The organism is Streptomyces sp. 8N114 (assembly GCF_052245835.1).
Lineage (GTDB): Bacteria > Actinomycetota > Actinomycetes > Streptomycetales > Streptomycetaceae > Streptomyces.
Map to the genome: position 1 here is coordinate 1 of NZ_JBQQBT010000023.1, position 97,558 is coordinate 97,558.

A 97,558-nucleotide genomic window follows, 5' to 3' on the forward strand; every position below is an offset into this window, starting at 1 on the left:
AGTGTCCCGCTGCCCCCCGGGGTCGGGGCGGCAGCGGGACGGCGGATTACGGCGCGGGAGCGGGCGCCGGCTCGGGCGCCGGTTCCGGCGCGGGCTCAGGCGCGGGTTCCGGTTCCGGTGCGGGTTCCGGCTCGGGCTCGGGCTCGGGTGCGGGCTCGGGCTCGGGTTCCGGTGCGGGTTCCGGAGCGGGCTCGGGCTCGGGCTCGGGTGCGGGCTCGGGTTCCGGCTCCGGTGCGGGCTCGGGTTCGGGTTCCGGTGCGGGCTCTGGCTCGGGTTCGGGTTCCGGTGCGGGTTCCGGCTCGGGCTCGGGTTCCGGTGCCGGCTCCGGTGCGGGCTCCGGCTCCGGTGCAGGCTCCGGCTCCGGCTCCGGTGCAGGCTCCGGCGCCGGTTCCGGTGCGGGCTCGGGCGCCGGTTCCGGTGCGGGCTCCGGTGCGGGCTCGGGCGCCGGCTCCGGTACAGGCTCCGCCTCCGGCTCTGAAGCAGGCTCCGGTGCGGACTCGGGCTCGGGAGCAGGAGCGGGAGCAGGCTCTGGCTGCGGCTCAGGAGCAGGCCCGGACTCGGGTTCCGCCGCAGGCACCAGTGCGGGTTCCGGCGCAGGCGCGGGCGGAGCCGGAGCGTCAACCTCGGGCGCCGGAGCCGGAGCCCCACCCTCAGGCACGGGCGGAGCAGGCGGGGCGTCCGGAGCCGTAGCCTCACCCTCAGGCGCCTCCGGAGCCTCACCCTCAGGCGCCTCCGGAGCCTCACCGTCAGGCGCAGGCGGCGCTGGCGGACCCGGAGGTGCCGGAGTCTCACCCGCAGGCGCCGGGGCGGGAGCAGGAGCCCCACTCTCAGGTGCCGGCGGCGGGGCTGGCGAACCCGGCGGTGGCGCGACTCCGGCGGAAATCTCCTCCGGCGTCGGCTGCGACGCCCGCTGCGCGGCAAGTTGTTCGCCAAGCGCCTGGCCCGTGGCATACCCCGGCTCAGACGTACGCAGAGCATCCACCGCCCGTTCCGCGGCCGACGGACCCGGCGGCGGCGCGACACCAGCGGAAATCTCCTCCGGCGTCGGCTGCGACGCCCGCTGCGCGGCAAGTTGTTCGCCAAGCGCCCGGCCCGTGGCATACCCCGGCTCAGACGTACGCAGAACATCCACCGCCCGTTCCGCAGCCGACGGACCCGGCGGTGGCGCGACACCAGCGGAAACCTCCTCCGGCGTCGGCTGCGACGCGCGCTCCTCCGCAAGCGCCTCCCCCACCGCGTATCCCGGATCGGACTTCGCTGCGATATCGGCGAGGGCTTTCACGTGATCCGGATGCTGGCCCCCGTAAACACCCAGGCCCACGGCGGTACCCAAACTGCGCGGGATCACGGTGTACTTGCCGGTTATGGGGGTGAGCAGGGAAGGGATTCCGGCACCGTAGCCAACGTCCTTGGTGAAGTCAGCACCCGATGTCCCCGGCTCACCGAGATACGGCGCGCCCTTTCCGCCCGGCGGCTTGGCCACACCCGCCGAGACCTCACCCCTCGTCGGCTGGAACGCCGGATTGAGCGGATCCTCCGACGGCTCAGGCGGAATCCCACCATCCATCTGCCGCAGAACCTCCCGCGCCTCCGGATGCTCGCTGGTGTACGCGCTGGCGTTCCACAAACCGCCGCCTACGCCCCCCGCCAACCCGGGCCACCCACCACCGACCGCGCCGACGCCGCCTCCGTGGATCACACCGGTAGTGGTGCGATCCCAGAAGTCACCCCAGTCCCACGCGGGGCCAGGAGCAGGCTCGTTCGCGCGGTGGTTGACGATCGACTTCTCGGGCGGGGCGCCGCTCTCGGGCGGCGCCGACCCGGCTCCGTCCGCAGGAACGTCGTCGTCGGCCCCAGGCTCCGGAGCCGGTACCTCAGTTTCGGGAGCCGGCGCCTGCACGGTGCCCGTTCCGCCGTACAGCCGGTCGTACGGCGGCGCTGCGGCGTCGTCGGCCCATTTCCCGGAAAGGAAGTCGGAGAGGGGCGTATCGGCGGGGCGCTGTGCCGGAGCCCCACCGTTCTCCGCTCCTCCGCCCTGCGGGGGCTCCGTGGACGGCGCCGGCTCATTCGGCGGAGGGGGCGGCGCCGGCTCCCCCTCGCTGCCGTACTGCTGCTGATGGTGAGGGCGCTGGTGCACGTCCGCAGCCTGCGCCAGGCCCGGCTGCGAGACCGCCGACAGCAGCCAGGCGCCGAACCCCAGCGCCCCGGTCAGCACCGCGGTACGAACCTTCTGGCGGTCCCACAGCGGCTTCATGTTCCGCTCCGACCGCGGCGACGAGAACACCGACCGCGCCGCCTTCGACGGCACACCGGGCTCCTCAGCACCGAGCGTGCCCGACACCACGGCGTCCGTCAGCTCACCCACCGTGGTCACCGGTACCTCGACCACCGCACCGCCGCGCTGGTACGAGCGCGGCCTCGTCGCCTCCCCCGGCTGCACCGCCATGTACGAGACCCGCCCGATGCCGGCGAGTTCCTCGACGTCGACGATCAGCACCACGGCTGCGGACAGCTCCACACCCGTACGTTGCCGATCCCACCAGGTCTGCAGCCGCCAGGCCGCGTCCGGTGCGGCGAACTCCTCCCCGTAGATCGGGGGTACGAGCACCGGCACGTCGGCGCCGGCCGCGGCCAACTGCGACCTTGTCCCCACGGCGACGGAGTTGGCCAGTTGAAAGTTCCTGACCAGCACCAGAAAGGCCTGGCCGGAACCTGCCTTCGCTTGCGGGGAATGGCCAGGTGGATCCGGGACTCTCCGAAGATGCATGCGCGGCGCCTCCTCACGGCTGGACGAAGCGCGCCACCCCGTTCACCCGCTGGACGTGGCACGATCAGTCCTGGTCTCATGGTCCGCGGTGACGCTAAGGGACACCGCCCGAGACCGGTCCCAACCCACTGGTAACCGACGAGCAGCGCGCCGCAGCGGACCCCATGCTTGAGACCCCGTACGCTCGTCGGCAAGGAGACTGGTTCCCCGGCCACGCCACAGCCGGGCGACCGTTCCACGAACCATTTGGTGGCTCCGCGAATCACGTGGGCTCGTGCCAGTCCCGCTGAGCGGGAGCGACTACCTGGAGCTGCTGCCGGTGCGGTGGCAGGCCATCACCGAGCGCGGGATCCGTCTCCATCACCGCACCTACAACTGTGACCTGCTGGGCCCTTATCGGGGCCAGGATTGCGAAGTCGCGGCCCGCGGCGGGAAATGGGAAATCCACACCAACCCCCACGACGTCCGCCAGATCTGGGTCCGCCTGCCCCGGCACGGGCTCACGGAGATCCCGTGGATCCACCGCGACCACTGCCATCAGCCGTTCAACGACCGCACCTGGCAGCGCCTGAAGACCATCACCACGCACGACGCGGACCAGGACACTTACGAGGCCCGCCTCGCCGACGCCCTCGATCAGCTCATGCGCCGCGCGCGCCGGATCCGTCACCCGCACCGAGCAGCACCTCCTCGCCCGCACCACACCCACCCGCACTCCCCCACCACTGCACCCCGAGCCCGGCGCACAGCAACCGGGCGCCAAGATTATCTAGGGTGAATCGCCGTTGTGGCAGGTCAGAGCTTGATCGCCGTGTCAGGCAAGTCAGGCAAGTTGCTCGACGTTGGGTAGCGCGGCGAGCCGCCGACAGGGATCAGGCCGTCGAGGACGTCGACGACGAACTGGGACGCGGGGCATGGCTTCGAACTCGTCTCGTGAGTCGTCGTTCAGCACCGTGTGCGTATCAGGTGACGGATGCTCAGCGATGGCTGGGCCCGCCTGGTCAGTCGGTGCCTTCGATGATGCGGAAGTCGCGCTCGACGCCGTCGGGGAGGGCCACCAGCGCCTTCTGGTATGCCTCGCTCTCGTATGCCGCGACGGCCTGTTCAAAGCTGTCGAACTCGATCAGAACGACGCGTTGCGTGATTCCGGCCTCGTGGGCGACGACTCGACCGCCACGGGACGGGAGGAGGGACAGGGTGCGCCCGCCCCCAGCCTGGACAGCCGGACCGGCCAGCTTGTCGTAGGCAGCCAGCCTCTCAGGGTCGGAAATGGCGGGGTAGACACTGACCCAGTAGCCCTTAGCCATGGAAACCTCCTGTGTTGGGCCGGACACGTCCGACTTCGAATTGACACTCAGATCGATCGATTCCGGCGACCGGTACTGCGGCCGGTTGAATCGTTATATGCGCAGGCTAGGGCTTGATGTGCGGTCGAGGGAAAGACCGGTACGGGATAGACTCAGAACGGATCGTTATCAATCGGCAGGGAGGGCACGTGGCGCCGGATACGGTGAGCCTGCGGTACTTCCTGGTGCTGGCACAGGAGTTGAACTTCACCCGCGCGGCCGCACGGATCGGTATCGCACAGCCCGCACTCAGCGCCCGGATGCGCCGATTGGAGGCGGAACTCGGTACGGCCCTGCTGGTCCGCAACACGCGTAGCGTCGTATTGACCACGGCCGGTGCGGCTTTGGCGGAGTCCGCGCCGCCCGCGCTGGCGGCCCTGGACCGGGCATGGGACACCGCCCGGAGCGCGGCGGCCGGTGAACTGGGCACGCTGCGCATCGGATACAGCCTCAGCGCCGGGGCCGAGACCGCACCGGCCCTGGTGGACAGGCTGATTCGCGACAACAGCGGACTCGAGGTCGGCGCGGTCCCGATGGCGACACCGGAGATCTCCCCCGCGGTCGCCGACGGCCGCATCGATGCCGGGATCACCCGCGGTGAACAGCCGGGCCGTGGCGTGCGCCGGTTCCTGCTGCGGCGTGCGCGCATCGGGGTCCAGCTGGCGCAGCACCATCCGCTGGCCGAACACCCGGAGATCGAGATCGCCGACGCGGCCGCGTATCCGCTGCGACTCCCGGACCGTGCGGCCAACCCCGTGATCCACGATCAGCTGTCCGCACTGTTCCGAGACATCCGACCACAACCCCGATTCCACACGCCCGCAGTCTCTTTCGACATGTCTCAGCGCGACCTGCGCGACGGGGTCACCCTCGCCCCGGCCGGAGAAGCCGCGGTCACGGCACAACCGGCCGGTCTCACCTGGCGACCGCTGCGGGGCGCGCCCAGCCTGACGATCCACCTGGTCCTCCCACGCGAGCAGTCGCCGCTACACCGCCGCATCCGTGCCGTCGCCAAAACCCTGGCGCACGAGCTGCACTGGCTGCCGGACTGACGCGCAAGAGGTCAAGCGAGACGGACGCCTGCGGTGGCGAGGCCGAAGACCTTGCGCCCGGCGGACTTCGCGGTGATGACGACGACGGCGGTCTTGCTGAATGTCCGACACGAACTCGCTACGCCGGCGGATCAGCATCCGATGATGGCCCCGGGTCCGGCGATCCGAGTCGTACACCGCGGCGACGTCCTCGCTCGTTATCTAGTGCCGTCAATTGAACGTGCAGGTCAAAGCCTTACCAGTCTTCGAGGCAAGTTGAACATAGCCCTAGCTTCAGTACACCGACGGGGCCCGGACGGCGGTGCTGTCCGGGCGAAGCGTGGACGGTGAACTACCTGGTGGTGGCCGCCGCCTGGGAGGATGATGCGCACTGCTGTGAGCAGAACTGTGGTGGGTACGGCGGGGCTTCGTCGTATCTGTAGTGGGCCGCGAGGGGAGGCCGCAGGCTGGACACTCCGCGGTGCACTTTGAGATGTACCGGGCTGCGTCTCGCGCGTGCCGCTTCAGCCGTAGGCGCTCGCGGTCGATGGCGTGACGCAGGGCCATGGCCTCATCTTCGTCCCAGATGCAGTTCTCGGTACCTTCCTCGATGTCTTCCTCGTGTCCGAAGAGGGCGACCAGCAGGGCCTCGACAACTTCCTCGCTGGTGCCTTGGCAGCTGCGGTTCTGACGAGGACCTCGGCTTTGCGGTCCCCGCCCATCAACTCGGGGTTGGCACCGTGTACGTCTCGGTGGTCTTGTGCCCACCGCTTGGCTTTGGTGATGAGCAACGGTGTGTCGTATTCAGTGAGATGGCTGTCGCAGTGGTCGATGGTCCGGTCAAGCGGCCGGTTGCGGCAGTGCGGTACGAGACACAGTGGGGATCCATCCGAGGGTCAGGCCGATTTCCCAGCGGGCGGGGTCGATCCACCGGTTGGCGGGTGCGACCACCATGGTCTGCCAGTTGATGGATTCGACTGCCAGCTCCGCGCCGACTCCTTCTCTGGACAGGGCGCCCGCCAGGCCGAGTACGGCTTGGCTGGGGACCGGGCGGCCGAGGACCCTTCGAGTGGATTCCGAAGGTGAGATGCTCGTCGGCGTCCTCGATGCCGATTTCGGGGAGGGTCGTGCACTCAGCGAGCAGATCCCGCAGCCGGAAGGTATGCGAGGTGTCGGCGGCGACGTCTTCGCTGTCGTACGGCATCGGGCCGCCGTAACCGCCGGTTGAGGCGCCCTCGCGCAGCGCCTGGGTGTATTTCGTCCTATTCCGGTGCTGGCGGGCTCTTGCGCGGTTCTTTGGCCCGTCATTTCCGCTTCTGGTCACTTCGACTCCAACGCGAAACCCCACGCATATCGCCTGGGTCGGTGCCGGGTGGGGCCGAGGACGTGACGATCAGCTTGCGCGGGCCAGCGCCGGCGAAGCCGGGTGGCCTTGGCCCTGCGTTCCGGCAGCGTGGGTGCCGGGACGGTATGGCGTGCGGCGTGCGCGTCCTGCCGCGCTGGTGAGCGTAGGCAACAGCCGCAGATGTTGGAGTCTCGACGCCACGGTGGCCGGGGGTTCTTGACCCGCTCTGCCGGATCATGTGCTCGGCAGTTCGCCGCTGCCTGGGCGGCTGCGGAATCCGTCAGCGGTGTCCTGACCGGTTGGCTGCTGTGTCCGCGTTGCGGTGTGCGGGAGGGGCGGGGAGGCTGGGTGGTGAGGTGGTGGACATGGGCAAGCGTGGGAGCTCAGGGGGCAAGCAGGGTGGCCCGCGCCGAGCGGCGATGACCCGGGAAGCGGCCTCCCGGGTGCAGTCTGCCGGGGCGAGGAACCCCGACTCTCGTACGGTCTCGTCGGGGTTCTCCTCGCGTGCTCAGTCCGCTGCAGCGAAGGATTCGCGTAACGACGGGAAGTGACCCTGCTCGGGGCGGGGTCGGAGGGGTCAGGCAGTCCTGCGGAGGGCGCGTACGGCGTCGGCGAGGTCGTGGTGATACTCAGCGGTGGCGCCGATGCGCCACTGGACCTCGTTGCATTCTTGGTTGGTTCTGACCATTCCGAGGTACCGCACGTCGTCGTAGACGCACCATTCGGCGCGGTCGGTGTCTTCTGGCTTCACGAATTGGGCTTCGCGGGTGTCGACGCTGTAGGTGAACAGGTCGGCCCATGTCGCGGGGTCGGTGGTGGCCATGGGGAGGTCCTCCCTGTGCTCTGGTCTCGCATCACAGTAGAGGCGGACGGCCGGGCCCGTGGGCCCGGCCGTGAAACTCCCTATGGGGTCCCCAGGAGCGCGGCGGCGTCCTGGGCGGCGAGGTCGAGAGCCTCATCGAGGTGGGCGGGGCGGCGTCCTCCGGCGCTGGCCAGGGCGCCGGTGCCGCCGCCCCCGCCGCCGACGGCCTTGGCGGCGCGGGCCAGGAGGGGGGCGGCGCTGTGGCCGTCGTCGACGAGGCCCGGGGAGATGGCGGCGGCGAGCTGGGCTTTGCCGTCGTGCTCGGTGCCGAGGACGGCGATGGCGGGGCCGAGGTGGATGGCGCGGAGGGCTTCGGTGGCCATGGTGCGCAGTTCGGCCGGTGTGACGCCGGTGACCTTCTCGGCGATGACCCAGCCGCCGGGGACCTGGTGGGCCTGGTTTCCGAGGGCGGCGGCCTTGAGGGCGAGTTCCTGGGCCCGCTGCCGGGCCAGTTCGTCTTGGGCCTGGGCGAGGGCGGACAGGCGCTTGCGCAGGGCCTCGGGAGCGTCGGTGGGGCGTGTGCCAAGGAGGCGGGCGAGTTCGCCCAGCAGTCGGCGTTCGGTGTCGGCGTGGGTGAGGGTGCCGTGGCCGGTGAGGGCTTCGATGCGGCGCATGTTGGAGCCGATCGAAGACTCGGACAGCAAGCGGAAGGTGCCGACCTGGGAGCCATGCGCGACGTGGGTGCCGCCGCACAGTTCGCGGGAGAAGTCGCCGATGTCGACGATGCGTACGGTCTCGCCGTACTTCTCGCCGAACAGCGCGATGGCTCCGGCGGCTTCGGCCTCGGCGCGGTCCGCATACCAGGCGGTCACCGCTGGGTCGTTGAGAACGTGCCAGTTGACGGCGTTCTCGATCGCGGTGAGCTGGTCGGGAGTGAGGGCGGTGAAGTGGGCAAAGTCGAAGCGGAGACGGTCGTTTTCGACGAGGGAGCCTTGCTGGCGGGCGTGGTCGCCGAGGGTGTGCATGACGACGGCGTGCAGGATGTGGGTGGCCGAGTGTGCGCGCATCAGGCCAGAGCGGCGGTCGGCATCGACGGCAGCGTGGCCGCTGGTGCCGGTGCGCACCTCGCCTTGAAGGACGCGGGCGGTGTGGACGCGGAAGCCGTCGGGGGCGTGTCCGAGTCCGTAGCGGGTGTCGGTGATGCGGACGGATGAGCCGTCGGCGGTGGTGAAGGTGCCGGTGTCTCCGACCTGCCCGCCGGCCTCGGCATAGAACGGTGAGCGGTCCAGAACGAGTTCGACCTGATCGCCCTCGCTCGCGGCGGAGATGACGGTGCCGCCTGAGATGAGGCCCGTGACGGTGGCTTCGGCCTGAAGGTGCTCGTAGCAGAGGAAGTCGGTGGGCGGCAGGTTGCTGGACAGCTCGCGGTAGGTGTCCATCTGCCGCAGGGCCTGGGTGGTCTTGGCCTTTCCGCCGCTTCGGGCGCGCTTGCGCTGGGCGTCCAGCAGTGTGGCGAACCGGTCCTCGTCCACGGTCAGCCCGGCCTCGCGGGCGGCCTCGACGGTCAGCTCCAGCGGGAAGCCGTAGGTGTCGGCGAGTTCGAAGGCGGTCTCGCCGGGGAGGGCGGCCGAGCCGGTGGCCTGGGTGCGGCTGATCGCGGCGTCCAGCAGTTTGGTGCCCTGGGCGAGCGTGCACGTGAAGGATTCCTCCTCGGCGGCGGTCACCTGGCCGATCAGTTCGGCCTGGGCTGAAAGTTCGGGCCATACGGGGCCGAGATTGCCGACGACAGAGGCGGTTGTCTCCGCCAGCACCGGGCCGGTGATGCCGAGCCGGCGCGCGTGCCGGATAGCCCGGCGCATCAGGCGGCGCAGGATGTAGCCGCGGCCGTCCTTGGCGGGCAGCACGCCGTCCGCGATGAGGAAGGCGACGGTGCGGGCGTGTTCGGCCACCACCTGGAAGGAGACCTTCTCCTCGCCCTGATCGGGCATCTCGCGTCCGGCCAGTTCCTGGACGGCCTCAAGGGTGGGCAGCAGCAGGTCGGTGGTGCACACGTTCTGCGCGTCCTGGAGGATCGCTGCGAGCCGGTCCAGCCCCAGGCCGGTGTCGATGCTCTTGTTCGCGAGTTCACCCAGGATCGGGTAGTCCTTCTTGGCCGGGCCCTCGCCGCGCAGATTCTGCATGAAGACCAGGTTCCACAGCTCGACGTAGCGTTCGCCGTCAACGGCGGGGCCGCCTTCCTTGCCGAAGGCGGGGCCGCGGTCGTAGGTGAGTTCGGAGGCGGGCCCGCATGGGCCGGGAACACCCATGGACCAGTAGTTGTCCTCCATGCCGAGCCGCTGGATGCGGCTCGCGGGCACCCCGATACGGCGCCAGAGGTGCTCGGCTTCGTCGTCGTCCTCATAGACGGTGATCCACAGCTTGTCCTTCTCCAGCCCGTAGCCGCGGGTGAGCAGTTCCCAGGCGAAGGCGATGGCGTCTTGCTTGAAGTAGTCGCCGAAGGAGAAGTTGCCCATCATCTCGAAGCACGTGGCATGCCGGTTGGTGCGGCCGACGTTCTCGATGTCCGAGGTCCGCGCGCACTTCTGGATGCTGGTCGCTCGGAGGAACGGCGGGGTGGTCTCGCCCAGGAAGTAGGGCTTGAACTGGTTCATCCCCGCGTTGGCCAGCAGCAGCGTCGGGTCGTCGGGGACCAGCGGGCTGGAAGGGACCGGGTGGTGGCCGCGGGAGGTGAAGAAGTCGGTGAACAGACTGCGGATCTGCGTCGAGTGCATGGGAGGAGAGCCCTCACGGATGAGTCACGGAAGGTGGTGGGGAGATCACACGCCGAGCCGGGCCGATAACAGGGACTGAGAGGGTTCTCAGTTCTCCAGCTCGACGCAGATAGCTCGCGCCCCCACGGTGTAAGCCATGACTCCAGATCCGTTGGTCACATCGGTGGTGCAGCAGACGGCTGCCAGAGGCAGAGCCGTGCTGCACCACCGACTGTACCGGGTCCGGCGTCAAGACCGCTTAGCGTGTGGGAGTCGAAACCTGGTGTGGTACCCGCCTGGCCGGGGTCAAGGCGAGGAGGCCGGGGCCGATCTGGGTGGGATCGGTCAGCACCACCCGGCAGCCGCCGGCCGCGAGCGTGTCCGGTCCGGCATAGCCCCAGCCGGCCCCGGCGAAGGCGACACCGGCCTCGAAGGCCGCCGTGCGGTCGGTGAGTGTGTCGCCGATGAACACCGCGTCGTGCGGAGCCGCGGCCAGGCGGGCCAGAGCCAGGAAGATGCCGTCGGGGCGGGCTTGGGCTCGGCGTCCTCCCGGCAGACGGTTCGGCAACACTGATGGCCACCAGGCGCGCGCTCACCATGACGCTGCCGGGATACACCTGGGTGAGGACGTCGTCACCACGCTGGAGAGGGCTGCCATCGAAGAGGAGAAAGGGCAGGTCAAAGGCGGGCCTTGAAGAACGCATTGGGCAGGACCCGCGGACTGGTCCCGAGCGGGAGGAGCGTCGACGCATCCGGCGTCGGCGAAGGCTCCGGCTGAAGGCGGCACTCCTCGGACGCTCCAGGAGCGGGCAGACCAGGAGCGGGCAGACCAGCAAGGTCCACCTCGCTGCCGAGCGCAAATGCCGTCCGCTGACGTTCGTCCTGACGGGGGCCAGGCCGCGGACAGCCCGCAGTTCCTCCCGGCGCTGGGGAAGATACGAGTCCGCGGGCCTGTGGGCCCTCCGCCTCCGGCCGGACGCGGTCGCTGGGGATAAAGGCATACGCGTCCCGCAACAACCATGCCCACCTGCGCAGACCGGCATCAAGGCAGTGATCCCGGAGAAGAGAGACCAGGCCAACCGCAAGAAGAAGCGGTCCATGGGCGGTCGGCCGGTCACGTACGACACCCACCTCTACAAGGAGAGGAACACCGTCGAGCGCCTGATCAACAGGCTCAAGGCATGGCGAGGCATCGCCACCCGCTATGACTGTGAGGATGGCGGTGCCGTCTCGGTGGTGGCCTGACCCGCGCTACGACTGACTGTCATGTCCTGCGTCTTGATCTGTCGACCACTGTCCGGGACGGCACTCGCTGTCGCCAGGCCGGCGCGTGTGTCCCGATAGGGGCGTGACCGAGATACGCGCCAAAGGGGCAACGGGATGATCTTGAAGCCCTGATCTGCTCGGATTTACGTGCGGCGCCGTGCAGCGGGGTCGCGTTCGGCGACGTGCCGGGCGACCGAGTCGACGCCGGGACGGGCGTACCGCTCCAGGCAGCGGACGGATGCGTGGCGGGAGCGGGCCAGCAGCATCGGGGTCGAGGTGCCGTCCTCCGCGTCGTGTGTGAGGGCGCTATGGCGGAGCCGGTGAAGCGTCCAGCCGTCCGGGTCCTCGATGTCGTCGGGTGAGGCGCGGGGGTTGGCCAGCAGCCGGGTGTTCTCCTCGAAGATCTCCTCGTCCCGGCGGTAGGAGAGCCGGGCCCGGCCGGTCTCCGGGCACACGTCGAGCGTTGGTGTTCCGGCCGGGGCCTTGCGGTCGGTGAGGAACAGCGGGCCGCGGGTGCGGCGGGCGATGAGGCGGGGCAGGAGCTGGGCGGTGCCGGACTGCCAGTGAATCCACTCGGTCACCCCGCCCTTGGCGGTGATCCTGCCGCGCTTGTCCTGCGGGTAGAGGTCTTCCACGTTGAGGCACAGCACCTCATCGGCCCGTGCGGCGGACTCGTAGAGCATCTTCCACTGCGTCTTCTCCCGCAGCGCGACGTCGAGGCGCCACAGGGCGGCGATCTGGTTCTCCGCGAGAGCCTTGGTGCGGTCGGGCGGTGCCGACCGCTGCTCGATGCCGACCGTGGGATCGCCTTCGATCCAGCCCTGGCGCTGCCACCAGCCGATCGCCTTTCGGGCGATAGACAGTTCGCGGTTGACGGTGTCGGCGTCCATCTCGTCAGCCCGCGCCGCCGCCAGCTCGGCCAAGACCTCCGGCAGCGCCGGGTCGTCGATCGCGGCGACGGGGAAGACGGGCGGCTTCGCGCCCCGGCGGGCGGGTCCGGTCGGCGCCGGTTCGCCGGCGAGCATCCATCCCCACGTTGTGAGGAAGATCCGGTAGATCCGCGCGGAGGACTTCGCGATGCCCGCGCCGGTGAGGTACCGCTCGACCGCCGTGTCGTACGACGCGCGCGGGGCAGACAGAGGTACGACCCGAGCGCGCGGCAACCGAAGTGCGCCCCCGCCCCCGAGTTCGGTCACCGGTTCGATCGTCACGCCCTCCCGCCCTTCCGGCACTGCCGCAGTAGATGCGTACACCTCGCCCCGGCGGCTGGATTGGTCCGCCGGAGGTCGCGGTGATCGGCATTTACTGCGGCATCTCTCACCGCAGCCCTGAGCGTTACGCAGTGGTACACGCCACCTGGCCATAGTTATACGAGAACAGGGGCAGAACGGAAGGTGCCTGCCGGTACTCGGCAACGGCGGGACGGGGGCCGCAACCTGCGCCCGTAGCCAGCGCTTTTGTCCCGGGCCTCGGACGAGCAGCACACGGCGTCTTACCGATCGGCACCGAGCTGCTGCCCAAAGCCATCGACATCCAGCACGGGCAGTGCCTCCCGAACTGCCCGAGAAACGCTGCTCCTCGTCATCGACAGAGCCACCGGCTCGCCGAATGGGGTCGCGGTCGACGACAGCAGCCGCCACGGGACCGTGACCCAGGTGCCCTCGCGGTGGTCACGCAGCCAGACGAGCCGGATGGCGTAGGCGTTGACCGCCTGGATCGGATACCACCTCCGTGCGGTAGATGGCATCCGACTGGCCGGGCGCCGGAACCAGCTACGCGCTCTGGGTCAGCAGACCGGCGTCGATGACCTCAGCGATAAGGGTGGCGCCGCGGCTGTTCTGGTGGATGTGGTCGGTCGTGAGCACGAGACCTCGCCGCCGCGAGATCGTGTCGAGGCTGCGGCGCAGCACTGCGTGCTGGACGAGGACGCCGACGGCCGCTGCGGGCGTCACCTCCCGGTATGAAATCGGCGGCGGGTCCGCTTGGCGCAGTTCCTCGATCTGGCGTTCGTGGAGGGGAAGGTAGGCCACCTCGTTGGTGGCGGCGACCTCGGCGATCATCCGGCTGTACGCCTGCGATGCCTGTGCCGCTGCTCCGTCGAGTTGTTGGCCGAGTACCGGTAGCGACAGCAGACCAATCGTCGCGTCGGTCTCCGCTCGCAGCCGTGCGACGACGGCTCCCAGGCATTGTTGGAACCAGCCTGCCGACGGGCGATCGGGGAGCTGTTTGCGCTTCATGGCCTGCTCGACGGGGTAGCCGGCAAGGCTCGCTCGGGCGTCGTTGGTCCCGATCAACACGGTGATCACATCGGGTGGGTTCGTGACGACAGCATCGAGGCGCTGCAAGAGGTTGTAGGCGAAGTCGCCGTTGGCGCCGAAACGGGCAAGCTGCACGTCACCGGGAGGGTGGCGTCGTCCGAGAAGATCCAGGTAGTCGACGCTGAACTGCGCGCGGGTGAGGCTGTCGCCGAGGCACGCGATGCGTGTCGTCACGGCGCTTCCTCCGGGCTGGGCGTGCCGACGCGTTCGGTCGGGCGGGTGTCGGTCCGAGGACGGTGGTCGGTGCCGAGGGTCGCAGTGATGGCCAGGATGGACGTCGGCCCCTCCATGTCGACCACGTGCCATACCCCGGCCGGGTTGATGGTGGCCTCGCCCGGTCCGAGCAGAACGCGGTCGGGCAGCCCGTCCACGTCGCGGGTGACCGTCACGGACCCGGTGAGGCAAACGACCAGTTCGTCGCCTGCAGGGTGGCTCTCCCAATGGTCGCCGAGCCCGTCACCGTCGAAGATCATCACCATCCGGCCCTCGGCGCCGTCTGCCGCGACCGCGGCGCTGTAGGCCTGGAGCACCTCCGGGTCCCAGGTGAAACCCTCGACGGGTTTCGCTCTCGATCCCAGTCCGAGGTACACGGGGGTGGTCCGCAGGTCCATGGCATTGCGTTCGTGGTTGACCAGTCTCATGCCGACGATCGTCCACGACAGCGATTGGGCAGTCTTGAAGAAAAGGGAAGAGAAGCCGACGCGACGGGCAGACGGTTGGCGGCTACCCGGCTCCGAGGAGGACTTCGCTGCGACGCCAGGCCGTCGGCGATCGGCCCGTGAACTCGCGCCAGTCCCGAACGAGATGGGCCTGGTCGGCGTAGCCAGAGACGGTTGCCACATCGCCCCACGGGAGCGGGTCCTGCGCCGCCGCCAGTTCGTGCGCGTGCTCGAAGCGCAAGACTCGGGCGAAGGTCTTCGGCGACAGGCCCACCTCACCGCGAAACCGCTCGGTGAGGTACCGACGGCTCCAGCCGAGTTCCGCGGCGACCGCACCAACCTGGACGCAACCCCGCGCGGCGACGAGGCGGCGCCACGCCTCGGCTACCTCGGGGCGCACCCAGCGCACACGGTCGCCGCAGGCGCCACAGCCGACAGCTCGGAGGAGCAATTCGTCCAGTGCGGTGAACCGCGCCGCCCATGTTGTCGCCGATCGGAGCCGGTCGACCAGCTCGACGGCCAGCGCTCCGAGAAGCTCGTCAAGTGGGACCAGTCGGTGGGCGAGCTCGGCGGCGGGCATGCCGTAGATGGCCCGGGCCCCGAGCGGTGTCAGCGATACCTGAACACCTTGCTGGCGTCCGTCGTGGTGAATCGCGACGGACCGGCACATCAGACCGCCGGCCACGCTGCCGAATCGGGTGACCGGTGACCCGTCGTCAACGCCCGCCGCCACCTCCAAAGGATCTGACAGGCTGATCACCGCAGTGAGCGCGCGGCTCGGCGGGCCGCAGTGCACCCCCGTCGGGAGCCCGCGGAGGTCGAAGCCGACATACGAGTCGACGTACTCCCGCAAGACGGGCGCCGGACGTGCACCGATCCCGGTGGCCGTGTGGTCCTCCATTTTCGTCAGTGTACGAGCCGCCCAGCCCAGGAAGATCACCATCCAAGGACTGATCACCGCCGTTTGCTGCTGGTGACGCGGTTCTTACCGGCACCCCAGCACCAACGAGAAGCGGTGCCCACAACCATAAGGGGTGGCTTCGGGCGCCGCTTCGACTGCAAGCCCCGTGCTCACACGAGGAGGCTCGCGGTCGTCAAGCGGCCTGACCGAGTCCGGCGGCGGTCAGGTCCTGTTCGCGCAGCGGTGTGAAGTCGAAGTCGAGTTTCGGGTCGTACGCGTCGGGCTGGATGCCGAGTTCGTGGGTGCTGTACTCGCCGAACCGATTGATGTGCTCGGTCAGGTACGGCGAGATGTGCGCCAGGTCTTCCGGGTCGATCACCCATCCCTCCTCCAGCAGCTGGCGGACGATCTCCGCGATGTCCAGGGCGTTGTGGAAGATCACCGCGTTCGTGAGCAGCGCGTTGAACTTCATCGCCTTCTCCTGCTCGATGGGGTCGTTGTCGGCGATGACGCCACGGTTGCCGAAGCCGATCCACTGGGAGAACCGGTTGAACGACTCCACCTTGTTGGTTGCCGCCGTCACCCGCCGGCGCAGCGGCGCGTCGGAGAGGTAGCGCAACAGCTGGACGGTGCGGATCACGCGGCCGACCTCGCGGAAGGCCGCGTAGGTGGCGTTCCTTGCTCATCGCCACAGGCGACAATCCCGAACGGCTCCGCAGCGACGCTTCGTTGGCTTCGCTCCGCGGCGTCAGCCCGGTGGAAGCGTCCTCGGGGAAGACACAGCGCAAAAGGCTCAACCGAGGCGGTAATCGTCAAGCCAACTCGGCCCTCTACACCATCGTCCTTGCCCGTCTCCGCTGGGAGACACAGCAGCCGAAGCTATATCGAACGACGCATCGCCGAAGGCAAGACCCGACGCGAAGCCATCCGGTGCCTCAAACGCTACGTTGCCCGGGAGCTCTACACGATCACCATCCGAGCCCATGCCGTTCCCCATGACCAGGCCCTGGCCACTTGACAACCATAGAGGCATCAAGACCCCGGACAGCTACCTCGCTGGCCTCCACCTGAGCGCCTGACCTGGATCAAGGACGTCACCCGGACCATCCATCGATCACCACTCAGTACAGGCCCGCACACGCGGGGATGGTCCCTTCCCGTCTGACCCGGATCATGAATCGTGTCTGGCAGTCGAGGACTTCGAGCCCCCGAACGGCAGACAGCCACCACATGGCGGCAGTTTCTGCGCACGCAGGCATCGACCATGTTCCCTGTCGACTTCTGCTCTGGCCATTCCGAGGGCTTGGACGCTGACCGACGATCAGGCCGACCGCTCGCCGTCGACCTTTGCTACGCCCCGATGAGGCGCCCGCTCAAGGAGCGCGTGCTCCCGGGAATCGAACCCGTCGATGAACTCCCAGGATATGCGGCGAGCCACGTGTCGGATCCGAGTTCACCTCCAGGACGCCCGCGCTCCGCTGTCGCTGGCTAGCCTCCGGGCGAAGACGAAACGACAGGCCGCGAAGGCCGAGAACCGGGAGGCCACGATGCGGAGTCAATCGTCACGGAGATCGCTGCTGGCCGGTGCCCTCGGTGTGTCGGCCCTGCTGGCCGTCCCCAGCACGGCCCGCGGATCCGCGCGAGCCTCGGGGGCCTTCGGGGAGCCGTTCACTCTCGGCGTGGCCTCTGGCGACCCGCTGCCCGACAGCGTCGTGCTGTGGACCCGGCTCGCGCCCGACCCGCTGGATCCTGGTTCGATGCCGAACCAGGCGGTGCCTGTGGAGTGGGAGATCGCCCACGACGAGGCGTTCCGCCGGATCGCCGCCACGGGCACCGCGTGGGCGCAACCCGAGCTGGCGCACAGTGTGCACGTAGAGCCGCGCGGCCTGGGCCCGGACCGGTGGTACTTCTACCGGTTCCGCGCCCGCGGTCACATCAGCCCGGTGGGCCGCACCCGGACCGCGCCGGAACGCTCGGCCACGCGCCCGCTGCGGTTCGCCGCCACGAGCTGCCAGTCCTATGTCGACGGCTACTACACCGCCTATCGGCACCTCGCCGAGGAGGATGTGGACCTGGTGGCGTTCCTCGGCGACTGGATCTACGAGGACCCCGACTCGTGGTTCACCAGCGGCGTGATCCGGCCGCACGGCGACTTCGAGCCGATGACGCTGGAGCAGTACCGGCACCGTCACGCCACCTACCGCCTCGACGCGCACCTGCAACTCGCCTCCGCCCGCTTCCCGTTCCTGCCCACCTGGGACGACCACGACGTCGTCAACAACTGGGCGGGCATGACCGAGCCGGCGGGCCGCCCCAACCCGACGCCTGACTTCGCCGCCCGCCGCGCCGCCGCGTTCCAGGCGTACTACGAGCACCTCCCGGTTCGCCGCGCCCAGACACCAAAGGGCCCCGACGCCCTGATGTACCGGGGCCTGCACTGGGGCCGCACGGCCGACCTGCTCCTGCTCGACACCCGCCAGTACCGGGACGACCAGGCGTGCGGCGACTTCAACAAGCCGGTGTGCGAGGAGTGGGACGATCCCGACCGCACGATGCTCGGGCCCGAGCAGGAGCGCTGGCTCCTCGACCGGCTCGCCAGCTCCACCGCCACCTGGAAGGCGATCCCGCAGCAGGTGCCGATGGGCCAGTGGGAGCAGGACAACGACCCCGCGGTCCGGCGGCGTTCCATGGACACCTGGGACGGCTACCCGGCCGCCCGGCAGCGCATCCTGGAGTTCATCGCCGAGCGGGATATCCGCAACGTGGCGGTGCTCTCCGGCGACGTGCACTGGCACATGGCGCATGACCTCACTCTCGACATGGAGGACCCGGACTCCCGGCCCATCGCCGCCGACTTCGTGTGCACCTCGATCACCTCGGGCCGCAACGGCAGCGACGTCCCGACCAGCACGGTGCCGTCCAACCCACACCTGCGGTATTCCCTCAACCGCCGCGGCTACCTGCGCTGCGACCTCGACCAGCAGACCTGGCTCACCAGCTACCGCGTCGTCCCCTACGTCACAACCCCGGACGCCCCGCTCGAGACCCGCGCCCGCTTCGTGCTGGAGACCGGCCGCGCGGGCTTGCAATCGACCTGAGCCCGCAACTCCGGGCGGTGTGGGTGCAGAAAACCTCATCCGTAGGCCCTGACGAGGTCCGGGACGTGTGGGTTGGGGGGTTGGGGCGGGGTAGTGCTGACGTTGTTGCGGTTTTCCTGCTGAGGTTTCTGCGGTTTTGTCGCTGTCGGTTTGGTGCGGTGTTTAGGGGTTGGGTCTGTGGTTCCCCCCGGGGGGCCTGGGCTGGGTTGGTGCTGCCCGTGGTGCTGGGGGCCCGGTGACCGTTGCAGACATGTCCGGCAGTGTCCCTGCCGGGCGGCGGATTCCGGAGCGGCAGGGGCTTTTTCGTTCCGGGATCCGGTGTGTGCCGCCCCGGCCTCGTGTGAGAGGCGGCGTGGTAAGTGAGCGGGATCGCAGTAAGACGTCATCTCATTTGGCTAGTCTGCGGTAGCAGATGAGGGTGCAGGCGATGCCGACGAAGCCGAGAAAGTGCTCAGCTTGCGTTCGTAGCGGCGGTGCAGCCGTCGGCAGCCTGCCAAGCCAGGAGATGGTCCGTTCGACGACCCAGCGGTGGCGGCCCAGCCGTTGTGACGACTCGACGCCTTTGCGGGCGATGCGGTGGGTGATACCCCGGCCGCGGAGCCATCGGCGCAGGTGGTCGTACTCATAGCCCTTGTCCGCGTGCAGCTTCGCCAGCCGTCGGCGGCGCGGGCCGCGACGGGACCGGATGGGCGGGATGCCGCGCACGAGGGGTTCCAGTCCCTGGCTGTCATGCGCGTTCGCACCGGAGATACCCAAGGACAGTGGCAGTCCGTTCCGGTCCGTGACCAGGTGGATTTTCGATCCCAACTTGCCGCGGTCGGTCGGATTCGGTCCCGTCAAGGGCCCCCTTTTGCCGCCCTTACGCTAACGGAGTCGATCACGCATCGCGACCAGTCCAGCTCGCCGGTGGCCCCGAGCTCATCGAGGACGACACGGTGGAGCCGGGCCCAGACCCGGTCTCGACTCCACTGGGCGAAACGCCGGTAGACCGTCTGCCAGCACGGACCAAACACAGGAGGAAGCTGCCTCCAGGTGCAGCCCGACGTGGCGACGAACACGATCGCCGCCAGCGCCTCGCGGTCGCCTGCTCGGCGTCGGCCTCCACCCTGCGGACGCTTCACGTCCCTCGCCGGCACCACCTGCCTGAAGAGCACCCACAACTCGTCCGGCACCAACCGCTCAACCAGATCCGTCATGCACTGCTCAACGAGCATCAGCACCATAAGAAACGCTGTCCAAGGAACGGTGGATCAGGTGCGGGAAGGTTGCTTGTGTGGGTCTTGCCCAGCTTGTGATGCCGGCCGCCGCTCCGTCATTCGGGAACGTGCGCCTCCGAGCCTTTGAGCAACGCGATGTGGGGATGCTCATGGACCTGTCGACCGATGCATACGTGCCCAAGACCGGCTCGCTGCCTGGCAACGCCAGCCCCAAGGAGGCTCTCGCATACATCGAGCGGCAGATCAGCCATCTCCGCGCCGGGACTGGCTACTCCTTCTGCGTGGCGGACAAGGACACCGATGAGGCGCTCGGGACGGCCGGTCTGTACCTCGCCCCCATCGCCGCAGGCCGGGCTACAGCGGGATACTCCGTCGCGCCTCGCTCCCGGGGTCGCAAGGTCGCGGGTCACGCGCTCACCGCGCTGACACGGTTTGCCTGGTCCATACCGGAGCTCTATCGCATCGAGCTCTACATAGAGCCATGGAATATGGCTTCCGTGCGCACGGCTGAATACGCAGGGTTTGAGCGCGAGGGGCTGCTTCGAAGCCATCAGGAGATCGGCGGCAAGCGCGTGGACATGCTCGTGTATGCCGAGATCAGACCGACAACGTGACCGAATGACAAGTTGGCCCGGAGGCCCAGGACCTACTGGACAGGCAGGCACAGCGACGCCGTCTCCCGACGCTTTGGCGTACAGCGTGCCGTGCACGTTCCCGCGTACCGAGCCGTGCACGGTGAAACGAACGCTGACAACTGCCTAGCTCTCCCCCTTTCGACGGCGCCCGATCTTTCCCAGCAGGTCAATCGCGTCGGCCACGCCAGCCCACTGGGAAGAGGGAAGCGGACTTGGCGGCCATCCGCTCCGACGATCCCCTCACGGTGACGGCGGGAGGAAGTACGTTCTCCCCATGCCGCCGTTGAAAGAGGTGCTGCCGGCCCTCGATGTGCAGCAGCCCGCGGAGTCCGTCATCCACGCGGCCACGCCCTGGAGGGCCGATTCCGCTGCGACGGTGGTGAGCGGGAATGCGCCACCGTGCGGGCTGGCCTATCTCCTGGGGCGCGCCCGCGATGTGCTGGAGGTCTGGTCAGCATGGCGCGGTGGCGCCTCTCCCAGCGCGCAGGAGCGGTGCGAGGCGATCATTCACTATGCCGAGCATGACGCCTACCTGCCCGTATGAAGGGCGACTGACGCAGCCCGACCTGTGGCTGTGTCGCCTGGCGAGCAGCATGGCCTGGGCGAAGGAACGGGAAGTTGCAAGGGACTGCTCGGCCGTCCCGCTGGGGTCCCGGTTGTCGGTCGCTTCCCTCAGGGTGAGGCAGGCGGCGGCCAGGACGGTGGAGAGTGCGTCGTCGAGAACTTCGTCCGACTGTAGCGCCCGTCCTCACGGACCTGCTCCAGCAGCTCATAGAGCCGGTCGGGATCGTCCAGGCCGGTGTCGGTTACGCCCATGGCCGCCATCATCGGCGGCGGCAGCGAGTCGTCGGAGTCGTTGTCGAAGCCGAGGGCGGCATCCAGCACCACCGTCTCGGCCTCGGTCAGGGCGCAGCGCCGTTGGAAGGCTGTCCGGCGCTGGTGACGTTCGCGGTCGAGACCTCGTGGTGCCAGCCGACCGCACCCCCGCCGGCTGTCGCCGCTATGGTCCTGACGCCGTCGCCCGACTGACCCTGGTGCGGACGCTGCGCGAACTCGGACTCGGCCTCGCCGTGATTCGGCAGGTCGTGGGCGAGAGTTGACGCTCGGCGATGTTGCAGAGCAGCATGCAGCCGCGCAGGAAGTGCAGATCACCACCCCTGCGCGGCAGCCGCCGCAACAGATCGCCGAGGACCTGCTGTCGGGCCTGACCGGTCCGCCCGCGGAACTCGGGACCCCGGACGACATCGGCATGGCGGAAGGGTGCTTCAGCGCCAAGGTCTGGCAAGTGGGCATTCGCCCGGTTGCTGGTTGGCGCCGTGCACCAGGACAAGGAGCTGCCGGTCAGGGTGCAGATCGTGCTCAGCTGAAGCGTCGGCAACACTGGCCTGCTGCCCCCGACTGAGCCTCGCGGCAAGCAAGTTCGGGCGCGTTGACACGGGACTTCTGCCCCAACGCATTGCTTACCGGGTCCAACACGCAGACGCACGGGCTGTCCTCGATCTTCCAGATACCGACCGCGTGATCGCTGTTGCATCCCCGCCTCCCTTCGATGTGGCAGCGGTGAACTTCCCCACCACCATGTCGGTCAGATGACCGATGCTTCCTTGATCCACAGTCTTGACTATTACCCCCCACCAGTGCACTGTTTCCACGCAGCTCCAGTGCGGCGGCATGCGCACCGCCCGCCGCGCAACCAGCGGGCGCAACCGGCCACGCGGTGCGGCATTTTCGCCGCCTGGGGAGATCCACTGTGCGAGATGTAACTACCCTGCGCTTTTCCTTACCGTGATACAACGCCACACCCAGGGAATCACCGCCAGCAATCCGCCCCTGACTGCTGCCCGTTCGATCGCCAGAGGCAGCGAAGATGAGAACTGAGCTTTGGCTCAAGGCCAAGAGATGACCCGCGCCCTGATCTTTCTGACGGCGGTGCGCATGTCACATTGCCGCACGGCGTCGTCACTTCGCCCACACATGTTTCGGGCGATCCCCCTTGTCACCGATGATGTTCGCCGTCGGTACGGCCGCCGCTTTCCCTACGAGCCCAACGAGGAGTCAAAGTTGACGGGGAGCAGAAGATGACCGACATATTCAGCCCTAGTAAAAACACGGGCACTGGCGATAACGGTGCCGCGGGCATCACCACTCCGGCGGTGGGCAGGCGTAGCCTACTCGCGGCGATCACCGCCTCCCCTGTCCTTCTCGCTCTCGGCACGGCAACGGGCACCCCCGCCCACGCTGCCGGTCTGTCGGAACCCGGCCTCACCGAAACCGTCGGCACGGCTACGGCCAAGATCGTGCGCGGTGGCGTTCGGCGCTTCAACGCGCCACGGCTCACCCCCGGAGCTCGACTGCGGCTGCCCGAGGGCGTCAAGGCCGTTTCCGTCGAGGGCTACTTCGAAAATCGCCCTCGCGTGGCCCCGAAGGCGTATGCGTGGCCCAACATACCGGCCGCCGACGGCACGATGGTTGACGCATCGATCGTTCCCGAGCGCAACGCGGCGTCGCGCATGGCAATCCTGAGCGGGTTCAAGGAAGGCTGGTACGAGCTCATCCACCCGAACGGGAAGATCGATCGCGTCGAGTGGAACGCCCAAAAGCTGCCCTACTTGTGGTTCTGGGGCGAGTTCGGCGCCTTCGAAGACCTCCCGCTCATGGGCAGGTTCTACACCCTCGGCCTCGAGCCGTTCTCCCGTCCCCCGGTCAGTTAGAGGAGCCACAGAATGTCTCACCATCTTGACCAATCGAATCCGCAGCTGGATATCAGCGATGTCTACTGCTTCCGTGGCACCATGGGCACGGTGTTCGTCATGAATGTCTCCCCGATGCAGTTTCCGGCCTCGGGATTCGACCGGGAGGCGCTGTACGAGTTCAAGATCGACACCAACGGCGATTACCTTGAGGATGTTGCGTGGCGTGCCACGTTTCCGATCGACAGTGCTGGCGTGCAGCAGTTGAAGCTTGAGCAGCTCACCGGCAGCGCGGCCCGCGACCGCAACGCGACGGGCGAGGTCATTACGCCGGCCGGATCCAAGCCGGAGCAGATCATCACGTGCTCGAACGGGGTCAAGCTCTTCGCGGGCGAGCGCGGTGACGCATTCTTCAACGACGCGCGGCTGACCGTGGAGACAAAACGGGCGTTGAACATGCACACTGCGCCGAACTACAGCTGGTTCACTCCCGAGACGGCCCAGAACACCTTCAAAGACACGAACGTCAGCACCATCGTGCTGGAGGTGCCCAGCGCGATCACCGGGTCCGGCACGATCGGGTTCTGGGGCAACACGGCGGTCAAAGAGAACGGCGTGTGGCACCAGTTCCAGCACGCCGCAGGTCCGCTGGTCGGGTTCTTGTACGACTTCTCCGGCGGCTCCGCCGGCGCCGACTACAACGCCAGTCACCCCAAGGACCATCTGATGGGCAGGCCGAAGCGTCCTGGCGAGCCCGCGCAGCAGGGATTTTGGAAGCAGGTGGCCGACGACACGGCGGCGGTCGTCGAAGCCATGGGGACTTATGACGACGGGACGTATGGCAAAAACAGCGCGGCGGAGTACGGTGCGTACGTCGCCGACACCCTTTTGCCGGACGTCCTGCGCTACCGGGTGGGGACCAGCGCCGAGTGGGGTTCGCGCGTGCGGAACGGCAAGGGCCTCACGGAGTCCGCGCCGGAAGCCATTTACGAGCTGGTGCTGAACCGGCACCTCGAGATGGGGCTGGACCCTAGCGACGCCACCGGCAAGCTGCTCGACCAATTCCCGTACCTCAGCGAGCCGATCGCGACGGGATAAGAGACAGGTGCAAGGTCGGCGTCACCATGGCGGGCCGCCACAGCACGGGCGTAAGACTGGCCTGATCCAGGAGTAGGTAACCGAGCGTGTGGCTGCGGTGGCCGAGCGGGTCGGGTGAGGCATCGGTCCCGAGCAGGCCGCCAGACGAAGCCGGCCGGCTCCTGTGCTTGGGCTCGCTGAAGTACGGCAGGGCCCGAGTACCCGTACGGGACCTGACGGCCGGTTTCCTGGTGGACGTAGTACCGCCTCGATTCTCTGACTGGCCGTCAGGTCACGTCAGCGCAAATCCAGCACCCGGAAACCTCGACCGGATTCAACTATCCCGCAACACGCGGGGCTTCCACCGCAGCGTCGCAATTGTCGCCAGTCGTCGGATGCTCGGTATGCGACTCCGGTCCCCTGTGACACCTGGGATGCGCCTGCGGGGAAGTGCCAGCGTTCTGGCTGTCGAGCTGTGAGAAACCGGACGAGCTGTCGTGGCCGTCCGATCGACGCTTGCGCATGGGGACGCGCTGGTGCTGGAGCACACCGGCGAGATCGTCGTGCAGCAGAGGCCGTAGACGTGGACCGGTCCCAGCCGGTGCACGCCGACGAACCGGGCGTCGAAGCTGAGCAGCATGAACACGGTGATCCTGGTGAAGTTCACCGGGACACCGCCCGGGGCGCAGCCCCGGGAGACGGGTGGCGACTGTCTCCTACTGGCGGCTGCGGATGAGCAGATAGAGGAAGTACGGGGTGCCGATCACGGCGGTCATCAGGCCGGCGCCGAGCTGGGCCGGTGCGATCACGGTTCGGCCCACCAGGTCGGCGGCGCAGACGAGGGTGGCGCCGAGGAGCATCGCGACCGGAACCACTCGGGCGTGCTGCCTGCCCACGAGGGCACGGGCGGCGTGCGGTGCCATGAGTCCCACAAAGCCGATCGTGCCGGCGGCGGCAACAGCGGTGGCGGTGAGCAGGACACTCAGGGCGAGGAAGCCCAGGCGCCCGCGTTCCAGGTGCAGCCCGAGGAGCTTGGGGGTGTCCTCGTCGAGTGACACGAGGTCGAGTTCTGTGCGCCGTGTGACTGCGACGAGTACGCCGCCGGCGAGTACGGCCGCGAGGGGCATCACGTCGGGCAAGGTCCGGCCATAGGTGGAACCCGACAGCCAGGTGAGCGCCTTCGTCGCGTTGAACGGGTCGGTGAGGATGATGAGCAGGCTGATCACGGCAGTTGTCCCGGTGGCGACACCGAAGCCGACGAGGACGAGCCGGTTCTGCTGGAATCCGTCCCGCGCGGCGAGCCCGAAGACGAGAGCGGAACTGATCGCGGCACCCGCGAAAGCGCCGCCCGCCAGGCTCCACGATCCGGCCATGGGTACCGTCGTCACAAGGAGCACGGCGCCGAGCGCGGCGCCCCCGGAGACGCCCAGGGTGCCGGGTTCCGCGAGGGGGTTGCGGGTCACGGCCTGGACGAGTGTCCCGGCGAGGGCGAGTGCCGCGCCGGCAAGGAGGGCGGCGAGGACCCGGGGTACCCGGGTGTCGAGGGTGAAGGTGATGGCCTGGCCGGCTCTGCCCTGTGCCCAGTTCAGCACGTCGCCCAGCAGCAGCTTGGCGTCTCCCAGCAGGACGGAGGCGATGGCCACGCCGACGACTGCGGCCGTCAGCAGGGCTGTGGTGGTGAGGAAGACGGCCCGGCTCCTGATGTGCAGCCGTGCGGTCGCGGCCGTTCCGGAGGAGTCCCGGACCCGCGTTGCCATGACGATGAGGAAGGTGGCGCCGACCAGGCTGGTGACGACACCGGTCGGCACGGTGACGGCGACATCGGCGGGGACAACGGCGCGCAGCAGCACGTCCGAGCCGAGGACCAGCGCGGCACCGATGATTCCCGCGGTCGGAACGCTGCCGCGGGTGCGGGCGAGTGCGCGGAACCGGCGGGCGAGGGGGCGGACGAGGGCGGGGGCGCACAGGCCGACAAAGCCGATCGGCCCGGTCAGGGTGACGGCAGCGGCGGAGAGGAGAGCCGCGATCACGACCGCGGTGAGGCGGGTGGAGCGGACCGGGACACCGAGGCCGCGGGCGGCGTCGTCGCCGAGAGCCAGGGGGTCGACCCTGCGGGCGAGGAGCAGCAGCCCGGCCAGGCCCGCGACACCGATCGGGATCATCTGCAGCACGCCGTCGAACCCGTTCTGGGCGATGCTGCCCTGGTTCCACTCGTAGACGCCCTCGGTCTCTTGGGGAAACAGCAGCAGCAGTCCCTCGGTGACGGCGGTGAGGCCGAGGGTGAGGGCACTCCCGGCGAGAACGAGCCGGACGGTGCCGGCCCCCGGGCCGGACAGCCCGAGCACGACGGCCGCCGCCGCCAGGCCGCCGGCGAACGCGATGCCGGACGAGGCGAGCAGCGGAAGCGAGAGGCCGGTGGCGGTGGCCAGCCCCAGGGCCATGTAGGAGCCGGCGTTCACGGCGAGGGTGTCGGGCGATGCGAGGACGTTGCGGCACACCGCCGACAGGGCGGCGCCCGCTGCCCCGAGCACAGCGCCGACGAGCAGCCCGGCCGCCGCCCTCGGCAGCCGCGAGGCGATGACGACGGACGCGTCGGTCGAGTCGGCCCGGCCGGTCAGCGCCTTCCAGACCTCGGGGGCGCCCACCGCGGCCGTGCCCTGCGTGAGGTCGACGAGGGCGAGGACGGCGACCAGCAGGGCCAGAGCGGCCGTCACCGCGGCCGTGCCCGTCCGGGAGGTGGCCGCGGACGGACGCGTGTCGGGAGTTGTCGCGGTGACGGCCACGGCGCTACTTCGTCAGCTCTGCGACAGCGGCGTCGATGTACTGGTTCATCGACTCGGGGCCGCCGAACATCCAGATGCCGTCGGGCAGTCGGTGGACGTTGCCCTTCTTCACGAACGGCAGCGAGGTCCACACCTTGTCCTTGGCCAGGGGGCCGGTGAACGGCGTGCTGCTCTTGTCCTTGTCGTTGCCGATGTAGGCGAACTGGACGTCGTCGTCCAGCTTGGTGAGTCCTTCGACATCGGTGGCACCGAGGCCGTAGACCTTGTCGCCCTTGACCTTCCAGTTGTTCTTCAGGCCGAGCTTCGCGTTGACGGCGCCGATGAGCGAGCCGCTGGTGAATGGCCTGATCGAGACCTTCTTGGAGACGACGTAACCGTCGGCGAAAGCGTACTTCGCACCGTCGAGATCTGCGTCGGCGAGTTCTCTGCGGCCTTCGGCGATCTTCGCGTTGAACTCCTTCTTCAGCTTCGCGGCCTGGTTCGTCGTGCCCGTGGCCTTGGCGATGAGGTCCAGGTTCTCGGTCATCTGGCCGACCGGGTCGGCGGCGTCTGCGGTGCGCACGTTCAGAACCGGGGCGACCTTGCGCAACTGCTTGACAGCGCCCGGCTTGAGGTCGGTAGTGGCGACGATGAGGTCCGGCTTCAGGGAGGCAATGGTGTCCATGCTCGGCTCACCACGGGTGCCGATGTCCTTGGGCTTGTTCTTGAGCGGGACGGCGGTGTCCCAGGTCTTGTAGCCCTTGACATCGGCGACGCCCACCGGGTCGACGCCCAGCGAGATCAGATTCTCGACGACGTTCCACTCGGTTCCGACGACTTTCTTGGCCGGCCCGTCGAGTTCGACCTTCGCACCGGAGGCGTCGGTGAGGGTGAGGTGCTCGCCGGACTTCTTGTCGTCGTCGGCGGCCGGCTCGGTCGTCCCGCAGGCGGTCAGGGAGAGGGCCGCGGCGGTGGTGGCGGCCACGGTGAGCAGGAGGCGTCTCATGGGGCGGTACTGAGCCTTTCGCTTCGGGTGTGGTGTCGGCCGATCGCGCGGGTGCGCAACCGACCCGTGAGGGGGTCGGTATCGACTTCGATGCGGATGCCGTACGTGTCGGTCAGCCGCTGCGGCGTCAGGACGTCTTCGGGAAGCCCGTCGGCGACAATCCGTCCGGCGTGCAGCAGCGCGATCCGGTTGGCGACGGCCGCGGCCTGGTCGAGATCGTGCAGGACGGCGCCGACGGCGATCCCGTGGTCGTCCGCCAGGTCCCGTATGAGGTCGAGGAGTTCGACCTGGTACCGCAGGTCGAGATAGGTCGTCGGCTCGTCGAGGAGCAGCACACCGGTCTCCTGGGCGAGGCAGCCGGCGAGCCAGACCCGCTGGAGCTGGCCTCCGGAGAGATGTTCGGCACCCCGTTCGGCGAGCTCCACGATGCCCGTCATGGCCAGCGCGCGGTCCACCGCCGCCCGGCCGCCCGGGTCCGACCTGCCCCAGCGGCCCCGGTACGGATAGCGGCCGAACTCGACGACCTCTCGTACGGTCAGTCCGCTGGGGGTGGGACGTCCTTGGGTCAGCAGAGCGACCCGGCGGGAGAACTCACGGGTGGTCAGAGCAAGGCCGTCGGTGTCGCCGTCGATGATCAACGTGGCGGTCCTGGGCCGCTGCAGACGCGCGAGCGTGCGCAGCAGCGTCGACTTCCCGCTGCCGTTCGGCCCCACCAGGACGGTCACTTCGCCGGGCCGCAGCGTCAACGAGGTGTCGTGGACGACATCGACGCCTTCGTAGGCGACGGTGACACCTTTGGCCCACAGCTCATGACCTCGAGGGCGTCGGGGCGCGGAGGTCTGTTCACCGACATTCACGCCGCAGAGGTTAGCCTAACCTAAGTAGGACTGAAAGGGTGGGGTTGCACACCGGACGCAAGACGAAAACTCGCCAAGCTCGGCGAACAGCCTCCGGTCCGGACGACGCCGTCAACCCGCCCTATGTGCCCGCCTCCAGCAGGACGGGTGCGCCTGCGATCGGCTCTTGGGGCGCTACTTCTCCCGCCCTCGCAGCAGTTAGGTTAGCCTTACCTCCACTTTTGGCCTCGGGGAAAGCGAGCGATGATGAACGCACAGCGCAGCGACCGTCGCGTGCTGCTGCGCGTTCTCTCGGGCGAACGCCGCGACCTTGTGGTCGGCTGTGGGCTCGGCGCCTTCCACCAGATCGGCGAGGCCCTCATCCCGGTGCTGATCGGTTTCGTCGTCGACAGTGCCCTTGTGCACCCTGATGGCGCGGCGCTGTTCCGCTGGGCCCTCGTGCTCGCTGCCGTCTACGTCGTACTCTCCGGCAGCTTCCAACTCGGTGCCCGCGCGGGTGAGCGGGCCTCCGCACGGGGTGGGCACGCACTGCGCATGCGGCTGATCGAGTGCGTGCTGGCCCCGAACGGCGGGGTGGCAGCCGGCCGTACGCGCGGGGGGCTGGTCACCGTCGCGACGGAGGACGCGCGCCGCGCGGGCAACATCGCCATGGCGGTGACACTCGGCTTCTCCGCCGTCGTCGGGCTCACGGCCGGAGCCGTGCTGCTGCTACGCGCCTCGGTCCCGCTCGGACTGCTGATCCTGCTGGGCACCCCCGTGCTGATGGCGCTCGGCCAACTACTGGCCCGCCCCCTGGTACACCTCAGCCGCGCCGAGCAGGAGCGCGCGGCCCACGCTTCGGGGGTCGCCGCCGACCTTGTCGCGGGCGTCCGTGTGCTGCAGGGGCTACGGGCCCAGCGCGCGGCCTCCGAACGCTACCGCCGCACCAGCCGTGCGGCGCTCGAGGCAACTGTGCGCGCGGCGCGGGCGGAAGCCGTGCAGACGGGCATGATGCAGGCGCTGACCGGTGTGTTCATCGCCTGCGTCGCGTTGGTCGGCTCGCGCCTCGTGCTCGACGGCCGGATCGGCCTGGGCGAGCTGGTGGCCGCGGTGGGGCTCGCGCTGTTCCTGCCAGGCCCCTTGCAGGTCATCGCCTGGGCCAGCGCCGAGTTCGCCCGCGCCCGCGCCTCGGCGGCGCGGATCGCCGAGGTGCTGGACGCGCCGGGCGACATCTCCGCGGAGCCCGGCGGTTCCGCGCCCATCGGCGCCCCGAACGGCGGTGTGGCGGCAACCGGGCCGCTGCGGCTGCGTGGGCTCACGCACGAAGGGCTGCAAGGGATCGACCTGATCGTGGCACCGGGCGAGCTGCTCGGAATCGTCGTCACCGACCCCGCGCACGCCGAGGTGCTGGTGCGGTGTCTGAGCCGCCGTACCGACCCGGCCGCCGGCAGCGTCGAACTCGGCGGCGTGCCGCTGTCCGAACTGTCTGTACGCACGGTGCGCTCAGCAGTGCTGGTCGCCGAGCACAACGCCGTACTGTTCTCCGGTTCGCTGCGCGACAACGTCGCCGCGTCCAGCGCCCCCGCAGGCGAAGGCATCGACCTGGGCACCGTGCTGACAGCGGCAGGCGCCGACGAGGTCGCCGCCTCGCTGGACAGCGGGATGGACACACACGTCGGCGAGCGCGGCAGAGCGCTGTCGGGGGGCCAGCGCCAGCGGGTCGCGCTGGCGCGCGCCCTTGCGGCCGACCGCGATGTGCTCGTCGTCCACGACCCCACGACCGCCGTCGACGCGGCGACCGAATCCCGTATCGCCACCGGCATCCGGGACATCCGGCGCGGGCGTACCACCGTGCTGGTCACCAGCAGTCCCGCGTTGCTGGCCGTCACGGACCGCGTCGCGCTGATCGACGGCGGGCGCCTTGCCGACACCGCGAGCCACGAGGAACTGGTGCGCCGCAGCACCGTCTACAGAAGGGCGGTACTCGCGTGAGTACGACCTCCCGCCCCGACAACAGCGCGATATCCGAGGAACGCTGCACGCCGGAGCAGCACGGGACGTCCCTGCGGACGGACCATACGGACGCACACCAGGCCCGGGCCGATATCCACGCGCACAGCCTCTCCGGCCCCGCCGCGGACGAGGTCGAGCCGGACCTGCTGCCCGTCGCGACCGGCCGACGTACCCGCGCCGCCGCGCGTGAACTCCTGCGCCCCGAACGGCACAGGGCGGTGGCAGCCGGAGTGCTGCTGACTGCTGCGACCGCCATCGGGCTGCTCGCGCAGCCGCTGCTCGGCCGGATGGTCGACATTGTCGCGCGGGGAGACGAGGCGAGCGCGCTGACTGTGCCCGTCGTCCTTCTCGTCGCCGTCGCGCTCGCGCAGGGCGGCGTGACGGCGCTCGGAATGAGCGCCGTGGCCAGGCTCGGGGAGTCGGTGCTGGCGCGGCTGCGGGAACAGTTCGTCGAGCGCGCGTTGACGCTGCCCGCCGACCGGCTGGAGCGCGCGGGCGCGGGGGATCTGACGGCGCGTGTCACAGGGGATGTCTCGCGCGTGTCCGAGGCGGTCCGCTCCGCCCTCCCCGAACTCGCCCGCTCCGGGCTGACGATCGTGCTGACGCTGGGTGCGCTCGCCCTGCTGGACCCGCGGTTCCTGCTGGCCGCGCTGCTCGCCGTCCCCGTCCAGGCACTGACCGCCCGCTGGTACGTACGCAGGGCAGTACCGCTCTACGCGCACCAGCGCGTGGCGACCGGAGCCCAGCAGCAGCAACTCCTGGAGACCATCGGCGGCTCCGACACGGTGAGTGCCTACCTGCTGGAGGAGGAGCACACCGCGCGTGTGGCCCGCCGCTCGCACGAAGCGGTGCGGATCACCCTGCGCGGCGTAAGGCTGGTGCTCGGCTTCTACGGCAGGCTGCACGTGGCGGAGTACATCGGGCTGGTCTCCGTCCTGTTCGCCGGCTTCGTGCTGGTGCGTGACGGAGCGGTGTCGATCGGTACGGCCACCGCAGCCGCGCTCTACTTCCACAGCCTGTTCGGGCCCGTCAACGCCGCCCTCGTGCTGCTGGACGACGCCCAGTCGGCGACGGCGGGGCTGGCCAGGCTGGTGGGCGTAACGGATCCGGCCGTCTGCGAAGGCGACCACACCTCGGCAGCCGATCCCCCACCCACAGACAAGGCCCTCCCCGCGCCCGGGGCCGTCCTCCCGGGCAGGGACCGATCGGCGCCCGCCCACCCCGGCTCGGACACCGTCGTCGCCGCGAGGGGCGTCAGCCACTCCTACCGCACCGGCGCCCCCGTCCTGCATGACGTCGACCTGGCACTCAAAGAGGGCGAACAGGTCGCGCTCGTCGGCGCGAGCGGCGCAGGCAAGAGCACCCTCGCCCGCATCCTCGCCGGCGTACAGCCGCCCACCCGCGGCGAGGTCACGGCTGCCGCGTCCCGGAACCCTCATAGCCCGGCCACCGTGCTGGTCTCCCAAGAACTCCACACCTTCGCCGGGCCCCTCGCCGAGGACTTGCGGCTCGCACGGCCCGGCGCCACCGAAGACGAACTGCGTGCGGCGCTGGCCACGGTCGAAGCGCTGGACTGGGCTCGGGCGCTGCCCGAGGGCCTGCAAACCGTCATCGGCGAGGGCGCGTACGCGCTCGACGCCGTCAAGGCGCAGCAACTCGCCCTCGCGCGGCTGGTGCTGGCCGACCCTGTCGTCGCCGTGCTCGACGAGGCGACGGCGGAGGCGGGCAGCGCCGGTGCCCGGGCACTGGAGCGTTCGGCCCGGCAGGCGTTGCGCGGACGGACCGCGCTGATCGTCGCGCACCGGCTTGCGCAGGCGGCCACCGCCGACCGGGTCGTCGTGCTCGACCGGGGCCGGGTCGTGGAGAACGGTCCGCACGAACAACTCGCGTACGCAGGCGGCCCGTACGCCGCGCTCTGGGCCGCCTGGTCCGGGGAGCGTGCACACCCCGACTCGTGACAGCCGTCCCCTCACCGCACCTTCCATACCTGTCCGCACCTCCCCTGCCCCTGCCCCCCTGGCCACTGAACCCGAAGGGCTGTCCCCATGTCTCCCCTCCTCCCGCGCGCCCGGCGTGCTGCTGCCGCCGCGTTCCTCGCACTCCTCCTGGCCGCCACCGCCGCCTGTGGCTCCGACGACGGCTCCCACGACCGAGACGGCGAGGGCAGTACCTCGGCATCGGCCGAGAAGGGCGCCTTCCCCGTCACCATCAAGCACAAGTTCGGCAGCACCACGGTCAAGTCCCAGCCCAAGCGAGTGGTGACAGTCGGCCTGTCCGACCAGGACGCGGCCCTGGCACTCGGCACAGTCCCCGTCGGCACCACCGAGTGGCTGGGCGAGTACAAGGGCGCCGTCGGCCCGTGGGCCAAGGACAAGCTGGGCTCCGCCGAGACACCGACCGTGCTCAAGGACACCGGCACAGGACCGCAGGTCGAGAAGATCGCCAAGCTGCGTCCTGACGTGATCCTCGCGCTGTACGCGGGTCTGACGAAGGAGCAGTACCGCACCCTCTCGAAGATCGCACCTGTGGTGGCTCAGCCCTCCGGGATACCTGACTACAGCATCCGGTGGCAGGAGCAGACCGAGACCATCGGCAAGACCCTCGGCCGGCCCGCCAAGGCGAAGAAGCTCATCGCCGGAGTGGAGAAGCGCATCGCCAAGGCAGCGTCCGAGCACCCCGAGTTCAAGGGCAAGACCGCCGTCATGGCCACCCCGTACCAGGGCCTGTACATCTTCGGGCCGCAGGACAACCGCACGCGCCTGCTGAACGATCTCGGTTTCGTCGAGCCCAAGGGCCTGGCCAAGGCCGTCGGCAAGGAATTCGGCGCGAAGATCAGCAAGGAGCGCACCGACCTCCTCGACAACGACGCCACGCTCTGGTTCATGACCTCGCCCGAAAAGGACGCCGCCAAGCTGCACAAGGACAAGCTGTACGGCGACCTGAAGGTGGTCAAGGAAGGCCGGGAGATCAATGTGAAGGAGAAGAGCGACTACGGCCACGCCATCTCGTTCGTCTCCGTCCTCTCCCTTCCGTACACCCTGGATCGGCTCGTCCCGCAGCTTGCCGCTGCTGTGGACGGCAAGCCGTCGACCGAGGTCCGTACCCCCGCGTCGGGCCGGTGAGCGGGCGGTCCCGTGGCGTGCTGCTGCTGGCGGGGCTCGGCATGCTGCTGGTGGCGCTGTGTCTGCTCTCGCTCGGCCTCGGTGCGCTGAACATCCCGCCCACGCGGGTGTTGGGCGCGCTGGCCGGGCACCCGGAGCCGGCCCGTGTCGAGGACGTCATCTGGACGGTGCGCGTGCCACGTACCGGCCTGGCGCTGGCGGCCGGCGCCGCACTCGGCCTGTCCGGCTGTGTGATGCAGGCGCTCACCCGCAACCCGCTGGCCGACCCCGGCATCCTCGGTGTCAGTGCGGGCGCCTCGTTCGCGATCGTGCTGGCGGCGGGCCTCGCCGGGATCGGCTCGTTCATCGGCTACATCTGGTTCGCCTTCGCCGGGGCGCTGGTCACCTCGGTAGCGGTCTATTCGCTGGGGCGGCTGGGTCGTTCGGGCCCGACGCCGGTGAAGCTGGCGCTCGCCGGGGTCGCGGTCACCTTCGCCCTCTCGTCCCTCACCAGCGCCATCGTGCTGACGGAACCCGACGCACTGGACCGCTTCCGGTTCTGGTCGGCGGGCTCGCTGGCCGACCACGACGGGGCGACTGTGCTGCGCGTTCTGCCGTTCCTGGCGGTCGGCGCCCTGCTCGCGCTGACGGTCGCGCCCGCGCTCAACAGCCTCGCGCTGGGCGACGACGTGGCGGCCTCGCTGGGGCGGAAACTGGGCCTGGTACGGCTCCAGGGCGTGGCGGCCGTCACCCTCCTGACGGGTGCCGCCGTCGCCGCAATCGGGCCTGTGGTCTTCCTCGGCCTGGTGGTGCCGCATGCGGCGCGAGTCCTCGCGCAGTACTCCGGATTCGGGCCCGATCACCGCAAGTTGCTGCCCCTGTGCGGCGTGCTGGCCGCCTGCCTGTTGCTCGCCGCCGACGTGCTGGGGCGGGTGGTGGCGCGGCCCACCGAGGTCGAGGCGGGCGTCATCGTGGCGTTCCTGGGCGGTCCGTTCTTCATCGCCCTGGTCCGCCGCCGCAAGCTCGCGGAGGTGTGAGAGATGCCCAAGTCACCTTCCACGGCGTCCTGTTCACTGGCGTCGCGCTCCTTCCGGCTCGCCCTCCCGCCCGTGTCCGGTGTGCTGCGGCCCCGGCTCCTGTTGGTGTGCGCGCTGCTGGCCTTCGCCACGGTGGCCGCTCTGAGCTGGCACATCTCCGTCGGTGAGTTCGACGTGCCGGTGCCCGACGTGCTGGGCGCGCTGACCGGCTCCGGGGACGAGGGCACCAGGATCGTCGTCACCGAACTGCGGCTCCCGCGCGCCATGGCGGGGCTGCTGGCGGGCCTGGCCTTCGGTGTGTCCGGAGCTCTCTTCCAGACCATGACCCGCAACCCGCTCGCCAGCCCCGACATGATCGGCCTCACCCAGGGCGCGGGCACCGCTGTCGTGGCAGGCGTCGTCCTCGGCTGGGACGGGGGCATGGGCCCGCAGACCCTCGGCCTGCTCGGCGCGATGGCGAGCGCGCTGCTCGTCTACGCCCTCTCGTGGCGGCGCGGAACGACCGGCTACCGCATCATCCTGGTCGGCATCGGCATCTCCTGGGTGTGCATGAGCGCCACGGACTATCTGCTCGCCCAGGGCGGCCACCGCCAGGCGCAGTCCGCCGTCGGCTGGCTCGTCGGCAACCTCAACGGCCGCGACTGGCAGCAGGCGGGGCCGCTCGCCGTGGCGTTGGCCGTTCTGCTGCCAACCGCGCTGCTGCTGGGCCGGCTGATGCGTACGCTCCAGCTCGGCGACGACGTGGCCGCCGGGCTCGGCACCCGCGTGCAGACGGTACGGCTGGCTATTGCCGTGACCGGCGCCGGGCTCGTCGCCTTCGCCACGGCCGCCGCCGGGCCCGTCGCGTTCGTCGCCCTCGCGGCGCCGCAGATCGCCCAGCGACTCGCCCGCGCCGCGGCACCACCGCCGCTGGCCGCCGGGCTGACCGGCTCCGTGGTGGTGCTTGTGTCCGACGTGGCCGCGCGCACCCTCATCCCCGACACGGAACTGCCCGTCGGCATCGTCACCGGAGTGCTCGGCGCCCCCGTACTGCTCTGGCTGCTCATCCGCACCAACCGTGCGGACTCAGGAGGCTGAAGCCATGTCACATCCCCCGCACGCTCCAGGTCTGCGCGCCGACTCGCTGCACCTCGCGTACGACGACCGGCTCGTCATACGCGACCTCGACCTGGCCGTCCCCGAGGGCCGGATCACCGCGATCGTCGGCCCCAACGCCTGCGGCAAGTCCACCCTGCTGCGCGCCCTGGCCCGGCTCCTGACGCCGCGCGAGGGCACCGTACTGCTGGACGGCGAGGAGATCCGCTCCATACCGACACGCCGGCTCGCCCAACGGCTGGGCATCCTGCCCCAGTCGCCCGTCGCGCCGGAAGGGCTGACCGTCAAGGACCTGGTCACCCGGGGACGTTCACCGCACCAGACGTGGTGGCGGCAGTGGTCCAAGGCCGACGAGCAGGCCGTGGCCGAGGCACTGGCCGCCACCGGCACCTCCGACCTCGCCGAGCGCGCCGTGGACGAACTCTCCGGCGGCCAACGGCAGCGCGCCTGGATCGCCATGGCCGTGGCCCAAGGCACCCCGGTTCTCCTCCTGGACGAGCCGACGACGTATCTCGACCTGGCACACCAGATCGACGTGCTCGACCTCGTCGTCGACCTCAACCGGAACGAGGGCCGTACGGTCGTGATGGTCCTGCATGACCTCAACCAGGCGTGCCGCTACGCCGATCACCTCGTCGCACTCAAGAACGGCAGAACCGTGGGAGAAGGAACGCCCAGCGACGTGATCACGGCGAGTTCCGTCGCAGACATCTTCGGACTGAGCTGCGAGGTGACCGCCGACCCGGTCAGCGGCACCCCCCTCGTGATCCCCAGAGGCCGCCACCACGGAGCCATGGCCGCGGCGGAGCAACCATAGGACGCCCACGGTGCCGCTCCGTGCAGGGAAGGCGTTGCGTTGGCGGTGCTGGGCACGAGTCCGGAATCACGCAGGACCGGGCGTGCTCGCCGGCCGAAGAGGCCGGATGTGGACCCCGAACGCGGCTGCGTTCAAGGCCCTGGGGCAGAACTACGTCGACGACGCGCAGTGGCGCGCGGCCTACGACCAGGTCGCCGCCGGGCTGGCCGAATACCAGCGGGACGCCATGGTCGCCTACGCCGAAGCCCGGCTGAGCTGACCGGTCACCGGTTGCTGGGGCTTCAGACCCAGCAACCTGGCGCGCCTTCCGCCCTGCTCCCCACGTTCCACCCGCTCCCATCCCTGGCGGCGCCTCCCGTACGGTACGGGACCGCCGCCCCCCTCTTGGAGTGCCCGCCGTGATTCCCGCCCGCTGGGCCCGCCACCACCGCCGTGAGGACAACGAACTCCTCGGCTACCTGGCCCCGTTGAAGACGCCCTGGATCAGTTTGTCCCGGTCACGCTCTTCGGCCACCCGCTGAGCGGACCGGGCGGCGAGGACCACGCCCGCCAGTGCCTGGTCCGCGCGGGACTGGACTACCTGGCCCAGGACTGGCTGCTGTCCCTGCCCGGCCGCCCGGATCCCATCGCCGTTCAGATCATCGAGGCCACCCCGCAGCAGCTTCGGGTCAAGAACATCGACTACGGCTACCCGGACGCGGGCATCGGCCACATCTTCGTCCTCGACGTCCCCACCACCGGACAGCTCCACCCGGGCTGACCCCGTGCCCTGCAGCCCCGGCTGCGACAGCGGATCCCATCGGACGGTCGAGAGGGCAAGCCCGGTAGCGCCACTACGGCCGTGGACATCCCTTCCCGGAGATCGCGTGCCCGTCCTGCCGTCCAGCCTGCTCGAACCCCTGTGGGACGAGTTCGCGGCGCTCCTGCCCGAGCACTTCGACACCCACCCGCTGGGCTGTCACAACCTGTGCATCCCCGACCGGATCGTCTTCGACCACATGATTGCCGCGCTGGTGCACGGCTATGGTTACGAACGGACCGCCGGTCCCGGCTGCTCGGACCGCACCATCCAGCGCCGCCGCCCACAGCTCTTCACTGATCTCCCACGGCTTCGGCCGGGTCATCCCCACCCCCGAGGAACGAGATCACCCGCCCCTCCGCCGTGGCCGCACGAAGACCATTCTGCGAGGAGTCGTCAGAGGTCACGCAGACGGGGCTCGGTGGTGGACCTCGGCAGCAAAGCAGTCGGTCGGCAGTCGTTGCTGTACTTCGATGCTGTACGCACAACGCGGAAGTGCGGCAGGCACCTTGCGCTGGGATGGCGCCTTCCACAGTCACCGCAAAGTGAGACCGTGCAGTCCCCTGTATGCGGAGCAGGGCGGCGGAGACCACCCATCGGTTACCTGGCGTGGTGGACGGTAGACCTCGACAGCGAGCGGTCGGCATACATCGATGGGATCGGTAGCGTCCGGGCCCCAGAACGGAACGGATAGATCACCGGCTGGGCAATTCGAGAGTGCGCAGAGTAGATCCTGCTCCGCGAAAAACTCGAAGAAGTCCCCGGCTTTCGCCGGCGAGGGTTTCATGTAGTACTGATCCTGGTCGTTGAGCCCTGTGACAGTGAAAATGTTGAGCACATCGTGTACGTCGAACTCAGTCAAGCCGTAGGGAAGCACGGCCCGGGTCAGGTTCGAATGACAGTGGAAGTCAAAGTCTTCGTTCGTGAGAATCCGATTGATATAGGGGTCACATCGCGAGCCAAGTAGGTCGTGCACTCGGGCACCGTCTTCGTCCTCTCCGTACCAACTCAACGAGTCGTTCGTGATCGTCACCAGCGGGCGCATGTAGGGCAGCGTCGACCACAACCGGTCGTAACGCGTCACGTGTGCACCCTGCAACTGGCGTGTGCGTGCCGCCCACAGGCGCTCTCGCGGGTTATGGCGATTCCAGACATTGAAGTCGCCACACTGTGGCCCATCCGGTGTGATGACCCGGCACAGGTAACCAGCGGGGACCTCCCATGCGCGACCTGACCGGATCGGGAGTACAAACCGTTCGACGAGTTCCCTGTCCTCGGGGTTTGCCGCAAGCTCGTCGTAGAAAGCCTTGTCGACGTCGAGCAGGCTTTCGGCGATCGGCTGGTATGAAGCCGGAGGTGAAGCCATGTTAGTTCCTTTCTCTTCCAGGGGTCATGTGCATGTGGCGTCGCATGCAGTGGGGCAGCGAAGGCGAGTTCGCTCACAAAGCAGATGCTAAAGTTTCCCATCGATGTGAAGGTCAAGGGTGGGGTGCGTTGTCTTATGCGTATTGGTGAACTTGCACGTCGTACCGGGGTGAGCACTCGCCTGCTGCGCTACTACGAAGAGCAAGACCTGTTGCACCCTCAGCGATCTTCGAACACCTATCGCGAGTACGCCGAGGGCGCCGTCGAGCAGGTTCACCAGATTCGCGGCCTGCTCGACTGCGGCTTGCCTACCCGTCTGATTCGGGTTCTGCTGCAGCATGTACAAGGCCCCCGTAGCGACCTGCCGCCGTGTCCCGACGCGGAAATAGCGAACCTGCTCCGGCAGGAACTTGATCACCTGGAAACTCGCATCGACCGACTTGTCCGGAGCCGTGATGAAATTCGCTGCTACCTCAGTCGGGTCACCTGAGCACGCGCTCAAGGTTTACAGAGCTGCTTTGGACAGGAGCCGCTTCGGTATGAGCTCGGGGGCGCGGTTCTCTCGGCGCGCGCGGAGGTGATCCGCAGGTCAACGGACGGCCATACCAGTCCTTCCGGTGCTCTCCGCCCGCGCGGAGGTGGTCCGGCGACAGTACGTGGGGAGCCTTCCGTGGATTTGAAGCCCGTCCCCGAAACGGGGCCGTCACCCGGGCGTCCGGGGCCGACGCCCGACCGCCCCCCTGTCATCGAGGGCCTCCCTGCTGGCCTCCGTTTGCGGGACGCAATACGCGAAAGTTGGTGAGCAACCGCGCCTCGGCCAAGGACGGCATGCGCCCGGAGCGCAGCGCCGGCTTCGTCCGGGCCCAGGCCTACGGGTACCGGGACGCCGACGGCGAGGACCTACCGGTTCGCCCTGGAGCTCGCCGGAACCCGCACAACTTGCCGACTTGATGAAGACGACCAGGTCTTCGTGTGCCACGACGTGGAGATGGCCCGTCGGCGGCGCCCCACCCGTGTCGCGTAGTGGCATGTGGCGGCACGACCCGCAGTGCTGCCGGTGCTGCCGGTGCCGCCGGTGCACGCAGAGGCGAGGGTCGGTGAAGGTGGTCCAGCCCCGAAACTTTGGTTGGAGGCGATGGCCACGCTGTTCTTTTCCTCGCGTTCGGTCAGAACCTGGAACAACAACTCGGCGCCGCGTTTGGCGAGTTCCATGTATCCCAGCTCGTCGTCGCGAGGAGATCGACGCGTCCGTGGCGGGCGGCCAGGTCACCGTGGCCTACACCGACGGCACGACATTCCACGGCCACGGCCACGCTCGCTGACTGGTGGGCCGACGATGCCGTCGACGGCTGTGCGCTCGCGGGGACCTCGCCGCGCCTGAACACGGCCGCTGGGTCGTTGAGCAACAAGGTGAGCGTCTACGCGGCGACGGTCCCGCACGCCCGTTACGGAACCGGGGCCAGCGGATCGAGGAACGTCAGTACGGAGGCGTCCTCCTCGATCAGTGGGGTGAGGGCGGCGTTGAACGGAGCGCCGTACGGGGCCTTCAGATGTGTCTTGAAGGCGGCCTCGTCCCGGTAGACCTCGAAGATCCAGTAGGCGCGTGGGTCGGCTGCCTTGGTGTAGACGTCGAAGGCCAGGTTGCCTTCCTCCTCGCGCACCTTCAGGGCGTAGTCCCGGATAAGGCGGGCGACCTCATCCTCCGCTCCCTCTCGGGCGGTGAACTCGGCGAGCAGGGTTTTTGTCACGTTTTTGTGTCCTTGTCAATGGGCGGAGTCGAGATGCCGGACGACGGCCTTGTCCAGCTTCACCGAGTCGGTCTCGGCGAAGACCTGAGTTTCCTGGCTGGCGGGGTCGATGAAGATCTGGTCGGTGATCACGGTCTCGCCACTGCCGCCGCAGTCCTCGACGGACGACCAGCCGGCGAGGATGCGCAGCTTGGACTTGCCGTTTCTGGCCTTCAGGGGCGCGGACCGGACACCGGGGAAGGTGTTGTTGAAGCCCACGGCGCGGGAGTGGACGCGGTCGACGTACGGCTCCTGGGTCGTGGTGTCGTGGTGTCGAGAAAGGAGACACCCCCAGGCCGACGCCAACGTCCACGCCGCCGACCAGGGCCGTCATCGCCGACTTGTGTCAGCGATGACATCGAGTCCCGATAATGAAGCGCAATCCGGCCAGCGCGTCAACGGTGCGGGCGCGACTGCTCCGGTACGGGCCAGCAGGCTGTCAGGCGTCGTCAGCGGTCGCGAACTGTGCCGACCCGTCCTGCCATGGTGGGTTGGGGCCCGGAACCGAGCAGGTCAGGGCGGCGACCTGGCTGGCGAACCGGCAGGCCTCCGCGACATCGTCGAGACCGAGATCGGCCAGCCGGCCGCCGAGGATCCCGCGGGCCGCGAGGTGGTGCAGTAGCCCGGCGGTGAAGGAGTCCCCCGCCCCCACCGTGTCGACCACCCGCGTCGTCATCGCGGGCACCCGCAGCCGTTCTCCATCGAGTGAGGCCAGGGCGCCGTCGGCGCCGAGCGTGATCACGACGAGCCGTGCCCCTGCGGTGTGCCAGGTGTCGCACGCCTGCTCCGGCGGGGTGCCCGGCAGGAGCAGCTCAAGGTCGTCCTCGCTCAGCCGCAGGATGTCGGCAAGGCCGCACCAGCGCGCAAGCCGCTCTCGGTAGACATCGGGGTGTACCAGCAGCGGCCGGACGTTGGGGTCGATGCTGATGGTGGCCTGGTGAGAGGCCGTTGCCAGGAACTCCTCCACCACCGGCGCGCCGGGCTCACGGACCAGCGCGAGTGATCCGGTGTGCACACAGGCGGTTTCGGACAAGTCCACCCGCGCCAATTCCCCCGGAGCCCACTGCCAGTCGGCCGTGTTCTGCGCGTGGAAGCAGAACGCGGCCTGCCCCTGGGCGTCCAGTTCCGCCACTGCCAGCGTGCTGGGCTCGGCCGCCGCCACGGCGTAGGACAAGTCCACATCGGACCCCTCCAGGTGGGTCCGGAACAAGCGGCCGAACACGTCTCCTGACAGGCGCGCGAGGAAGCGTGCCGGAGTGCCCAGCCTGGCCAGGGCCACCGCCGTATTCGCAGGTCCGCCACCGGGCAGCACGCGCAGCGTGAGTGCGTTGGGAGCGCTTGCGGGTTCACAGAAGGCGTCCGCGACACACTCTCCCAGGACCGTGATCTGCGGGCTCATGGGCTGCTCTTTCCTCCGAGGGGGCAAACCGGGCGTTTGGCGACGCAGCCGCTGACCAATACGCATGGACGGCGGTCGTGGACGTTGCCGATTTGTGACGGGTTCAAGCCATTGACGTTGCCGGGATGCGGAGTCCATCATCCTCGCCATGCAGTGTCAACGATGACATAAGTCAGCGATGACACCGGGCGGCGTGCTTCTGAACCCCCAGGCCACGCCGCTCGCTATCCCACAGGAGTGACCATGTCTCGCACCACTCGCCTGTCCCCTTCTCTCCTCAGAGCCGCCGCTGTCTCGGGCATCGCGGCACTCACCCTGACGGCCTGCGGTCCCGGCTCCGGATCGGGTTCGTCCGGCGCCGGTTCGGGCGACGTCAAGGTCGGTCTGATCACCAAAACCGACACCAACCCGTTCTTCGTGAAGATGAAGAAGGGCGCGGAAAAGACCGCGAAGGCCGAGGGTGTCAAGCTCACGACCGCGGCCGGCAAATTCGACGGCGACAACGCCGGTCAGGTCACCGCCATCGAAAACATGGTGGCTGCCGGGGTGAAGGGCATCCTGATCACCCCCAGCGACTCCAAGGCGATCGTGCCCGCGATCGAGAAGGCCCGCGCCAAGGGCGTCCTCGTCATCGCCCTGGACACCCCGACCGAGCCGGAGAGCGCGGTCGACGCTCTCTTCGCCACCGACAACTTCAAGGCCGGTGAGCTGATCGGCGAGTACGCCAAGGCCGCCATGAAGGGCAAGACCGCCAAGGTTGCCACCCTCGATCTCGCGCCGGGCGTCTCCGTCGGCGTCAAGCGGCACAACGGCTTCCTCAAGGGCTTCGGCATCAAGAAGGGCGACTCTTCCATCGTCTGCTCCCAGGACACCCAAGGCGACCAGTCCAAGGGCCAGACCGCGATGGAGAACTGCCTGCAGAAGTCGCCCGGCATCAACGTCGTCTACACCATCAACGAACCGGCCGCCCTGGGCGCGTACACCGCGCTGAAGGCCAAGGGCCGGGAGAAGGACGTACTGATCGTCTCCGTCGACGGCGGCTGCACCGGCACTCGGGCGGTCAAAAGCGGCAAGATCGCCGCCACGTCCCAGCAGTACCCGTTGAAGATGGCCGCCGAGGGCGTCAAGGCCGTCGTGAAGTACGCCAAGGACGGTAAGAAGGCGTCCGGTTACACCGACACCGGCGCCAACCTCATCACCGACAAGGCGCAGGACGGGGCCCCCTCGAAGGACACCGCCTTCGGTCTGAAGAACTGCTGGGGCTGAAGCCGCCCCCAAGGACCGCACGAGACTCCACTCCCCTCAGCGGGCGGCCGCCCCAGCACCTCCCCGACCGGCGGGGACGGCCGCCCCCCTTTGTCCTGGCGACAAGGATTTCTGTCTTCCGACAAGGACTTCGCATGACAGCCACGTCCACGCCCCCGAGCACGTCCTCGCCGTACTCGGAGCTCAAGGCACCGACCACGGCCCGCAGGCTGCTCACCCAACCGACCACCGGCCCGCTGGTCGCCCTCCTGCTGGCCTGCGTCTTCTTCTCCTTCTCGACCGACCAGTTCCTCACGGGCGGGAACTTCTCGCTGATCGTGCAGCAGGTCATGGTCGTCGGCACGCTGGCCATCGGCCAGACGCTGATCATCCTCACCGCGGGCATCGATCTGTCCTGCGGGGCCGTGATGGCGTTCGGCAGCATCGTGATCGCCAAGATGGCGGCCGAGGGGACCGTGCCGCCGCTCGCCGCCATCGCGCTGGGCCTGCTCGTCTGCGGCGGATTCGGCCTGCTCAACGGGTTGTTGGTGCAGAAGATCCCGCTGCCGCCGTTCATCGTCACCCTCGGCATGCTCAACGTGGCATTCGCGCTGACCCATATCTACTCCGAGGATCAAACGATCAACAATCTGCCCGGCCCGCTGACGGCCCTCGGGCAGACCTTCCCGCTCGGCAGGACTGACATCACCTACGGCTCGCTGGTCACGATCGCCCTGTTCCTCCTCCTCGCGTACGCCCTGAGCAGCACCAGCTGGGGTCGGCACGTCTACGCGCGGGGCAACAGCCAGGAAGCGGGCCGACTGAACGGCATCCACATCTCACGGTTGACCATCGGCGTCTACACCGTGGCCGGCCTGCTGTACGGCATCGCCGCCCTGCTGCTCGTCTCCCGTACCGGTGTTGGCGATCCGCAAGCCGGGCAGACCGACAACCTCGACAGCATCAGCGCCGTGGTACTCGGCGGCACCAGCCTCTTCGGCGGGCGCGGGTCGGTCCTGGGCACGTTCATCGGTGTCCTGATCGTCGGTGTGTTCCGCAACGGCCTGCAGCTGATGGGTGTCTCCTCGATCTACCAGACCCTGGTCACCGGTGTCCTGGTGATCCTCGCGGTGACCGTCGACCAGTTCTCCCGGAAGAAGGCCCGATGACCGCCACCAGTTCCCCCACCCCTGTCCTGCAGGCCCGCGGTCTGGTCAAGCGCTACGGCCATGTCACCGCCATCGACGGCGCCGACTTCGATCTGCTGCCCGGCGAGGTCCTCGCCGTCATCGGCGACAACGGCGCCGGCAAGACCAGCCTTATCAAGGCCCTCACCGGCGCTCTGGTCCCCGACGCGGGCGAGATCCGTCTCAACGGCGAACTCATCCAGTTCTCCGGTCCGCAAAGCGCACGGGCGCACGGCATCGAGACGGTGTATCAGGACCTTGCGGTGGCCGCCTCCATGGACATCGCCTCGAACATGTTCCTCGGGCGCGAGCTGCGCCGCCCCGGCGTCCTCGGCAGTGTCTTCCGCATGCTGGACAAGAAGCGTATGCGTCAGGAGGCCGCCGAGCACATGGCCGACCTGAAGATCGGCCTACGCTCGCTTACCCAGACGGTGGAGACCCTCTCCGGTGGACAGCGACAGGCCGTCGCAGTTGCCCGTGCCGTCGCCTGGGCGCGCAGGGTCGTCGTCATGGACGAACCCACCGCCGCCCTCGGCGTCAAGGAGTCCGGTCAGGTACTCGACCTCATCCGCCGGGTCCGCGAGAAGGGCATGCCGGTCGTCCTGATCAGCCACAACATGCCCCATGTCTTCGAGATCGCCGACCGGATCCACGTCCACCGGCTGGGCAGGCGCACCGCTGTGATCAAGCCCTCCGACTACTCCATGGCGGAGGTCGTCGCCATCATGACCGGCGCACTCACCGTCGATGAGGACGGAGGTACTGTCGTAGCGGATTCGCAGGCCGCGAAGGCCGCGGGAGTCCAGTCCACTTGACAGCGCAACCCTGCTCTCACGGTTTCCGGCCGCGGCCGGAAACGAGAGCTCACAGGAGACGGTTTCCTCCATGGCAGCGAACCGCCGCCCCACCCTGGCCGACGTCGCACGAGAAGTAGGCGTCAGCGCCAAGACAGTCTCGCGCGTCCTCAACGAGGACGGACCCGTCTCGACGCAGACGCGGGAACAGGTACTCGCCGCGGTGGCCGAGCTGGGCTTCCAACCGAACCTCATGGCACGCAACATCCGCGTAGGCGGTCTGGACACCACCATCGGACTGGTCATCCCCGACCTCGGCAATCCCTTCTTCGGAGCCGTGGCCCGCGGCATCGAGGACACGGTCCGAGAACGTGGACTGACGCTGCTCATGGGCTCGTCCGCCGACGAGCCCGACCGCGAACGCGCCCTGACGGACAAGTTCCTCGCCCGGCGCGTCAGCATCCTGATCGTCGTGCCGTCCGTCGGTGCCGACCACTCCCACCTCAAGTCCCACCGCACGGCGGGACTGCCCGTCGTCTTCCTCGACCGTCCGGGAATCCGCCTGTCCACGGACAGCGTCGTCAGCACCAACCGCGCGGGCGCCCACGACGGTGTCGCCCACCTGATCGCGCACGGGCACAGCCGCATCGGCTTCGTCGGTGACCTGCCCGTCAAGCTGTACACCCGCCGCGAACGACTCGCCGGATACCGCGCGGCCCTGCAAGAAGCCGACATCCCCTACGATCGCTCGCTGGTCGCCAGCGCACACGACCAGCAGGGGGCCGAGGCCGCGACCTCCCAACTGCTCGGACTGGCCGATCCCCCCACGGCCCTGTTCGCCGGAAACAACATCATGGCGCTCGGAATCGTCGCCGAACTCGCCCGCAGCAAGCGCAAGGACGTCGCCGTTGTCGCCTTCGACGACGTATCACTCGCCGAGGCACTGGAACCGGCCCTGACCGTCGTCGCGCAGGACCCCGAAGAAATCGGCCGCAGTGCCGCGGCCACCGCCCTGGCCCGGCTCGACGGAGACCGCTCCCGGGCTCGCACCATTACCGTGCCCACCCGGCTGATCGTGCGAGGCTCAGGCGAGCTGCCAGCGCTCAAGCCGTAGGCGGCTCATCCCTGTTGATCGACCAGCCGGGACCACGATGCATGGGCTGTGCCCCCGGGGAGCTGCGCGGAATGCCCATCGCCCACCCTTGTCAGCACTCGATGATGTTGACCGCGAGCCCGCCCCGCGACGTCTCCTTGTACTTGACGCTCATATCGGCGCCGGTGTCCTTCATCGTCTTGATGACCTTGTCGAGGGAGACATGGTGGCGGCCGTCGCCGCGCAGCGCCATCCTCGCGGCGGTGATGGCCTTGACCGCCGCCATTCCGTTCCGCTCGATGCACGGGACCTGGACCAGGCCGCCGACGGGGTCGCAGGTCAGGCCCAGGTTGTGTTCCATGCCGATCTCGGCGGCGTTCTCGACCTGTTCGGGGGAGCCACCGAGGACTTCGGCGAGGCCCCCGGCGGCCATGGAGCAGGCGGAGCCGACCTCGCCCTGGCAGCCGACCTCGGCACCGGAGATCGAGGCATTCTCCTTGAAGAGCAGGCCGATCGCGCCCGCGGCGAGCAGGAACCGGACGATGCCTTCCTCGCCCGCGCTCGGCACGAAGTTCGTGTAGTAGCGAAGTACCGCAGGAATGATGCCGGCCGCGCCGTTGGTCGGGGCGGTCACCACCCGGCCGCCGGCCGCGTTTTCCTCGTTGACGGCCATTGCGTAGAGGGTGACCCACTCCATGTCGCGGCCGGCCGGGTCGCCCTTGGCACGCAGGTGCCGGGCGGAGGCGGCAGCCCGGCGGCGGACCTTCAGCCCGCCGGGCAGGATGCCCTCGCGGGAGAGGCCGTCCGCGACGCACTCCTCCATGACCCGCCAGATCTCCAGCAGGCCGGCGCGGATCTCGGTCCCGGTGCGCCACGCCTGCTCGTTCTCCAACATGAGGGCGGAGATGGACAGGCCGGTCTCGCGGGCGAGTCGGAGCAGTTCGTCGCCGGTGTGGAAGGGGTGCTTCAGTACGGTGCCGTCGAGCGTGACGCGGTCGGCGCCGACCTCCTCCTCGTCGGCCACGAAGCCGCCGCCCACCGAGTAGTAGGTCTTCTCCAGCAGCGGCGCGCCATGAGTGTCGTACGCGAAGAGGGTCATGCCGTTGGCGTGATACGGCAGCGAACGGCGCCGGTGCAGTTTGAGCTGGGTGTCGGCGTCGAAGTCGATCTCGCAGGAGGGGCCGATCTCCGTGCACAGGAGGCGCAGGCGCCGGGTGGTGCGGATGCGCTCGACATCCAGCTCGGCCTGACCGACGTCGACTGTATGCGGCTCCTTGCCCTCCAGGCCGAGCAGCACGGCCTTGGGGGTGCCGTGGCCGTGTCCGGTGGCGCCGAGGGAGCCGAACAGTTCGGCCCGCACGGATGCAGTCGCCGCGAGGAGGCCGTCCTGCTTCAGCCGGCCGGCGAACATCCGGGCGGCCCGCATGGGGCCGACCGTATGCGAGCTGGACGGGCCGATGCCGATGGAGAACAGGTCGAAGACGCTGATTGCCACGCCATGCTCCGTGGGTTGAGGGTCGTACCGCACCTGCCACGGCCACGCCCTGTGGGAGGGTTTGTCGGTTACCGGTGGGCGCGAGCCGCCGCCGTGGGATGCGGCGGCGATGCGGGCCGCGGCTCGCGAAGGCCCGGCGGTGACGGCCGGGCCGGGCTCAGGTCGTGACCGGCTGCGCGGCGCGCATCAGTTCGCGGCGCTGCCGCATGAAGGGGCGGGGGCGATTGACGGCGATGACGGCGGTGGTCTGCCCGTCGCGTTCGTAGCAGGCGAGGAAGCTGCGGTCGTCGGCGGAGCCTTCGACGATCCGCGGGGTGTCGGTGGGCAGCCGTCGGCCGGCGAACTGTATCCGTACCCCGTACTGGTCGGACCAGAAGTACGGCACGCTCCGATGGGTGGCAACCGTGCTGCCGGCGAGCAGGTTCTGCGCGGCGATGGTGGCCTGTTCGGTGGCGCTGGTCCAGTGCTCGGCGCGACTGCCGTCCACTCTGGCGACGTCCCCGATGGCTACGACGTTCGGCAGCGCGGTGACACAGCCCGCATCGCACACGACGCCGTCGGCCAGCGGCAGCCCGGAGCCCTCCAGCCAGCCGGTGTTGGGCCGTACGCCGATCCCGACCACGACCACATCGGCGGGCAGCAGCCGCCCGTCGCTCAGCTCCACCCCGGTGACGCGCCCCTCTCGGCCGCCGCTCTGCAGCCCGGCAACGCCCGTACCGGTGACCAAGGTGACGCCGTGGTCGGCGTGCAGTTCGGCGCAGACCCGGGCCATCTCCTCCCCGAGCTGGGGTACGAGAGGAAGCGGGGCGGCCTCCACCACGGTGACGTCATGGCCGAGGACGGCACAGGAGGAGGCGACCTCGGCGCCGATGAATCCGCCGCCGATGACCACGACCTGGGCCGGGCCACGGGCCAGGTCGTCGCGGAGCGCCTGGGCGTCGTCGAGGGTGCGCAGGGTGTGCACGCCGGATTCCGCCGGGTCGGCGGACTCCTGGCCGGGGAGGTGCCGCGGGGTGGCACCGGTGGCGATGACCACGGCGTCGGTGTCCAGCGCCCGGTCGCCGTCGAGGAGCACCGCGCCTCCGCCGGTGTCCAGGCCGGTGGCCTTGGTGCCGAGGTGCCATTCGGCATAAAGCTCGGCGGTCTCGTCGGCGTCGGCCAGGGTCAGCTGCCCCTGGTCGGTGGCGCCGGTGAGAAACGCCTTGGACAGCGGGGGGCGGTCGTAGGGCTCGTGGTTCTCGTCACCGACGATCACCAGCCGCCCGTCGAAACCCTGGTCGCGCAGGGCACGCGCGGCGTACAGCCCGGCCAGCGAGGCCCCGATGACGGTGATGCTCCTCATGCCGGCGCCACGACGCCGACGTGAAGCAGGACGTGGCCGTCCTGCACGGAAACCTGGTGGGTGCGCACCGGGTACTTCGCCGGCGGGCAGGTCGGGCGACCCGTCCGCAGGTCGAAGAAGGCCGTGTGCAGGGGGCATTCGACGAAGCAGCCCTCCACCCAGCCGTCCGCCAGTGAGGCGTCCTGATGCGTGCAGGTGTCGTCGATGGCGTAGACCTCGCCGTCTTCGGTGTGGAACACCGCGATGGGGGCGGGAACGCCGTCGGTGACACGGATGGATTCACCGGGCGGCAGATCTTCGATCCGGCACACCGTGATCATGGGGAACCTCCAGGTTACGGGGGCCCGACAGGAATGGACGGCCCTCGGCGGACGGCCATGCGCCCAGCTTCGGGACGGAGGAAGAGATTGTGCGTTGTTTCGAATAACACAACGCGGTTCGCTATACGCAACATGCTTTCTGGCATCCAGGGGGCTTGTCAAGGGCCGGCTGAACCAGCCCTCGACAGCACGTCTTCGCCGAGGTGGAACCCGGTCACAGGACAGGCTTCGGGCGGGCCGCCCGCAGGGGTCCAACGACCGAACGCCGTGGGCTCGTTGCGCAGGCTCGTAGGGCGAGAGCCCGTCCGCAGGCTCATGGCGCGGGCCCGGAGCGCACCGGCCCGGAGCGCTGGCGCGCGGCGCGCGGACGAAGCGCGCGGCGCTACCGCGGCAGCCGTGCCTCAGCCGTCGCCACGTCACATCCCGGGCCTACTGGCCGGTCAACCGCGCCGAGGAACCGACGGCGCACGGTCACAGTTCAGGGTCGTCCCACTGGTCCAGCAGGATGTCGCCCAGGGCTCCACCGGGTCCGGCTGCGGCGTCGTGCAAGGACTGTTCGGTCCAGATGACCTTGCCGTGGGTGGTGTATCGAGTGCCCCAACGCCGAGCGAACTGGGCGACGAGGAACAGGCCGCGACCGCCCTCGTCGGTGATCTTGGCCCGGCGCAGATGTGGGGAGGTACTGCTGCCATCGGCGACTTCGCAGATCAGGCTGTCGCGGTCGTGCAGCAGACGAAGCCGGATGGGGCCGGTGCCGTAGCGGATGGCGTTGGTGACCAGTTCGCTGAGAATGAGTTCCGTGGCGAAGGCAACCTGGTCCAGGCCCCAGGTCTCCAGCCGGCGGGCGCAGGCGGCGCGGACGCGGGAGACGGCGGCGGGATCGGAGGGCACGTCCCAGTCGGCGACCTGATCCGGGGCCAACAGCCGGGTCCGGGCCACCAGGAGGGCGATGTCATCGCCGGGGCGGGCGGGCAGCATGGCGTCGAGTACCGCCTGACAGGTCTGCTCCGGGTCCTGGCCGGAATGTGCCAGGGCGTCTCCCAGGAGTGCGAGACCCGTGTCGATGTCGCGACGGCGGTCCTCGATGAGTCCGTCCGTGTACAGGGCCAGCTGAGTTCCCTCGGGCAGGTGCAGTTCAGCGGTCTCGACCGGCAGTCCGGCGCCGAGACCGAGCGGTGGGGAGACGGGGACGTCGGGGAAGGAGACGGTGCCGTCGGGGTGGACGAGGGCAGGGCCGGGGTGGCCGGCCCGGGCGATGGAACAGTCTCCGGAGACCGGATCGTAGATCGCGAACAGGCAGGTGGCACCTATCATGCCCGCGCTCTCGCCGTCGCCGGGCTCGCCCTGGTCGATACGGGCGACCAGCTCGTCCAGGTGCCCCAGGAGCTCGTCGGCGGACAGGTCGAGGGCGCAGAAGTTGTGGACGGCGATGCGCAGGCGGCCCATGGTGACGGCCGCGTGCAGGCCGTGTCCTACGACATCACCGACGACCAATGCGACGCGGGCGCCGGGCAGAGGGATGACGTCGAACCAGTCCCCGCCCACTCCGGCCTGAGCGGGCAGATAGCGGTGGGCCACCTCCAGCGCCGACTGCTCGGGCAGCGTGCGGGGCAGCAGGCTGCGTTGCAGGGTGACCGCCGTGGCATGCTCCCGGGTGTAGCGGCGGGCGTTGTCGACGCATACCGCCGCGCGAGCGGCCAGCTCCTCGGCGAAGGACAGATCCTCCTCCGTGAAGGGTTCCTTCTCCGAGCGCCAGAAGCCGACCATCCCCAACACGACGCCGCGGGCCTGCAACGGAACGCTGATCAGCGAGCGGATACCGAAGCTGACGATGCGCTCAGCGCGTTCGGGATCGAGTGCCTGCCAGTCCGACGCGACGCTCAGATCGGGTTCCAGCACTGCGCGACCGTCCCGCAGCCCCCGCGCCTGCGGCATCGTCGGCAGGAAGGTGATCCTCTCCCCCACCGGGTACAGCGGGTGGTCGTCCCTGACGCCACGCAGGGCGGTTCGGTGCATGGTCAGGCTTGCGCCGTCCGGTTCCTCACCTCGCTGGACCGCATCCAACAGCTCGACTGTGGCGAAGTCGGCGAAGCGGGGAACCGCGATCCAGGCCAGTTCCTCGGTGGTGTCCGCCATGTCCAGTGTGGCGCCCATCCGTACCCCGGCCTCGTAGAGCAATTGCAGGCGTTCCCGCGCCGCCTCGGCCCGGCCCGCCAGTGTCCGCAGCTCGGTGGAATCCCTCAGCGTCGCCACGCTGCCGGGCGGTCCTCCGTGGCCGGCCACGGGGCGCAGGTTGACGGCCAGCAGCCGGTCCCCCGCCAGGTGCACCTCATCGTCGGCCGTCCGGCCGGACGCGAGCAGCCTGGCTGTGCCCGGGGCCAGGCCCAGGTCGGTGATCCGACGGCCCTCCGCGTCTTCAGGCAGCTCGAGCAGCCGGTGCGCCTCATCGTTGGCCAGCAGCAGCCGAGCGTCGCCGTCGATGATGAGCACGCCCTCCCGCACTGAGTGCAGCACCGCGTCATGGTGCTCGTACATCCGAGTCATCTCCGCGGGGCCCAGGCCGCGCGTCTGGCGCACCAGCCGCCGGCTCACCAGCGCCGACCCGCCCATGGCCACGACGAGCGCACCACCAGCGGCTGAGAAGATCACCGGCAGTTGCTTCGCCACCGCCGCGTTCACGCTCTTGACCTTGATCCCGACGGAGACCAGCCCGACAACCGAGCCGTCGGTGTCGAAGACGGGAACCATCGAGTCCACGGCACGGCCAACTCCCGGCGTGTCGTAAGTCTCCTGGTGCACTCTGCCGCTGAGCGCTTCGGCATAGGAACCGACGACGTGTTTGCCGATCAGGTCCGGGTCCGGGTGGGTCCAACGGAAGCCGGACGTGTTGAAGGCGATGATGTAGTCCACACCGGATGCCTTCCGGGCTTCCTCCGCACGGGGCTGCAGCAGTGCACTGGGGTCGGAGGATTTCATGGCGCTCAGCGTCCCCGGGGCCCGTGCGAAGGTCTGTGCGCCGACGAGCGAGCGATCGCGGGCCTCCTGAAGTCTCGCCCCGCGCGCCTGCAGGACGAGAGCGATCACAGCTGCGCAGACGAGCAACACCACGAGCACGACTTGCAGCGCAAATACTTGGCCCGCGGCAGTGCGCACGCTGAGCAGCGAGTGCAGTCGCCGGTCCTTGGACCGGCGCGGGGCCTGCCGTTCGCCTTCCGACCGCTCACGTTGCCCGCTTCCCGGACATGGAGCCGCACGCCGATTCCGCCTACCCCACCGGTTGAACGGACGGGAAGGCGGTACGGGCAATCGCCGCACTCGAGGAATCCGCATGGTCACATTATTGGAGCTCCTCACTCATTGAGGTGGGGTGGTGCGGCTGGCTGTTCTGTGGTTTCGGTGGAGCGTTCGTGTCGCCACCCCCTGCACCGCGGCTCGTGCCGGATGACGGGCCGGAGCGGATCGTGCCGCCTGCCGCCGGGGCGGGAGCTGTCAGTTGCTGTCCGTGGCTGCCCGAGGCCGCACAGCAATTGGATAGTTGCACGGGAGCGAGGACGGGTCAGTGGGTCGGACCCGCCAGTCGGTTCTGAAGCCAGGTGTGGAATTCGCCGATGTGGTGCTCGCTGGGTACCAGGACACCACCCTTGGCATAGGCGCGGGAACTCATCGCCGGCTGCGTACGCTCACAGGCATCGAAGTCCTGCTGATTCACACGGTGGAAGAGCTCCACCGAACGCTCCACATCCCTACCGCTCTCCACGACATGCGGAAGGTAGAGCCAGTCACACTCCACCACCGTCCGGTCGGCAGCCACCGGAAACATCCGATGGAAAATCACGTGATCGGGAACGAGATTGATGAACACCTGCGGCCTGACCGTAATCGCGTAATAGCGACGATCCTGCTCCTCACCGACCCCCGGAATCCGGTCCAGACCCTCACCCCCGTCAAGGGTGAAGCCCTTCACCTCCTGACCGAACTCCGCCCCATGACCCACGTAGTACTGCGCCGCGAACCCGTCAGCGAACTCCGGAAGCACCTCGGTCAACTCCGGATGGATCGTGGCGCAGTGATAGCACTCCATGAAATTCTCGATGATCAGCTTCCAGTTGGCCCGCACGTCATACGTGATCCGCCGACCCACCTCCAGACCGTCGATCCCGTAGGCGTCGATTGCCTCCGCACTCCCCAGCCGCTGGGCCACCGCACCCATCACCTCGTCCTCGAACGAGGGCGGGGAATCGGCCAGGCAGACCCACACATAGCCCAGCCACTCCCGGACATGCACCGTGACCAGCCCATACTCGACCCGGTCGACATCCGGCATCGACGTCAGATTGGGAGCGGCGACCAGCTTCCCGTCCAGCCCATACGTCCAGGCGTGATACGGACACTGAAAAGCCCGCCTGACCTCACCCGACTCCTGCGTGCACAACTTCGCGCCACGGTGCCGGCAAATGTTCAAAAACGCCTTGATGGAGCCGTCCCGGGCACGGGAGACCAGCACACTCTCCCGCCCCACCTGACACGTCCGGAAACTCCCCGGCCCGGCCAGGTCCGACGCACGGGCCACACAGAACCACATGGCCTCGAAAATCCGCTCCTGCTCCACACGGAAGACCTCAGGATCGGTGTAATAGCCCCCGGGCAGCGTCGAAATCAGGCTCGGGGGCAGATTCGTCACAGTCATCGTGTCACCTTCGAAAAGACAGCAGACGCCCACACAACGAGGGTCGAAAAGGGCAAGGGGGTGCTTCGGTGCCAACCGGGCTTGTCAGCTCCCTCGGGCGATCCAGGAGTCGAGTTGGGGCGCTTCAGCCGCGATGGAGGTCTTGCTGCCATGACCGGTGTATACGGTGGTGTCGGCGGGGAGGGTGAGCAGTCGGTCGCGAATGGAGGCGATGATGGTGGGAAAGTCGGAATAGGAGCGGCCGGTGGCGCCGGGGCCACCCTGGAAGAGAGTGTCGCCGGAGAACAGGGCTCCCAGCTCGGGCGCGTACAGGCAGACCGCGCCGGGCGCGTGCCCGGGGGTGTGCAGCACGTGCAGGTCGGTACCGGCGACGGTGAGCACGTCGCCGTCCGCCAGCCACACCTCGGGGGCTATGCCCGGGTGGGTGGCCTTCCACAGCACCGAGTCGGCGGGGTGCAGCATCATGTGCGCGCCGGTGCGGGCTGCCAGCGCGGGGGCGGCGTTGATGTGGTCGTTGTGGGCGTGGGTGCACACGATGCCGACCAGACGCCGGGTCCCGACGGCGGCGGCGATCGCCGCGTCGTCGTGCGCCGCGTCGATGACCAGGACCTCCCGGTCGTCACCGACCAGCCAGACGTTGTTGTCGACCTCCCAGCTTCCCCCGTCCAGTTCGAAGGTGCCGCTGGTGACGAGGTGCTCGATGCGGGCGCTCACAGGATCACCACCGAGCGCAGGACGTCGCCGCGGTGCATCTTCTCAAACGCCGTCTCCACCTCGTCGAGGCCGATCTTCTCGCTGACGAAGGCGTCCAGGTCGAAGTGCCCCTGGAGGTAGAGATCGATGAGGGCGGGGAAGTCGCGGGCGGGCAGACAGTCGCCGTACCAGGAGGACTTCAACGCCCCGCCGCGGCCGAACACGTCCAGCAGCGGCAGCTCGATGGTCGTCTCCGGGGTGGGGACGCCGACCAGGACGACGGTGCCTGCCAAGTCCCGGGCGTAGAAGGCCTGTTCGTAGGTCTCGGGACGGCCCACCGCTTCCACGACGACATCGGCGCCGAAGCCACCCGTCAGGTCACGGATGGCCTCGACGGGGTCGGTCTTGGCGGAGTTGACGGTGGCGGTGGCGCCGAACCTCCCGGCCCACTCCAGCTTCCGCTCGTCGACGTCGACGGCGATCACCTTCGAGGCGCCGGCCACCTTGGCACCGGCGATGGCGGCCATGCCCACACCTCCGCAGCCGATCACCGCGATCGAGTCCCCCCGGCCAACGCCGCCCGTGTTGACCGCGGCGCCGAACCCCGCCATCACACCGCAGCCGAGCAGACCCGCGGCGGCGGCCGAGGCGCTCGGATCGACCTTGGTGCACTGGCCGGCTGCGACGAGGGTCTTCTCGGCGAAGGCGCCGATCCCCAAGGCCGGGGACAGCGGGTTTCCTCCCCCAGACTTCGTCCGGGAGGTGCCCCCAGCCAGCGTCATGGGCTGGACGGCGTTGTGGGTGTTGAAGCAGTACCACGGCCGTCCGCGGCTACAGGCACGGCACTGACCGCAGACGGCACGCCAGTTGAGGATGACGTAGTCACCGGGGGCGACGCCGGTGACGCCCTCGCCGACCGCCTCGACCACGCCGGCTGCCTCATGACCGAGCAGGAAGGGGAACTCATCGTTGATTCCGCCCTCACGGTAGTGCAGGTCGGTGTGGCAGACACCGCAAGCCTGCACCTTCACAAGCGCCTCGCCCGGGCCGGGGTCGGGCACCAGGATGGTCTCCACCGAAACCGGAGCGCCCTTCTTCCGGGCAACAACGGCGCGTACCTCGTGTGTCACTGTCGAGCTCCTCGCTGAAGGGCCGGCCGAATACGCTTCGGCCGGGATGTTCTGGGCGGTGGCGCGGGATCGCTCCGCGTGGACGGCGTCGATGCGGCCTGTTTCGGTTACGGGGGCGGGGTGACGTCGGACGATGCCCGGGCCGGCGGGGGTTCGGCGGCGCGTTCGGCGGCCTCGACGACATTGGCCAGCAGCATCGCCCTCGTCATCGGGCCCACCCCACCGGGCATCGGGGCCAGCCATCCGACGGTCTTGGCCACGTCCGGGTTGACGTCACCGAGCAGCCCCTCCTCCGTGCGCGTGATGCCGACGTCGAGCACGGCGGCACCGGGCCGGACCATCTCCGGTGTGATCAGTCCGGGCGATCCGGCCGCCGCGATGACGACGTCTGCTTCGCGTACGTGCCAGGACAGTCCTTTGGTGCCCGTATGGCACAGCGTCACGGTCGCGTTCTCCGATCTGCGGGTGAGCAGCAGGCCGATGGGCCGTCCGACCGTGATGCCGCGGCCGATCACACAGACCCGGGCGCCGGCGAGCGGCACGTCGTGGCGGCGCAGCAGCTCGACGATGCCGCGTGGGGTGCAGGGGAGCGGGCTCTCGACTCCGAGGACCAGTCGGCCCAGGTTGACCGGATGCAGGCCGTCGGCGTCCTTCGCCGGATCCATCCGCTCCAGTACGGCGTTGGCGTCCAGCCCGCGCGGAAGGGGCAGCTGGACGATGTAGCCGGTGCACGCCGGGTCGGCGTTGAGCTCATCGACGACGGCTTCCACCTGGGCTTGCGTGGCGTCGGCAGGCAGTTCGCGCCGGATCGAGGTGATACCGACCTTGGCGCAGTCGCGGTGCTTGCCGCCCACGTAGGCGTGGCTGCCGGGGTCGTCACCGACCAGCACCGTTCCGAGGCCGGGCACGATGCCGCGCTCGGCAAGCGCTGAAACACGGTCCGCGAGTTCGGCGCGAATGGCGGTCGCTGTTCGGCGGCCGTCGAGGGTCATTGCGGTCACAGAGCTTTCCTTTCGTCAGCCCCGCAGGCGCTGCATCGTCGGGTCGAACAGGGGTTCCTCGGCGACGACCGCGGGGATGCGCTGGTCGAAGTAGCCGATGGTGAGTGCGCGTCCGGTGGTGGCGAGTTCAGCGGGCAGCCAGGCATAGGCAATGCCCTTGCCGATCGTGTAGCCGAAGGCGGCGCTGGTGACGTAGCCGACCGGCCGGTCGCCGTCGTACACGGGTTCCTTGCCCATGACCACGGAGTGCGGGTCGTCGATGGTCAGGCAGGTCAGGCGGCGGCGTACGTCGGCCGCGCGCCCCTCCAGCGCGGCGCGGCCGATGAAGTCGCCCTTGTCCATCTTCACCGCGAAGCCGACGCCGGCCTCGTACGGGTCGTGCTCGTAAGTCATGTCGGTGCCGAAGGCCCGGTATCCCTTCTCCAGGCGCAGGCTGTTGAAGGCGCCGCGGCCGCCCGCGATACCGCCGTAGGGCCGGGCCGCCTCCCAGAGGGTGTCCCACAGCTTCAGCCCCATGTCGGCGGTCGTGTACAGCTCCCAGCCCAGTTCCCCCACGTACGACAGCCGCATAGCGGTGACGGGAACGGAGCCGATGTGGGCGTGCTGGGCGCGGAAGTAGCGCAGACCCTTGCTGGAGAAGTCCTTGTCGGCGAGCGGCTGGAGGACCTCGCGCGCGTTGGGTCCCCACAGGCCGATGCAGCAGGTGCCGGCCGTGACGTCGCGCACCTGCACGGAGCCGTCCTCGGGCAGGTGCCGGGTGAGCCAGTCCAGGTCCAGGTTGCCGTTGGCGCCGACCTGGAAGCGGTCGCGGCCGAGGCGGGCGACGGTGACATCGCTGCGGATGCCGCCGTCGTGATCCAGCATGAGGGAGTAGGTGACCGAGCCGACGGACTTGATGACGTTGGCCGTGGTCATGCTCTGGAGGAAGGCGGCGGCGCCACGGCCGGTGACCTCCAGGCGCGGGAGGGCCGTCATGTCGTACAGGGCGACGGACTCGCGGGTGGCCTGGGCCTCGGCGCCGACGATCGGCGACCAGTAACGGGCGGCCCAGTCGTTGGGCGTGGGTATGTTCCGGCCTTCCAGCAGGTGTTCATTGGCGGCGTACCACTGGGGCCGCTCCCAGCCGTGGGCCTCCAGGAAGTACCCGCCGAGCTCCTGCTGGCGGGGGTGGAACGGGCTGGTGCGCAGGGGCCGGGGCGCACCGGCCGGCTGGAGAGGGTGGAGGATGTCGTAGACCTCGGCGAAATTCTGGCAGTCGCGCGCGAGGACGTACGCGGGAGCGAGTTGGTGCGGTTCAAAGCGGTTGACGTCGCACTGGTGCAGGTCGAATGAGGAGCAGTGGCCGTCGACGAGCCATTCGGCCACGGCACGGCCGACACCTGCGGAGTGGGTGACCCAGACCGCTTCGGCGACCCAGAAGCCCTTGACGTCGGGCGACTCACCGAGCAGGGGAAGCCCGTCGGTGGTGAAGGAGAAGAGCCCGTTGATGCCCTCCTCGACCTTGGCGTCCTTCGTGGCGGGCAGCAGGTGCTGGGTCTCGGTCCAGGCATCGGCGAAGTCGTCCTCGGTGAAGCGGAGCACGGAAGGCATCTGCTCGGCGGCGTCGACGGAGAGGATGTCGTCGGGGTCGATGGGCATGGGCCGGTGGCCGTAGTAACCGATGCCGAGCTGGTCGAAGCGGTCGCGGTAATAGAGGTCGGCGTCCTGGTGGCGCAGGATCGGGCGGACGGCCTCCTCCGTCTGCCCGGCGAGCGCCGGCACGGGGCCGGTCCAGGCAAGCTGGTGTGCCAGCGGAGTCAGGGGGAGATTCATCCCGACCATGCGGGCGATCTTGGGGCCCCAGATGCCGGCGCAGCAGACGACGACATCCGCGGGGATCTCCCCCTGATCCGTGACGACGGCGCTGACGCGGCCGTCCTCGGTGCGGATGTCCAGGACTTCATGGTGGGCGAGGGCGCGGACGCCGCGGTCCTGGGCGGCCTTGAGCTGCGCCTCGACCGCAAGGACGGCCTTGGCCAGGCCGTCGGTGGGGATGAGCAGCCCGCCGAGTACACGTTCGCGATTCACCAGGGGGTGCAGCTCGACGCACTCGTCCGGGCCGATCAGCCGGGATTCGATGCCCCAGGAGGTCAGCCAGCCGTGCCTGCGCTGTAGTTCGGCGCTGCGCTCGGGGCTGGTGGCGATCTCCAGGCCGCCGACCGGGAGGTAGCAGGGCTGCCCCTCCACATCGAGGGAGCGGAACTTCTCCACGGTGTAGCGGGCCAGTTCGGTCATGGTCTTCGAGGAGTTGGTCTGGAACACCAGGCCAGGGGCGTGGGACGTCGACCCGCCGGTAGCGGGCAGCGGGCCCTGGTCGACGACCGTGACCTCGGTCCAGCCCCGGACGGACAGTTCGTCGGCCAATGCCGCTCCCACGACGCCCGCTCCGATGATGACCACGCGTGGTCCCGGCATCGCACAACCTCCAGTTGCTTTTTACGCAACACGCTTCGCATTATGCAACTCAAGGTGCCGGGCCTCCTGGAACGCTGTCAAGGGGTGATTCGCGGAAACGATCGCCACGCAGAGCACCGAAACGGCAAGGCGCTCAGGCACCCCCTGACTGCCGCCGATCGCCGCCTCCTCCCTGCCGCCGGCACATCAGGGCATGACCCTTGGGCCGTCACCCGGAGGACGCGCAGGGGACGCGGTCCATGTCGCACGCCTCGGGGCGGGACGGTTGCACTGCCGCCCCTTGACCAGCCGGGCGCCACCCTGGACCATGTTGCGCATTACTCATCGCGTTGCGTATTACGCATCAATGGAGGATGTCCATGTCTCCTCGACCGCAGCCCGGCCGCGAGTTCGTCCTCACCCTGTCGTGCCCTGACCGTGCGGGCCTCGCCCACGCTGTGACCACCTTCCTCGTCGGCCACTCCGGCAACATCCTGGAGAGCCAGCAGTTCGAGGACCGGTCAAAGGACCGCTTCTTCATGCGGGTGCACTTCGAGGTCTCGGATCCAGACGTGTCGCTGGAGGATCTGCGCCCTGGTTTCGGCCCAGTGGCCGAGGCCTACCAGATCACCTGGCAGCTGGTCGATGCCTCGATCCCGACCCGCACACTCATCATGGTGTCGAAGTTCGGCCACTGCCTGAACGACATGCTCTTCCGCAAGTCCACGGGCGCGCTCAACATCGAGATCCCCGCGATTGTCTCCAACCACCGCGACCTCGAGCCACTGGCACAGAACTACGGCATCCCCTTCCACCACATCCCGGTGACGCCCCAGAGCAAGGCCGCGGCAGAGGCGCAACTGCTGGGGCTGGTCGACGAACTCGGCATCGACCTGGTTGTGCTGGCCCGCTACATGCAGATCCTCTCGGACGACCTGTGCAAGCACCTCGACGGCCGGGCCATCAACATCCACCACTCCTTCCTGCCGAGCTTCAAGGGGGCACGGCCGTACGTCCAGGCACACGTGCGCGGCGTCAAACTCGTGGGAGCCACGGCCCACTACGTCACCCCCGACCTCGACGAGGGGCCGATCATCGAGCAGGATGTCGTCCGCGTGAGCCACTCGCACGACCCGGACGAGTTGGTCACCATCGGCCGTGACGTCGAGGCCCAGGTCCTCGCCCGCGCCGTGGAGTGGCACAGCCAGAGCCGCGTACTGGTCAACGGCAATCGCACGGTCGTCTTCCGCTGACGGGACGAGCAGTCCGGGGGTTCGCCAGGTGGCCGGGCGAGCCTCGCGGAATCCGTCTGCCTCGACCGGTACGACCCCCCACCGGTCCGCGGCGAACCGCGGACGCACTCGATGCGTCGTCGGCGCCCGCCCACGGGCGCGGCCACGTCCTCGGCACCGCCCTTCCCGGAGCCCGCCCATGACGTCCACCACGTATGCCTCGCCGTAGACGGCCCGGGGCCGCCGCTCGGGCCGCCGATACCGGCTGGGTGGATACCGGCTTGATCCGTGCGATGGTGCCGATCACACAGAAACGGTCACCGCTTCTCCCCCGCCCTTGCGCACGGGGCGTGCACTACCGGTAGGTATAGTTGCGCCATGAGCAACCAAACGGCACACAATCGAACAGCAGGCCCCGCGGGGAGCGGAGTGCAGTCCGTCGACCGTGCCGTAAGTGTCCTGGAGATCCTCGCCGAGCGTGGGGAGGCAGGCGTCAGTGAGGTCGCCGCCGAGATCGATGTCCACAAGTCGACCGCGTTCCGCCTGCTCGGAGCGCTGGAGGCGCGCGGTCTGGTCGAGCAGACAGCCGAGCGGGGAAAGTACCGCCTCGACTTCGGGATCGTGCGCCTGGCCAGCGCGGTCACCGGCCGCATCGACATCACCCAGCAGGGCAGGCCGGTCTGCGAACGGCTCGCCGAGGAGATCGGCGAGACCGTCAACATCGGCGTGCTGCAGGAGCACTATGCGGTCAACCTCTACCAGGTGCGCGGTCCGGGCGCGGTCGGCGCGCACAACTGGGTCGGGCGGCTCACCCCGCCGTACGCCACATCCAGCGGCAAGGTCCTGCTGGCTCACCTGACGGCAAAAGAGCGCGCCGATCTGCTCGCGTCCGGGTTGAGGAAGCAGACACCCCACACCATCACTGCCAAGACGGAGCTGGAGAAGAGCCTCGCAGAGGTGCGGGAGCAGGGGTACGCACTGGCGCTGGAAGAGCTCGAGACAGGGCTGAACGCCATGGCGGCCCCGATCCGCTCCCGGGACGGTGAGGTCGTCGCCGCGATCAGCGCGTCGGGACCGGCGTACCGCTTCACCGAGGAGCGCATGCGCGAGATCTCCCCGGTACTCGTCAAGGGCGCAGAGGAGATCAGCCACCGGATGGGTTATCCGGGCTGACCCTCCCCCGGCTCGCGTGCGGGGAACCACAGCGCTCGAGGCGTACCACGATGCTCTTGGAGGTCGGCGTGTTGGAGGTGTCGGCCACCGAGTCGAGGGGGACCAGTGTGTCGGCCTCGGGGAAGTAGGCCGCGCAGCAGCCGCGAGGGTCGTAGGCGACGACCCCGGAATGCCTCAGCCCGCCGGTCCAGGCCGTCGCCCACATGCACAACCTCGCCCTCGCCGCATGACCAGACCCGCCACAAACCCGGCTCTGACCTGCCCGAACATGACCTTTCGCAACACGCTTTCGTCGCCGGTCGTGCCATCGCGACACGCAGCAGGCTCTCATCGCACCTCGCACACGAGTCAGCACCCCTTCGATCTTCAGCTCGCCCAGTAGCGCATCGACCACTACCTGCGGCCTTCCGCGCCCGCCGGTAGGTCAGCGTCCAGCGAGCGGGCTCGTGCACACCAAGGCGCGAGGTGTGCACGGGCCCGCTCAGGAGCCGGGCCGCGGCAGCGGTCAGACGGTGTCTTCACCGACTCCTGGTCTTCGTCATCCGTCATCGACCGTCTCACCGGCGTTGCGTGCGCGGACGGACTCCAGGAAGGAGTTGAGCTCGCGCTTGACCACCGCACCGGTGCGAGGAGGTAGAGGCCGACTGATGTTGATGACGGCCAGCGTGAAGAGCACGGCGTCGGCCGTGTCGATGAGCGTCTGCAGGGTCAGCAGGGTCAGCAGGGAGCCAACGACGGGTGACGGCAGGTGACGAGGTATCAGTTTCACCAGCGACCAACCAGCGACCGGCATCCAGGCGGGATGGGCCCAAAACGGGCGTCGGGGCGTTGGCCCGCAGTGCGGAGGAAGAAGCCTTGCTCGCCTTGCTCACGGTGATGAGGACTGCTGCGCCGTCGCCGACGACGGAGGCTGCGGTCGCACACCCTGGCTCGGGCTAGGTCGATTCATCGGAGGTGGTGGGGCGTGTCCGGCCAGGCTCTGGAGGTTCGGCCATCTTGGCGCGGATGTGCAAGACGTCCCCGATGAACAGGTCGTACACCAGCACCCCGATCACCCCTCCGACCAGCGGCCCGACGATCGGAATCCACCAGTAGCCGCTGAACGCACCGGACAAGCTGCCCGGAAACGCCAGCTCCTTCCAACCCGCCATCCAGGTGAACAAGCGCGGGCCGAAGTCGCGGGCCGGGTTGATGGCGTATCCCGCGTTGGCCCCGAAGGACATGCCGATGGCAGCCACCACGAACCCGATCATCAGCGGGCCAAGGTTCGCCTTCACAGCCGTGTTGCGCAGGTCGATGATCGCCACCACCAGCATGACCAGGAAGGCGGTGCCGACAATCTGGTCGATCAGGGGCCCCCAGATCCCGCCATGGAAGTACGGCGCCGGGAACGTGCCGAAGATGGAGAACGAGGCCACTGTGTGCCCGCCCGTCTTGGGGCCCTTCATGGCGTCATCGAAGGTGTCGATGGCGTTGTGGTACACGGCGTAGACCAGCGCCGCCCCGGCCAAGGCACCGAGCACCTGCGACACCCAGTACGGGACGACCTTGGCCCAGGGGAATTTACGGCGAACGGCGAAGCCCAGCGTCACCGCCGGGTTGATGTGGGCCCCGCTGACACCGCCGGCCACGTAGATACCGAGGGCAACGGCCATGGCCCATCCCCAGGTGATCAGCAGCCAGTCCCCGGCACCGAGGAAGAACGTGGTGGGCCCTGAGGTACGCCCCGATCCTGGCAGTGCCGCGACCGCCATCGCCACCACGCCGCAGCCGAAGGAGATGAGGACGAACGTTCCCAGGAACTCCGACAGACATTCGCCCCACAAGCCTCCGCGGCGCTTCAGCCGGGAGGGCTTCAGCAGGGGCTGGATCTCGACGGCCATGTGATCCTCCCAGACACTCATCCGGTCGCGTCCCAGCGCGGCTGCCCGGGCCGTGATGCGGCGGAAACGGGATGCATCGGGGCTCCGCTTTCGTGCTGCCCTTCTCGCCTCATGCCGCGTCGCCACAGTAAAACCGCGCTGCGGCGACCGCGACTCGGCACGGCATGTCCGGGCAGACCACCCGGCCCGCTTGAGGCTGCCGGTCAGGACTGTGGCGGTGGCGGCGCAATTTGTGGCGGCGAGTCCTTCCCGGACTCGCCGCAGCCTGGTGCTACTCCAGGCGGCTCCTCAAACTGATCACGCAGGGCGGTCTAGGCTCCCTGCATCCCCACGAACGCCCCCACGGTGGCCGCCCCTGCACCAACCACCCAGCCGGTGAACACTCTCAGCCCGGTTCCCTGCAGCCCACCCTGCATCAGTGTGAGGAGCTCGTGCCCGAAGACGCTGAACGCTGTAATGGCTCCGCCCAAAAGCACGTACACCGAACTCGGCAGGTCGCTCGCAACTACGTTCCCCAAGGAGACACCCAACGCGATGCATCCGCTGAAATTGACCGCAAAGGCTGCCCACGGGACTGGTTCACCAGGCCACACCTTGAAGAGCCCCTTTTCGAGGCCGAAACGCAATGCGGCTCCGCCCACCGCACCCAAAAGCATCATCAGTGGCATCATGAGGCGCTTTCCTCTCAGCATGGTTCCGAACGGTGTGGAAGTCTGCGGAACGGGCGGCCTACCGGCTCGGAGTGTGGCCGACTGGTGGGTTCCAGACCGAAGCGGTGGCGGCGGTTGGGTCGGATATTCACCCGAAAGGTCGACCCCGGGAGCCGAATGAGCGCGACACCGTGGCCGACCTCGTCAAGAAGGTCATCGGTTCCCGCCGCAGCCTTCCTCGAGCGCCGACTCGCGGGCCGCTTCCCACTTGGGGGCCGGCAAGGAGCTCATCCGACGCTGGTGCCTTGACCAGCTCGCCGCGTGGCCGGTGCCACACGAACGGAAGACGGTGACCGCCAAGGGCGCACAGACCCACATGATCCTCGCCGGCTCGGCGCGACGACGGTCGTGTTCGTCCCGGGCACCAACTTCAACGCCACCACGAGCCGATCGATCCGGGGGGATTGCTGGACAGGGCAATTGCGGCGCCGAAAGAGTGACCCATCACCGCTACTGGCTCGGACGAGAATTTCCTCGATCACCTCACTCAGCCACGCCCGGTACCAGGACGACCGGCCGCCGGAGCAACCACGTTCGCCAGAACTGAGACCGGGCCGGCCCGGGACGTCCACCAGCAGGACCCGATAGCCGGTTGTGACCAGCGACGTGGCCGGCGACGTCCTGGATTCCCCTGGCGGACTGACCAGGCTGAGGCTGACCCCCACCGTGCCGGCCGCATCGGCCGCCTGGTTCCTGCGGCCCGCACCGACACACACGGCGCCCGACTCCCGCGCGCCATGCTCGTGCCTGGCCATCCACCGCGCGAGGAATTGGTGAGCTGGATGACACTGGTCGCCCGGCATGCGCGCTCCAACGGGGCGCCCGGCGCTGCCACCCTGCCCGCACGGTCAATTCCCCGCGTGGTCGACACCTGGAGCACGACGTCTTCCTCCCTCGGAGGCGGCTCGGCCCGGCAGTGCGCGGCACACTCAGCGTTGAGCTGGGAGTGGTCCCCGAGGCCGGACACCTCATGGTCGAAGAGCGACCCGAATACCTGGCCACCTTGCCGAAGAGTCCGAGCCAGTCAGCCTCCGATGTCCCTGTGGGTAGCTGACCTCCGGGTGCGTGTCTGCCAACCACCCGGGCCCACACAACGGGCACTTCTATCGCTCCCTCAGTCGTAGTGCTGGCCGGGCCCGGCCGTGTATGGGAACGATGTTCTCCGGACACTCGGGTGGATCCGCACCGTCCCGACGTCGCTGTGACGGCGCGCTCCCTTCGTCCGCGGAATCATGCGAATCGACCGGGAACACCTCAAAGCCGCCCCGAAGCGACCGGGAGTGCCATTGGCCCCAGCTATCGAGGACTACGCCCTGCTGGGCGACCTGCAGAACATGCGCGTGGCGCTGCGACAGGAAATCGTCGACAGGGCGAACGTTGCCTGACGCGGCACTACCTCACCATCACTCAACCCCGCCGAGTGGGGGAAGAGAGAACCTGACCTTACGTCAGCTTGCCCCGATACTCGGGGGTCGAAGTCGTCGGCCGACCGGCAACGAAGAAGGCAGCAGGCAATCTCCAGCATTCCGTGCCTCGATGGCCGAACATCCCTTAGAGTCTCGCCGGGCCGTTCGAAATCTCATCGAACTCTGCCCGCGGCACACGGGTTCGCGGCGCCACGGCGGTGGCCCGCGCGCGCCTTGTGCCGGAAATTCCCCCCGCAATCGAAGGTGACGTACGTGAAGCGCACCCTTGCCATATCGGCCAGCGTCCTGACGCTGAGCACCGTGGGCCTGATCGGCCTCAGCCCGACCGCTCAGGCCGACTCCAGAGCCAGCTGCGGAGCCAATCGATTCTGCCTGTACGAGGGCTACGACTTCGAGCGTGGTGTATACCGCCACAAGCCCCGCCCGGGTTCCTGGTACCAGGTGAATCTGCCGTCCTCCATCAACGACCAGGCAACCTCGATGGTGAACAACACCAAGTACGGCGTGCATATGAAAGTCGACCGCGACTGCTTCGGTGATGCGTACTACGCAGCAGCCAAGTCCTCCGACAAGGACCTGGCCCACAACTCGGGCAACAACGACAACGTCAACAACCGGGTGACCTGCATCATCATCGTGAAGTAGCACCACCAGGCGGGGGTGCGGTGCCCTTGCATTCGGCACCGCACCCAAGTCCCCAGCGCCCGTAGCCTCCGTAGCGGCGTCAGAACGTGCCGCCCTCCGCCGGCCCCGCGTCGGTTGCCGTGCCGGCGGAGTGGCCGTCACCTGGCCCAGGACCGGGCGCACTTCGAGCGCTGCTCGTACTGCTTGAACATCCTGCCGTCGAAGTCGGGAAGCTCCGCCGAGGTGCTGCACCTGGCCGCGTGCCAGCTCCGATCAGCAGGAACTGGTCAGCCAGCCCCACAGGTGATTCCTCTGAGACCCGTCACGCCAGGAGGGCGCGCCAGTGGTCGGCCGACTCGATCTGGTCGAGGCAGATCCGCTCCAGGAACGCCCCCGCCTTGCCCATCCGCTGCCCCACGGGACTCTCGGGCCCGTACGCCTCCGCCCCCGCCAGCGCGGCCCGCGCCGCCTCGAGCGTCTGCCGCGCGTTGATCACACCGGAGTGGTACCAGGCCTCGTCGTCGACCACGTAGACGTCGCGACGCCACCGCGGATCACGCTCGCGCCGGACGTAGCCGTGCTCGACGAGTTGGTTGACAGTCACGGAGACGGACGCGGGGCTGACGTTCAGCCTGCGGGCCAGCTCGGCCGCGGTGCGCCTGCCGTCCTCGGACAGCAGCAGGTCGACGTGCACGCGCGCCGTCATCCTCGGCAGCCCGGTCCGGACCGCGATTTCGATGATCTCGTCAGCCACCACTCCCTCCGGCGGCCCGGCCGTGCGCGGGGCCGCCGGTGTGCCGCGCCGCGCCCGCTGGGCCGTCACCCGGTGCGCCTGCTGGGGCCGGTAGTTGCCGGGGCCGCCGTTGCGTCCGATCTCCCGGCTGACCGTCGAGGTGGGGTGGCCGAGCCGCCTCGCGATCTCGGCGTAGGAGAGCCCGCCGGCGAGTCCGGCTGCGATGCGCTGGCGGTCCTACTGGGTCAGTCGTCCTCCTGGCATGCCGCGAGTATTGCCTTCACCCTCATCCATTGCAACGGATCATTGCGTTCGGACCCAGCGTCATTGCATCAACTTTCCCGTCCTCACCTGCGGAAATACGATTCAATCGATTGACGCCCGTTCAGAGCCCGCCGTAGCTTTCGAGCATCAGCAAACGCGTACTATCGCGAAACGGGGACGGGTCATGGAAGAGCCCCTGCACACCCTCACGACGATGCCGACGGAGCGCAGGGCCGGCTGCCCCTTCGACCCGCCGGAAGAGCTGGCCGACGCGCGCTGGCACAACCCCATCAGCGCCTACACCTTCCCCGTCGGAAGCCCGGCTGGCTGGTCACCGGCTACGACCTGGTCCGCTCGGTGCTGGCCGACCCCCGGTTCAGCTCGCGCAAGGAGTTCCTGCGCTACCACCCGCTCATCGGCTACGGCGACATCGAGGTGCCCCCGGCGCCGCCCGGCGAGTTCCTGCTCATGGACGAGCCCCGGCACAGCCGCTATCGCAAGGCGCTGATGGGCAAGTTCACCGTGCGGCGGATGCGGCTGCTCACCGCACGCGTCGAGCAGCTCACCGCCGAGCACCTGGACGCCATGGAGAAGGCCGGGCCCCCGGCGGACCGGCTGACCGCGTTCGCCAGGCCCATCCCCGCCGTCGTGATCTGCGAGCTCCTCGGCGTGCCGTACGAGGACCGCGGCCTCTTCAGGAGCAGGTCAGCTCCTTCATGGACGGGGAGACGAGCGACGAGGACCAGATAGCGGCCTGCACCTCGACGCAGCACTACCTCGCGCAACTGGTGGCGGCCGAGCGCGCGAACCCCACCGACGACGTGCTCAGCGACCTCACCTAGACCGACCTGGACGACGAGGAACTGCAGGGGATCGCGCTGATCCTGCTGGTAGCCGGGCTCGACACCGCCGCGAACATGCTGTCCCTGGGGACCTTCGCGCTGCTCGAGCACCCGGAGCAACTGGCCGCGCTACGCGCCGATCCCGCGCTCGCCGACCGGGCAGTGGAGGAGCTGCTGCGCTACCTCAGCGTCGCCAAGCAGTTCATGCGGACGGCGCTGGAGGACGTCGAACTCGGCGGTCGAGGTCGACGGTGTCCTCGAACTGACTCTGAGCAGAAGTTATAGCGGGGCTGCCCCAAAGCCCGTTGTCTACGCCCATGAATTGGCTTCCGGACAATGCCTGGGCCGCGGAGAGTCGAAAGCCCGGCGGGGACGATGCCCGCGCCGGAAGAGCCTGCAGCACACACAACGCGCGGTCCCGAGGGGCCACGTCACAGCACTGGTTGGAGGAACAATGAACTCTCTGCGAGGACGAAGGGCCTGGGTGCCGGTCGCTACTGCCACTCTGCTCCTGGGCATGGCGCTCGCCAGTCCGGCGTACGCCGCCCAAGAGGCTGCCGCAGACCGCCACGAGGGAGGCCCGCACTGCGTGGCAGACGTGGATGACGGGTCTGTGGCCTGCTACGGCAGTTTCCGCGAGGCAATCTCCGCCGCCAGCGAAGGCCGTATCACCGATGCTCCGCAGGACGCGCACGCGGCGGCCACGAGCAAGACCTTCAGGCAGCGCCTGGCTGATCCCATCCTCTCCGTGTCGTACCAGCACCCCAACTTCAACCGTGACGAGGACGGGGCCACGATGACCCTCCGCGGCGACGGCGGGTGCGACGGCGACAAGGGAGTTGAGCACGAGCTCCATGACATCGACGAGATCGACACAGGGTGGGACGACGTCGTCTCCTCCTTCATCGGCTCCTCGAACTGCCAGGCGAACTACTACGAAGACCCCGGATACGACGGATCGCGTACCGGCTACCACGGCAACCTGGCGCACATGGGCGATATGGAAGACGAAGCATCCTCGATCCGGTGGCGATGACAGGAGCAGAGGCACAGCGCCGGACAGTGCGCCGGCGAGCTGCTCGATCAGGAGAGTCTGCACTGGTCCAACTGGTCTTCGATGTTCCGGGTGAGCGTGCGGGCGGAGCTATCGCTATGTGGGGCCGACGGATCTGAAAGCTGATGTTCCACCCGGCAGTCGCGGCCGCCGGAGCGGCTCCGCGGATGGCTTCGACACCTGGGTCACGGACCGATCGACCACAGAGCTGAACGGACCCTTCACCTTCGTGGTCGATACGGACAACGCACTACGGCCAGCGTCGCCCTGAACGAACACGTGGCCTGTGCCACGGGACGAGGGATCCTGAGCGCCGGGGAGATCGCCTTCGTCTGTGACCCGGGCCGATGGGCGGCGGGCTACGCCAGCAATCACTCAACCAGGCACTGCCCGCACGTCACCTCATGGCCAGCGATCACCCGAGGGAGAGGGCCGGTAGATGACGATCGGCGCACCCACACCTCCCAGCAGCCGTGGTACCGCTGGTACCATAGGTGCCATGTCGGACCCCAAAGCGATGAACCTGCGCTTCCCCGACCCTGAGCAGCGGGCGGCTATCGCGGCAGCCGCCAAGCAGGCGGGGGTCAGCATGCAGGAGTACATCCTCTCAGCGGCCTACGACCGGGCGACCGCCGTGGAGCAGCGGTTCCTGGAACACTTCAAGGCCTCCATGGCCCGTAGCGGCGCGGCTTTCGCGGCCGAGCCCAGCAGCGTGGATCCCAGCGATGAGCACAGGGCGGCCGAGCAGGAAGCGCAGCAGGAGTTCGAGCACCGAGGCCGCGCCGCGTGAGCCAGTCCGAACCGCTCCCCCCTCTCGACGTCACGTTCCTACTGCACGCCGCCGAGCTGCTCGACGGTGATCCGCAAGTCGACGATTTCGGACCGCTCTACGCCGCCGTCGCACGGGTCAACGCCAGAGCAATGCAACGTGACATCTACGGCTCCCTCTTCCTCAAGGCCGCCGCGCTGTTGCAGACCCTGGCGAAACTGCCGTGTCTGGAACACTCCAACGAAGCCTTCGCCTGGCACGCGACCGAGGCCTACTTGCTCCTCAACTCGCGAGAACTCGACTACCCGCCCAAGGCGGCCGTCGCGCTCGTACGCGACGCGGCCTCCGGAGCCCTCGGCGTCGCCCGGGTCGCCCGTCAACTGCGCGACTGGGCCGTCGCCTGATCCGCGTCCGCGAGGCAGCGTGCTTGATTGGCGAACTGGGATATGTGCGTTGCCCTACGGGTCTTGGTCGGGGGCTGTGATCCCGAGGTCGACACGCATGACGTGGCGCATTCTCCACAGGGGATCCCACAGCTTGTCGAAGCTCTCCCACGCGGTGTCCAGGCTCTCGCCCTGCTGGGCGGTGCCTCCGTCGAGTCGCATCAACAGGCCGTACAGTTCGCCAAGATGGCGGTTCGCCGTGCTGGCTGTCTCCGCCACGGTGTCCGGCAGCACCATCTGGGCCTCGGCGTGACGCAAGCGGTGGTCGCGGCGTGCCCGGTCCAGATCTGACCGCAGCTCCTCGGTCACCTCGCCCTCCTCCAGGGCGTGGAGGACCTTCGCCATCACGTTGGCCAAGTCGCGAGTGCCGGCGCTGAGAGCGGCATAGCACGTGCGCCGCGCCTCAAACTGAGCCTGGCGCGTGGCGTACTCGCGTTCATCTTGCTGGAGTTGTCTTGTGTGCCCCAGCTCGCGGGCCCTGGCGCGGTCGGCACCGCGCTGCGTGATCACGGCGGCCGCGAGCGTGCCGCCGACGCCCAGAACCGCGATCACGATCTGGCTGATTGCGCTGTTCAAGCTGCCCCCCCGGCTCCGATCGGCTCGCCGGGACTGTACCCGCTTCCGGTCGTTCTCCTCAGCGGACGGAGCGCCGGCAGCAGATGAGGGCGCTGGCGAGGCCGACAAAGGCAAGGAAGTGTTCGTCCTTGCGCTCATAACGGCAGTGCAGGCTGCGGCAGCCGCCCATCCAGGGCTGGCGCGGTAGGCGTCGTCTAGGAGAGCGCGGGTGGTCCTGTCGGGACGGCCCCAGGCCCACCAGGCGCGCGCCATGTCGGTGCCCCAACCGCGCCTTCCGCTCCACGGTCGGGAATGCCCAGGTCCCGGGCCATGGCTTTGTTCACGAGAACCGACAGCACCTGTACACGAGTTTGGGCAGCACTCGAAGCTCTCCAGGAATCGAACAGTTCATGACTTCAGGCAGAACGGGCCCCTGCCGAGAGTTCAGCAGAGGCCCACGGTGTGGAGAGCTGCGGAGGGCCGGTACCTGTCTTCGATGAGCGGCATGCCGGCCGACATCAGCTACCGTCTGCTGCTGGTCTGACGGCCCGGCCTCACTTCAGATGTCGGGTGAAGAACTGGGCCGCGGCGTCTCCCTCGAACTGTGGGACGCCGGTGTGCCCGCCCATGTTGGCGTGCAGCGTCTTCTCCTTGGAGCCGAAGGCGTCGAACAGGTCCAGGGCCGCCTGCCGGTCGTTCCCTTCGTCGTCCCACTGGAGCAGGACATGCAGCGGAACGGTGACCTGCCGGGCCTCCTCGAACATGGCGCGAGGCACGAAACTCCCGGCGAAGAAACCGGCGGCCACGATGCGCGGCTCGACCACCGCCAGCCGGATGCCGATGGAGATCACTCCCCCCGAGTACCCGACCGGGCCGCCGAGCTCAGGCAGCGACAGGAGGGCGTCCAGGACGGCCCGCCATTCCGGGACCGCCTTGTCGACCAGCGGGAGGATGAGGGCGTCGACGATCTCGTCGCTGACCGGCTCGCCGGCCTCCCTCGCCCGGCGCAGGTCAGCGCGGGCCTGCTCGGCGGCGGGCCAACGGGGGCGGTCGCCGCTTCCGGGGAGTTCGATGGTGGCCGCGGCGAAGCCCTCCGCCGCGGAATGCCGGGCCCGGGCCACCAGTCGGGGGTACATCTTGCGCAGCCCGAGGGGAGGGTGGCCGAGCAGGATCAGTGGCGCCGGTGCGGATGCGGGTGCCGATGCGGGTGTCCACAGGATGCCGGGGATCTCACCAAAGGTGAATTCGCGTTCGAGGACGCCGTCGTCGAGGCGCTGCTCGGAAGTGACATGCATGGTCGTGCCTTTCGGGAGTGCACTGGAAAGGCGCTCCCGGACGACCTGTCTAACGCCCGACCGTGACCCCGGAGGGGAGCACCCATGTCGATACTGCGTTCACGGGTACCACCTCCTCGATCTCTCGCACGGCCTCCGGAAACGTAGCAGTGGTCGCCCTCGTCCGCCAACGGGATTTTGCGGAGTCTCCGTGGCGCCGCCGCAGAGCCGTACTTCCCCGGCTTCCTGGCCGCCGTCGGCGTACGCCGCGAAGGCGTCTGCCACCCCATCGCCCGCGTCCTGTTGGCCGCTCCCACTCCCGCCCAGGCTCCCCGGCTCACCCGCGCCCAACTGCGGTCGTTACTGAAGAAGGCCGGCCGCAAGCACACCATCGAGGCCGAGGCAGAACGTCTTCTCACCGCGCTGCGTGCCCCGCAGATGCACCAGCTTCCCCTGGTCGAGGAAGCCATGGGTCGCCAAACCCTCGCCCTACTGCGGCAATTGGACTCTGCCTGCACCAGCGCCGACGACTTCGCCGAGGCCGCGGCGGAGTCCCTTAACAGGCACCCGGACGCCGAGATCATCACCGGCTTCCCAGGGCTCAGCGCGCTCAGCGGCGCCCGGGTGATCGCCGAGATCGGCGACGACCGATCCCGCTTCGCCGACGCCAAGGGCCTCAAGGCCTACGCCGGATCGGCCCCGATCACCAGGGCCTCCGTCAAGAGCGTCGCCGTCCTGGCCCGCCAGGTCAAGAACCAGCGGCTGGCCGCCGTCGGCTACGTATGGGCCTTTGCCGCCATGGCCCACTCAGACGGCGCAAGAGCCCCACTACGACCGCCGACGCGAGGCCGGCGACGGCCATACCGCCGCCCAGCGCAACCGCTTCAACCACAGGCTCGGCTGCCTCCACCACTGCCTCACCCGCCGAGTCCACTACAGCGAAACAGTCGCTTTCCCCGCCCCCCATCAGATCCTCAACTCGCGGAGGTCGCTTGGCAGTTCTTCCGCATCAGATATCTTCTTGCCCGCGTCCGTGCCCTGACTCGCCGCGGAAACGGTCGTGGAGGTCTTCACGCTCTGGGCGTCGATCACGCAGGCCGACGGGTTGGCGCTGCGGCCCTCTTTCTGTCGCACCAACTCCCGTAGTAGACCGTTGAGCTGGGCGAACACTCCGTCCTTCTGCCACTTGCCAAAGTAGCCGTAGACGGTTTCCCAGGGCGGGAAGTCATGAGGCAGGCAGCGCCACTGCACCCCGGTGCGGTCCACGTACAGGATCGCGTTCATGATCTCGCGCAGCTCGTGCTCGGGTGGACGTCCGATGTCCAGGGCATGCCGGCGCCCCGCGGCCCGCCAGGCCGAGAGGACCGGCTCGATCAACTCCCATCGGGTATCGGACAGATCACTCGGATACGCACGACGTTCCTCCATGAACTGGGCGTACCGCCAGCAGGCGCGTGCGCCCAGGCCCGCGTTCTCCTTCGTGGAAGCGCACCACAGCTATAGGCGTCTGGGATGAGACAGGCACAAGCCATCTCCAACCTCATCCTTCACCCCATCCACCGATTGGAACACCGCTCTCATCTACAGTCCCCCCAGCACCACACCATCGCAGAGCGCAAAACAGCAGAAAGACCACACTAAAGGTGAAAACGACCTCTTAATGCGTGTTTCTGATCCTTGGCCAGTGTCAGCGCCCGTCGTCATTGTCATGAGTGAACTCAAGCGGCTCCGACTCGCCGTCGGTTACACCTGTACGCTCCTCGCCCGACCCGGGCCGGGTCGTGCTCGATCGCCCCGCGAAGCAGGCGGCTTTCCGCCTCGCGCTCGCCCGTGCGCCGGCGCTTGGGAGCCGACCTGCTCGGCGATGAGCCGCCGGTAGTTGGGGCACTGGGTGACGTCCTCGTACTCACAGGTCAGGCCGCCCTCGATGAGCTCCAATGAGGCCCGGGCCGCGGCGATTCTCGATCGGAGTTCCTCGGCCTCGGCACGCAGGATCTCGTGCCGGGTAGCGCGGTCGACGGTGGCGCACAGACTCCTGATGGTGTCCAGGCCAAGGCCGGCCTCCTTGAATATGAGGATCGCCGCCACGCGGGTGAGGTCGTCCGCGCCGTAGCGGCGGTGTCCGCCCGCGTCCCGTGCGGGGTCCAGCAGGCCCATCGACTCCCAATGCCGCAGGACGTGCGTGGCAAGGCCGAACCGTGCCGCGAGGGCGCCGATGCTCATCACGTTCGCGCCGTTGTCTCCGCTTGACTTCATGCCGACATTAAGTCGCAGCCTGGCGTCCATGTCCAAGAACCAGGAAGCGGTGGAAAAGCACCGCGACACCGAGGCGCTGCTGGCCGTCCTCGACGCGGCGGACCAGATGCCGAGCGCCGGCCTGCTGCGAGCCCGCTCCTACGAACTGCTATCTCTCGTCCCGAGCTCGACTGTCGTGGACATCGGCTGCGGTGCCGGACGCGCCGTCGCCGAGCTGGCCGAGCGCGGCGTCCACGCGGTGGGCGTGGATCCCGATCCGTGGATGCTGGCCGCGGCCCGGGAACGATGGTCGGCGGCCGAGTTCTGGGAGGCGGGGGCGGAGGATCTGCCGTTCGCCAACGGAAGCGTGCACGGCTACCGTGCCGACAAGGTCTTCCACGTACTTCAGGAGCCGAGGCGGGCGGTGGCGGAAGCGCGGCGCGTCCTCTGCCCGGGCGGCAGGATCGTCCTGGTCGGGCAGGACTGGGACGCCATCATGATCGACTCGAATGACGCGGCGCTCACCCGCACGATCGTGCACAGCCGCGCCGACCTCCTGGGCACGCCCCGCGCCGGCCGCCAGTACCGCAACCTGCTCCTGGACGGCGGCTTCAACGACGTCACCGTTGAGGTGCACACCAGCGTGTTCACCGACCCCGCGATGCTGTCGCTGCTCACCAGGCTCGCAGAGTCGGCCTGCACGAGCAGCGCCGTCGGCCGTGACCAGGCCGACGAGTGGCTCGCCGAGCAGCGCCGACGCGCCGAGGCCGACCGCTTCCTGATCGCCATTCCGTTCTTCGTGGCCGCCGCCTCCGCCTGAAGCGTGCTGCGGAGTGCCGTGATTTTGCAGGTCAGGGCCCAGTCACGGCTGTTCTGATCACGCGGCCAGGGCGAGGTTGTGCATGCGGGCGACGGCTTGCACGGCGTGGTGGAGGCCGTCGCCGCGCTGTCGGCAGTCACGAAGGATCTTGTAGTGCTTCAGCCGGCCGATCGCATGCTCGACTCGCGCACGGACCCGGCGATGCTCCGCGTTGTCGGCATCCTCGCCCGCCAGCAGGGGCCAGCCGGGTCGTTTGCGGTGCGGGACGACCAGGCCGGTGTTGATGTAGGCGCCGTCGCCGAGCACCGTGACACCCAGGCACTGCTCTGGCAGGCCGGAGTTGCGCCAGACATGGGCGTCGGCCTTGTCGCCCGGGGTCCCGGGCGGGCGGTGGCCACGACCAGGCGTGTGTCGGCGTCGATGATGACCTGCACGTTCGCCGAGAACCGGTAGTTGCGGCTCAAGGCGCCGACCTCGCGGTCACGGACCTGGACCAGCGTGCCGCCCACGATCCACAGCCCGTCCGCAGCATCGACGGGACGGGAGACCGACCCCAGCGCGAAGAGCGGCCGCAGCCGCTGGATGACCCTGCACACCGTGGCCGACGAGACTCCGAACAGTGGAGCGAGCTGCGGCATGGTCAGGTTGGTCCGGTAGCAGACAGCTCCATCCATCAGCACCCGGTCGGCAAGCGGCAGACACCACGGTCGGCCGATTCGAGGACCGTCGCCACCTCGCTCCCACACCACCTTCTACAACCGCTCGAACTGCTTCACCCGCAGCCCCGTGAACGTCTCCACCCACAACGGCTCAGCTCTCAACACCCCCATGCATACAAGGGAAATGCCCAGATCATGGCGTTGTGCAACACGCTTTAAGACTTTGCCCCGTAATGGTCTTCGGGCCGATCACGAGATGGGCGGTCGTTGTGCAGGACCGCTCGTCTATCCGGCGAGGGTGAGGTTGTGCCGTCGGGCGATGCCGAGCATGGCATGGTGCACGCCCGTCGCCTCTGAGACGGCCGTCACGCAAGATCTTCCAGGTCTTCATCCGGGCGAAGGCATGCCCGACACGGGCGCGGACCTGCTTGAAGGACTGTTGTCAGCTTCCTTCCCAGCCGACAGTTCCTCACCCTCGCGGCGACGGTGGGGCATGACGAGTCCGGTGCCGGGATAGCCGCCGTCAGCGATCGTCAGTGTGTTGCCGACAGCGGCCTTCGCGCCGGACTCTTCCCATGCCTTGCAGTCATTGCGGTTACCCGGCAGCGGTCGGCCGACCACGACGACCATGCGGGGGTCGGCATCAATGACGACCTGGTGGTTGGTGGAGTATCGGTAGTTCTTGGACTGTTCGGCCACGGGGCGGTCGCGGGTGGGGACCAGGGTGCCGTCCACGATGAGCACGGTGTCCTTGGCGGAACCGCCGACGTGGCTGAAGTGCGAGCTTCGGGCCGAGGTGGCCGATGACTCGGTCGGCCGCCGACTTGGAGATGCCGAAGAGCGGGGCAGCGCTGGCGCAGTGTCAAGTTCGTGCGTCAGTAAGCCGCAGCCAGCATGACGTGTACGAGCAGCCCGAAACCTTCGCCCCCGAACGCTGGGCACGGGACAACATGGCGCACATTCCACACGACGCCTACTTGCCCTTCGGGGCCGGGCCGCGCGAATGCATCGGCGATCAACTCGGCCTCGTCTCCCTGGCCCTCGCCCTGGCAACCATCACCGCCCGCTGGCGCCTGGACCCGCTCCCAGACCACCTGCGATCTGCTGCCGCAGTATGCGTCTGTGGAGGTTCTACCAAGCCGGCCGCCCGCTACACCCATCAACGTCACCTAGCTCAACCCGAGTTGATGCGAGTCGCCCACCTCGTATAAATGGGCCGAGGGAGGCGGAACGTCACATCCGCGCCGCTGTGGACTGCCTGGCCCGCGGCCCGCCCGGATCAAGCAGCGGCGGCGGAGCTAGCCGCCCCTGGCCCATCTGATCGCCAGCCGGGATCACTGACTTCAGGCACAACACGAGGTGCACGTCATGACCATTCAAAGCAAGGAGGCTGCGTCGTGAGTCAGCTCTCTTGCGGCCCCGACACAGCGGCGGACGGCTCAGGCAGCAACGGCCTGGAGGTTTACACTCCCCCTGCCTTTCAAACGCAACCCGGTCATGCCAGTCGAGGAGTTGGATGCCTACGGTGCCGACTGGATGCTGCGCAAGGGGTTGTGCACTCCCGACTCCCCCTGGGTCCGGGGGAACTTCGGCCTGATGACCTCCGCAGGCTTCCCGTTCTTCACCCGTGACGTCCTCGAAGCAACCTGCCTGATGAACTATTGGGCACTCGCCCGGGACGATCACGTCGAGACGCTCCACGCAGACAGCGCGCTGGCCGACGTCAACCGACGCTTCGCCGACATGGCCCAGGTCCTCTACACACCAGACGGCGCGCCCGCCCCAGAAGATCCCTGGGCAGCGGCGCTCTTTAAGGTCTCCTAGGGCTTCGCGCGCTGCCTGTCCCCGCAACAGTGGGAACGCTGGCGTGCCGCATTCCAGGCATGATTCCCTGCGGCACTGTGGACCGAGGCCCTCAAACACGGGGCCCGCTGCCGTCCGTCGGCTCCTATCTGCGGATGCGCTACCTCGATCTCGGCTGCGAGGTCCTGTCCGTGCTGACCCCAATGGGTGTAGATACGACATCGCCCCCAGGACGCCGCTCACCCGAATCTGCGTGCGTTCAACGAGACGATGGTCGCCATCGCCCCCCTGTACAACGACCTGCTCAGCATGGCCAAGGAAGTCGACAGTGGCGTCCCGAACATCGTCTCCCTGATCGCACACCACAACGCGTGCTCTCCACTCGACGCCATCGCGGCCGTCCTGGAGCTTCACGACCGCCTGATGTGCCTTTTGCTACGTCAGCAGGCGCGCCTCGTCGCCCACGGCGTTGCTGCGCTTGCCCGATACGTCCAGGATTCCCCTACTGGCTTGGTTGCGTCCTCGACTGGGCTGTTAACAGTCCCCGATACCTGGAGTCTGACGGGGCGCCCTCGTTCACGCTGGTTGATGCGCCCGTACGTTGGGACCCCCAGGACACCGCGGCCCCGCCATACCCCGAGATCGCCTGGTGGTGGGACATCCATTGAAGCGTGCAGTGTCCGGTGCATCGGCGGCCGCCTTCGGGTGGTCCTTGGGCGTGAAGCGACGGCGCGCGGCAGGTTCGTGGCCTTTCGTGCCGTGCGCCGGTGGTACGCGCTGCCATCACTGCCGAGCGTACGCGACCGTCCGTCCTGGGAAGGGTCTGCGGCAGTGCTCCGACCCAGTGGTAAGGAGGCTGTCGTGCTCCCGCAATTCGACATTCCTTCCAGTGAACGGAGCAATACCTATCGAGGCGATGCCGAGCAGGCCAACCTTCTGTGGCTGCGTGAGCACGGCATGCTCCGCTCCGAGGCGGCCACGGAACGTTACAGATCATGGAGACTGGCCGATCTGTCCAGTCGATGCTGGCCGACTGTCGGCCGTGCTGATCTGGTTTTGGCCGTCGACCTCAAGGCGTTCTACTTCCTCTTTGACGACCAGTTCGACCGTCCTGACCTCACAGGTATAACCGACCGCGTCCGTTCGGTATGCGACGAGTTATGCGCCATCCTGCACGGACGTGGCAGCGCAGGACGCGAGACGCCCCTGACAGCAGCCTTTGCAGACCTGTGGCGACGGGCCCGGCACGGCATGACGCCGGCATGGCGAGCGCGGGCGGCCCACGACTGGGAGCGGTACTTCTGCGCCCAGTCCTACGAGGCGCTTGCACATGACCGGTATCCCGAGCCGGCATTGGACGAGTACTACGCCGTCCGCGGCGGAACGGCGGCGACGGAGTCGGTCCTGGACATGGTCGAACGCCTCGTCCACGCGGAACCCCCGGGTCTGGCCTGGCACAGTCCTCATCTGCGACTGCTGCGCAAGACCGCCGCCGAGGTGCCCTTTATCACCAACGACGTCTACTCCTGTGCGAAGGAAGCGGCACGAGGTGATGCCTACAACCTCGTCGCGGTGTTGCGGCGTACGGGCGCTTCCTCACTGTCGGAGGCGACGTCGCAGATCGAGCGACTCGTTCGGCAGAGCGTCCACCGCTTCTTCGTCCTGCACGACGAGCTCCCCACGGTCTGCGCGGACCTGCTTCTCGACCAGGCGCAGACCAACGCCGTCCTCGCCTACGGCGAGGGGCTCGCAAACTGGCTGCGAGGACACAACGACTGGATGATGACGACCGCGCGTTACGCCGCGGCGTCTACTCGCTCCGCCGCCGAGCCGGGCTACGATGACGATCTCCTCGCCCCCTGGCCGTGAGCGGTTGCTGCGCACAGAAAAGGGGCCCTGACATGCCCTTCCTCGACGCCGCCCGTCCCGCCCCCGTGGCGCCGGGGGGCATCCCTGGCCTCGGACATCTCCTTCCCCTGGTTGGTGATCCCGCCGTGTTCTTGCACGGTCTGCGCGCGTATGGTGACCTCGCCGCCATCCGTGTGGGCACCAGCCTCATCCACGTGCTGAACTCCCCGGAGTTGGTGCATCGCGTCCTGGTCACGCACGCGAACGATTTTGACAAGGGCAGACTGTTCGAACGAGCCCGGCCAGTCCTGGGGGACGGCCTGCTCGCGTCCAACGGGGACTACCACAAACAGCAGCGCCGCCTGCTCCAGCCCGCCTTCCACCGTCGCAACATTCCGTCCTGGGCGCGGTTGACTGAGGCGGAAACCGCCGCGATGTGCGACGCATGGCGGCCGGGCGATGTGGTCGACGTCGTTCGGTGGACTCGGACTCTGGCCACACGGATCGTCATACGCACGCTCTTCACTGCCGAACCCGGTGACCGTACCATCGCCAAGATCAACCACGCCCTGCCCGTGCTGTTGCGCGGATTCATCCCCCGGCTTCTGCGGCCCGACGGCCGCATCCGACGACTGCCCACACCCGGGAGCATCCGTTTCGACCGAGCAGCACAAGAACTGCGCGGCGCACTGGACGGAATCATTGCCACTCGACGGCGCGACGCCACCAGCGGGGATGACCTCCTGTCCTTGCTGTGCAGGCCGAAGCCCGGAGTCCATTCCCCCCTGACGGACGCCCAGATAAGGGACGAGGCGGTCACTATGCTCCTCGCAGGCGTGGAGACCACCGGCACAGTCTTGGCCTGGCTCCTCTACGAACTCCACCGGCATCCGGATATCCGCTCCCGCATGAAACGTGAAATCGATGCGGCCGGAACATATGCGGCCAGTTCGGAAGAACAGGCACCCTACCTGCACAACATCCTCAAGGAGACCCTCCGCCTCCACACGCCGACGTGGGTACTCACTCGGCGCACCAGAACTCCCTTCCGTCATGGCGGCATTCGCGTGCCCGCCGGGGCGGACATCGTTTTCAGCCCCCTGGCCCTACACAGCGATTCACGGCTATACCCGAACCCGCAGTCCTTCGACCCCGACCGATGGGAGAAGGCCCCCGCCCCGCCCCGCGGGGCGTTCGTCCCATTCGGGGCGGGCGTGCACAAGTGCATCGGCGAAGGCTTAGCACGGACGGAGATCGCCGTCGCCATCTCCGTGATCCATTCCTCCTGGACCCTGTCGGCAACCAGTGGCAGTACGGCCCAGCCCAGCAAGTACCTAGGCACGCACCAGCCGCGGCGGTTGCGTATGACCGTTGAGCGCGGACAGCGACAGCCATGAAGGGCAAAGCGCCCCAAAAGGGCACTCCCGCCTGCGCGCCCAAGTGGCCAACCAGCGGGTTGACCGCGTTGTCGTGAGGTATCGGTTCAACGCGGCACAGCCTAAAAGGGCATCGGTCGTAGTCGTCACGGAAGCGCGGTCGCGGGATGGCGATTCGGGTCAGCGAGGAGGAGCTCGGAGGTGAACCGTATGGCCGGGTTCTGTACCGAGGAGAGCCGTTCACCGGTGAGGGCGAGGAGCGTGACGCCGCCGGGACGTTGATCTCGCTGACAGGTACGTCGACGGGCGTCAGGACGGGCCCAACCGGCAGTGGTATTCAGACGGTGTGTTGAAGTCCGAGGGGGCTTTCCGAGACGGCATGCCGGTGGGGACGCATCGGACGTGGCGCCAGGACGGGACATTGTCCAGTGAGGTCGACTTCTCCGATGGCGGCCGGGTTCTCCGGCGGCGCCTCTTCGATGCGCAAGGCAATGTGACGAGGGCCGACTCTGCCTGAACTGTTGTGGGGCTGGGTGCTTCAGCAGTAATCAGCAACTGTCCGGTCCCTGATCAACCAGGCGTGAGTGCCTTCACCGTGAATCAGACATCGCCTCAAGGACTGGCCTCTCAGCCTGAGCAGGCCAGATGCACGGCGAGAACCGCTTGGACGAGCCCCGTGATGCGGGTGGTCGAGCAGCGGAGCTTTTGGAGTAGCCGCCAGGACTGGAGGGTGGCGACAGCCTGTTCGACGCGGGGCCGGATCTTCGCCTGGGACCGGTTGACCGCCTTCTGACCCTTGGAAAGGGTCCCCCACCGGCCCCAGTAGGGGACTCGGACCGTGCCCCGGCACAGCGGTATCCCTTGTCCGCCCAGCAGTTGAGGGCGATCCTCGGCGAGTGCGTCGATGATGCCGGTCTCGCGTGCCGCCCCGGACATCGTGGACAGCCCCGGGCAGGGCAGCCGAGGCCCATAGGAGCCAGCCCTTGGGATCGGCGATGACCTGCACGTTCATGCCGTGCTTCTGGTGGTTTCCGGGGTAGAAGGGCCGGTCGGCGGCGATCCGGTCGATCGGCAGTAGCGTCCCGCCCAGAATCACGAAAGCTTTCGTCGAGGCGGCCTTGGCAGCATCAGCGAGTGCGGGCGCGAGAGCGGCCAGGACCTCGACGGCTCGGTGACATTGCGGTGGACGGTGGTGGTGCCGACGCCGAAGTCGGCCGCGAGCTGGGCATAGGTGTGTCCGCGGCGGAGGTGCGCGAGTGTGAGCAGGGCCTGTCGGCCTGCACTCAGGTGCCGCCAGGGGGTGCCGAGGGCTTGTCGGTGTTCCTGCAGGCGAGCGGAGAGGAAGCGGAGGGCAGAGCTGGGCACGTCGACGCCGGACGGGCAAACAAGCACGCGAAGCCTCTGGCCGGGTGTGTTCACTCGCCGGCGCTCACGTCACTGGCGGGCGCCCGGACAGTGGGGATCCCGACCGCCAGGGTCTTCCACTACTGGGCCCCACCGGGGCGTACCGGTTGCGGCCCACTGGCGTAGCGCCACGCCCCGCCCTGAATACCGCTGTAGGACGAACCGGGGGCGATCGTCACCGAACCCCCCGTGCAGTCCCGCCAGTTGTAGACCGTCACTTTGTGCGCCGTGCCGTTGTGGAACGAATTCTTGTAATAGCCGTCCCCCGCCACCATATCGACACACCCCGTGTGGTTGGGCGACCAGGAGTTCATGTTCCCCCCGAAGTCCACCTGCGGCCACGCACAGAAATCGCCCCCCGTACACCCCGGCGGCGGAGCAGCCTGCACGTTGGCCGAAGCGCTCCCGGACGCCCCCAGAGTCACCGCCGCCGTTATACCGGCGGCCACGGCTATCCGCACTGCATTCCTAGCGATCTTGCCCATCAGATTCCTTTCGTGAGTTGAACTTTCCGATAGTTCCAGCACGCCATGTCAACGCCGCGCCGCGGCTACACAGCAGTCCTGCGTCGCCCCATAGCGCCGGGCCCCACCCGCCATGACCAGGGCGTGGGGACCCATGCCGTTCACTGTCCGCGTTCACAGTGCCCACGACGCTACGGAATCGCAGGTCAGTCGGCGATGGAGCGCGCACCCGGATCAGAGGTTCGGAATTACCGAACTATGGCAAGCGGTCCCCGGTCACCCGTCTCGGGCGGTGGATGTATCCCACTCTGTCTCCAGCCCCGCCCCTTTCGTACTGACACCTGTCAGGGCCGTCACCAGTCGTGCCGACGAGACGTTCGGTCTGCGGCAGACCAGGACAGCGGGCCGAGACCCTTCGGACGCGCCGCAGAGTGCGGGACGCCACCTGAGCTGTGGTTCGGGATAGGGCGCGGCTGCCTGCCAGCGCTCGTCGGTGAACTTGGTGTTTCCGGCAGGGTGTGGGTGCCGCCGGCGCGGCGCGCCAGCTTCTGTCGTGCGAGGAGGCGAACCTCACCTCCCCGGTCGCTGGGGGCCGATCGGCATGCCATCGCCGACGCGGGCCCTGGTCTCGGTCGGGGAAGGGCCGAGTCGAGGTTGCCCGGCTTCACCCCTCAGTCAGCCGTCCCGAGCGCCAAGTCTCCACCGCCGCCGGGGCGGATCGTTGCGTCTTCAGCGATGGCAGGTGCGGCGCGGCAGCCGGCCCCACATGCCCGCCGGAGCGGAAGACGGCCGAGACGGCCAGGTCCCGCTCGTGTGTCTGCCATGTCTGCTCGCCGTCCCATCCGATGTCGGCGTAGACGGCGTAACCGAGCCCACGAAAGATCAGTAAGGTGAACGTCTCAGCATCGGTGTTCGACCATGATCGTCGCCGTCTCATCGGAAAGGAGGGTCGGATGGTATGCGCATGTTGCACTCGACGGGAGCGGTAGCCATATCCGTGGCCGCAGGGATACTCCTTCCCGGCTGCGCCGGTGAATCGAAGCCCGAAAGATCTACCGCCTCCCCGACTAGTCCGGAGACGCGGCTCCCGGTACCTGTTTCGTCGCCTGAACAGCCGGGCGAGCCCAAGATTTCCCCGTCTCCGGACAGAGCGGCGCCGTTTCGGAAGCAACTGGGGTACGAGCTGCGAAGGAAGACCCTGAAGCTGGCGGGAGCCCAGGGGCACACGAAGGCCCGGTGCGGTCAGGTTGAACCTGAGAAAGGCGCTACGACGGCGTGCACACCTCGCCGAGCAGCTCCGCACACCCCCCGTACAGCAGAATCCGTTGCCCGTTGTCGAGCCGCCGTGAGAGCATCAAGGTTCAACGGTCCGTCTCCTTTCGTTTACGCTTCGCAACGCAAATGAAAGAGTGCGGGCCGTTGCCATGTCCACGGTTTTGAGCAATCCGCCAAGATCTGCGAATGACAGGTACCGTTTGATGTACACAACAGAGCCGACAGAAGCCCACATCGAGGATGCGGGCAACATCTTGGTTGCGCCTTCGATGTTGCAAGATAACGGCTTGATCAGAGACTTCTTCGGGTCCACAATCACGCCAGAGGACCTTGCTTCTGGTTCGCCCGACCTCGCGCAAAAGACCGTCTACCTGTGTGGCGATATATCCGGGATCAGCGGTCGTCAACTGCAGGCGGCGGCCCGGGTATTCGTTGTCCGGGAGCTGTCACACGGTTACCACGAGGACGTCGAAAAACCTTGGACCCTCGTCGGCCTCGGCCGGATCCCCATCCGCGTACACGGCGTCGGCGTGTACTACCGGCGCTTTTTCGGACTCGGCGACGATCACTTCGGACAGATCAGTGCGGAGCACACGTTCCAGTCCCTGACGGAGTCCACCAAGCCGGGAACAGCCCATCGCAGCGGAATCTATCTGACGCCCGTCACACGAATCGGTGACGAACTGCATTTCCGCCTGCTCCGGTGCTCCACGAACCTCTCGGGGCCGACCGAGAGCTTTCGCCCGACCGACACACGCATCGTCGAGGCTCTGAACCGCGAGGCCGCCGCCGTCTTCCGAAACCAGGCACCACTCAATCACGTCCTCGCTCAGATCTACCACAACACCCGCGCCACGACCGAGCGCAAGCAGTCCAAGGCCAAGATCTCGGCCCATGCCGACAAGACCAAGGACATGCCCGTCAATGGCATCATGGCCTTCTGCACCTTCTATGACCGGCTCGACAAGCTGCAGTCCCTGGCCGAAGACGCCTTCGACTACGGTGCGAAGGGTGTCAGCGGGCTGACCAAACTCCACTTTCGCCTCAAGGCCCCGACAGAAACACGCGACGGAGTCGCGCTCCCCCAACAGTTCACCCTGACCCTCCACCCCGGCTCCGTGTTCTTCATGCCGCTGTCCACCAACCGCCTGTATACGCACGAAATCCGGCCCTCGACGTTGGACGCCGAGTTGCTCCCGACCCGCCTGGGATACGTGGTGCGCTGTTCGAGCGCCGAAGCCGTTCACAAGAACGGCCACACGTTCCTCAAACTGGCCGGAGATTTGGTGAAGCTAGAGACACCCACACCGGCCGGCATGAACGAGCTGCGCAGACTGTACGCCGAGGAGAACAGGACCTCGTCCTTCATTGATTACGGCGACGAATTTCTCTTCAGTATGAATACGGGAGACTATGTTGCCCCCCGAGTCTAGGATGTCGGATGAGATCATCTCGTGCGCTTTGCCGACCGAGGAGAATCTCTTTGCGGAGCTGTCCACATCGGTTCGTTTGGAAGACGTAGGAAAAGGCCGGCGAGGCGCCGTGATAACCAAGATCGACGAGGCGGGTGGTGTGCCTCTCGTACGCACTACCACTCGATACAGCAGCCCGACGCAGCGTTTCCGGGCGGTGCACGAACGGCTGGCGCAACAGATTCAAGAACGTGCGGCGATTTCGGTCGAATTCAACAACGCTCTCATCGAGAACTACACGAACGCTTACAAAACCATGGGCAGCCATTCCGACCAAGCCCTCGACCTGGCCGACGAGTCGTTTATCGCTGTCTTCTCCTGCTACCAACACCCCGAAGCGAGCCCACCGAGGAAGCTGATCTTCGAATCAAAGGAGTCCGGTGGCGAGAAGTTCGAGATCCCCCTCGCTCACAACAGTATCGTCGCGTTTTCTGTCGACTTGAATCGGCGACTCAGGCACAAGATCGTACTGAACACACCCGTCCCGACGGCGGACAACCAATGGTTGGGTGTGACGTTTCGAACGTCAAAGACCTTCGTTCGATTTCACGACGGACATGTATACCTCCAGCAGGGTGCGCGCCTCATGTCGGCCGACGATGAGCAGAAGAGCGAGTTTTACCGACTACGGCGCCGTGAGAACAATGAAACGGACTTCATCTACCCTCTGCTGGCATACACCATCAGCGAGAGCGATCTGATGCCGCCCGTCTGACCTTGAGGGCTTTTGAACAACCCTCCTGGTCGCACTGGCTTTACGGGGACCAGCGCGACACCTTGCTGCAGCCCGCGCAATAGCACCCAGAACACATGGACTTGACAGGGAACACGACGGACGTTCCCTCAAGGAGTGGGGGCGGTGCAGTGAGTGCGGGATAGCCCATCGCCGGGCTGGGCGGCGGCATGGGAGAACGAGTAATCCGGACGGGTTGTACGCCGCCGATGTTGTGAGGAGGGGCAGCGCAGTGGGGCTGGATTGGGACCGGATCGGCACGGGGGACAGCGAGGCGCTGCTGCGGCCTCGGGACATCTACTCGGGGCTGGCCAATCGTCACGTGGCCGTATCTGCGGCATGAGAAGGGTGAGGTGCTGGACGAATGGTTCGACTACCGGCGCGATGACCGTGATGTGGTGATCACGCGGAACACTGGCGGGGAAAGACGGCAGTCGGTCTGTTGATCGCGCAGAGCACCATGCACGAGGGCGTCGGCAAGGCGGTGTACCTGGCGCCGGACAACTACCTGGCCAAGCAGGTCCGCGAGGAGGCCGCCCAGCTGGACGTCGCGACCACGGACGGGCCATACGATCCGGCGTTCCTCACTGCCCAGGCGGTGCTGGTGACGAACTACCAGAAACTGATCAACGGCAAGTCGGCCTTCGGGGCCGTCGGTGCCGGCAAGGAGCCGGTCGATCTGGGCATCGTTGTCGTCGACGATGCGCATGCTGCACTGGCGCGTACTGAGAGCCAGTTTCGGCTGCGGTTGCCCGTCGGACACGAGGCGTACGGGACGCTGTTGGAACTGTTCGCCGAGGATTTGCAGTATCGGTCGGCGAACGCCTGGAAGGAGCTTGAGGACGAGGACCCCCACGGCGCTGGCTCCGATCCCGTTCTGGGCGTGGGCCGACAAGCGCGGCGAGGTGCTGGAGATCCTGCGCCCCATCGGGACGAGCGGGAGTTCATGTTCGTGTGGCCGCTGATCGCCGAGGTGCTGCAACTGTCCACCGCGACGGCGACGTCGAAGGCGATCGAGATTCGGCCCTCGTGCACGCCGATCGACCGCATCCCGTCCCTTGTGCGGGCCCGCCGCAGGGTCTACCTGACCGCGACACTCGCCGACGACAGCGCGTTGGTCACCGACTTCGGTGCCGACCCGGCGCTTGTCGCCAAACTCGTCACGCCGGGCAGTGCGGCGGACCTCGGCGAGCGGATGATCCTGGCACCGGTGGCGCTCAATCCGGACCTGGACAACAAGGCCGTGCGAGTGCTGGCCCGCCAATTCGCCAACGGAAGGACCAGGGCGGGGACGGCGTTGCAGAGACGGATCCGGTCAACGTGGTGGTGCTGGTGCCCAGCGACCGGGTCGCCGCGACTTGGGCGCGCCTTACGCCGACCGCACCTGGTGGGTCGGCGACCTCGAGGCGGGCGTGAAGGAGCTCCAGGGCGGCCATGTCGGCCTGGTGGCCCTGGTCAACAAGTACGACGGCGTCAACCTCCCGGCCGGCGCATGCCGTCTGTTGATCCGTGCCTCGGCTTCGGGATGGGGAACGGATTCGACGCCAACGAGGTGATCGAAGCGGGACGGGGGCGACGCCGTGATCGCGGATCTGTGCACGACGAGCCGGGCCCGTTCGGAGAGCTGCCTGGGTACAGCTGGCCCGGTGGCTGCCCTGGACCGTGTAGGTGTCGCGAGGGTCAGCCGTTCATCTTGGGAGGAGACGGGTCGTACGACCTGCAACTGAACCGGTTTCTACGTGAGTTGCCGAGTTGGGGTGTGCGGGCCGAGAACAGCGTTCTGGGGTACGCCCGGGACGTGATGCTCTTTGTCCGGTTCCTGGAGACCTGCGGCATGGCAAGCCGATCTGGGCGTGCGACGGCGATGATCTGCGGGCTACAAACGGGTGCGGTTGTGGTGTGGCGGGCCGGGTGCTGTGGCGGTGGGGACGTGAAACCGGTCGGTGGCGGCGCTGGACAAGTGGGTGGCGTGGTCCGTTCCTGACCGCCGACCGGCTGCTGGTCAACCCCTGGCCCGGCCGCTCCGGACACGCGGTGGCCGGAGTGGTCCGCGACGCGGAGAACACCACCGAGCGCATCCCCCAGGAGATCATCGCTCCGCTCGTGAAAGGCGCCGTCTTCTACGTCACCACCGCCGGCCCCGACATCCTGGCCGCGCAGCACGAATACACCAGACTGACCGCCGCCCACCACACACCGCGGCCCTTCCGTGGCAACGGCTCCGCTCGGGCCCGGATCGAGGCGTATGTTGCCCAGCTGCGGGCCACCGGCCGCGGAGTTCCCGCCCTGCCCCAACGTCAGGCCCGCCGCCGCCCGAGCGTCCCCGTGATCAACGGAGCGCTGCAGGCACCCAACGCCGCGCTCGTCGCGCGCATGACCGGAGTGTCCGCCTCCGCCGAGGTCCGCCGGTACCTCACCGAGGCAGCCGCCGAGCTCGGCTACCAGGCTGGCGGCCTGCGATCCGCGCTGTCGATCTGGCCCGGCAGCGGACGTCCGCGGCGGCGGGCCTTGGCCCGATGGAACTGGCCGCCGAAGTGGTCCATATGCGCACGGCCTGCTGGATCGTGATCGCATACCTGTCCGGAATGAGGGACGCTGAAGTCCGGGAGCTCGCCCCCGACTGCGCGTTCACAGAGATCGGCCCGGACGGCCGTATCCGCCACAAGCTGCGCGGCAGGGTCCTCAAGGGCCGCAAGCTCTCCGGCGAGGAAGCCCAATGGGTCGTGCTCGGCATCGTCCACCAGGCCGTCGCGCTGCTCGCCACCGTCAACGACAACCCGACCCACCTGTTCGGCCACAAAGGCATGACCAGCAACAGACTTGTCCTGTTCGGCTCGGTCAACCTGCGTCTGAACGCCTTCCGTGACCACCTCAACGAGCTGTTCAGCACCCCGGACGCCCCCTACGTGCCGCTTCACACGGCCGCACCGTCGCCGTATATCGACACGCCCGCTCGCGATGAACCGCAGGGGGAGGAGGAACCTGTGCCGTGGCGGTTGACTACCCGGCAGTTCCGCTGCACCCTCGCCTGGCACATCGCGCACCAGCCGTTCGGCGTCGTCGCGGGCGCTCGGTAATACCAGCCTGCCGAACTGGCCCTGTTCGAAGGCTACGCGGGTACCTCGGCCTCCGGGTTTGCCGCCGAGGTCGCCGCCGAACGCGCCATCGCCCAGCTGGACTATGTCGAGGACCTCTACCGCGGGAACGACGGCCACCGCTCCAGCGGCGGAGCCGCGATCCGCGTCAACACCGAATTCGACCGCATCCGCCGTGAGTTGGGCGACCTGCCCGCGTGATCGCCAGCCCCACCCGGCTGCGCACCATGCTCCAGCAGCTGACCAAGCCCCTCCACCCTGGTGTCCTCAACGACTGCTTCTACCAGCCCGCCACCGCCGTCTGCGCCCAGCGCGCCAAGCATGCAGGCCGCCCGCTGCCCCTGCTCACCGTGTGCCTGACCTGCCGCAACGCCCGCCGCTCCAGCATCCACCTGCCCGACTGAAGATCGCCCGCACGCAAGCCGAACGCCCGTTGGACACCCCTGCGCACCTGTCCCGTTTGCAGGCTGCCGCCCTGACCACCCACGTTGAAGAGCTCGACCATGGCTATCGCCGCACTCGACCGCGTCGACGAAGACCCCGCCCATGACTGACCCGGCCGCGCTGCGCCTGCGGCACGCAATCGAACGGGCAGGCCTTCCCTTACGGCCCGGCGTCGACCAGGCCGTCTTTCATTGCCTTCGAGCGAATCGTTTCCGGACGGGGGCGTGGCGCGTCGGGTGCTTGGAGGAGCCCTTTAATGATCTTTGCCAGTGGCGAACGGTAGTAGGTGGCACGGGAGATGCCCGCTTCGGTGCACAGCGTGGTGACGGTGAGCGCGCCGTCGGTGCACTCGCGAGATCACCCGCCTCAAGCAGGCCGACCGCGAGCTGCGCTCCCGCCACACCACCGAGCGGCGGGAACTGGCCGCCACGATCACCGTCTACGCCAATCACATCCAGGCCCTGAACCTGCGCAACGCCGAACTCGAAGCGGAGAACACCACCCTGCGCGGGCAGCTCCGGCAAGTTGACAGCAACCTCACTTCTCTTCCGGTGACGCCTTGATCCTCAGCCCAGTGAACTGCGTGATTCGGGTCTGGCGGTGCGCTGACGGGCACGGCACCGCGTCATACCGCGTTGATTCGGGACGGTTGGCGAGACTCCGAAGTGTTCAGCATCCTGGAAGATGAATGGCGCGCGCTCACGCCATCTCCGCTCCCACCGCGCGGATGAATTGGTTTCGCCTCGTTCACTGTCCCGGGTTTCTTCGACCAGCTTGCCGCAGTCCCCTTGCCTGCTCATCACGATGATCAGCGCCCAGTGCAGGGTGTGCTTCGGAGTGCTGGGGCGGGCGCTCCACGGGCGAGTCACCGGGAGGTCGGTGGTTACGCTGTGGGTTCGCTGTAGTGATGGGAGGATGGGCCAGGCCCGGGGAATCGGGCGGCCTCTGGGTGGCGGTGGTCCGGGCGACCGTCAGTCCCTGTCCTTCTCGCGGGATGTCGGCCGGCCCGTCCGGCGGGACTGTCTGCGGGTGATGCGCCTGGTCATGAGCGTGATGGCGGCCCATGTGATCAGCGACTCCGAGTGCTGGATGAGCCGTTCGTAGTCGCGGGCATGGCGGCGGGCGTGCATGATCCAGGCCAGCGAGTGCTCGACCACCCAGCGGCGGGGCAGGATGACGAATCCTGGTGTGTTCTGCGGCCGGCTGACGGTCTTGAGCGTCAGGTTCAGGTGCTTCTTCGCCCAGGTCACGAGCTGTCCGGCATAGCCGGAGTCGGCCCAGACGATGGTGGTTTCCGGGTGCATCAGCCGCAGCCGGAACAGGACTTCCTTGGCCGCGTCGCGGTCGGTCATGTCGGCCGGGGTGACCAGGACAAACAGCGGCAGACCCTTGGTGTCCACGACCAGTGGCGCTTGCGGCCGTTGATCTTCTTCGCGCCGTCGTAGCCGCGAGAGTCCTTGCCGACGGTTTCTGCAGCCTTGACGGACTGGGAGTCGATGACGGTGGCGACCGCGCCGAGGGCCGGCCCATCGCGCGGCGGATGCGCTTGCGGAGCTGGTCACGGATCTGGCGGACGACGGTCTGATGTCGCGGCCGCCCACCGTCCGCAACGGATCTCACCGAACCCGGCGGTGCCGCCGGTACGGCCGAAAGATCTGAACCAATACCGGGAATCAGGCCGCGACGAGCTCCTGCTCGCGGTCCGGCGTCTTGGCCTTGGGCTTCTTGTTCGGCAGCGAGAGCCGGAAGACCTTGCGCCACGCGGAGAACACCTGCTTGGGCAGCGGCCCGGTGACGTACTCCAGCTCGTACTTCTCGAACAACGCGCGCACCTTCACCGCGACCTCGGCGTACCGGTTGCTCGGCAGGTCCGGGAACAGGTGGTGCTCGATCTGGTGCGACAGGTTGCCGGTCATGAAGTGCATGGCCCTGCTGCCGCTGATGTTCGCCGAGCCCATCATCTGGCGCAGGTACCACTGGCCGCGCGTCTCGCCCTTGATCGACCGGCGCTCGAAGACCTGCACGCCCTCGGGGAAGTGCCCGCACATGATCACCGAGTGGGACCAGATGTTGCGGACCAAGTTCGCGGTGAACGTGGCGGCGAGCGTGGTGAGGAACGACGGGCCCGACAGCAGCGGGTGGATCACGTAGTCCTTGAGCACCTGCTTGCGGATCTTACGGCCCACGGCCTTGGCCCGCGCGCGGAACTCCGGGTTCTTGCGGCGGCGCTTGTGCAGATTCTTGCCGAGCTCCAGGTCGTACGCTGCGATGCCGTACTCGAAGAAGCAGGCGTTGATGAAGTTCCACAGCGGCTGGCCGAGGTGGAACGGGTGCCACTTCTGGTCCTCGTCGACGCGCATGATGCCGTAGCCGAGGTCGTTGTCCTTGCCGATCACGTTGGTGTACGCGTGGTGCAGCTCGTTGTGCGAGTGCTTCCACTGGTCGGACGGCGAGACGTGATCCCATTCCCAGGTGGTGGAGTGGATCTTCGGGTCCCGCATCCAGTCCCACTGGCCGTGCAGGACGTTGTGGCCGATCTCCATGTTGTCCATGATCTTCGCCACGGACAGCCCGGCGGTGCCGAGCAGCCACGCGGGCGGGAAGATCGAGAACAGCAGCACGCCCCTGCTGACCAGCTCGAGCTTGCGCTGCGCCGAGATGACCTTACGGATGTAGGCGGCGTCTTTCTCGCCGCGGCTGGCGATCACCTCGTCGCGGATCGCGTCCAGCTCGCGGCCAAGCTCCTCGATCTGCTCCGCGGTCAGGTGGGCGGTGGGGTCGATGGCGGTCAAGGTGCTCCTACCGTTCGATGTCGCAGGGGCCCGCCGCGGCGGACACGCAGGTCTGGATGAGGACGCCCGGCTCGGCCTCGGTGATCTCGCCGGTGCGCAGGTCGCGGACGGCGCCCGCCTTGAGCGGCGTGACGCAGCCGAAGCAGATGCCCATGCGGCACCCGGAGGGCATGAGCACGCCGGCCTCCTCGCCGACGTCCAGCAACGGCGTGGCGCCGTCCGCGTCGACGGCCTTGCCGGTGGCGCTGAACGTGACCTCGCCGCCGTCACCGGCGACGACGATGCTGGGGCGGAAGCGTTCGGTGTGCAGGCGCTCTTGTACGCCGTGCTCGGTCCAGTGCTCTTCGGCGGCGTCGAGCAGGCCCGCGGGCCCGCAAGCCCAGGTCTCGCGCTCGGCCCAGTCGGGCACGAGTTCGTCGAGACGGGCGATGTCGAGCATGCCGTCTGTGTCGGTGTGCACCTCGGTGAGCCGCAGCTTCTTGTCCGCGACCAGGTCGTGCAGTTCGTTGCGGAAGATCACGTCTTGCGGCTGTGGCGCGCAGTGGACCATGACGACGTCGTCGAACTCGATGTCGCGCAGCATGCCCATCACGGGCGTGATGCCGCTGCCGGCCGTCAGGTAGAGCACCTTGGCGGGCTTGGCCTGCGGCAGCACGAAGTCACCGGTTGCCTGGTCGAGCTGGATCAGCGTGCCCGGTTTCGCCCTGCGGACCAGGTGGTTGCTGACCTTGCCGTCCGGGATCGCCTTCACGGTGATCGTGACGCGGCCGTCCTGGCGGTTTGTCGGCGAGGTGATGGAGTAGGCACGCCGCAGGCGCACCCCGTCGACGTCGACCCCGATCCGCACGTACTGACCGGCTGTGTGGCCGCGCCAGCCCCGTCCCGGCCTGATCACGATGGTCGCGGCGTCACCCGTCTCGGGGTGCACGGCCTCGATGCGCCCACGCAGGTCAGCGCCCGCACGCAGCGGGCTGACCAGGTCGAGGTAGTCCGACGGCAGCAGCGGCGTCGTCACCATCTCCAGCAGTTTCCACGCCCTGCTGCGGAGGGCTGCACTCGTCATGACTCCAGCTTGCTGCGCCTCAAGGCGTAAAGTCCTGACCGCAGGACGTAAATCTGATCGGCAGAATTGTTCGCAGGGAACAAAAACGTGAGCCATGCAATCCGGAGGGCCAGCGAACTGGCCCTGGATGAGACGACGGTCACCGCACTGCGGGCCGCGCTGAAGACCACCGCCGACGAGGTCGTCCAGGCGATCATCGACGAGGTCCCTCCCTACGCCAACGCCCTTTCGGGCCGTATGGGCGGCACCATCCGCCGAGCCGTCCGCACCGCCCTGGGGCACTACCTGGACCTCGCGAGCGGGAACGCCACAGGCGGCGACGCCGGTGACGCAGCCTACGAGCTGGGCCGCGGCGAGGTGCGCGACGGCCGTTCGATGGACGCCCTGCTCAGCGCCTACCGCGTCGGCGCCCGCGTGGCCTGGCGATGCCTGGCAGCGGGTGCTGTACCCGCAGGTCTGCCCGCCGCCGAGGTCGCCAAGTTCGCCGAGCTGACCTTCGCCTACATCGACGAGCTCTCCGCCGCGAGCGCCGCGGGCCACGCCGACGAACTGGCCGCCCGGGGCAGGGCCCACGAGCGCCACCTGGAACACCTGGCCCGCGACCTCCTCGCCGGCTCGAGCCCGGACGTGCTGCTGGCCTCTGTTCAACGGGCAGGGTGGCAGCCTCCGGTTTCGCTGACCGCGGTCCTGCTGCCCGCCGCCCAGGCCCGGCCTGCCTACCGCGCGCTCGACCCGAGCACCCTCGTCCTCGACGATCTGCCGGACGCCACCGGTGTGCTGCTCGTCCCCGATGCCGACCGATCACATCTCTTGCGGCAGCTGACCGACCGCACCGCCGTGGTCGGCCCGGCCAGGCCATGGACTCGTGCGTCCGCCTCGTACGCACGAGCCGTACGCGCGCGCTCCCTCTCCTCTGATATTCGCGACACCGAGGACCACCTGCCCGAGCTGGTGCTGAGCGCCGACGTGGACGCGTTCGCAGACCTGCGTGCCCGAGCCCTCGCACCGTTGCGGACCTTGCCTGTCGCGACCGCACGGCGGCTGGAGGAGACGTTGCGGGCGTGGCTGCTGCACCAGGGCAGGCGGGACGAGGTGGCGGCGGCGTTGTTCGTCCATCCCCAGACGGTCCGGTACCGGATGTCGCAGCTGCGGGAGCTCATTCCGGATCTCGCATCGCCACACCGGGTCCTTGAACTGACGCTGGCGGTCGGTCTTCGGGTCAGCTGACACGTACTTCGACCGTCCACGACCGCGTCCGTGAGCGGTCCAGGAATCGTGCCTCGTTCTCGGTGCCATCAGCTGGCTCATGCGGCCCGGGGAAGAGCGGTATTAGCCAGCTGAGACCGGGGGTTGATGTGAAGACCGGGCAAGGCCTCGGGAAGCCCGTCGGGGGGCGCTGTCTCTGAGAAGCGCGGTGGCGGATACGGCTCGACTGGATCCGGTGGACGATACGCACCGGCCCGCTCGTCGACGCGCTCATCGAGCATCTGGTCGGTGATCTGGGCCGTTATGCCCTGGAAAACGGCTTTCATATCGTCGTGGAGGGCGCTGTCCTGGCACGAACTGACCCACAGGCGCGCGGCGGGCTGCAGCTGGGTGACCGGCGGGGCGGCCAGGCCGGGTCACCAGGGGCCGGGGGACCGGGCCGCTCGCGCCGGGGACCACCGTGGTTCTGCGACGGCCCCGTGCCTCCCTTCCGACAGGTCAACCGGACGACCGACCGGGCCGGCCTGGCACACCGCGCGAGGGATGATGGGGATGGAATGACGGAACGTGAGGTCAGGAGCTTGCATGGCGAAGCGGGTTCACCGACCCCGTGAGGACGCGGAGTTCAATTTCATCCTCGGGATGAGCGGAGTTCCGGTCCTCGCGTACTTCACCGGGACATGGCCCAAGGCAATCGAGCCCTGCCGGGTGATGGACCTCGTCGTGGGTCGCATCGCCGACGACTACACGGGCCGCCTGACGGCCGTCCGCGCCGACATCACGCGTTGTCCGGCCGCAGCCGAGCGATTTGGGATCACCGGAGCCCCGTCCTACGTCCTGCTGCGGGAGGGAGCGGCGGTGGCGCACGGCACGGGGCCTATGACCATCGCCGAGGTACGGAAGTTCCTGGACGGCCACCTCTGAGCGGCCGCTGCGGCACGTGGCCGCGACGCCCGTCACGTCTCGTCTATCGGAGCTGCGCCGCCTGAGACACCTTGGGGCTGAGACACCCCCACAGGTCACAAAACCCCGTGGACGCGGTCCAGGCGAGCGCTGCGGGCCTGCCTCGGGCGGATGCCGCAGTGGACGCAGCGCAGCCGCCGGGCACTGGCGGAGGTGCGGCACGCCCCGCAGGGGACAATACGCCCGGAAGCCGTAGCGCTGCGCGAGGCGTTCGATCTGGCGGCCACCGGCCGGACCTCGGCCGCGGCCGACCGGGTGCAGCCGACCGGGTGCAGCGGGCGGCGAACGACCTCGGCGACCATGACACGGCGCTGAGGGGCTGGCTGCGGGAGCAGCAGGCCGCCTACCTGCACCTGGCCGACCGCGCCGCCGCCCAGCAGGTGCTGGCCAGTGCGTTGGATGACTACCAGTTCGTCCTGCGCCCCGTGAACGGAGCTGCTCTGGTACAGCTCAAAGCGGCCTGGCACAGGCGTGCGCCGCCGCGGAGTTCATGGCCGGCCACTACCGTGACGGCGTCAGCCTGCGGCTCGGGGGGCAGGCGCTGTTCGAGAGCGTGGTGTGGGGTGAGGAGGAGCGCCCCGACGACGCGGAGCGGGCCTGGGAGCGCCTGGGCTGCATCTCGGGTTCGCCAGCACGCCCGGAAAAGCAGTACGGCGCGGGCCCGGACAACCTGTGGGCGCTGTCACCGGCACGGCAGGCGGTGACCGAGCTGAAGACGGGATGTGTCACCGACACGATCGCGAAGAAGGACATCAACCAGCTCGGCGGCAGCGTCCGCTGGTTCAACGACCACAACCGGGAGGCGAAGGCCCTGCCCGTCATGCTGCACCCCAGCCGGTACAGCGAGAGCCAGGGCACCCCGCCGCAGGGTATGCGCATCGTGACACCGGCCAGGTTCGAGAAGCTGAAGGAAGCCGTGACGCAGTACGTGGCCGCGCTCGCCGCCAGCCCCGACCGCTGGCGAGACGAGCAGGCCGTCGGTGAGCAGTCGGCTCACCACAAGCTGAACGGTGACCGCTTCTTCTACACCTACGCCGAGCCGGTACGCCCCTCCTGACCGCTGCCGGCGTTGCGAACCGGCGGCGGCCTGCCGCTACGTCGGGCTGGCCGCCACCAGTTCACCGGAGCGCACGCGGATCACGCACAGGCCGTCCGAGGGGATGCCGACGGAGGGGATTTGTCAGCGGCGTCTGGTGAGCTGGCTGGTGCAGGACCGAGGATGCTTCCTACGGAGCGCGGGCCCCCGGCCCCGGCCCGCTACCCCCGTGATCACGGGTTTCCACAGGCCCCTGATGGTGCCGGCAGAGCTAGGGTGGCTCCGGCACCACCAGGACCTTCTTCATGTACCTTGCTCGGGGCTGGAGGCTGTCACGGTTCTCGGCCGTGTCCAGCCCCGGCCTGGACTTCTGGCTTCGCATCTGCAGGGGCTTGGTCGAGGTGGTCGACGAACCACTTCGGTCGGGTAGCCGGAGCGGGTTGCCCCGCTCCGGCCCCCTCAGAACCGGACGTGCCACTCGTCGCGGCATCCGGCTCAAGCGGGTCCCCAGAGCCTCGTTTTGTGGTCATGTTTGCTTGGTCCTTTTC

The 97,558-nt window shown here is 68.3% G+C and carries 80 protein-coding genes and 17 pseudogenes; 48 read left to right on the plus strand and 49 right to left on the minus strand.

The window, feature by feature from the left end; translation table 11 throughout:
• Nucleotides 1–46: 46 nt before the first annotated feature.
• Nucleotides 47–2,692, minus strand: coding sequence for a hypothetical protein (locus tag ACTWQF_RS30280; RefSeq protein WP_443282935.1), 2,646 nt, complete (start codon nt 2,690–2,692; stop codon nt 47–49).
• 349 nt (nt 2,693–3,041) lie between these two features.
• On the opposite strand from ACTWQF_RS30280, the gene ACTWQF_RS30285 reads away from it, so the two are divergent.
• Complete coding sequence (locus tag ACTWQF_RS30285) at nt 3,042–3,545, plus strand: Mu transposase C-terminal domain-containing protein (protein ID WP_443282936.1); 504 nt, start codon at nt 3,042–3,044, stop codon at nt 3,543–3,545.
• Between the two features lie 223 nt (nt 3,546–3,768).
• Here the strand turns inward: ACTWQF_RS30285 and ACTWQF_RS30290 are convergent, their stop codons facing one another.
• The gene (locus tag ACTWQF_RS30290; RefSeq protein ID WP_443282937.1) at nt 3,769–4,074 is read right to left on the minus strand and encodes a DUF1330 domain-containing protein; all 306 of its coding nucleotides are present in this window, start codon (nt 4,072–4,074) and stop codon (nt 3,769–3,771) included.
• A 188-nt stretch (nt 4,075–4,262) separates the two neighbouring features.
• On the opposite strand from ACTWQF_RS30290, the gene ACTWQF_RS30295 reads away from it, so the two are divergent.
• Nucleotides 4,263–5,165 (plus strand): LysR substrate-binding domain-containing protein, encoded by a 903-nt coding sequence (locus tag ACTWQF_RS30295; RefSeq protein WP_443282938.1) that lies wholly within the window; start codon nt 4,263–4,265, stop codon nt 5,163–5,165.
• A gap of 1,048 nt (nt 5,166–6,213) precedes the next feature.
• Nucleotides 6,214–6,372, plus strand: coding sequence for a hypothetical protein (locus ACTWQF_RS30300; RefSeq protein ID WP_443282939.1), 159 nt, complete (start codon nt 6,214–6,216; stop codon nt 6,370–6,372).
• Nucleotides 6,373–7,066: 694 nt separating this feature from the next.
• Here the strand turns inward: ACTWQF_RS30300 and ACTWQF_RS30305 are convergent.
• The 3 genes from ACTWQF_RS30305 to ACTWQF_RS30315 form a co-directional block, all read right to left on the minus strand.
• Entirely contained in the window at nt 7,067–7,312 is a 246-nt protein-coding gene (locus tag ACTWQF_RS30305) for a hypothetical protein (RefSeq protein WP_443282940.1), read from the minus strand.
• An 80-nt stretch (nt 7,313–7,392) separates the two neighbouring features.
• Nucleotides 7,393–10,062, minus strand: coding sequence for an alanine--tRNA ligase (gene alaS, locus ACTWQF_RS30310; RefSeq protein ID WP_443282941.1), 2,670 nt, complete (start codon nt 10,060–10,062; stop codon nt 7,393–7,395).
• Nucleotides 10,063–10,300: 238 nt separating this feature from the next.
• A complete protein-coding gene (locus ACTWQF_RS30315; protein WP_443282942.1) occupies nt 10,301–10,612 on the minus strand; it encodes an HAD family hydrolase in 312 nt (103 codons plus the stop codon).
• Here ACTWQF_RS30315 and ACTWQF_RS30320 point away from each other — a divergent pair.
• A pseudogene (locus ACTWQF_RS30320) lies at nt 10,593–11,250 on the plus strand (transposase); the annotation flags it as partial. The gene ACTWQF_RS30315 and the pseudogene ACTWQF_RS30320 sit on opposite strands and share 20 nt — an antisense overlap.
• A 200-nt stretch (nt 11,251–11,450) precedes the next feature.
• Here the strand turns inward: ACTWQF_RS30320 and ACTWQF_RS30325 are convergent.
• The 5 genes from ACTWQF_RS30325 to ACTWQF_RS30345 all read right to left on the minus strand — a co-directional run bounded on the left by ACTWQF_RS30325 (nt 11,451) and on the right by ACTWQF_RS30345 (nt 15,825).
• Nucleotides 11,451–12,518 carry a tyrosine-type recombinase/integrase gene (locus tag ACTWQF_RS30325; protein WP_443282943.1) on the minus strand — a complete coding sequence of 356 codons (1,068 nt, stop codon included), beginning with the start codon at nt 12,516–12,518 and terminating at the stop codon, nt 11,451–11,453.
• Between the two features lie 561 nt (nt 12,519–13,079).
• Nucleotides 13,080–13,799 carry an SGNH/GDSL hydrolase family protein gene (locus ACTWQF_RS30330; RefSeq protein ID WP_030854040.1) on the minus strand — a complete coding sequence of 240 codons (720 nt, stop codon included), beginning with the start codon at nt 13,797–13,799 and terminating at the stop codon, nt 13,080–13,082.
• Nucleotides 13,796–14,266, minus strand: coding sequence for a cupin domain-containing protein (locus tag ACTWQF_RS30335; RefSeq protein WP_443282944.1), 471 nt, complete (start codon nt 14,264–14,266; stop codon nt 13,796–13,798). The genes ACTWQF_RS30330 and ACTWQF_RS30335 overlap by 4 nt, the downstream gene beginning before the upstream one ends.
• A gap of 82 nt (nt 14,267–14,348) precedes the next feature.
• A complete protein-coding gene (locus ACTWQF_RS30340; protein WP_443283006.1) occupies nt 14,349–15,185 on the minus strand; it encodes a helix-turn-helix domain-containing protein in 837 nt (278 codons plus the stop codon).
• Between the two features lie 193 nt (nt 15,186–15,378).
• On the minus strand, nt 15,379–15,825 hold the full coding sequence (locus ACTWQF_RS30345; protein WP_443282945.1) for a Tn3 family transposase: 447 nt from the start codon (nt 15,823–15,825) through the stop codon (nt 15,379–15,381).
• A gap of 38 nt (nt 15,826–15,863) precedes the next feature.
• Between ACTWQF_RS30345 and ACTWQF_RS30350 the strand changes: the two are divergent.
• Together ACTWQF_RS30350 and ACTWQF_RS30355 are read left to right on the plus strand one after the other, a co-directional pair.
• Nucleotides 15,864–16,203: pseudogene (locus tag ACTWQF_RS30350) on the plus strand (transposase); the annotation flags it as partial.
• Nucleotides 16,204–16,732: 529 nt separating this feature from the next.
• Nucleotides 16,733–18,283 carry an alkaline phosphatase D family protein gene (locus ACTWQF_RS30355; protein WP_443282946.1) on the plus strand — a complete coding sequence of 517 codons (1,551 nt, stop codon included), beginning with the start codon at nt 16,733–16,735 and terminating at the stop codon, nt 18,281–18,283.
• 387 nt (nt 18,284–18,670) lie between these two features.
• On the opposite strand, the gene ACTWQF_RS30360 is transcribed toward ACTWQF_RS30355, so the two are convergent.
• A protein-coding gene (locus tag ACTWQF_RS30360; protein WP_443283007.1) for an IS5 family transposase occupies nt 18,671–19,479 on the minus strand; the annotation gives its coding sequence in 2 pieces (ribosomal slippage) (nt 18,671–19,122 and nt 19,122–19,479; 810 coding nt in all).
• Between the two features lie 77 nt (nt 19,480–19,556).
• Between ACTWQF_RS30360 and ACTWQF_RS30365 the strand changes: the two genes are divergently transcribed.
• Both ACTWQF_RS30365 and ACTWQF_RS30370 read left to right on the plus strand, forming a co-directional pair.
• The gene (locus tag ACTWQF_RS30365) at nt 19,557–20,114 is read left to right on the plus strand and encodes a GNAT family N-acetyltransferase (RefSeq protein ID WP_443282947.1); all 558 of its coding nucleotides are present in this window, start codon (nt 19,557–19,559) and stop codon (nt 20,112–20,114) included.
• A gap of 295 nt (nt 20,115–20,409) precedes the next feature.
• Entirely contained in the window at nt 20,410–20,679 is a 270-nt protein-coding gene (locus ACTWQF_RS30370; RefSeq protein ID WP_443282948.1) for a hypothetical protein, read from the plus strand.
• A gap of 128 nt (nt 20,680–20,807) precedes the next feature.
• Here ACTWQF_RS30370 and ACTWQF_RS30375 read toward each other — a convergent pair whose 3' ends face one another.
• Complete coding sequence (locus tag ACTWQF_RS30375) at nt 20,808–21,023, minus strand: hypothetical protein (RefSeq protein WP_443283012.1); 216 nt, start codon at nt 21,021–21,023, stop codon at nt 20,808–20,810.
• Nucleotides 21,024–21,088: 65 nt separating this feature from the next.
• Here ACTWQF_RS30375 and ACTWQF_RS30380 point away from each other — a divergent pair.
• From ACTWQF_RS30380 to ACTWQF_RS30390, 3 genes and pseudogenes are all read left to right on the plus strand, one after another.
• A pseudogene (locus ACTWQF_RS30380) lies at nt 21,089–21,285 on the plus strand (MerR family transcriptional regulator); the annotation flags it as partial.
• Between the two features lie 928 nt (nt 21,286–22,213).
• Entirely contained in the window at nt 22,214–22,846 is a 633-nt protein-coding gene (locus ACTWQF_RS30385; protein ID WP_443282949.1) for a hypothetical protein, read from the plus strand.
• Nucleotides 22,847–22,858: 12 nt separating this feature from the next.
• Nucleotides 22,859–23,923 (plus strand): DUF4331 family protein, encoded by a 1,065-nt coding sequence (locus ACTWQF_RS30390; RefSeq protein WP_443282950.1) that lies wholly within the window; start codon nt 22,859–22,861, stop codon nt 23,921–23,923.
• Nucleotides 23,924–24,618: 695 nt separating this feature from the next.
• On the opposite strand, the gene ACTWQF_RS30395 is transcribed toward ACTWQF_RS30390, so the two are convergent.
• From ACTWQF_RS30395 to ACTWQF_RS30405, 3 genes are read right to left on the minus strand one after another with little or no spacing between them, the layout of a single operon-like run.
• The gene (locus ACTWQF_RS30395; RefSeq protein ID WP_443282951.1) at nt 24,619–26,685 is read right to left on the minus strand and encodes an iron ABC transporter permease; all 2,067 of its coding nucleotides are present in this window, start codon (nt 26,683–26,685) and stop codon (nt 24,619–24,621) included.
• Between the two features lie 4 nt (nt 26,686–26,689).
• Nucleotides 26,690–27,670, minus strand: a complete 981-nt coding sequence (locus ACTWQF_RS30400; protein WP_443282952.1) for an iron-siderophore ABC transporter substrate-binding protein — start codon at nt 27,668–27,670, stop codon at nt 26,690–26,692.
• Complete coding sequence (locus ACTWQF_RS30405; RefSeq protein WP_443282953.1) at nt 27,667–28,527, minus strand: ABC transporter ATP-binding protein; 861 nt, start codon at nt 28,525–28,527, stop codon at nt 27,667–27,669. The genes ACTWQF_RS30400 and ACTWQF_RS30405 overlap by 4 nt, the downstream gene beginning before the upstream one ends.
• Before the next feature lie 246 nt (nt 28,528–28,773).
• Between ACTWQF_RS30405 and ACTWQF_RS30410 the strand changes: the two genes are divergently transcribed.
• The 7 genes from ACTWQF_RS30410 (at nt 28,774) to ACTWQF_RS30440 (ending at nt 36,828) form a co-directional block, all read left to right on the plus strand.
• Nucleotides 28,774–30,498, plus strand: a complete 1,725-nt coding sequence (locus ACTWQF_RS30410) for an ABC transporter ATP-binding protein (protein ID WP_443283008.1) — start codon at nt 28,774–28,776, stop codon at nt 30,496–30,498.
• Nucleotides 30,499–30,611: 113 nt separating this feature from the next.
• Nucleotides 30,612–32,477, plus strand: a complete 1,866-nt coding sequence (locus ACTWQF_RS30415; protein WP_443283009.1) for an ABC transporter ATP-binding protein — start codon at nt 30,612–30,614, stop codon at nt 32,475–32,477.
• 87 nt (nt 32,478–32,564) lie between these two features.
• Nucleotides 32,565–33,641 carry an iron-siderophore ABC transporter substrate-binding protein gene (locus tag ACTWQF_RS30420; protein WP_443282954.1) on the plus strand — a complete coding sequence of 359 codons (1,077 nt, stop codon included), beginning with the start codon at nt 32,565–32,567 and terminating at the stop codon, nt 33,639–33,641.
• A 41-nt stretch (nt 33,642–33,682) separates the two neighbouring features.
• Complete coding sequence (locus ACTWQF_RS30425) at nt 33,683–34,657, plus strand: FecCD family ABC transporter permease (protein WP_443283010.1); 975 nt, start codon at nt 33,683–33,685, stop codon at nt 34,655–34,657.
• A 3-nt stretch (nt 34,658–34,660) separates the two neighbouring features.
• On the plus strand, nt 34,661–35,734 hold the full coding sequence (locus tag ACTWQF_RS30430) for a FecCD family ABC transporter permease (protein ID WP_443282955.1): 1,074 nt from the start codon (nt 34,661–34,663) through the stop codon (nt 35,732–35,734).
• A 4-nt stretch (nt 35,735–35,738) separates the two neighbouring features.
• A complete protein-coding gene (locus ACTWQF_RS30435) occupies nt 35,739–36,569 on the plus strand; it encodes an ABC transporter ATP-binding protein (protein ID WP_443282956.1) in 831 nt (276 codons plus the stop codon).
• Between the two features lie 106 nt (nt 36,570–36,675).
• The gene (locus ACTWQF_RS30440; RefSeq protein WP_443282957.1) at nt 36,676–36,828 is read left to right on the plus strand and encodes a TipAS antibiotic-recognition domain-containing protein; all 153 of its coding nucleotides are present in this window, start codon (nt 36,676–36,678) and stop codon (nt 36,826–36,828) included.
• Nucleotides 36,829–37,023: 195 nt separating this feature from the next.
• Here the strand turns inward: ACTWQF_RS30440 and ACTWQF_RS30445 are convergent, their stop codons facing one another.
• Complete coding sequence (locus tag ACTWQF_RS30445; protein WP_443282958.1) at nt 37,024–37,320, minus strand: hypothetical protein; 297 nt, start codon at nt 37,318–37,320, stop codon at nt 37,024–37,026.
• A 115-nt stretch (nt 37,321–37,435) separates the two neighbouring features.
• On the opposite strand from ACTWQF_RS30445, the pseudogene ACTWQF_RS30450 reads away from it, so the two are divergent.
• Nucleotides 37,436–37,648 (plus strand): annotated as a pseudogene (locus ACTWQF_RS30450) (IS5/IS1182 family transposase); the annotation flags it as partial.
• A 255-nt stretch (nt 37,649–37,903) separates the two neighbouring features.
• On the opposite strand, the gene ACTWQF_RS30455 reads toward ACTWQF_RS30450, so the two are convergent.
• Nucleotides 37,904–38,734 carry an urea carboxylase-associated family protein gene (locus ACTWQF_RS30455; protein ID WP_443282959.1) on the minus strand — a complete coding sequence of 277 codons (831 nt, stop codon included), beginning with the start codon at nt 38,732–38,734 and terminating at the stop codon, nt 37,904–37,906.
• Nucleotides 38,735–38,902: 168 nt separating this feature from the next.
• Here ACTWQF_RS30455 and ACTWQF_RS30460 point away from each other — a divergent pair, with 168 nt between their 5' ends.
• The gene (locus ACTWQF_RS30460; protein WP_443282960.1) at nt 38,903–39,223 is read left to right on the plus strand and encodes a MerR family transcriptional regulator; all 321 of its coding nucleotides are present in this window, start codon (nt 38,903–38,905) and stop codon (nt 39,221–39,223) included.
• 591 nt (nt 39,224–39,814) lie between these two features.
• Here the strand turns inward: ACTWQF_RS30460 and ACTWQF_RS30465 are convergent.
• The 4 genes and pseudogenes from ACTWQF_RS30465 to ACTWQF_RS30480 all read right to left on the minus strand — a co-directional run.
• Nucleotides 39,815–39,992, minus strand: a pseudogene (locus ACTWQF_RS30465) (ATP-binding protein); the annotation flags it as partial.
• Between the two features lie 186 nt (nt 39,993–40,178).
• Entirely contained in the window at nt 40,179–40,481 is a 303-nt protein-coding gene (locus tag ACTWQF_RS30470) for a putative quinol monooxygenase (protein ID WP_443282961.1), read from the minus strand.
• A gap of 15 nt (nt 40,482–40,496) precedes the next feature.
• The gene (locus ACTWQF_RS30475) at nt 40,497–40,826 is read right to left on the minus strand and encodes a GH32 C-terminal domain-containing protein (protein WP_443282962.1); all 330 of its coding nucleotides are present in this window, start codon (nt 40,824–40,826) and stop codon (nt 40,497–40,499) included.
• A gap of 133 nt (nt 40,827–40,959) precedes the next feature.
• Nucleotides 40,960–41,919, minus strand: coding sequence for a carbohydrate kinase family protein (locus ACTWQF_RS30480; protein ID WP_443282963.1), 960 nt, complete (start codon nt 41,917–41,919; stop codon nt 40,960–40,962).
• A 243-nt stretch (nt 41,920–42,162) separates the two neighbouring features.
• Between ACTWQF_RS30480 and ACTWQF_RS30485 the strand changes: the two genes are divergently transcribed.
• The 4 genes from ACTWQF_RS30485 (at nt 42,163) to ACTWQF_RS30500 (ending at nt 46,259) form a co-directional block, all read left to right on the plus strand.
• Nucleotides 42,163–43,185: a sugar ABC transporter substrate-binding protein gene (locus ACTWQF_RS30485; RefSeq protein WP_443282964.1), complete on the plus strand. Its 1,023-nt coding sequence runs from the start codon at nt 42,163–42,165 to the stop codon at nt 43,183–43,185.
• Between the two features lie 134 nt (nt 43,186–43,319).
• Nucleotides 43,320–44,333 carry an ABC transporter permease gene (locus ACTWQF_RS30490; protein ID WP_443282965.1) on the plus strand — a complete coding sequence of 338 codons (1,014 nt, stop codon included), beginning with the start codon at nt 43,320–43,322 and terminating at the stop codon, nt 44,331–44,333.
• On the plus strand, nt 44,330–45,166 hold the full coding sequence (locus ACTWQF_RS30495) for an ATP-binding cassette domain-containing protein (protein ID WP_443282966.1): 837 nt from the start codon (nt 44,330–44,332) through the stop codon (nt 45,164–45,166). Before ACTWQF_RS30490 ends, ACTWQF_RS30495 begins: the two co-directional genes overlap by 4 nt.
• Nucleotides 45,167–45,236: 70 nt before the next feature.
• Entirely contained in the window at nt 45,237–46,259 is a 1,023-nt protein-coding gene (locus tag ACTWQF_RS30500) for a LacI family DNA-binding transcriptional regulator (RefSeq protein WP_443282967.1), read from the plus strand.
• Nucleotides 46,260–46,350: 91 nt separating this feature from the next.
• Here the strand turns inward: ACTWQF_RS30500 and ACTWQF_RS30505 are convergent, their stop codons facing one another.
• The 9 genes from ACTWQF_RS30505 to ACTWQF_RS30545 all read right to left on the minus strand — a co-directional run bounded on the left by ACTWQF_RS30505 (nt 46,351) and on the right by ACTWQF_RS30545 (nt 59,360).
• A complete protein-coding gene (locus ACTWQF_RS30505; RefSeq protein WP_443282968.1) occupies nt 46,351–47,733 on the minus strand; it encodes an L-serine ammonia-lyase in 1,383 nt (460 codons plus the stop codon).
• Between the two features lie 157 nt (nt 47,734–47,890).
• Nucleotides 47,891–49,075, minus strand: coding sequence for an NAD(P)/FAD-dependent oxidoreductase (locus tag ACTWQF_RS30510; protein WP_443282969.1), 1,185 nt, complete (start codon nt 49,073–49,075; stop codon nt 47,891–47,893).
• On the minus strand, nt 49,072–49,395 hold the full coding sequence (locus ACTWQF_RS30515) for a bifunctional 3-phenylpropionate/cinnamic acid dioxygenase ferredoxin subunit (RefSeq protein WP_443250364.1): 324 nt from the start codon (nt 49,393–49,395) through the stop codon (nt 49,072–49,074). The genes ACTWQF_RS30510 and ACTWQF_RS30515 overlap by 4 nt, the downstream gene beginning before the upstream one ends.
• 471 nt (nt 49,396–49,866) lie before the next feature.
• Complete coding sequence (locus ACTWQF_RS30520) at nt 49,867–52,725, minus strand: SpoIIE family protein phosphatase (RefSeq protein WP_443282970.1); 2,859 nt, start codon at nt 52,723–52,725, stop codon at nt 49,867–49,869.
• Nucleotides 52,726–52,951: 226 nt separating this feature from the next.
• Nucleotides 52,952–54,082, minus strand: coding sequence for an aromatic ring-hydroxylating oxygenase subunit alpha (locus ACTWQF_RS30525; RefSeq protein WP_443282971.1), 1,131 nt, complete (start codon nt 54,080–54,082; stop codon nt 52,952–52,954).
• 84 nt (nt 54,083–54,166) lie between these two features.
• Complete coding sequence (locus tag ACTWQF_RS30530) at nt 54,167–54,796, minus strand: MBL fold metallo-hydrolase (protein WP_443282972.1); 630 nt, start codon at nt 54,794–54,796, stop codon at nt 54,167–54,169.
• The gene (locus tag ACTWQF_RS30535; protein WP_443282973.1) at nt 54,793–55,905 is read right to left on the minus strand and encodes an S-(hydroxymethyl)mycothiol dehydrogenase; all 1,113 of its coding nucleotides are present in this window, start codon (nt 55,903–55,905) and stop codon (nt 54,793–54,795) included. The genes ACTWQF_RS30530 and ACTWQF_RS30535 overlap by 4 nt, the downstream gene beginning before the upstream one ends.
• A gap of 107 nt (nt 55,906–56,012) precedes the next feature.
• The gene (locus ACTWQF_RS30540) at nt 56,013–56,906 is read right to left on the minus strand and encodes a bifunctional methylenetetrahydrofolate dehydrogenase/methenyltetrahydrofolate cyclohydrolase (RefSeq protein WP_443282974.1); all 894 of its coding nucleotides are present in this window, start codon (nt 56,904–56,906) and stop codon (nt 56,013–56,015) included.
• Between the two features lie 15 nt (nt 56,907–56,921).
• Nucleotides 56,922–59,360 carry a GcvT family protein gene (locus tag ACTWQF_RS30545; protein WP_443282975.1) on the minus strand — a complete coding sequence of 813 codons (2,439 nt, stop codon included), beginning with the start codon at nt 59,358–59,360 and terminating at the stop codon, nt 56,922–56,924.
• 359 nt (nt 59,361–59,719) lie between these two features.
• On the opposite strand from ACTWQF_RS30545, the gene purU reads away from it, so the two are divergent.
• Nucleotides 59,720–60,592, plus strand: a complete 873-nt coding sequence (gene purU, locus ACTWQF_RS30550) for a formyltetrahydrofolate deformylase (RefSeq protein WP_443282976.1) — start codon at nt 59,720–59,722, stop codon at nt 60,590–60,592.
• Nucleotides 60,593–60,949: 357 nt separating this feature from the next.
• The gene (locus ACTWQF_RS30555) at nt 60,950–61,744 is read left to right on the plus strand and encodes an IclR family transcriptional regulator (RefSeq protein WP_443282977.1); all 795 of its coding nucleotides are present in this window, start codon (nt 60,950–60,952) and stop codon (nt 61,742–61,744) included.
• Here ACTWQF_RS30555 and ACTWQF_RS30560 read toward each other — a convergent pair.
• The 4 genes and pseudogenes from ACTWQF_RS30560 to ACTWQF_RS30575 all read right to left on the minus strand — a co-directional run.
• Nucleotides 61,716–61,941 (minus strand): annotated as a pseudogene (locus ACTWQF_RS30560) (hypothetical protein); the annotation flags it as partial. The gene ACTWQF_RS30555 and the pseudogene ACTWQF_RS30560 sit on opposite strands and share 29 nt — an antisense overlap.
• A gap of 316 nt (nt 61,942–62,257) precedes the next feature.
• Nucleotides 62,258–62,462, minus strand: a pseudogene (locus ACTWQF_RS30565) (D-alanine glycine permease); the annotation flags it as partial.
• A gap of 217 nt (nt 62,463–62,679) precedes the next feature.
• The gene (locus ACTWQF_RS30570) at nt 62,680–63,627 is read right to left on the minus strand and encodes an MIP/aquaporin family protein (RefSeq protein WP_443282978.1); all 948 of its coding nucleotides are present in this window, start codon (nt 63,625–63,627) and stop codon (nt 62,680–62,682) included.
• Between the two features lie 311 nt (nt 63,628–63,938).
• Nucleotides 63,939–64,298: a FluC/FEX family fluoride channel gene (locus ACTWQF_RS30575; RefSeq protein WP_443282979.1), complete on the minus strand. Its 360-nt coding sequence runs from the start codon at nt 64,296–64,298 to the stop codon at nt 63,939–63,941.
• Between the two features lie 1,718 nt (nt 64,299–66,016).
• Here ACTWQF_RS30575 and ACTWQF_RS30580 point away from each other — a divergent pair.
• Nucleotides 66,017–66,409, plus strand: a complete 393-nt coding sequence (locus tag ACTWQF_RS30580) for a peptidase inhibitor family I36 protein (protein ID WP_443282980.1) — start codon at nt 66,017–66,019, stop codon at nt 66,407–66,409.
• A 301-nt stretch (nt 66,410–66,710) separates the two neighbouring features.
• Here ACTWQF_RS30580 and ACTWQF_RS30585 read toward each other — a convergent pair whose 3' ends face one another.
• Complete coding sequence (locus ACTWQF_RS30585; protein WP_443282981.1) at nt 66,711–67,211, minus strand: MarR family transcriptional regulator; 501 nt, start codon at nt 67,209–67,211, stop codon at nt 66,711–66,713.
• A 51-nt stretch (nt 67,212–67,262) separates the two neighbouring features.
• Nucleotides 67,263–67,346: pseudogene (locus ACTWQF_RS30590) on the minus strand (helix-turn-helix domain-containing protein); the annotation flags it as partial.
• A 223-nt stretch (nt 67,347–67,569) separates the two neighbouring features.
• Here ACTWQF_RS30590 and ACTWQF_RS30595 point away from each other — a divergent pair.
• The 4 genes and pseudogenes from ACTWQF_RS30595 to ACTWQF_RS30610 form a co-directional block, all read left to right on the plus strand.
• A pseudogene (locus tag ACTWQF_RS30595) lies at nt 67,570–68,467 on the plus strand (cytochrome P450); the annotation flags it as partial.
• A 349-nt stretch (nt 68,468–68,816) separates the two neighbouring features.
• Nucleotides 68,817–69,263: a hypothetical protein gene (locus ACTWQF_RS30600; RefSeq protein ID WP_443282982.1), complete on the plus strand. Its 447-nt coding sequence runs from the start codon at nt 68,817–68,819 to the stop codon at nt 69,261–69,263.
• A 517-nt stretch (nt 69,264–69,780) separates the two neighbouring features.
• On the plus strand, nt 69,781–70,071 hold the full coding sequence (locus ACTWQF_RS30605) for a type II toxin -antitoxin system TacA 1-like antitoxin (RefSeq protein ID WP_443282983.1): 291 nt from the start codon (nt 69,781–69,783) through the stop codon (nt 70,069–70,071).
• Nucleotides 70,068–70,454 (plus strand): fic family toxin-antitoxin system, toxin component, encoded by a 387-nt coding sequence (locus tag ACTWQF_RS30610; protein WP_443282984.1) that lies wholly within the window; start codon nt 70,068–70,070, stop codon nt 70,452–70,454. Before ACTWQF_RS30605 ends, ACTWQF_RS30610 begins: the two co-directional genes overlap by 4 nt.
• Before the next feature lie 54 nt (nt 70,455–70,508).
• On the opposite strand, the gene ACTWQF_RS30615 is transcribed toward ACTWQF_RS30610, so the two are convergent.
• The 3 genes and pseudogenes from ACTWQF_RS30615 to ACTWQF_RS30625 form a co-directional block, all read right to left on the minus strand.
• Nucleotides 70,509–71,069 carry a hypothetical protein gene (locus tag ACTWQF_RS30615; RefSeq protein WP_443282985.1) on the minus strand — a complete coding sequence of 187 codons (561 nt, stop codon included), beginning with the start codon at nt 71,067–71,069 and terminating at the stop codon, nt 70,509–70,511.
• 58 nt (nt 71,070–71,127) lie between these two features.
• A pseudogene (locus ACTWQF_RS30620) lies at nt 71,128–71,241 on the minus strand (IS5/IS1182 family transposase); the annotation flags it as partial.
• 361 nt (nt 71,242–71,602) lie between these two features.
• Nucleotides 71,603–72,343 (minus strand): alpha/beta hydrolase, encoded by a 741-nt coding sequence (locus tag ACTWQF_RS30625; protein WP_443282986.1) that lies wholly within the window; start codon nt 72,341–72,343, stop codon nt 71,603–71,605.
• A gap of 210 nt (nt 72,344–72,553) precedes the next feature.
• Between ACTWQF_RS30625 and ACTWQF_RS30630 the strand changes: the two are divergent.
• Nucleotides 72,554–73,364: pseudogene (locus ACTWQF_RS30630) on the plus strand (transposase); the annotation flags it as partial.
• On the opposite strand, the pseudogene ACTWQF_RS30635 reads toward ACTWQF_RS30630, so the two are convergent.
• Both ACTWQF_RS30635 and ACTWQF_RS30640 read right to left on the minus strand, forming a co-directional pair.
• Nucleotides 73,337–73,750, minus strand: a pseudogene (locus ACTWQF_RS30635) (transposase); the annotation flags it as partial. The pseudogenes ACTWQF_RS30630 and ACTWQF_RS30635 overlap by 28 nt on opposite strands.
• A 315-nt stretch (nt 73,751–74,065) precedes the next feature.
• The gene (locus ACTWQF_RS30640; RefSeq protein ID WP_443282987.1) at nt 74,066–74,578 is read right to left on the minus strand and encodes a MerR family transcriptional regulator; all 513 of its coding nucleotides are present in this window, start codon (nt 74,576–74,578) and stop codon (nt 74,066–74,068) included.
• Between the two features lie 28 nt (nt 74,579–74,606).
• Here ACTWQF_RS30640 and ACTWQF_RS30645 point away from each other — a divergent pair, with 28 nt between their 5' ends.
• Nucleotides 74,607–75,377, plus strand: coding sequence for a methyltransferase domain-containing protein (locus ACTWQF_RS30645; RefSeq protein WP_443282988.1), 771 nt, complete (start codon nt 74,607–74,609; stop codon nt 75,375–75,377).
• Between the two features lie 57 nt (nt 75,378–75,434).
• Here the strand turns inward: ACTWQF_RS30645 and ACTWQF_RS30650 are convergent.
• Together ACTWQF_RS30650 and ACTWQF_RS30655 are read right to left on the minus strand one after the other, a co-directional pair.
• Nucleotides 75,435–76,207, minus strand: a pseudogene (locus ACTWQF_RS30650) (transposase family protein).
• Nucleotides 76,208–76,321: 114 nt separating this feature from the next.
• Nucleotides 76,322–76,911, minus strand: a pseudogene (locus tag ACTWQF_RS30655) (transposase family protein); the annotation flags it as partial.
• A gap of 75 nt (nt 76,912–76,986) precedes the next feature.
• Between ACTWQF_RS30655 and ACTWQF_RS30660 the strand changes: the two are divergent.
• The 5 genes and pseudogenes from ACTWQF_RS30660 (at nt 76,987) to ACTWQF_RS30680 (ending at nt 81,084) form a co-directional block, all read left to right on the plus strand.
• The gene (locus ACTWQF_RS30660; protein ID WP_443283011.1) at nt 76,987–77,247 is read left to right on the plus strand and encodes a cytochrome P450; all 261 of its coding nucleotides are present in this window, start codon (nt 76,987–76,989) and stop codon (nt 77,245–77,247) included.
• A 286-nt stretch (nt 77,248–77,533) separates the two neighbouring features.
• Nucleotides 77,534–77,860: a hypothetical protein gene (locus tag ACTWQF_RS30665; protein WP_443282989.1), complete on the plus strand. Its 327-nt coding sequence runs from the start codon at nt 77,534–77,536 to the stop codon at nt 77,858–77,860.
• A 192-nt stretch (nt 77,861–78,052) separates the two neighbouring features.
• Nucleotides 78,053–78,253, plus strand: a pseudogene (locus ACTWQF_RS30670) (terpene synthase family protein); the annotation flags it as partial.
• Nucleotides 78,254–78,700: 447 nt separating this feature from the next.
• Nucleotides 78,701–79,708: a terpene synthase family protein gene (locus tag ACTWQF_RS30675; RefSeq protein WP_443282990.1), complete on the plus strand. Its 1,008-nt coding sequence runs from the start codon at nt 78,701–78,703 to the stop codon at nt 79,706–79,708.
• 32 nt (nt 79,709–79,740) lie between these two features.
• Nucleotides 79,741–81,084, plus strand: a complete 1,344-nt coding sequence (locus ACTWQF_RS30680) for a cytochrome P450 (RefSeq protein WP_443282991.1) — start codon at nt 79,741–79,743, stop codon at nt 81,082–81,084.
• Nucleotides 81,085–81,690: 606 nt separating this feature from the next.
• On the opposite strand, the pseudogene ACTWQF_RS30685 reads toward ACTWQF_RS30680, so the two are convergent.
• From ACTWQF_RS30685 to ACTWQF_RS30695, 3 genes and pseudogenes are all read right to left on the minus strand, one after another.
• A pseudogene (locus ACTWQF_RS30685) lies at nt 81,691–82,455 on the minus strand (transposase family protein).
• A 92-nt stretch (nt 82,456–82,547) separates the two neighbouring features.
• Nucleotides 82,548–82,952: a peptidase inhibitor family I36 protein gene (locus ACTWQF_RS30690; protein WP_443282992.1), complete on the minus strand. Its 405-nt coding sequence runs from the start codon at nt 82,950–82,952 to the stop codon at nt 82,548–82,550.
• A gap of 643 nt (nt 82,953–83,595) precedes the next feature.
• Nucleotides 83,596–83,868 (minus strand): DUF6228 family protein, encoded by a 273-nt coding sequence (locus ACTWQF_RS30695; RefSeq protein ID WP_443282993.1) that lies wholly within the window; start codon nt 83,866–83,868, stop codon nt 83,596–83,598.
• 541 nt (nt 83,869–84,409) lie between these two features.
• On the opposite strand from ACTWQF_RS30695, the gene ACTWQF_RS30700 reads away from it, so the two are divergent.
• From ACTWQF_RS30700 to ACTWQF_RS30725, 6 genes are all read left to right on the plus strand, one after another.
• Nucleotides 84,410–85,639 (plus strand): hypothetical protein, encoded by a 1,230-nt coding sequence (locus ACTWQF_RS30700; RefSeq protein WP_443282994.1) that lies wholly within the window; start codon nt 84,410–84,412, stop codon nt 85,637–85,639.
• A 1-nt stretch (nt 85,640) separates the two neighbouring features.
• Nucleotides 85,641–86,393, plus strand: a complete 753-nt coding sequence (locus tag ACTWQF_RS30705) for a hypothetical protein (RefSeq protein ID WP_443282995.1) — start codon at nt 85,641–85,643, stop codon at nt 86,391–86,393.
• A gap of 460 nt (nt 86,394–86,853) precedes the next feature.
• A complete protein-coding gene (locus ACTWQF_RS30710) occupies nt 86,854–88,395 on the plus strand; it encodes a hypothetical protein (protein WP_443282996.1) in 1,542 nt (513 codons plus the stop codon).
• A 50-nt stretch (nt 88,396–88,445) separates the two neighbouring features.
• A complete protein-coding gene (locus ACTWQF_RS30715; protein WP_443282997.1) occupies nt 88,446–88,979 on the plus strand; it encodes a hypothetical protein in 534 nt (177 codons plus the stop codon).
• Nucleotides 88,980–88,996: 17 nt separating this feature from the next.
• Entirely contained in the window at nt 88,997–89,488 is a 492-nt protein-coding gene (locus ACTWQF_RS30720; RefSeq protein ID WP_443282998.1) for a hypothetical protein, read from the plus strand.
• A gap of 215 nt (nt 89,489–89,703) precedes the next feature.
• Nucleotides 89,704–89,910: a hypothetical protein gene (locus ACTWQF_RS30725; RefSeq protein WP_443282999.1), complete on the plus strand. Its 207-nt coding sequence runs from the start codon at nt 89,704–89,706 to the stop codon at nt 89,908–89,910.
• A gap of 1,065 nt (nt 89,911–90,975) precedes the next feature.
• Here ACTWQF_RS30725 and ACTWQF_RS30730 read toward each other — a convergent pair.
• From ACTWQF_RS30730 to ACTWQF_RS30740, 3 genes and pseudogenes are all read right to left on the minus strand, one after another.
• Nucleotides 90,976–91,528: pseudogene (locus ACTWQF_RS30730) on the minus strand (transposase); the annotation flags it as partial.
• 95 nt (nt 91,529–91,623) lie between these two features.
• On the minus strand, nt 91,624–92,742 hold the full coding sequence (locus tag ACTWQF_RS30735; RefSeq protein WP_443283000.1) for a fatty acid desaturase family protein: 1,119 nt from the start codon (nt 92,740–92,742) through the stop codon (nt 91,624–91,626).
• Between the two features lie 7 nt (nt 92,743–92,749).
• The gene (locus tag ACTWQF_RS30740) at nt 92,750–93,805 is read right to left on the minus strand and encodes a ferredoxin reductase (protein WP_443283001.1); all 1,056 of its coding nucleotides are present in this window, start codon (nt 93,803–93,805) and stop codon (nt 92,750–92,752) included.
• Nucleotides 93,806–93,892: 87 nt separating this feature from the next.
• On the opposite strand from ACTWQF_RS30740, the gene ACTWQF_RS30745 reads away from it, so the two are divergent.
• The 4 genes from ACTWQF_RS30745 (at nt 93,893) to ACTWQF_RS30760 (ending at nt 97,031) form a co-directional block, all read left to right on the plus strand.
• Entirely contained in the window at nt 93,893–95,032 is a 1,140-nt protein-coding gene (locus tag ACTWQF_RS30745) for a PucR family transcriptional regulator (RefSeq protein ID WP_443283002.1), read from the plus strand.
• A gap of 564 nt (nt 95,033–95,596) precedes the next feature.
• Entirely contained in the window at nt 95,597–95,935 is a 339-nt protein-coding gene (locus tag ACTWQF_RS30750; protein ID WP_443283003.1) for a thioredoxin family protein, read from the plus strand.
• A 150-nt stretch (nt 95,936–96,085) separates the two neighbouring features.
• Nucleotides 96,086–96,289 (plus strand): hypothetical protein, encoded by a 204-nt coding sequence (locus ACTWQF_RS30755; protein WP_443283004.1) that lies wholly within the window; start codon nt 96,086–96,088, stop codon nt 96,287–96,289.
• A 175-nt stretch (nt 96,290–96,464) separates the two neighbouring features.
• Nucleotides 96,465–97,031 (plus strand): hypothetical protein, encoded by a 567-nt coding sequence (locus ACTWQF_RS30760; protein ID WP_443283005.1) that lies wholly within the window; start codon nt 96,465–96,467, stop codon nt 97,029–97,031.
• The last annotated feature ends 527 nt before the right edge of the window (nt 97,032–97,558 follow it).

Excerpts from the sequence above, each read along its gene's own strand:
- ACTWQF_RS30290 (WP_443282937.1), bottom strand. The coding sequence starts at position 4,074 with ATGGCTAAGGGCTACTGGGTCAGTGTCTACCCCGCCATTTCCGACCCT.
- ACTWQF_RS30305 (WP_443282940.1), bottom strand. The coding sequence starts at position 7,312 with ATGGCCACCACCGACCCCGCGACATGGGCCGACCTGTTCACCTACAGC.
- alaS (WP_443282941.1), bottom strand. The coding sequence starts at position 10,062 with ATGCACTCGACGCAGATCCGCAGTCTGTTCACCGACTTCTTCACCTCC.
- ACTWQF_RS30335 (WP_443282944.1), bottom strand. The coding sequence starts at position 14,266 with ATGAGACTGGTCAACCACGAACGCAATGCCATGGACCTGCGGACCACC.
- ACTWQF_RS30340 (WP_443283006.1), bottom strand. The coding sequence starts at position 15,185 with ATGGAGGACCACACGGCCACCGGGATCGGTGCACGTCCGGCGCCCGTC.
- ACTWQF_RS30355 (WP_443282946.1), top strand. The coding sequence starts at position 16,733 with ATGCGGAGTCAATCGTCACGGAGATCGCTGCTGGCCGGTGCCCTCGGT.
- ACTWQF_RS30370 (WP_443282948.1), top strand. The coding sequence starts at position 20,410 with ATGCCGCCGTTGAAAGAGGTGCTGCCGGCCCTCGATGTGCAGCAGCCC.
- ACTWQF_RS30385 (WP_443282949.1), top strand. The coding sequence starts at position 22,214 with ATGACCGACATATTCAGCCCTAGTAAAAACACGGGCACTGGCGATAAC.
- ACTWQF_RS30390 (WP_443282950.1), top strand. The coding sequence starts at position 22,859 with ATGTCTCACCATCTTGACCAATCGAATCCGCAGCTGGATATCAGCGAT.
- ACTWQF_RS30400 (WP_443282952.1), bottom strand. The coding sequence starts at position 27,670 with ATGAGACGCCTCCTGCTCACCGTGGCCGCCACCACCGCCGCGGCCCTC.
- ACTWQF_RS30410 (WP_443283008.1), top strand. The coding sequence starts at position 28,774 with ATGAACGCACAGCGCAGCGACCGTCGCGTGCTGCTGCGCGTTCTCTCG.
- ACTWQF_RS30420 (WP_443282954.1), top strand. The coding sequence starts at position 32,565 with ATGTCTCCCCTCCTCCCGCGCGCCCGGCGTGCTGCTGCCGCCGCGTTC.
- ACTWQF_RS30425 (WP_443283010.1), top strand. The coding sequence starts at position 33,683 with ATGCTGCTGGTGGCGCTGTGTCTGCTCTCGCTCGGCCTCGGTGCGCTG.
- ACTWQF_RS30430 (WP_443282955.1), top strand. The coding sequence starts at position 34,661 with ATGCCCAAGTCACCTTCCACGGCGTCCTGTTCACTGGCGTCGCGCTCC.
- ACTWQF_RS30435 (WP_443282956.1), top strand. The coding sequence starts at position 35,739 with ATGTCACATCCCCCGCACGCTCCAGGTCTGCGCGCCGACTCGCTGCAC.
- ACTWQF_RS30440 (WP_443282957.1), top strand. The coding sequence starts at position 36,676 with ATGTGGACCCCGAACGCGGCTGCGTTCAAGGCCCTGGGGCAGAACTAC.
- ACTWQF_RS30455 (WP_443282959.1), bottom strand. The coding sequence starts at position 38,734 with ATGGCTTCACCTCCGGCTTCATACCAGCCGATCGCCGAAAGCCTGCTC.
- ACTWQF_RS30480 (WP_443282963.1), bottom strand. The coding sequence starts at position 41,919 with ATGAGCCCGCAGATCACGGTCCTGGGAGAGTGTGTCGCGGACGCCTTC.
- ACTWQF_RS30485 (WP_443282964.1), top strand. The coding sequence starts at position 42,163 with ATGTCTCGCACCACTCGCCTGTCCCCTTCTCTCCTCAGAGCCGCCGCT.
- ACTWQF_RS30490 (WP_443282965.1), top strand. The coding sequence starts at position 43,320 with ATGACAGCCACGTCCACGCCCCCGAGCACGTCCTCGCCGTACTCGGAG.
- ACTWQF_RS30495 (WP_443282966.1), top strand. The coding sequence starts at position 44,330 with ATGACCGCCACCAGTTCCCCCACCCCTGTCCTGCAGGCCCGCGGTCTG.
- ACTWQF_RS30500 (WP_443282967.1), top strand. The coding sequence starts at position 45,237 with ATGGCAGCGAACCGCCGCCCCACCCTGGCCGACGTCGCACGAGAAGTA.
- ACTWQF_RS30510 (WP_443282969.1), bottom strand. The coding sequence starts at position 49,075 with ATGAGGAGCATCACCGTCATCGGGGCCTCGCTGGCCGGGCTGTACGCC.
- ACTWQF_RS30515 (WP_443250364.1), bottom strand. The coding sequence starts at position 49,395 with ATGATCACGGTGTGCCGGATCGAAGATCTGCCGCCCGGTGAATCCATC.
- ACTWQF_RS30520 (WP_443282970.1), bottom strand. The coding sequence starts at position 52,725 with ATGCGGATTCCTCGAGTGCGGCGATTGCCCGTACCGCCTTCCCGTCCG.
- ACTWQF_RS30525 (WP_443282971.1), bottom strand. The coding sequence starts at position 54,082 with ATGACTGTGACGAATCTGCCCCCGAGCCTGATTTCGACGCTGCCCGGG.
- ACTWQF_RS30545 (WP_443282975.1), bottom strand. The coding sequence starts at position 59,360 with ATGCCGGGACCACGCGTGGTCATCATCGGAGCGGGCGTCGTGGGAGCG.
- purU (WP_443282976.1), top strand. The coding sequence starts at position 59,720 with ATGTCTCCTCGACCGCAGCCCGGCCGCGAGTTCGTCCTCACCCTGTCG.
- ACTWQF_RS30555 (WP_443282977.1), top strand. The coding sequence starts at position 60,950 with ATGAGCAACCAAACGGCACACAATCGAACAGCAGGCCCCGCGGGGAGC.
- ACTWQF_RS30570 (WP_443282978.1), bottom strand. The coding sequence starts at position 63,627 with ATGGCCGTCGAGATCCAGCCCCTGCTGAAGCCCTCCCGGCTGAAGCGC.
- ACTWQF_RS30575 (WP_443282979.1), bottom strand. The coding sequence starts at position 64,298 with ATGATGCCACTGATGATGCTTTTGGGTGCGGTGGGCGGAGCCGCATTG.
- ACTWQF_RS30605 (WP_443282983.1), top strand. The coding sequence starts at position 69,781 with ATGTCGGACCCCAAAGCGATGAACCTGCGCTTCCCCGACCCTGAGCAG.
- ACTWQF_RS30625 (WP_443282986.1), bottom strand. The coding sequence starts at position 72,343 with ATGCATGTCACTTCCGAGCAGCGCCTCGACGACGGCGTCCTCGAACGC.
- ACTWQF_RS30640 (WP_443282987.1), bottom strand. The coding sequence starts at position 74,578 with ATGAAGTCAAGCGGAGACAACGGCGCGAACGTGATGAGCATCGGCGCC.
- ACTWQF_RS30645 (WP_443282988.1), top strand. The coding sequence starts at position 74,607 with ATGTCCAAGAACCAGGAAGCGGTGGAAAAGCACCGCGACACCGAGGCG.
- ACTWQF_RS30660 (WP_443283011.1), top strand. The coding sequence starts at position 76,987 with ATGGCGCACATTCCACACGACGCCTACTTGCCCTTCGGGGCCGGGCCG.
- ACTWQF_RS30665 (WP_443282989.1), top strand. The coding sequence starts at position 77,534 with ATGCCAGTCGAGGAGTTGGATGCCTACGGTGCCGACTGGATGCTGCGC.
- ACTWQF_RS30680 (WP_443282991.1), top strand. The coding sequence starts at position 79,741 with ATGCCCTTCCTCGACGCCGCCCGTCCCGCCCCCGTGGCGCCGGGGGGC.
- ACTWQF_RS30690 (WP_443282992.1), bottom strand. The coding sequence starts at position 82,952 with ATGGGCAAGATCGCTAGGAATGCAGTGCGGATAGCCGTGGCCGCCGGT.
- ACTWQF_RS30695 (WP_443282993.1), bottom strand. The coding sequence starts at position 83,868 with ATGAGACGGCGACGATCATGGTCGAACACCGATGCTGAGACGTTCACC.
- ACTWQF_RS30700 (WP_443282994.1), top strand. The coding sequence starts at position 84,410 with ATGTACACAACAGAGCCGACAGAAGCCCACATCGAGGATGCGGGCAAC.
- ACTWQF_RS30705 (WP_443282995.1), top strand. The coding sequence starts at position 85,641 with ATGTCGGATGAGATCATCTCGTGCGCTTTGCCGACCGAGGAGAATCTC.
- ACTWQF_RS30720 (WP_443282998.1), top strand. The coding sequence starts at position 88,997 with ATGAGGGACGCTGAAGTCCGGGAGCTCGCCCCCGACTGCGCGTTCACA.
- ACTWQF_RS30740 (WP_443283001.1), bottom strand. The coding sequence starts at position 93,805 with ATGACGAGTGCAGCCCTCCGCAGCAGGGCGTGGAAACTGCTGGAGATG.
- ACTWQF_RS30750 (WP_443283003.1), top strand. The coding sequence starts at position 95,597 with ATGGCGAAGCGGGTTCACCGACCCCGTGAGGACGCGGAGTTCAATTTC.
- ACTWQF_RS30755 (WP_443283004.1), top strand. The coding sequence starts at position 96,086 with ATGCCGCAGTGGACGCAGCGCAGCCGCCGGGCACTGGCGGAGGTGCGG.
- ACTWQF_RS30760 (WP_443283005.1), top strand. The coding sequence starts at position 96,465 with ATGGCCGGCCACTACCGTGACGGCGTCAGCCTGCGGCTCGGGGGGCAG.